The 113,002-nt window shown below is 71.8% G+C and carries 99 protein-coding genes, 3 tRNA genes, 4 pseudogenes and 1 riboswitch (1 of these 107 cut by a window edge); of the genes and pseudogenes, 48 read left to right on the top strand and 58 right to left on the bottom strand.

Features of this window, described 5'->3' with window-relative positions:
* Positions 1-1,223 carry the 3' portion of an NADP-dependent isocitrate dehydrogenase gene (locus tag ACFPZJ_RS35110; protein WP_381030340.1) on the top strand. The gene continues 997 nt to the left of window position 1, outside the view, so only the last 1,223 of its 2,220 coding nucleotides appear in the window; the start codon falls outside the window, past its left edge; the stop codon is at positions 1,221-1,223.
* Between the two features lie 123 nt (positions 1,224-1,346).
* Positions 1,347-2,144 (top strand): N-formylglutamate amidohydrolase, encoded by a 798-nt coding sequence (locus tag ACFPZJ_RS35105; protein ID WP_381030337.1) that lies wholly within the window; start codon positions 1,347-1,349, stop codon positions 2,142-2,144.
* Between the two features lie 6 nt (positions 2,145-2,150).
* Here the strand turns inward: ACFPZJ_RS35105 and ACFPZJ_RS35100 are convergent, their stop codons facing one another.
* The 3 genes from ACFPZJ_RS35100 to ACFPZJ_RS35090 are packed head-to-tail and all read right to left on the bottom strand — an operon-like array spanning position 2,151 to position 4,782.
* Positions 2,151-2,717 carry a hypothetical protein gene (locus ACFPZJ_RS35100; RefSeq protein ID WP_381030335.1) on the bottom strand — a complete coding sequence of 189 codons (567 nt, stop codon included), beginning with the start codon at positions 2,715-2,717 and terminating at the stop codon, positions 2,151-2,153.
* The gene (locus ACFPZJ_RS35095) at positions 2,714-3,289 is read right to left on the bottom strand and encodes an RNA polymerase sigma factor (protein WP_381030332.1); all 576 of its coding nucleotides are present in this window, start codon (positions 3,287-3,289) and stop codon (positions 2,714-2,716) included. The genes ACFPZJ_RS35100 and ACFPZJ_RS35095 overlap by 4 nt, the downstream gene beginning before the upstream one ends.
* A 59-nt stretch (positions 3,290-3,348) precedes the next feature.
* The gene (locus tag ACFPZJ_RS35090) at positions 3,349-4,782 is read right to left on the bottom strand and encodes a S8/S53 family peptidase (protein ID WP_381030329.1); all 1,434 of its coding nucleotides are present in this window, start codon (positions 4,780-4,782) and stop codon (positions 3,349-3,351) included.
* Positions 4,783-4,953: 171 nt separating this feature from the next.
* On the opposite strand from ACFPZJ_RS35090, the gene ACFPZJ_RS35085 reads away from it, so the two are divergent.
* Positions 4,954-7,521 carry a CHAT domain-containing protein gene (locus tag ACFPZJ_RS35085; protein WP_381030642.1) on the top strand — a complete coding sequence of 856 codons (2,568 nt, stop codon included), beginning with the start codon at positions 4,954-4,956 and terminating at the stop codon, positions 7,519-7,521.
* Between the two features lie 35 nt (positions 7,522-7,556).
* Here ACFPZJ_RS35085 and ACFPZJ_RS35080 read toward each other — a convergent pair whose 3' ends face one another.
* Positions 7,557-9,374: a LuxR family transcriptional regulator AbsR2 gene (locus ACFPZJ_RS35080; RefSeq protein WP_381030327.1), complete on the bottom strand. Its 1,818-nt coding sequence runs from the start codon at positions 9,372-9,374 to the stop codon at positions 7,557-7,559.
* 96 nt (positions 9,375-9,470) lie between these two features.
* Here ACFPZJ_RS35080 and absR1 point away from each other — a divergent pair, with 96 nt between their 5' ends.
* The 3 genes from absR1 (at position 9,471) to ACFPZJ_RS35065 (ending at position 12,626) form a co-directional block, all read left to right on the top strand.
* Positions 9,471-10,556, top strand: a complete 1,086-nt coding sequence (gene absR1 / locus ACFPZJ_RS35075; protein WP_381030324.1) for a beta-glucuronidase AbsR1 — start codon at positions 9,471-9,473, stop codon at positions 10,554-10,556.
* 304 nt (positions 10,557-10,860) lie between these two features.
* On the top strand, positions 10,861-11,232 hold the full coding sequence (locus ACFPZJ_RS35070) for a hypothetical protein (RefSeq protein ID WP_381030322.1): 372 nt from the start codon (positions 10,861-10,863) through the stop codon (positions 11,230-11,232).
* Positions 11,233-11,585: 353 nt separating this feature from the next.
* Positions 11,586-12,626, top strand: a complete 1,041-nt coding sequence (locus ACFPZJ_RS35065) for a glycoside hydrolase family 5 protein (protein WP_381030320.1) — start codon at positions 11,586-11,588, stop codon at positions 12,624-12,626.
* Between the two features lie 81 nt (positions 12,627-12,707).
* Here the strand turns inward: ACFPZJ_RS35065 and ACFPZJ_RS35060 are convergent.
* From ACFPZJ_RS35060 to ACFPZJ_RS35045, 4 genes are all read right to left on the bottom strand, one after another.
* A tRNA-Pro gene (locus ACFPZJ_RS35060) sits at positions 12,708-12,781 on the bottom strand.
* A gap of 190 nt (positions 12,782-12,971) precedes the next feature.
* Positions 12,972-14,048 (bottom strand): maleylacetate reductase, encoded by a 1,077-nt coding sequence (locus tag ACFPZJ_RS35055; protein ID WP_381030318.1) that lies wholly within the window; start codon positions 14,046-14,048, stop codon positions 12,972-12,974.
* Positions 14,045-14,935 carry an intradiol ring-cleavage dioxygenase gene (locus ACFPZJ_RS35050; protein WP_381030316.1) on the bottom strand — a complete coding sequence of 297 codons (891 nt, stop codon included), beginning with the start codon at positions 14,933-14,935 and terminating at the stop codon, positions 14,045-14,047. The genes ACFPZJ_RS35055 and ACFPZJ_RS35050 overlap by 4 nt, the downstream gene beginning before the upstream one ends.
* A gap of 384 nt (positions 14,936-15,319) precedes the next feature.
* Positions 15,320-16,318: a LacI family DNA-binding transcriptional regulator gene (locus ACFPZJ_RS35045; RefSeq protein ID WP_381030313.1), complete on the bottom strand. Its 999-nt coding sequence runs from the start codon at positions 16,316-16,318 to the stop codon at positions 15,320-15,322.
* Between the two features lie 109 nt (positions 16,319-16,427).
* Between ACFPZJ_RS35045 and ACFPZJ_RS35040 the strand changes: the two genes are divergently transcribed.
* Entirely contained in the window at positions 16,428-17,591 is a 1,164-nt protein-coding gene (locus tag ACFPZJ_RS35040; protein ID WP_381030311.1) for a Gfo/Idh/MocA family protein, read from the top strand.
* A gap of 4 nt (positions 17,592-17,595) precedes the next feature.
* Here ACFPZJ_RS35040 and ACFPZJ_RS35035 read toward each other — a convergent pair whose 3' ends face one another.
* Together ACFPZJ_RS35035 and ACFPZJ_RS35030 are read right to left on the bottom strand one after the other, a co-directional pair.
* Positions 17,596-18,213, bottom strand: a complete 618-nt coding sequence (locus ACFPZJ_RS35035) for a TMEM175 family protein (RefSeq protein WP_381030309.1) — start codon at positions 18,211-18,213, stop codon at positions 17,596-17,598.
* Between the two features lie 100 nt (positions 18,214-18,313).
* Positions 18,314-19,348: a LacI family DNA-binding transcriptional regulator gene (locus ACFPZJ_RS35030; RefSeq protein ID WP_381030307.1), complete on the bottom strand. Its 1,035-nt coding sequence runs from the start codon at positions 19,346-19,348 to the stop codon at positions 18,314-18,316.
* 110 nt (positions 19,349-19,458) lie between these two features.
* Between ACFPZJ_RS35030 and ACFPZJ_RS35025 the strand changes: the two genes are divergently transcribed.
* The 4 genes from ACFPZJ_RS35025 to ACFPZJ_RS35010 are packed head-to-tail and all read left to right on the top strand — an operon-like array spanning position 19,459 to position 23,489.
* Complete coding sequence (locus tag ACFPZJ_RS35025) at positions 19,459-20,628, top strand: phytanoyl-CoA dioxygenase family protein (RefSeq protein WP_381030305.1); 1,170 nt, start codon at positions 19,459-19,461, stop codon at positions 20,626-20,628.
* Between the two features lie 11 nt (positions 20,629-20,639).
* Positions 20,640-21,416 (top strand): SDR family oxidoreductase, encoded by a 777-nt coding sequence (locus tag ACFPZJ_RS35020; protein ID WP_381030302.1) that lies wholly within the window; start codon positions 20,640-20,642, stop codon positions 21,414-21,416.
* Positions 21,417-21,465: 49 nt separating this feature from the next.
* Positions 21,466-22,470, top strand: a complete 1,005-nt coding sequence (locus ACFPZJ_RS35015; protein WP_381030299.1) for a Gfo/Idh/MocA family protein — start codon at positions 21,466-21,468, stop codon at positions 22,468-22,470.
* The gene (locus ACFPZJ_RS35010) at positions 22,467-23,489 is read left to right on the top strand and encodes a Gfo/Idh/MocA family protein (protein WP_381030297.1); all 1,023 of its coding nucleotides are present in this window, start codon (positions 22,467-22,469) and stop codon (positions 23,487-23,489) included. Before ACFPZJ_RS35015 ends, ACFPZJ_RS35010 begins: the two co-directional genes overlap by 4 nt.
* Positions 23,490-23,503: 14 nt before the next feature.
* Here ACFPZJ_RS35010 and ACFPZJ_RS35005 read toward each other — a convergent pair whose 3' ends face one another.
* From ACFPZJ_RS35005 to ACFPZJ_RS34980, 6 genes are all read right to left on the bottom strand, one after another.
* Positions 23,504-23,914 carry a VOC family protein gene (locus ACFPZJ_RS35005; protein ID WP_381030295.1) on the bottom strand — a complete coding sequence of 137 codons (411 nt, stop codon included), beginning with the start codon at positions 23,912-23,914 and terminating at the stop codon, positions 23,504-23,506.
* Between the two features lie 88 nt (positions 23,915-24,002).
* A complete protein-coding gene (locus ACFPZJ_RS35000; RefSeq protein WP_381030293.1) occupies positions 24,003-25,031 on the bottom strand; it encodes a Gfo/Idh/MocA family protein in 1,029 nt (342 codons plus the stop codon).
* An 18-nt stretch (positions 25,032-25,049) separates the two neighbouring features.
* Positions 25,050-25,952, bottom strand: a complete 903-nt coding sequence (locus ACFPZJ_RS34995) for a sugar phosphate isomerase/epimerase family protein (RefSeq protein ID WP_381030291.1) — start codon at positions 25,950-25,952, stop codon at positions 25,050-25,052.
* 1 nt (position 25,953) lies between these two features.
* On the bottom strand, positions 25,954-26,865 hold the full coding sequence (locus ACFPZJ_RS34990; RefSeq protein ID WP_381030289.1) for an ATP-binding cassette domain-containing protein: 912 nt from the start codon (positions 26,863-26,865) through the stop codon (positions 25,954-25,956).
* A gap of 5 nt (positions 26,866-26,870) precedes the next feature.
* Entirely contained in the window at positions 26,871-27,947 is a 1,077-nt protein-coding gene (locus ACFPZJ_RS34985) for an ABC transporter permease (protein ID WP_381030286.1), read from the bottom strand.
* Positions 27,947-28,966: a sugar ABC transporter substrate-binding protein gene (locus ACFPZJ_RS34980; protein ID WP_381030283.1), complete on the bottom strand. Its 1,020-nt coding sequence runs from the start codon at positions 28,964-28,966 to the stop codon at positions 27,947-27,949. Before ACFPZJ_RS34980 ends, ACFPZJ_RS34985 begins: the two co-directional genes overlap by 1 nt.
* Before the next feature lie 315 nt (positions 28,967-29,281).
* Between ACFPZJ_RS34980 and iolC the strand changes: the two genes are divergently transcribed.
* From iolC to ACFPZJ_RS34940, 8 genes are all read left to right on the top strand, one after another.
* A complete protein-coding gene (gene iolC / locus ACFPZJ_RS34975; protein ID WP_381030280.1) occupies positions 29,282-30,259 on the top strand; it encodes a 5-dehydro-2-deoxygluconokinase in 978 nt (325 codons plus the stop codon).
* A 54-nt stretch (positions 30,260-30,313) separates the two neighbouring features.
* Positions 30,314-31,192: a Cgl0159 family (beta/alpha)8-fold protein gene (locus ACFPZJ_RS34970; RefSeq protein WP_381030277.1), complete on the top strand. Its 879-nt coding sequence runs from the start codon at positions 30,314-30,316 to the stop codon at positions 31,190-31,192.
* Between the two features lie 14 nt (positions 31,193-31,206).
* Complete coding sequence (iolB, locus tag ACFPZJ_RS34965) at positions 31,207-32,100, top strand: 5-deoxy-glucuronate isomerase (RefSeq protein ID WP_381030274.1); 894 nt, start codon at positions 31,207-31,209, stop codon at positions 32,098-32,100.
* Positions 32,097-33,974, top strand: a complete 1,878-nt coding sequence (gene iolD / locus ACFPZJ_RS34960; protein ID WP_381030271.1) for a 3D-(3,5/4)-trihydroxycyclohexane-1,2-dione acylhydrolase (decyclizing) — start codon at positions 32,097-32,099, stop codon at positions 33,972-33,974. Before iolB ends, iolD begins: the two co-directional genes overlap by 4 nt.
* Before the next feature lie 52 nt (positions 33,975-34,026).
* On the top strand, positions 34,027-35,520 hold the full coding sequence (locus ACFPZJ_RS34955) for a CoA-acylating methylmalonate-semialdehyde dehydrogenase (protein ID WP_381030268.1): 1,494 nt from the start codon (positions 34,027-34,029) through the stop codon (positions 35,518-35,520).
* Between the two features lie 47 nt (positions 35,521-35,567).
* Complete coding sequence (locus ACFPZJ_RS34950) at positions 35,568-36,353, top strand: GntR family transcriptional regulator (RefSeq protein ID WP_381030265.1); 786 nt, start codon at positions 35,568-35,570, stop codon at positions 36,351-36,353.
* Between the two features lie 119 nt (positions 36,354-36,472).
* Entirely contained in the window at positions 36,473-37,561 is a 1,089-nt protein-coding gene (gene galE, locus ACFPZJ_RS34945) for a UDP-glucose 4-epimerase GalE (protein WP_381030263.1), read from the top strand.
* Between the two features lie 209 nt (positions 37,562-37,770).
* Positions 37,771-40,896, top strand: coding sequence for an EAL domain-containing protein (locus ACFPZJ_RS34940; RefSeq protein ID WP_381030260.1), 3,126 nt, complete (start codon positions 37,771-37,773; stop codon positions 40,894-40,896).
* A 113-nt stretch (positions 40,897-41,009) separates the two neighbouring features.
* On the opposite strand, the gene ACFPZJ_RS34935 is transcribed toward ACFPZJ_RS34940, so the two are convergent.
* The 4 genes from ACFPZJ_RS34935 to ACFPZJ_RS34920 all read right to left on the bottom strand — a co-directional run bounded on the left by ACFPZJ_RS34935 (position 41,010) and on the right by ACFPZJ_RS34920 (position 50,662).
* Positions 41,010-41,825: a leucyl/phenylalanyl-tRNA--protein transferase gene (locus ACFPZJ_RS34935; protein ID WP_381030258.1), complete on the bottom strand. Its 816-nt coding sequence runs from the start codon at positions 41,823-41,825 to the stop codon at positions 41,010-41,012.
* Positions 41,822-45,100, bottom strand: coding sequence for an amino acid adenylation domain-containing protein (locus ACFPZJ_RS34930; protein ID WP_381030256.1), 3,279 nt, complete (start codon positions 45,098-45,100; stop codon positions 41,822-41,824). Before ACFPZJ_RS34930 ends, ACFPZJ_RS34935 begins: the two co-directional genes overlap by 4 nt.
* A gap of 72 nt (positions 45,101-45,172) precedes the next feature.
* Positions 45,173-48,286: a putative bifunctional diguanylate cyclase/phosphodiesterase gene (locus ACFPZJ_RS34925; RefSeq protein ID WP_381030253.1), complete on the bottom strand. Its 3,114-nt coding sequence runs from the start codon at positions 48,284-48,286 to the stop codon at positions 45,173-45,175.
* A 504-nt stretch (positions 48,287-48,790) separates the two neighbouring features.
* A complete protein-coding gene (locus ACFPZJ_RS34920) occupies positions 48,791-50,662 on the bottom strand; it encodes a glycoside hydrolase family 15 protein (protein ID WP_381030251.1) in 1,872 nt (623 codons plus the stop codon).
* A gap of 336 nt (positions 50,663-50,998) precedes the next feature.
* Here ACFPZJ_RS34920 and ACFPZJ_RS34915 point away from each other — a divergent pair, with 336 nt between their 5' ends.
* Positions 50,999-51,721, top strand: coding sequence for a TetR/AcrR family transcriptional regulator (locus ACFPZJ_RS34915; RefSeq protein ID WP_381030249.1), 723 nt, complete (start codon positions 50,999-51,001; stop codon positions 51,719-51,721).
* Between the two features lie 87 nt (positions 51,722-51,808).
* Here the strand turns inward: ACFPZJ_RS34915 and ACFPZJ_RS34910 are convergent, their stop codons facing one another.
* Together ACFPZJ_RS34910 and ACFPZJ_RS34905 are read right to left on the bottom strand one after the other, a co-directional pair.
* The gene (locus ACFPZJ_RS34910) at positions 51,809-52,792 is read right to left on the bottom strand and encodes an aldo/keto reductase (protein WP_381030247.1); all 984 of its coding nucleotides are present in this window, start codon (positions 52,790-52,792) and stop codon (positions 51,809-51,811) included.
* Positions 52,793-53,113: 321 nt separating this feature from the next.
* Positions 53,114-53,187 (bottom strand) — tRNA-Pro (locus tag ACFPZJ_RS34905).
* 107 nt (positions 53,188-53,294) lie between these two features.
* Here ACFPZJ_RS34905 and ACFPZJ_RS34900 point away from each other — a divergent pair.
* On the top strand, positions 53,295-53,828 hold the full coding sequence (locus tag ACFPZJ_RS34900; protein WP_381030244.1) for a DUF309 domain-containing protein: 534 nt from the start codon (positions 53,295-53,297) through the stop codon (positions 53,826-53,828).
* 112 nt (positions 53,829-53,940) lie between these two features.
* Positions 53,941-54,714 carry a precorrin-6A synthase (deacetylating) gene (gene cobF / locus ACFPZJ_RS34895; protein WP_381030242.1) on the top strand — a complete coding sequence of 258 codons (774 nt, stop codon included), beginning with the start codon at positions 53,941-53,943 and terminating at the stop codon, positions 54,712-54,714.
* A 64-nt stretch (positions 54,715-54,778) separates the two neighbouring features.
* Here the strand turns inward: cobF and ACFPZJ_RS34890 are convergent, their stop codons facing one another.
* Positions 54,779-55,549, bottom strand: a complete 771-nt coding sequence (locus ACFPZJ_RS34890; protein WP_381030239.1) for a cobalt-precorrin-6A reductase — start codon at positions 55,547-55,549, stop codon at positions 54,779-54,781.
* 204 nt (positions 55,550-55,753) lie between these two features.
* Here ACFPZJ_RS34890 and ACFPZJ_RS34885 point away from each other — a divergent pair, with 204 nt between their 5' ends.
* A complete protein-coding gene (locus tag ACFPZJ_RS34885) occupies positions 55,754-56,563 on the top strand; it encodes an HAD-IIA family hydrolase (protein WP_381030236.1) in 810 nt (269 codons plus the stop codon).
* A gap of 12 nt (positions 56,564-56,575) precedes the next feature.
* On the opposite strand, the gene ACFPZJ_RS34880 is transcribed toward ACFPZJ_RS34885, so the two are convergent.
* Together ACFPZJ_RS34880 and ACFPZJ_RS34875 are read right to left on the bottom strand one after the other, a co-directional pair.
* Complete coding sequence (locus tag ACFPZJ_RS34880) at positions 56,576-57,349, bottom strand: sulfite exporter TauE/SafE family protein (RefSeq protein WP_381030233.1); 774 nt, start codon at positions 57,347-57,349, stop codon at positions 56,576-56,578.
* Between the two features lie 183 nt (positions 57,350-57,532).
* Positions 57,533-58,720 (bottom strand): thiolase family protein, encoded by a 1,188-nt coding sequence (locus ACFPZJ_RS34875; RefSeq protein ID WP_381030230.1) that lies wholly within the window; start codon positions 58,718-58,720, stop codon positions 57,533-57,535.
* A 215-nt stretch (positions 58,721-58,935) separates the two neighbouring features.
* On the opposite strand from ACFPZJ_RS34875, the gene ACFPZJ_RS34870 reads away from it, so the two are divergent.
* The 9 genes from ACFPZJ_RS34870 (at position 58,936) to ACFPZJ_RS34830 (ending at position 65,523) form a co-directional block, all read left to right on the top strand.
* A complete protein-coding gene (locus ACFPZJ_RS34870) occupies positions 58,936-59,757 on the top strand; it encodes an alpha/beta hydrolase (RefSeq protein ID WP_381030227.1) in 822 nt (273 codons plus the stop codon).
* A 56-nt stretch (positions 59,758-59,813) separates the two neighbouring features.
* The gene (locus ACFPZJ_RS34865; RefSeq protein WP_381030224.1) at positions 59,814-60,086 is read left to right on the top strand and encodes a WhiB family transcriptional regulator; all 273 of its coding nucleotides are present in this window, start codon (positions 59,814-59,816) and stop codon (positions 60,084-60,086) included.
* Complete coding sequence (locus tag ACFPZJ_RS34860) at positions 60,083-60,568, top strand: Dps family protein (RefSeq protein WP_381030222.1); 486 nt, start codon at positions 60,083-60,085, stop codon at positions 60,566-60,568. Before ACFPZJ_RS34865 ends, ACFPZJ_RS34860 begins: the two co-directional genes overlap by 4 nt.
* 298 nt (positions 60,569-60,866) lie before the next feature.
* Positions 60,867-61,211 (top strand): DUF3140 domain-containing protein, encoded by a 345-nt coding sequence (locus ACFPZJ_RS34855; RefSeq protein ID WP_381030219.1) that lies wholly within the window; start codon positions 60,867-60,869, stop codon positions 61,209-61,211.
* 3 nt (positions 61,212-61,214) lie between these two features.
* Positions 61,215-61,862: an HhH-GDP family DNA glycosylase gene (locus ACFPZJ_RS34850; RefSeq protein WP_381030216.1), complete on the top strand. Its 648-nt coding sequence runs from the start codon at positions 61,215-61,217 to the stop codon at positions 61,860-61,862.
* A gap of 57 nt (positions 61,863-61,919) precedes the next feature.
* A complete protein-coding gene (locus tag ACFPZJ_RS34845) occupies positions 61,920-62,726 on the top strand; it encodes an SAM-dependent methyltransferase (protein ID WP_381030214.1) in 807 nt (268 codons plus the stop codon).
* A gap of 170 nt (positions 62,727-62,896) precedes the next feature.
* A complete protein-coding gene (locus ACFPZJ_RS34840) occupies positions 62,897-63,709 on the top strand; it encodes an SAM-dependent methyltransferase (RefSeq protein ID WP_381030211.1) in 813 nt (270 codons plus the stop codon).
* 223 nt (positions 63,710-63,932) lie between these two features.
* On the top strand, positions 63,933-64,469 hold the full coding sequence (locus ACFPZJ_RS34835) for an NUDIX hydrolase family protein (protein WP_381030208.1): 537 nt from the start codon (positions 63,933-63,935) through the stop codon (positions 64,467-64,469).
* Between the two features lie 7 nt (positions 64,470-64,476).
* Complete coding sequence (locus tag ACFPZJ_RS34830) at positions 64,477-65,523, top strand: NAD(P)/FAD-dependent oxidoreductase (protein WP_381030206.1); 1,047 nt, start codon at positions 64,477-64,479, stop codon at positions 65,521-65,523.
* Between the two features lie 168 nt (positions 65,524-65,691).
* Here the strand turns inward: ACFPZJ_RS34830 and katG are convergent, their stop codons facing one another.
* The 4 genes from katG to ACFPZJ_RS34810 form a co-directional block, all read right to left on the bottom strand.
* Positions 65,692-67,914, bottom strand: coding sequence for a catalase/peroxidase HPI (katG, locus tag ACFPZJ_RS34825; RefSeq protein ID WP_381030204.1), 2,223 nt, complete (start codon positions 67,912-67,914; stop codon positions 65,692-65,694).
* Between the two features lie 33 nt (positions 67,915-67,947).
* On the bottom strand, positions 67,948-68,385 hold the full coding sequence (locus tag ACFPZJ_RS34820) for a Fur family transcriptional regulator (protein ID WP_381030202.1): 438 nt from the start codon (positions 68,383-68,385) through the stop codon (positions 67,948-67,950).
* A gap of 282 nt (positions 68,386-68,667) precedes the next feature.
* A complete protein-coding gene (locus ACFPZJ_RS34815) occupies positions 68,668-68,856 on the bottom strand; it encodes a hypothetical protein (RefSeq protein WP_381030665.1) in 189 nt (62 codons plus the stop codon).
* A gap of 22 nt (positions 68,857-68,878) precedes the next feature.
* Entirely contained in the window at positions 68,879-69,868 is a 990-nt protein-coding gene (locus ACFPZJ_RS34810; RefSeq protein ID WP_381030199.1) for a pirin family protein, read from the bottom strand.
* Positions 69,869-69,955: 87 nt separating this feature from the next.
* Between ACFPZJ_RS34810 and ACFPZJ_RS34805 the strand changes: the two are divergent.
* Positions 69,956-70,423 (top strand): annotated as a pseudogene (locus ACFPZJ_RS34805) (carboxymuconolactone decarboxylase family protein).
* A 266-nt stretch (positions 70,424-70,689) separates the two neighbouring features.
* Here the strand turns inward: ACFPZJ_RS34805 and ACFPZJ_RS34800 are convergent.
* The gene (locus ACFPZJ_RS34800; RefSeq protein ID WP_381030196.1) at positions 70,690-71,160 is read right to left on the bottom strand and encodes a MarR family winged helix-turn-helix transcriptional regulator; all 471 of its coding nucleotides are present in this window, start codon (positions 71,158-71,160) and stop codon (positions 70,690-70,692) included.
* A gap of 485 nt (positions 71,161-71,645) precedes the next feature.
* On the opposite strand from ACFPZJ_RS34800, the gene ACFPZJ_RS34795 reads away from it, so the two are divergent.
* The 7 genes from ACFPZJ_RS34795 (at position 71,646) to ACFPZJ_RS34765 (ending at position 76,009) form a co-directional block, all read left to right on the top strand.
* Positions 71,646-71,804, top strand: coding sequence for a hypothetical protein (locus tag ACFPZJ_RS34795; RefSeq protein WP_381030639.1), 159 nt, complete (start codon positions 71,646-71,648; stop codon positions 71,802-71,804).
* Positions 71,801-72,013: an NAD(P)-binding domain-containing protein gene (locus ACFPZJ_RS34790; RefSeq protein WP_381030193.1), complete on the top strand. Its 213-nt coding sequence runs from the start codon at positions 71,801-71,803 to the stop codon at positions 72,011-72,013. The genes ACFPZJ_RS34795 and ACFPZJ_RS34790 overlap by 4 nt, the downstream gene beginning before the upstream one ends.
* The gene (locus ACFPZJ_RS34785) at positions 72,013-72,234 is read left to right on the top strand and encodes a hypothetical protein (protein WP_381030192.1); all 222 of its coding nucleotides are present in this window, start codon (positions 72,013-72,015) and stop codon (positions 72,232-72,234) included. Before ACFPZJ_RS34790 ends, ACFPZJ_RS34785 begins: the two co-directional genes overlap by 1 nt.
* A gap of 142 nt (positions 72,235-72,376) precedes the next feature.
* A complete protein-coding gene (locus tag ACFPZJ_RS34780; protein ID WP_381030189.1) occupies positions 72,377-72,754 on the top strand; it encodes a DoxX family protein in 378 nt (125 codons plus the stop codon).
* A gap of 28 nt (positions 72,755-72,782) precedes the next feature.
* On the top strand, positions 72,783-73,754 hold the full coding sequence (locus tag ACFPZJ_RS34775; RefSeq protein ID WP_381030187.1) for a pirin family protein: 972 nt from the start codon (positions 72,783-72,785) through the stop codon (positions 73,752-73,754).
* A 47-nt stretch (positions 73,755-73,801) separates the two neighbouring features.
* Positions 73,802-74,380, top strand: coding sequence for an NADPH-dependent FMN reductase (locus tag ACFPZJ_RS34770; RefSeq protein WP_381030184.1), 579 nt, complete (start codon positions 73,802-73,804; stop codon positions 74,378-74,380).
* A gap of 306 nt (positions 74,381-74,686) precedes the next feature.
* On the top strand, positions 74,687-76,009 hold the full coding sequence (locus tag ACFPZJ_RS34765; RefSeq protein ID WP_381030181.1) for a cytochrome P450: 1,323 nt from the start codon (positions 74,687-74,689) through the stop codon (positions 76,007-76,009).
* Between the two features lie 3 nt (positions 76,010-76,012).
* Here ACFPZJ_RS34765 and ACFPZJ_RS34760 read toward each other — a convergent pair whose 3' ends face one another.
* Positions 76,013-76,192 carry a hypothetical protein gene (locus tag ACFPZJ_RS34760; protein WP_381030178.1) on the bottom strand — a complete coding sequence of 60 codons (180 nt, stop codon included), beginning with the start codon at positions 76,190-76,192 and terminating at the stop codon, positions 76,013-76,015.
* Positions 76,193-76,572: 380 nt separating this feature from the next.
* Here ACFPZJ_RS34760 and ACFPZJ_RS34755 point away from each other — a divergent pair, with 380 nt between their 5' ends.
* A complete protein-coding gene (locus ACFPZJ_RS34755) occupies positions 76,573-77,865 on the top strand; it encodes a glycoside hydrolase family 43 protein (protein WP_381030176.1) in 1,293 nt (430 codons plus the stop codon).
* A gap of 56 nt (positions 77,866-77,921) precedes the next feature.
* Here the strand turns inward: ACFPZJ_RS34755 and ACFPZJ_RS34750 are convergent, their stop codons facing one another.
* The 5 genes from ACFPZJ_RS34750 to ACFPZJ_RS34730 form a co-directional block, all read right to left on the bottom strand.
* Positions 77,922-79,991 carry an RICIN domain-containing protein gene (locus ACFPZJ_RS34750; RefSeq protein WP_417801340.1) on the bottom strand — a complete coding sequence of 690 codons (2,070 nt, stop codon included), beginning with the start codon at positions 79,989-79,991 and terminating at the stop codon, positions 77,922-77,924.
* A gap of 147 nt (positions 79,992-80,138) precedes the next feature.
* The gene (locus ACFPZJ_RS34745) at positions 80,139-81,071 is read right to left on the bottom strand and encodes a carbohydrate ABC transporter permease (protein ID WP_381030174.1); all 933 of its coding nucleotides are present in this window, start codon (positions 81,069-81,071) and stop codon (positions 80,139-80,141) included.
* Entirely contained in the window at positions 81,068-81,970 is a 903-nt protein-coding gene (locus ACFPZJ_RS34740; RefSeq protein WP_381030171.1) for a carbohydrate ABC transporter permease, read from the bottom strand. Before ACFPZJ_RS34740 ends, ACFPZJ_RS34745 begins: the two co-directional genes overlap by 4 nt.
* Positions 81,971-81,972: 2 nt before the next feature.
* The gene (locus tag ACFPZJ_RS34735) at positions 81,973-83,361 is read right to left on the bottom strand and encodes an ABC transporter substrate-binding protein (protein ID WP_381030169.1); all 1,389 of its coding nucleotides are present in this window, start codon (positions 83,359-83,361) and stop codon (positions 81,973-81,975) included.
* A 279-nt stretch (positions 83,362-83,640) separates the two neighbouring features.
* Complete coding sequence (locus tag ACFPZJ_RS34730) at positions 83,641-84,714, bottom strand: LacI family DNA-binding transcriptional regulator (protein WP_381030166.1); 1,074 nt, start codon at positions 84,712-84,714, stop codon at positions 83,641-83,643.
* Between the two features lie 335 nt (positions 84,715-85,049).
* Here ACFPZJ_RS34730 and ACFPZJ_RS34725 point away from each other — a divergent pair.
* Both ACFPZJ_RS34725 and ACFPZJ_RS34720 read left to right on the top strand, forming a co-directional pair.
* A pseudogene (locus ACFPZJ_RS34725) lies at positions 85,050-85,200 on the top strand (MarR family winged helix-turn-helix transcriptional regulator); the annotation flags it as partial.
* 356 nt (positions 85,201-85,556) lie between these two features.
* Positions 85,557-86,600 carry a LacI family DNA-binding transcriptional regulator gene (locus tag ACFPZJ_RS34720; RefSeq protein ID WP_381030163.1) on the top strand — a complete coding sequence of 348 codons (1,044 nt, stop codon included), beginning with the start codon at positions 85,557-85,559 and terminating at the stop codon, positions 86,598-86,600.
* 491 nt (positions 86,601-87,091) lie between these two features.
* Here ACFPZJ_RS34720 and ACFPZJ_RS34715 read toward each other — a convergent pair.
* Positions 87,092-87,165: transfer RNA gene (locus ACFPZJ_RS34715), tRNA-Pro, on the bottom strand.
* Between the two features lie 159 nt (positions 87,166-87,324).
* On the opposite strand from ACFPZJ_RS34715, the gene ACFPZJ_RS34710 reads away from it, so the two are divergent.
* Positions 87,325-88,038, top strand: coding sequence for a transketolase (locus ACFPZJ_RS34710; RefSeq protein ID WP_381030160.1), 714 nt, complete (start codon positions 87,325-87,327; stop codon positions 88,036-88,038).
* A gap of 37 nt (positions 88,039-88,075) precedes the next feature.
* Entirely contained in the window at positions 88,076-89,065 is a 990-nt protein-coding gene (locus tag ACFPZJ_RS34705) for a transketolase family protein (protein WP_381030157.1), read from the top strand.
* A gap of 93 nt (positions 89,066-89,158) precedes the next feature.
* On the opposite strand, the gene ACFPZJ_RS34700 is transcribed toward ACFPZJ_RS34705, so the two are convergent.
* From ACFPZJ_RS34700 to ACFPZJ_RS34645, 12 genes are all read right to left on the bottom strand, one after another.
* Positions 89,159-89,518 carry an MmcQ/YjbR family DNA-binding protein gene (locus ACFPZJ_RS34700; RefSeq protein WP_381030155.1) on the bottom strand — a complete coding sequence of 120 codons (360 nt, stop codon included), beginning with the start codon at positions 89,516-89,518 and terminating at the stop codon, positions 89,159-89,161.
* Between the two features lie 30 nt (positions 89,519-89,548).
* Positions 89,549-90,145, bottom strand: a complete 597-nt coding sequence (locus ACFPZJ_RS34695) for a GNAT family N-acetyltransferase (RefSeq protein ID WP_381030152.1) — start codon at positions 90,143-90,145, stop codon at positions 89,549-89,551.
* Positions 90,142-90,720, bottom strand: coding sequence for a helix-turn-helix domain-containing protein (locus ACFPZJ_RS34690; RefSeq protein WP_381030149.1), 579 nt, complete (start codon positions 90,718-90,720; stop codon positions 90,142-90,144). Before ACFPZJ_RS34690 ends, ACFPZJ_RS34695 begins: the two co-directional genes overlap by 4 nt.
* A 309-nt stretch (positions 90,721-91,029) precedes the next feature.
* Positions 91,030-91,947 (bottom strand): LysR family transcriptional regulator, encoded by a 918-nt coding sequence (locus ACFPZJ_RS34685; protein ID WP_381030147.1) that lies wholly within the window; start codon positions 91,945-91,947, stop codon positions 91,030-91,032.
* Positions 91,948-91,978: 31 nt separating this feature from the next.
* Entirely contained in the window at positions 91,979-93,172 is a 1,194-nt protein-coding gene (locus tag ACFPZJ_RS34680) for a glycine C-acetyltransferase (protein WP_381030144.1), read from the bottom strand.
* A 37-nt stretch (positions 93,173-93,209) separates the two neighbouring features.
* Positions 93,210-94,238 carry an L-threonine 3-dehydrogenase gene (tdh, locus tag ACFPZJ_RS34675; RefSeq protein WP_381030142.1) on the bottom strand — a complete coding sequence of 343 codons (1,029 nt, stop codon included), beginning with the start codon at positions 94,236-94,238 and terminating at the stop codon, positions 93,210-93,212.
* Positions 94,239-94,396: 158 nt separating this feature from the next.
* A complete protein-coding gene (locus ACFPZJ_RS34670; protein WP_381030140.1) occupies positions 94,397-94,975 on the bottom strand; it encodes a GAF domain-containing protein in 579 nt (192 codons plus the stop codon).
* Positions 94,976-95,048: 73 nt separating this feature from the next.
* Entirely contained in the window at positions 95,049-95,666 is a 618-nt protein-coding gene (locus tag ACFPZJ_RS34665; protein ID WP_381030138.1) for a GTP-binding protein, read from the bottom strand.
* Complete coding sequence (locus ACFPZJ_RS34660) at positions 95,644-96,015, bottom strand: DUF742 domain-containing protein (RefSeq protein WP_381030136.1); 372 nt, start codon at positions 96,013-96,015, stop codon at positions 95,644-95,646. The genes ACFPZJ_RS34665 and ACFPZJ_RS34660 overlap by 23 nt, the downstream gene beginning before the upstream one ends.
* Before the next feature lie 2 nt (positions 96,016-96,017).
* Positions 96,018-96,452 (bottom strand): roadblock/LC7 domain-containing protein, encoded by a 435-nt coding sequence (locus ACFPZJ_RS34655; RefSeq protein ID WP_381030133.1) that lies wholly within the window; start codon positions 96,450-96,452, stop codon positions 96,018-96,020.
* Positions 96,453-96,514: 62 nt separating this feature from the next.
* Entirely contained in the window at positions 96,515-98,641 is a 2,127-nt protein-coding gene (locus tag ACFPZJ_RS34650) for a sensor histidine kinase (RefSeq protein WP_381030130.1), read from the bottom strand.
* 736 nt (positions 98,642-99,377) lie between these two features.
* Positions 99,378-100,562: an MBL fold metallo-hydrolase gene (locus ACFPZJ_RS34645; RefSeq protein ID WP_381030128.1), complete on the bottom strand. Its 1,185-nt coding sequence runs from the start codon at positions 100,560-100,562 to the stop codon at positions 99,378-99,380.
* 376 nt (positions 100,563-100,938) lie between these two features.
* On the opposite strand from ACFPZJ_RS34645, the gene ACFPZJ_RS34640 reads away from it, so the two are divergent.
* Both ACFPZJ_RS34640 and ACFPZJ_RS34635 read left to right on the top strand, forming a co-directional pair.
* Positions 100,939-101,217, top strand: coding sequence for a Rossmann-fold NAD(P)-binding domain-containing protein (locus ACFPZJ_RS34640; RefSeq protein ID WP_381030125.1), 279 nt, complete (start codon positions 100,939-100,941; stop codon positions 101,215-101,217).
* Between the two features lie 132 nt (positions 101,218-101,349).
* Positions 101,350-101,964 carry a TetR/AcrR family transcriptional regulator gene (locus ACFPZJ_RS34635; protein WP_381030122.1) on the top strand — a complete coding sequence of 205 codons (615 nt, stop codon included), beginning with the start codon at positions 101,350-101,352 and terminating at the stop codon, positions 101,962-101,964.
* Between the two features lie 419 nt (positions 101,965-102,383).
* Here ACFPZJ_RS34635 and ACFPZJ_RS34630 read toward each other — a convergent pair whose 3' ends face one another.
* The 4 genes and pseudogenes from ACFPZJ_RS34630 to ACFPZJ_RS34615 all read right to left on the bottom strand — a co-directional run bounded on the left by ACFPZJ_RS34630 (position 102,384) and on the right by ACFPZJ_RS34615 (position 107,459).
* Positions 102,384-103,169 (bottom strand): SGNH/GDSL hydrolase family protein, encoded by a 786-nt coding sequence (locus ACFPZJ_RS34630; RefSeq protein ID WP_381030636.1) that lies wholly within the window; start codon positions 103,167-103,169, stop codon positions 102,384-102,386.
* Between the two features lie 145 nt (positions 103,170-103,314).
* Positions 103,315-103,810, bottom strand: a pseudogene (locus ACFPZJ_RS34625) (DUF6250 domain-containing protein); the annotation flags it as partial.
* A gap of 149 nt (positions 103,811-103,959) precedes the next feature.
* Positions 103,960-104,889, bottom strand: a complete 930-nt coding sequence (locus ACFPZJ_RS34620; protein ID WP_381030120.1) for a M23 family metallopeptidase — start codon at positions 104,887-104,889, stop codon at positions 103,960-103,962.
* Between the two features lie 4 nt (positions 104,890-104,893).
* Positions 104,894-105,055, bottom strand: a riboswitch (cyclic di-AMP (ydaO/yuaA leader).
* Positions 105,056-105,380: 325 nt separating this feature from the next.
* Positions 105,381-107,459 carry an alpha-galactosidase gene (locus ACFPZJ_RS34615; protein ID WP_381030117.1) on the bottom strand — a complete coding sequence of 693 codons (2,079 nt, stop codon included), beginning with the start codon at positions 107,457-107,459 and terminating at the stop codon, positions 105,381-105,383.
* A 170-nt stretch (positions 107,460-107,629) separates the two neighbouring features.
* Here ACFPZJ_RS34615 and ACFPZJ_RS34610 point away from each other — a divergent pair, with 170 nt between their 5' ends.
* Positions 107,630-108,427 (top strand): tyrosine-protein phosphatase, encoded by a 798-nt coding sequence (locus tag ACFPZJ_RS34610; protein WP_381030115.1) that lies wholly within the window; start codon positions 107,630-107,632, stop codon positions 108,425-108,427.
* A gap of 12 nt (positions 108,428-108,439) precedes the next feature.
* Here ACFPZJ_RS34610 and ACFPZJ_RS34605 read toward each other — a convergent pair whose 3' ends face one another.
* The 5 genes and pseudogenes from ACFPZJ_RS34605 to ACFPZJ_RS34585 form a co-directional block, all read right to left on the bottom strand.
* On the bottom strand, positions 108,440-108,559 hold the full coding sequence (locus ACFPZJ_RS34605; RefSeq protein ID WP_365668955.1) for a DUF6126 family protein: 120 nt from the start codon (positions 108,557-108,559) through the stop codon (positions 108,440-108,442).
* Positions 108,556-109,194 carry a helix-turn-helix domain-containing protein gene (locus tag ACFPZJ_RS34600; RefSeq protein ID WP_381030112.1) on the bottom strand — a complete coding sequence of 213 codons (639 nt, stop codon included), beginning with the start codon at positions 109,192-109,194 and terminating at the stop codon, positions 108,556-108,558. Before ACFPZJ_RS34600 ends, ACFPZJ_RS34605 begins: the two co-directional genes overlap by 4 nt.
* Positions 109,195-109,256: 62 nt before the next feature.
* Complete coding sequence (locus ACFPZJ_RS34595; protein ID WP_381030110.1) at positions 109,257-110,663, bottom strand: aspartate aminotransferase family protein; 1,407 nt, start codon at positions 110,661-110,663, stop codon at positions 109,257-109,259.
* A complete protein-coding gene (gene dxs, locus ACFPZJ_RS34590) occupies positions 110,660-112,555 on the bottom strand; it encodes a 1-deoxy-D-xylulose-5-phosphate synthase (RefSeq protein WP_381030107.1) in 1,896 nt (631 codons plus the stop codon). The genes ACFPZJ_RS34595 and dxs overlap by 4 nt, the downstream gene beginning before the upstream one ends.
* Positions 112,556-112,586: 31 nt before the next feature.
* Positions 112,587-113,002, bottom strand: a pseudogene (locus ACFPZJ_RS34585) (flavodoxin-dependent (E)-4-hydroxy-3-methylbut-2-enyl-diphosphate synthase); the annotation flags it as partial.

Genomic DNA, 113,002 nt, shown 5'->3' with positions numbered 1-113,002 from the left:
ACAAGGGCATCACCAACCTGCACGTGCCGTCGGACGTCATCGTCGACGCCTCCATGCCGGCCATGATCCGCACCTCCGGCCACATGTGGGGCCCGGACGGCCAGGAGCACGACACCATCGCGGTCATCCCGGACTCCTCCTACGCGGGCGTCTACCAGGCCGTGATCGACGACTGCCGCGCCAACGGCGCCTACGACCCGGCCACCATGGGCTCCGTGCCGAACGTCGGTCTCATGGCGCAGAAGGCCGAGGAGTACGGCAGCCACGACAAGACCTTCGAGATCCCCACCCCGGGCACCGTCCGCCTGGTCGGCGCCGACGGCACCGTCCTGATCGAGCAGCCCGTCTCGGCCGGCGACATCTTCCGCGCCTGCCAGACCAAGGACGCCCCGATCAAGGACTGGGTGAAGCTGGCCGTCACCCGGGCCCGCGCCACCGGCGACCCGGCGGTGTTCTGGCTGGACGAGAACCGCGCCCACGACGCCAACCTGATCGCCAAGGTCAAGCAGTACCTGCCGGAGCACGACACCGAAAGTCTGGACATCCGCATCCTGGCCCCCGTCGAGGCAGCCAAGCTGTCGGTGGAGCGCATCCGCCGCGGCGAGAACACCATCTCCGTCACCGGCAACGTGCTGCGTGACTACCTGACCGACCTGTTCCCGATCCTGGAGCTGGGCACCAGCGCCAAGATGCTGTCGGTGGTCCCGCTGATGGCGGGCGGCGGCCTGTTCGAGACGGGCGCCGGCGGCAGCGCGCCGAAGCACGTCCAGCAGCTGGTCAAGGAGAACTACCTGCGCTGGGACTCCCTGGGTGAGTTCTTCGCCCTGGTGCCGTCCTTCGAGCAGTACGCGAAGGTCACGGGCAACGCCCGCGCCCAGGTGCTGGCCGACACGCTCGACCGGGCCACGGCTACCTTCCTCAACGAGGACAAGTCCCCGACCCGTCGCGTCGGCGGCATCGACAACCGCGGCAGCCACTTCTACCTGTCCCTGTACTGGGCGCAGGAGCTGGCCCGGCAGACCGACGACGCAGACCTGGCCAAGGCCTTCCAGCCGCTCGCCGAGACGCTCGCCGCCAACGAGCAGAAGATCGTCGAGGAGCTGATCGCCGTCCAGGGCAAGCCGGCCGACATCGGCGGCTACTACCAGCCTGACCCGGCCAAGGCCGCCGCGGTCATGCGCCCGTCCACCACGTGGAACGAGGCGCTGGCGTCCCTGAGCTGACCCTCGGGAGCCTTGCCCCCTCCGCCCCGGCCGGCGCGCGCCCGGCCGGGGCGGAGCCGCGTACGGCCCCGGGCCCCGCCTTGATCACGCACCGTGCCACCGACCACGCCCGGGAGCCGCCCCATGACCGCTGCCGCAGCCTCCTTCGCCCTCCTGCCCGGAGCCGGGAACTCGCCGGTGATCCTCCATGTGCCGCACTCGGCGCGGGAGATACCGCCCCCTGTGCGTGCGGGCATCGTGCTGGGCGACGAGGAACTGGAGCGGGAGCTGGACCACATCACCGACGCGCACACCGCCCGGATCGCCGAGGCGGCGGCCCGAGCCGCCGGTGTCACGCCCTGGCGGTTCGTCAACCGGCTGTCGCGGCTGGTCGTGGACCCGGAGCGGTTTCCGGACGAGCGGGAGGAGATGCTGGCCGTCGGGATGGGCGCGGTGTACACGCGCACCACGCACCGGGAGCCGCTGCGGCCGGAGGACGCCGACCCCGGGCCGTTGATCGAGCGGTACTTCCGGCCGTACGCGCGGGCGATGACGCAGGCCGTGGCGGACCGGCTGGCGGCCACGGGGCGGGCCGTCGTCATCGACGTGCACTCCTACCCCAGCGCCCGGCTGCCCTACGAGCTGCACGGCCAGGGGCCGCGGCCGCCGGTCTGTCTGGGCACCGACTCCTTCCACACCCCGCCCGAGCTGCTCGCCGCGGCCCAAAACGCCTTCGCCGAGTGCGGGGAGACGGGGCTGGACAGTCCGTTCAGCGGGGCGTACGTGCCGCTGGAGTTCTACGGGAGGGAGCCGCGGGTCGGCGCGCTGATGGTGGAGATCCGACGGGACACGTACATGACCGAGCCGGGCGGGCCCGCCGGGCCGGGCCTCACCCGGGTGGCGTCGGCGCTGGCGTCCCTCGTCGACGCCGTCTCCGGCTGATCCCGGTCAGGCCCGCAGCCACTCCGTCACGACGACCTCGCCGCCGGTCCGCAGACGCAGGGCGAACGGTCCGGGAGGCGGTGCCTCGCCGGTGAAACGGCCCAGGTCGTCGGTGGCGAGCTCGGCGCCCGCGTGCGGGCCCGCGAGCACCTCGATGCGGGCCGGGCGCGGCGGCAGCAGCTGCCCCATCAGGCCCTGTGAGGTCACCTCGACGTCGACCGTCGTCTCCCCCGCGCGGAAGGTCAGCATGCGCGGCGGCTCCGTCGCCCCGCGGACGGGGATCGCGTCGACCAGCGAGTCGAAGGTCAGCTCGGCCACCCGCGCGTCGAGGTCGTGCAGCGCGTACGCCTCGACGGCGATCTGCTCCAGCTGAGCGGGCGGCGGGTCCAGCACGGCGGCGGCCTGCCGCAGCTCCTCCTCCAGCCGGTCGGCGCCGAACTCGCCAGCGTCGTACGGCGCTTCGTCGAAGATGTCCTCGTCGTGGGCGTCCTCGTCGAAGACGTTGTCACGGAAGGCGTCGCCGCCGAAGTCGTCCCTGCCGTTGGTGCCGTTCACGCCGTTCGTGCCGTTCATATCGCCCCCCGTGCCTCGAGCCGGGCCCGCAGCCGGCGCAGACAGCGCTGGCGCAGTGGCCCGATGCTGCCCACCGCGATCCCGACCGCGGCGGACACCTCCTGGTAGCTGGGCGGCGGTGACGCCATCAGGACACGCAGCAACTGCCTGCACCTGTCGCCCAGTTCCTCGAACTCCTGCCACAGCCGCCGGACGCGTTCGCTCTGGGCGGCGGCCTCCTCCGAGTCGAGCAGCGACTGCTCCGGCGTACGGTCCTCGCTGACCCGGTCCAGCAGCTGCGGATCGTCCGTGAGCGTCAGCCGTCTCAGGCTCTTGAGCACCTTCAGGCACTCGTTGCGGGCGGTGCTCGCCAACCACGACGCCGTCTTGTCCGGCTCGCGGATCCGCCCGAGGTGCTGGGCGAAACGGAACCACACGGTCTGGTACACCTCGTGCGCGTCCGCCTCCGAGAGCCGGTGGGATCGCACGACCGACCACACCAGCGGGCTAAGCCCTTCCACCAGCGCTTTCCAGGCCGCCGCGTCTCCGTCGGCGGCGGACTGGACGAGCGCGCCGACCTCAGTACGGTCCACGTCCCCACCCCTCGTGTACGGCACGTCATCGTACGCCGTGGAGGGGACGGCCCCGGCCCTCACGCCTGTGCCGAGGGGAGCGCGATGGGCACCGGGCGCCAGGTGGGTGGACGCAGCGCCGGTACGTGCGCCCCGCGCACCTCCGCGAACTCCGCGCTCCCCGCGAGCAGTTGCTCGCTCGCCGCGCGGGGGTCGGTCTCCTTGTGAGCGGTCATGTGGGCGGCGACCATGGCGGCGACCACCGGGGTGGCGAAGGAGGTGCCGCTCCACTGCGCGTACCCCTCGAACATCACCTGGTCGGGCTTGGCGGCGGCGCCCGAGTCGCTCAGCACGCCGGTGTGCCGGGGGTGCCGGCAGGTGCAGGCGTAGCTGAAGTCGAACCGGCAGTCGTCGTAGGTGGAGTGCTGGTACACGTACGGGACGGGCGTGTCGAAACCGGTGAGAGCGCTGGTGAGGCGCTCGCCGGGGGCGTAGACCTTGACCCACGGGCCGTGGTTGCTGAAGCAGGCGCCGAACGCGCCGTCGCTGCGCAGCGCGCCCACCGAGAGCACGCTGTTCCGGTAGGCGGGCAGGTCGGCGTAGGCGGCGGGCCAGAACGGAGTGGCGCTGCCGTTGTTGCCGGCCGCGGCGACCAGCAGGGTGCGCTGCTCGCGCAGTTCCTCCATGAAGGCGTCCATGCCGAGCAGTCCGTCGGTGCGGCCGTTGCTGGTGCCGGCGGAGAGGCTGATGAGGTCGGGCCAGCCGTGCCGGTCGACGGCCTCGAAGAGTCTCGCGCCGAACTCGGACTCCAGGATGGCGCCCACGTCGTCGAGGGTGCCCAGTACGGTGACGTTCGTGTTGGGGGCGACGGAGGTGACGAGCCCGGCGATGAAGGTGCCGTGACCGACGTACTGCTTGAGCATGCCGTTCTCGTCGGTCTCCTCGACCGCGAAGTCACCGTCGACGTGGTCCAGTTGGGAGCAGGAGTGGCAGTCGTGCAGGAGGCCGGTGTCGATGACCAGGACACCGACCGCGGTCTCGGGGTCGTGGACGGCTCCGTCCGGTGACGGGTTGGTGCCCTCGGCGCGCGGGGCGGGCACGGGTTCGTCGCCGGGGCAGGCGTTGACCGGGGCGATGTGCACGACGTGGTTGCGGCTGACCAGGCGGCGGCCCGCCCGGTCCTCCCGCTCCCGCACGGCCCGCAGCGCGTGCGCCACCGTCCGGTCGCCCCGCGGACCGCCCTCGCCCGGCTCGCCGACGCGGATGCGGGTGATGCCCGTGCGGTTGCTCTCGGGACTCGCCCGGCGCACCCGGTCCTGGTCCAGGTCGGGGGCCGCCGTGAAGTAGGCCCGTACGGTGTCCTCCACCATCCGGGCGTCCTCGCCGTCGCGGACCAGGACGACGCCCTTCTCGTAGAGGAACTCGGCGGAGTCGTCGGGACCCATGGCCAGGGCGACGTCCGGCATCGAGCGCTGGATGTGGTCGAACTGCTCCCGGAATCGCTGAGGTGCCATGGCGTGTCCTCCCGTTGAGACGACGGTCGTCGAGCGGAGCCGCGGGGCGGTCCCTTATCAGAGCCGCGGGGCTGTCGTTTGATACAGCGCGACACCTGTGGGGCCGGTTCCGTGGCGACTACCATCCGACGGGTGACAGCGGGAAGCGACACGGTTCTCGAACTGCTGCCGATGGTGTTCGCCACGCCGGGCGAGGCCCTGGCGAGGGCGGAGCAGGTGCTCGCCGCCGATCCCGCACCGCTGCACGCCTGTGTCGCGCACCAGGTGATCGGCATCTGGCAGCGGGACTTCGGCGACCTGCGGCTCGCCCTGACGCATCTGCGGCGGGCCCGGGACCTCGCGGCGCGCGCGGAGTCGGCCGACCGGGAGGCGGACGTCCTGGCCACGCTCGGCGTGGCGCTGGTGCACGCGGGCCGCACCCGGCAGGGACTGGCCGCCTTCGAGCGGGGGGTGGCGCGCGGCACCGGGCACACCCGGGCGCGGGTGCTGTACCGGCGGGCGTACGTGTGGTGGGTGCTCGGGCACCACCGTGAGGCGCTGGAGGACGTGCGCCGGGCGATACCCGTGCTGCGGCAGGCGGACGACGTGATCTGGACGGCGCGGGCGCTGACCCTGCGCGCCACCGTGCACCTGGCACAGGGCGCGGTGGACCGGGCGGAGGCCGACTTCACCGCGGCCGAGGCCCTGTGGGGCACCACCGGCCAGGAGCACGACAAGGCCGACGCGGTGGAGAGCCGGGGGCTGGCGGCCTTCCGGTCCGGTGACGTGCCGGCGGCGCTGCGGCTGCTCGACGAGGCCGAGCGGCGCTACGCCCGGCTCGGCACGCCGACGTTCATGCTCAGCATCCGGCGCTGCGAGGTGCTGATGGCCGCCGGGCTGGCGCCCGAGGCGCTGGCCGAGGCCGACGCGGCGATCCTGGAGCTGGACGGGATCGGCGGGCAGTCCACGCGCAAGGCGGAACTGTTGCTGGCCGCCGCCCGGGCCGCCCGGCTGGCGGGCGACCCGCACACCGCGATCGCCCGCGCGGCGCTCGCCGTACGGCTGTTCGCGGGGCAGCGGCGGACCTGGTGGGAGACCCATGCCCGGCTGGTGCTGATCGAGGCGCGGCACGCGGCCGGGCGCGGCTCGGGGCGGCTGGTGGCGGACGCCGCCGCGGTGGCGCAGAAGCTGGCCTCCTTCGGCGCTCCCGCCGCGCCGGAGGCGTCGCTGCTGGCAGGCCGGATCGCGCTGGGCCTGGGCTGGACGGCGGACGCCGAACGGCATCTGGCCGTCGCCGCCCGCAGCAGGCGCGGCGGGCCGCCGCTGGCGCGGATGACGGGGTGGGCCGCGCAGGCGCTGCGGGCGCGGGCCGCCGGTTCCGCGCGGGGCGTGCTGGAGGCGTGCCGTCGTGGGCTGGACGTGCTCGACGACCACCGGATGACGCTCGGCGCGTCCGAGCTCAGGGCCCGCGCCACGGAGCAGGGCGCCGAACTGGCCGCGCTGGCGCAGCGGGCGAGCCTGGTCTCCGGCGGGCCGCGGCGGCTGCTGGTGTGGAGCGAGCGCTGGCGGGCCACCGTGCTGTCCGCGCCTCCGACCCGGCCGCCCGCCGACCCGGCGCTGCTGAGCGGCATGACGGCCTATCGGGAGATCGCAGCCCGTGCGGAGGAGGCCCGTATGGAGGGCCGTCCGGTGCCCGCCCTGGAGCGCGAACAGCGGCGCCTGGAGCGGGAGATCCGCTCGCGCACGCTGCACATGCGTGGGGAGGCGCCCGGTGGCGGGGACCGGTTCGACGTCGGCAGACTGCTTCAGCGGCTGGGCGACGACGTACGGCTGGTGGAGCTCGCGGTGCTCGACGGGCGGGTGCAGGTGCTGCTGTGCGGGCAGGGGCGGGTACGGCGGTTCGAGGCGGGGCTGCTCGCCGAGGCGGAGACGGAGGCGGAGCACGTGCAGGCCGGGTTGCGGCGGCTGGCCCATCCCGGGGCGGAGGCCCGGCTTCCGGTGGTGGAGGCGGCCGGTCGCCGTCTGGAGGAGCTGCTGCTCGGCCCGGCGGCGGCGCACTTGGGCGGCGGCCCGGTGGTGGTCGTCCCGCCCGGGCGGCTGCACCGGGTGCCGTGGGCACTGCTGCCGTCGCTGCGGGAACGGGTGCTCAGCGTGTCGCCGTCGGCGAGCAGTTGGCTGCGCGCCCGGGAGACAGCGCCGCCGCCGGACGGCCGTCAGGTGCTGGTGCGCGGGCCGGGCCTGGCCACCGGTGGCGCGGAGGTGCCCGAGCTGGCCGACCGGTACGGCTGCACGACCGTCCTGGAGCACGACGAGGCGCGGGTGCCGCGGGTCTTGGAGGAACTGGACGGGGCCGCGCTGGCGCACATCGCCGCGCACGGCACGTTCCGGGCGGACAGCCCGCTGTTCTCGTCGCTGCGGATGGCCGACGGCCCGATCGTCGTGCACGACTTCGAGCGTCTGGACCGCAGCCCGTACCGGATCATCCTGTCCTGCTGCGACACCGCCCGCTTCGCGTCGGTCGGCGCCGACGAACTGCTCGGTCTGGTCACGGCGTTGCTGCCGCTCGGCACGGCGGGGGTGGTGGCGTGCAGCGCGCCCGTCAACGACGAGGCGGTGGTGCCGCTGATGCTGGCGCTGCACAAGGGGCTCGGTGCGGGCCTGTCCCTGGCCGAGGCGCTGCGCGACGCCCGGACCGCCCTGCCGGGTGACGCGCTGCACCAGGCCACGGGGTGGGCGTTCTCGGCGTTCGGGGCGGCCTGACCCGTCCCCTGTGCGGGTCGGGCCGCCCCGAAGTCTCAGGCCGGCTGGGCGTCCGGCAGTTCGGTCAGCCACGGCAGGGCGCCGCGGTCGCTCGCGCCGAGCCGGGCGTAGGCGCTGTACAGGTGGTTGCCGACGGTGCGCACGGACAGCGTGAGCCGGTCGGCGATCTGCCGGTTGCTCAGGCCCGCCGCCGCGAGGGTGACGATCTGCCGCTGGCGGGCGGTGAGTTCGCCGAAAACCAGACCGGACAGCGCCGGGGTGCGGGCGCCCTGGCAGCGCCGGGCCAGGGCGACGGCCCGGGTGCGTGAGGTGCGCGCGGCGTGCGGGTCGCGGTGCGCGCGGGCGGCCTGGGCGTGGGCCTCGGCGGCGAACAGCAGGAACCCGCGCCGCTCCAGCGCCTCGGCCGCCCGGACCAGGCCGGGAGCGTCGGCGCGGACGAGCGCGTCGGCGTGCGCGGCGAACACCCCGGAGAGCCTGTCGATGACCTTCTCGGGGGCGCCGATGCGGACGGCGTCGTAGGGGTCGCCGGTCATGGCCTCCAGGGCGCCGTCGACGTCACCGCGGGCGGCGGCCGACCAGAATCCGGCCGCCGGGGTGTCGCCGTGCGCCGTCGGGTCGCCCGACTGGGCCGCCGCGAGGGCGAGTTCGGCCCGGCAGGAGGGGTCCGCGGCGGACTCCCGCAGTCCCTCCCGCGCCCAGGCGGCGGCCTCCCGCAGCTCGCCGCGCAGCCGCGCGTAGCGGGCGCGCAGGGCGGCGTACCCGGGTGGCACCGGCGCGCCCCGCGCCACCAGCCACTCCCCCACCGGTGTCGGCATCGCCCGTACGTCGGCCTCGTCGAGCCGTCGTGTCAGCGCGGCCGACTCGGCGTCGAGGGCGGGGCCGTACTCGTGCGGGGCGCGGGCCAGTCGCCGGGCCCGCAGCCGGCCGGCCGCGGCCCGCAGGACGGGCCCGTGCAGGGGGTGGGCGAGGCGGACGGTGGTGCGGGTGGCCCCGGGGCGTGCGGAGCCGGGCTCTTCGGGCAGGTCGTCGACATGGACCAGGCCGTCTGCCTCCAGCCGTTCGAGGGCCGGGAGGTTCAGGTCCTCCGGGTCCAGCGGCAGGGGTTCGGCGAAGGCGAGGCGGTCGAGCGTCTCACGCTCGTCGCGGCAGGGGCGGTCCAGGACGGCTGCGCCCCGTTCGCGGACGGTCTCGGTCAGCGGCACGGGCCCGCGCCACGCCCACGCGCCGCTGTCCGCGAGCCGGGTGAGCAGGCCGCGCTCGCGCACCGCTGCCTCCAGGTCGCGCAGCAGCCTCAGATCCCCCCGGGCCAGGCGGTGCAGCCGGTTGACGGTGAGCGGTTCCAGACCGGGGAGCAGCCGCGCGACGTCCTCCCGGGGCAGCGGCTCCAGCGCCAGGCGCGGCAGCAGCTCCCCGGTCCACAGCCGGGAGATCGCGTCGGGCGCCGGGGCGCCGTCCGTGGCCACGACCAGCAGACGGGTGCGGCCGTGCACGGCGAGTTGGTGGACGAGGGCGGCGGAGGCGTCGTCGAGCAGGTGCGCGTCGTCGACCAGCAGCAGCCGTACGCCGGACAGCAGGTGGACCGCGCGGTGCAGGGTGACCGTCTCGGGCAGGAGGTGGGCGAACGCGGCGAAGGGCGTGTGCCGGGCCTGCGGGGTCCCGGCCGCCCGGGCATGGTCGGAGCCGCGGACGGCCTCGGTGACCAGACGGGTCTTGCCGCAGCCGGCCGGGCCGGTGACCACGGTGCCGGGGCGTGCGGCGGCCAGGGATCGGCGGACCCGTTCCCGTTCGTCCTCGCGCCCCGTGAACGGCCAGGGCGGCCGCGGCGGCGTCGCGTCCCGTTCGTCAGTCCTCACGACAACAGGAGTCGGGATACTCACTCCTGATACAGGGGGACTTGAGTAGACCCCGACTCAGGCGCCCGTGTGCGTCCGGAGGGCACCCTGGGACCCATGACCGCACGGTACTGCTCCCTCGCGCGGCAGCCGGCGCCCGTCTTCGCGCCGGGGCTGGCCGCCGAGCGGCTCGGTGCGCTCATGGGCGGGCGGCGGATGTGGGTCAACGGCACGGTTCTGCACTACTGCTTCTTCGACGGCGACACCGACGCGTCCGTCATCCCCGTGCCGGGGACGGCCCAGGTGCGCCGGGTGTCGTGGGTCGGCGCCGAGGAGCAGCGGGACGTGGTGCGCTCTTGCTTCGCGGAGTGGCAGCACCTCGGGATCGGAGTGAGGTTCGCCGAGGTCGACGACCGCTCGGAGGCGGAACTGCGCATCGGGTTCCAGCTGGGCGACGGCTCCTGGTCGGCCGTCGGGCGGGACGCGCTGCGGGCCGGCCAGCACGACCGCACCATGAACTTCGGCTGGGACCTGACCGCGCCCGGGGAGCGCGGGACGGTCCTGCACCAGATCGGGCACGCGCTCGGCATGCTGCACGAGCACCAGAGCCCGTTCGCCGGCCTGCACTGGGACGACGAGGCCGTGTACGCCGAGCTGGCGGGCCCGCCCAACTTCTGGGACCGCGACACGACGTACGGCAACATCCTGCGCAAGCTGGACCCGCGTGAGGCCAACGGGTCGCTGTGGGACCCGCTGTCGATCATGGAGTTCCCCTTCGCGTCGGGGCTGGTCCTGGAGCCTGAGCAGTTCCGGGCGGGTGTCCATCCGCCGGGCACGCTCTCGGCCCTGGACAAGGAGTTCGCGCTGCGCTGGTACCCGTCGACCGGCGCGCCGGGGCCGTCGGCGCTGGTGCCGTTCCGCTCGGTGCCGCTGCGGCTCGGCCCGGGCGAGCAGGCGGACTTCGTCGTGGAGCCGTCGCAGACCCGCCCCTACACGGTGGGCACCTTCGGCGACGGCGACGCCGTCGTCGTGGTCTTCCAGGAGCGTGACGGCGAGCCCCGCTACCTCGCCGGGCAGGACGACGGGGGAACCCCGCACAACACCACGATCAGGGCCCGACTCGTCAAGGGCCGCCGGTATGTCGTCCGGGTGCGCCTGTACTCCTCCTGGGGTCCAGGCGAGACGGCGGTCATGTGCTGGTGACAGCACGGACCCGCGCCACGGACGCACGAGCCACAGTCCGGCACCGGGGGAGGGTCGGGGACGTCGCCTTGGGGGAGGCGACGTCCCCGGCCACGCCGTCCGGGCGCGGCCGGGCCGCGTGGCCGGTGGCGTCGCCCGGGCTCGGGGCATGAGTTCCTCCCTGAGCGCGGGGCTCGGGTCGGGCACTCACGTCCTCATGGGGACACTTCGCGGATCGGTCCTCGCCGTACGACTGACACAGGATGAGCGGTCCGGTCGTAGCGTCAGCGTGCACCCGTCGTCCTCGTTCTGAAGGAGACAGCACGTGATCAGTGGATACGTCATCGGGGAGAGTCTGCGGACGGGCGCGGTGTTCGCGCCGGGCGGGCTGCGGCTGCGCCGGGTGACCCGGCTCGACCTCTCGGGGAGTGCGACCGCTGGGCAGCCGACGGCGTGGACGTTCGTGGAGTGGGAGACCGACAGCGACGACGTCACGGGCCTCGCGGCGGCCCTTGCCGACGCGCTGGAGCCGGGAAACGGCTGGTACGCCGACTTCACCGCCGGGGAGGACCATGTGGTGGTCTTCGCGGGCAAGGTGTTCCGCTACCGGCGCGGCGACGCGGCGGGCCGCGCGGACGCGATCGCGTACGGGCGCTCGGTGGGCACCCCGGAGCACCAACTCGACTGGCAGGAGTGACCGACTCGACTGGCACGAGTGGCGGACGCCCGGGCGTGGGGCAGTGCCGTGGCCCCCGCCACTCCTGCGCACGTCCCTCACGGAGGTTCCACGATCTCCTCACTGAGCGATTGTGTGCAGATGTGTTGACCTCTGTTTGGGCCGTCTTCTAGCCTCAGGTCGCACTGAGCCGCCAGTCCCTCCGCGCCTTCCCCCGTGAAGTCGCCGGATCGACCCGCAGACTCACCGCCCGGAGCTGCGCGGATGCGGCGCGCTGCTCCGGGCGGTGCCCCACCGTGCCGCCGTCGGCCGGGAGCCGCGCCCCGGGGCGCTCACACCGCCGCGTGCGCACGCACCGATCAGAAAGGGACATCGTGTCACCGAAGAAGCATCGCGGGACAGCACACCTGGGCGTGTTGCTGGCCTGTGCCACGGCATTCGGCGGAGCGCTCACCGCGCCCGCCTCCGCCGCCCCGGCCGCCGACCCGGCCGTGTCCCCCGTCAGCGACTTCCGCGGGGTCAACTGGGCCGACCCGCGCGACAACTTCGCCGACGACGCCGTGGTGCCCTCGGGCCTGTCCACGTCCGACAGCTACGCCACCACCTACGCCAAGTCGAAGGCGATCATCGCCGGGTTCGCCGGGCTGGGCGCCAACACCGTCCGGCTGCCGGTCAACCCCACCTCCGTGAACGGCCCCTTCTGGAAGTCGTACAAGGGGGCGATCGACGCCGCCACCGACCAGGGGTTCAAGGTCATCCTGGGCTACTGGGAGGCCGACAACGCCAAGGACGGCAGGATCGACGACCGGGCGGCCTGGGACCAGATGTGGGCGCGGATCACCTCCGCCTACGCCCGCGACTCCCACGTGTACTTCGAGCCGATGAACGAGCCGTTCGGCTACAGCTCCCAGGAGTGGCGCGACATCGCCGCGAAGTGGGTGACCACCCACGGCAACGTGCCCCGCGACCGGATCCTCATCGGAGGGATCAAGTACAGCGAGGACGTCAAGCCCGTGTGCGCCGACAGCAGGCTCGACGGCACCCGGCTGGCCCTGCACAACTACGGCTTCTGGCACACCGACTGGACCAGCGCCGACCAGTGGAAGCAGGACTTCAGGCAGCGCATCGGCAACTGCGCCTCGCGCACGGTCCTCGACGAGTTCGGCGCCACCATGACCTCCGGGCTGGACTACAACGGCCCGATCAACGGCTCCAACGAGATCGCCTACATCCAGGCCGCCACGGACATCATCCGCGAACTGGGCCTGGGCTCCGTCTACTGGCCGGGCCTGCGCAACGGGGACACCTACTCCCTGACCACGCTGCAGGGCACGGGCACCGACCTCAGCCTGAAGGTGAACAACCGGAGCGGACTGGACCGTCTGCACTGGGCGTGGCGCCAGGACGGCGGCTGACACCCCAAATTCCCGCGCCGAAACGGGTGGGAGGTCGTCTCCGGGTGAGCGAAGACGACCTCCCATCTGTGACTCCACGAGTCGGGACGACAGGATTTGAACCTGCGACCCCTTGACCCCCAGTCAAGTGCGCTACCAAGCTGCGCCACGTCCCGGTGCGCCGCACACGGTCGCCCCGTGTGAACGCGCAGGTCAACCCTACCTCATGGCCGCGGCGCCGACGTGCGGGGCCATCGCCGCCCGAAGCTCCTCGCGACTCGGCGGGAGGGGAGGACGACGAGGGAGGGCGGACACCGCTGTGTTCCTCTCGCACCGGAGTGACCGGCCGTCCCGAGCCACCGGGCGTCACCAGCGGCCCGGCTCCGCACCCTCGTACGCCGCCCGCAGCAGGGCGAGGACGCCGTCGACCGTGACCTTGCGCGGGTTGCCGTAGGCGTTGCCCGCCGTCTGCGCGGCCACGGTCGCCAGATCGGCTTCCTTCAAGCCGATCTCCCCGAGCGTGCGCGGTGCGCCGAGGTGCCCGGCCAGGGTTCGCAGGGCCCGTGGGGGGTCGTCCGTGCCGAGCGCACGGCCCAGGCGGGCCATCGCCTCCGGCGCGGCCGGCGCGTTGTACGCGAGCGCGTACGGCAGGACGACGGTGTGGGTCTCGGCGTGCGGCAGACCGAAGGTGCCGCCGAGCACATGGCACAGCTTGTGGTGCAGCCCCATGCTGGTGACACCCAGGCAGGACCCGCACAGCCAGGCCGCGTACAGGGCGCCGCTGCGCGCCGGCAGCGCTTCCGGATCGGCGGCCACCCCGGGCAGCGCCTCGGCCATCGCCCGTACGCCCTCCTCGGCCATCAGCTGGACCAGGGGTGAGGTGTCGGGGGCGTACAGCGCCTCGACGGCGTGGGCGATCGCGTTGATGCCGCTGGTGACGGAGAGCGGTACGGGCAGGGTGAGGGTGAGGTCGGGGTCGTAGACGACGCAGCGGGGCAGGACCGACCGGTCGCGGCCGGTTCGTTTGACGCCGTGCTCGGTCAGGCCCCAGACGGGCGTCATCTCCGAGCCGGAGTAGGTGGAGGGCACGGCGATCAGCGGCAGACCGGTGCGCAGCGCGATCGCCTTGCCCAGGCCGATGGACGAGCCACCGCCCACCGCGACGCATCCGTCGGCGTTGGCGGCCCGAGCCACCTCGACCGCGTGGTGGGCGGCAGGGACGGGCACGTGCCGCCGGGCCCCGTCGTGCAGGCCGGCGCAGGCCGGGCCGAGCGCGTCGGCGACGGCCCGCGCGGTGCCGGTGCCGCTGCTGCCGCACACCACCAGCAGCCGCCGCAGACCGAGCCGTTCGGCCTCGCCGGGCGTCGCCGAGACGGCGGCGCCGGGCCGGAAGACGACGCGGGTGGGCAGCGCCTCGTGGGAGAAGTCGAGAACGTCCGTCATGAGGGCTCCAGGACGAGGTCGAAGCGGGCGTGGCGGAACGGGTTCCGGACGCCGAACTCCCGGGCCAGTTCCGGGTCGTCGACCGGCGTGAAGTCCTGCACCAGGCTCTGCCGCACGGCGAACACGGCGTCGGAGTCCAGGTGTTCGCCGCCCGCCACGAAGACGTGCGTGGTGACCGGGGTGTGTCCCTCGGCCGAGACGATGAAGTGGATGTGGGCCGGACGGTAGGGGTGCCGGCCGGTGGCCCGCAGCAGCGCGCCGACCGGGCCGTCGGTGGGGATCGGGTACGGGCTCGGCAGGCAGGTACGGAACCGGAAACGGCCTTCGGCGTCCGCAGTGAACAGGCCGCGGCCGTTGCCCGGTGGCTGCACGTCGGGCTGCTGGACGTCGTAGAAGCCCTGTGCGTTCGCCTGCCACACGTCGAGGCGCGCGCCCGGCAGCGGCGTCCCGTCGCGCGACAGCACCCGCCCGCTGACCACGCAGGGTTCCCCGTCGCCCAGCAGGTCGATGGTGGCGCCCGGTTCCCGTACCGGTGAGTCGGTCATGTGGAACGGGCCGAGGACCGTCGGCTCGGTGGCGCCGGGGGTGTGGTCACCGTTGATCGTCTCGACGAGCATCGACAGGCCGAGCACGTCCGACAGGAGGATGAACTCCTGCCGGGTGTCCGTGCACGCCTGCCCGGTCGCCGTCAGGAAGCCGATCGCCCGCTCCCACTCCTCGCGCGTCAGCCGGGTTTCGCGCGCGAAGGCGTGCAGATGACGGACGAGAGCGGTGAGCAGCTCGCGCAGCCGGGGATCGGCGGTGCCGCGCAGACTGCGAACCACCTCCTCGGTGACCGTGCCGTCGGGCGCGGTGGCGTGCGTGGCATGCGTGGCGTCGGTGCTCATGGCCGCTCCTTGCCCGATGCGCGGGTCACCTATGTCCAGCGTGCCTCGGGGACCCGCGGTGCGGGAGGGCCGGGCGGACCGTTGGGGGCCCGGGACGTGCCGGGAAGGGTCAGCGCGCCCCGGGCTCAGGGCGACGGAGCCCGGGACGTACCGCAAGCCCAGGGGTGCGGACCCGGGCTCAGGGCGGCGGTTGCCCCGGGCGTGCCGTAACCGAGGGGGGCGGGCCCGGGTGCCCCAGGGCCCGGGTGCCGTGGGCGTGCCGCACACCGAGGGGCGGGCCCGGCTCAGGGCGGTGGCTGCCCCGGACATACCGCAAACCGAGGGGCCCGGCTCAGGGCGGTGGGTGCCGCCAGGTGTACCGCAAACCCAGGGGCGGGCCCGTGCTCAGGGCGGGGGCGCCGTAGTCCCCCGGATCTCCAGTGTCGGCGCCGCCAGGTGCGCCCGCCCCGCTCCCCCGGGCCGCTGGAAACGGTCGAGGAGGCAGCGGGCGGCCCGGCGGCCGACCTCGTGGCTCGCGTTGTCGACGGTGGTGAGCCACACGTGGCGCAGCCGGGAGATGCTCGTGTTGTCGTACCCGACCACGGACACGTCCCGCGGGACCCGCAGGCCCAGTTCCTCCGCCGCCGACAGGGCGCCGACGGAGGCGATGTCGTTGACGGCGAAGACGGCGGTGGGGCGGTCGGGGCGGCTGAGCAGCCGGACGGTGGCGCGGTAGCCGCCCTCCTCGGTCATGTCGCTCGGTTCGACGCGCGCCTGCGCCGCCGGTCCGTGCGCGCGCATGGCCGTCTCGAAGCTGCGGCGACGCAGGTCACCGACGGCGCCGTAGCCCGCGATGTGCGCGATGCGGCGGTGGCCGAGGGCCACGAGGTGCTCGGTGACCAGCCGGGCGCCCTGCTCGTCGTCGCCCGCGACCAGGTCCACGCCCGGCGGCACCTGTTCGCGGGCACCCGCCAGCACGACCGGTATCCGCTCGGCGACGGCGCCGAGAGCGGCCGGGTCGGGCAGCGTGCCGACCACGACCAGACCGTCGACCCCCAGGTCGAGGAACGGGTCGGCCGGATCCTGGCCGGTGCGGCGGTTCAGGCGCGCGTCGGCGAGCAGCATGCGCAGGCCCGCCGCGTGGAGCAGGGAGTTGAGGCCGTCGAGCAGGTCGACGAACCAGGGGTTGCGCAGGTCGTTGAGGAGGACGCCGACCGTGCGGCTGCGCTGTTCGCTGAGGCTGCGCGCGGCGGCATTGGGCCGGTAGCCGAGCTCGCGGACGGCCCGCAGCACGGCCTCCCGTTTCTCGGGGCGCACCTGGTCGGAGCCGCGCAGCACCAGGGAGACCAGGGACTTGGAGACGCCGGCTCGTTCGGCCACGTCGCGGATCGTCGGCGGTCTCATGGATGGACCGTTCCACGCGGCCGTACCACTTGTCAAAGGCTTGACAGCAGGGCAGTGGCCGCCCACTGTGGGCCGGACAGGTTCTGGAACGGTCCAAAGAGGGGCTCTCATGGTGGACACGCTCGGCGTCGCCGTCGTCGGATTCGGCTGGATGGGGCGGGTGCACACCCAGGCGTACGCGCGCGTGGCGCATCACTATCCGCTGCTGCCGCTCCGTCCCGAGCTGGTCGCGGTCGCCGAGGAGGTGCCGGGCCGGGCGGAGGAGGCCGCCGCGCAGTTCGGGTTCGCCGCGACGACCCGCGACTGGCGCGAGGTGGCCGCCGACCCGCGGGTGAAGGCGGTCAGCATCACCGCCCCGAACTTCCTGCACCGTGAGATCGGTGTCGCCATGGCCGAGGCCGGCAAGCACATCTGGATCGAGAAGCCGGTGGGGCTGACGGTCCAGGACGCCCGAGCCGTGGCCGACGCGGTCACCAAGGCCGGTGTGCAGGGCGCGGTCGGCTTCAACTACCGCAACGCGCCCGCCGTCGAGGCCGCCCGTGAGCTGATCGCGTCCGGGGAGATCGGCACCGTCACGCACGCCCGGGTCCGTCTCCTCAGCGACTACGCGGCCCATCCCGAGGGCGCCCTGACCTGGCGGTACGAGCGGGAGCGCGGCGGCAGCGGGGTGCTCGGCGACCTGGCCTCGCACGGTGCGGACCTGGCCCGGTTCCTGCTCGGCGACATCGCGTCCCTGACCGCCGACACGGCGATCTTCCTGCCCGAGCGGGCCCGTCCGACCGGCGCCACGGCCGGCCACTCCCGCGCCTCGGGCGGCGAGCTCGGTCCGGTCGAGAACGAGGACTACGTCAGCTGCCTGCTGCGGTTCGCCTCCGGCGCGCGCGGCGTCCTGGAGGCCTGCCGGGTCTCGGTGGGCGAGCAGAACAACTACGGCTTCGAGGTGCACGGCACCAAGGGCGCCGTCTTCTGGGACTTCCGCCGCATGAACGAACTGGCGGTCAGTCGCGGGACGACGTACCAGGACCAGCCCGTGAGCACGGTGTACGTCGGCCCGGGCCACGGCGAGTTCGCCGCGTTCCAGCCGGGCGCGGCGAACGCCATGGGCTACGACGACCTGAAGGTCATCGAGGCGTACCGGTTCCTGCGCTCGATCGCCGAGGGCACCCCGTACGGGGCCACGCTCGCGGACGCCGTGCACAGCGCGGCCGTCCTGGACGCCATGTCCCGCTCGGCGCGCAGCGGTGCCTGGGTCACCGTGGACGCGCGGTCCTGAGTGCTCAGCGGTCGGCTGCGGCGCCGGCCCGTCGGCCCAGCGCGTACTTGGCGGGGAACAGGACGAACCACCCCCACATGGCCGCGGGCCCGATGAGCAGCGCCAGCGGGACGCTGACGACGAACACCGCCACCGTCGCGGCGAGGTCGAGGCCGTACAGCAGGAAGCCCTCCTTGGGCGCGGTGTCGCCGCGCAGCCAGGGGCGGGTGGCCAGGACGCTGACCAGGGCGAGGTGGCTGGCGCCCAGTGCGGCGACGGCCGCCGCGTAGATGGCGACCGAGGCGGGTTCGCCGCCGTAGTCGGAGACGAGCCGGGTGGGGAAGGGCAGCAGCGCCGCGATGCCCAGGCCGAGCACGGTCAGCGAGATCACCTGTCCGTCGACCTGCCGGACGTCGCGGAAGATCCGGCGGTGGCCGCGCCAGAAAGTGGCCAGCACCACCACGCTGAGGGCGTAGGCCCCGAGGTCCGGGAGCAGCTCCCGCAGCGCCCGGTGGTACTCCGTGGTGTCCAGGCCGCGCGGCACGGACAGGTCCAGGACGAGCAGGGTGATGGCGATGGCGAACACGCCGTCGGAGAGCGCCAGCATTCGGTCGGGCGGGCCGTCCGGGGTCGATTTCCACATGCGCACGACGGTAGGGAGACGGGGCCCGCCGAGCGGGAAACACGCCAGGGCCGCCCCCCGACGTCACCGTACGGCCGTCGGCGCGCTGTGTGGGCGGCGGTCAGCCAACCGTCGCCTGCGGCGGCATGTTGTACGGCGTCACGACCTGGATCGCCGACGGCAGCGTGGGCCCCGCGGGCGGCAGGGCGCCGTGCGCGCGCATCACCAGATGGCAGGCCTCCCGCATGTCCTGGCGCAGGTCGTGGTGGAGCACGGCGGACAGGCGGTGCTCGCGCAGCAGCCGGGTGTTGTCGTGGTCCAGGTCGTGCGCGATGAACACGGCGCACTCGCGGCCCAGGTCCTCAAAGGCCTGCAGCGTGGCGATGTTGCCGCCGCCGATCGAGTAGACGGCACGGATGTCCGGGTCGCGTTGCAGAGCGGCCCGGACGAGGTCGTACTGGGTGGCGTCCAGGCCCTGGCCCTCGGCGATCTCGACGAGCGTACGGTCCGGGTGGTGGGTGCGCATGGCGCTGCGGAAGCCCATCTCGCGCTCCTCCTCGTTGCGGAAGAAGCCGCTGCTGAGGCTGGTGAGGACGTTACCGGGGCGGTCGCCGAGCCACTGGCCCATCAGGTACGCGGCGGTCGCGCCCGCCGCCCGGTTGTCGATGCCGACGTAGCCGAGGCGGGGGCTGGCGGGCAGGTCGGTCACCAGGGCGACGACGGGGATGCCCGTGGCCCGGAGCCGGCCGACGGCGGCGGTGACCTCGGGGACGTCCGGGGCCTTGAGGATCACGCCCTGCGAGCCGCGCCGGGCGATCCGGTCCAGCGTGCCGACGAGCTCCCCCACCGGCCCCGTCTCCCGGAAGTGGAAGCGGGAGCGCAGCACGGCCGGGTGCAGGGACGGCAGCTCGGTCTCCAGGGCCGCGCGCACGGCCGTGGAGAAGCGCTCCGGCGCCTGCATGACGATGTCGACCATGAAGGTACGGCCCACGAGCCGGACCTGGGTGCGCTGCCGGTCCAGGTCGGCGATCGCCCGGTGCACCTCGCGCGCGGTGCTCTCGCGCACACCGCCCCTGCCGTTGAGGACGCGGTCCACGGTGGCCTCGCTCAGACCCGCCTGACGTGCGATCTCCCGGATCGGGAAGGGGTGGCCCATGCATCGGCTCCTTGAGGGGTTTTTGATGGCTTCCTGCTGGTTGTTCGAGGGGTTTGTGCTGACAAGAATGACAGGGCTGCGTCGCTCCGTGACCCCCGAAGGGGACGACGATGTCCTTCACTTCCGCACACGTCTCCGTACACCGCCGCGCCTGGCTGTCCGAGCAGGACTGCGACCTGGACGCCTTCCGGGCGCTGGTCGAGCAGGCGACCGACCCCACCGCCCACCCGCACGCCTCCGCCGTGGAGCAGGGCGTGCCGATCTACGACGCCGACCTGATCGAGGCCGACCGCGAGTTCCAGGACGAGCTGGTGCACGCGCTCGCCGACGGCCCCGGCATCGTGGTCTTCCGGGGCGCGTTCCCCGACCCGTCGGTCGTGGACCGGGCCACCGCCGTCTTCGACGCCCTGATCGCCGAGCAGCGCGCCTCGGGTGCGACGGCCGGCGACCACTTTGCCAAGCCCGGCGCCAACGACCGGGTGTGGAACGCGCTGGAGAAGACGGCCCTGTACGACGCGCACGTGTTCGCCGACTACTACGCCAACGAGGTGCTGGCCCTGGTGTCGGGGGCGTGGCTCGGCCCCGGCTACCAGGTCACCTCCCAGATCAACGTGGTGAACCCGGGCGGCGCCGCCCAGACCGTGCACCGCGACTACCACCTCGGCTTCCTGTCCGGCCAGGTCGCCGCCGCCTACCCGGCGCACGTGCACCGCCTGTCCCCCGTGCTGACCCTCCAGGGCGCGGTCGCGCACTGCGACATGCCCGTGGAGTCCGGCCCGACGATGTACCTGCCGCACTCGCAGAAGTACGAGCCCGGCTACCTGGCGTGGCGGCTGCCGGAGTTCCGGGCGTACTTCGAGGCGCACCACGTCCAGCTCCCGCTCGCCAAGGGCGACGTGGTCTTCTTCAACCCGGCCCTGTTCCACGCCGCCGGCGGCAACCGCTCCACCGGCATCCGCCGCATGGCCAACCTTTTGCAGGTGTCCTCCGCCTTCGGACGGGCCATGGAGACGGTGGACCGGGAGGCGGTCGCGAACGCGGTCTACCCGGTGCTGCTCCAGCGCAAGGCCGAGGGTGTCGGCGAGGCCTGGCTGGAGAACGTGATCGCGGCCAGCGCCGAGGGCTACCCCTTCCCCACGAACCTCGACAGCGACCCGCCGGTCGACGGACTGGCCCCGCCCTCCCAGGCGGACGTCGTACGGCGGGCGTTGCGCGAGGAGTGGTCGCCGGCGGTGCTCCGGGCGGAGCTGCGGGCCGGTGCCGAACGGCGAGAGAGCTGAGGAACCGTCTCATGGGACTTCTCGACGACAAGGTCGTCCTCGTCAACGGCGGCAGCCAGGGCGTGGGCGCCGCCATCGCGCGGGCCGCGGTCCGCGAGGGGGCGGTCGTGGCCGTCACCGGGCGCCGCCCGGAGCCCGGCGAGGCCCTGGTGGCCGAACTGGCCGCCGCGGGCGGCAAGGCGATGTTCGTCCGGGCCGACCTCGCGGACGCCGAGCAGGCCAAGGGCTCCGTCGCCGAGGTGGTGCGGGCGTACGGCCGGGTCGACTGCCTGGTGAACTCGGCGGGGCTCACCTCCCGGGGCACGCTGCTGGACACCACGCCCGAGCTGTTCGACCAGCACATCGCGATCAACCTCAAGGCGCCGTTCTTCGCGATGCAGGCGGCCGTCGCCGACATGGTGGCGCGCAAGGCGCCCGGCACGATCGTCAACATCATCACGTCGTCGGCGCACGGCGGGCAGCCGTTCCTCGCGCCGTACGTCGCCGCGAAGGCCGGGCTCGCCGGACTGACCCGCAACGCCGCGCACGCCCACCGCTGGGACCGGGTCCGCATCAACGGCCTGAACATCGGCTGGACCGCGACCGAGGGCGAGGACGCCACCCAGCGCGCCTTCCACGGAGCCGGGGACGACTGGCGCGATCAGGCAGCGGCCAAGCTGCCGATGGGCAAGCTCGGCCAGCCGGACGAGATCGCCGACTTCGTCGTCCTCCTGTTGTCGGAACGGTCCGGAGTGGTCACCGGGTCCGTGATCGACTGGGACCAGAACGTGCTCGGCGGACTCGACTGACCTCCCCCACTCCGCTCGTAAGAACCGCACCCAAGGAGCAAGCACCCCCATGCGTATCGGAATCCTCGGCCTCGGCCGCATCGGCGCCTTCCACGCCGAGACCCTCTCGGGGCTCGACGCCGTCGAGTCCCTCGTCGTCTCCGACCCGTTCGCGGACGCCGCTAAGGCCGCCGCCGAGCGGTTCGGTGCCGAGGTCGCGGACTCCCCCGAGGCCCTGCTGGCCGCCGGCGTGGACGGCCTCGTCGTCGCCGCGGCCACCGACGCCCACCCCGCCCTGATCCTCGCCGGGGTCGAGGCCGGCGTCCCCGTGTTCTGCGAGAAGCCCGTCGCCAGGACCATGAGCGAGGGAGTCGAGGTGCTCAAGGCCGTGCGGGGCACGGACGTGCCGATCCAGATCGGCTACAACCGGCGCTTCGACGCCGGGTTCGTCGCTGCCCGGGCCGCCGTGCGCGGTGGAGAGCTCGGGCAGCTGCACACCGTGCGGTCGACGACGCTGGACCCGGCGCCGCCGCCCGCCGCGTACATCGCCGCCTCCGGCGGCATCTTCCGCGACTGTTCGGTGCACGACTTCGACATCATCCGCTGGGTGACCGGCCGCGAGGTGAGCGAGGTGTACGCCGTCGGCGGCAACAAGGGCGCCGACTACATCAGGGAGGCGGGCGACGCCGACACCACCGGGGCGATCCTCACGCTCGACGACGGCACCATCGCCGTGGTCTCCAACAGCCGCCACAACGCCCGCGGTTACGACGTCCGCATGGAGCTGCACGGTTTCAAGGACTCCATCGCCGTCGGCCTGGAGGACAAGCTGCCGCTGCGGTCGGTGGAGCCGGGCGTGACCTTCCCGGCGGGCACCCCGCACGACTTCTTCATGGACCGCTTCACCGCGGCCTACCGCGCCGAACTGACCGCGTTCACCGAGGTCGTGGCAGGCACCCGGCCCTCCCCGTGCACCATCGAGGACGCCCTGGAAGCCGGCTGGATCGCCGAGGCGTGCACGCTGTCCCTCGGCGAGCACCGCCCCGTCACCATCGAGGAGGTACGGCAGGCATGAGCGGACCGGGCCGGGAACCCCTGCGCATCGGCGTCCTGGGAGCCGCGCGGATCACCGAGCGCTCCCTGATCGGCCCGGCCCGTGCGACCGGCCACCGCGTCGTCGCGGTGGCCGCCCGTGACCGCGCCCGCGCCGAGGCGTTCGCAGCGGCCCACGGCGTGGAACGGGTGACGGGGTCGTACGCCGAACTGGTGGCCGACCCCGAGGTCGACGTCGTCTACAACCCGCTCGCCAACGGCCTGCACGGGCCGTGGAACCTCGCCGCCCTCGCGGCGGGCAAGCACGTGCTGAGCGAGAAGCCGTCGGCGAGCGACGCGGGGGAAGCGGCCGAGGTCCTGCAGGCCGCTCAGAAGGCCGGCACCGTCTTCATGGAGGCCTTCCACTACCTCTTCCACCCGGTCACCCGGCGTCTGCACGAGTTGCTGGAGTCGGGGGAGCTGGGCGACCTGCGGCACGTCGAGGCGCTCGTCGCGATCCCCGCGCCGGAGGACTCCGATCCGCGCTGGTCGCTGCCGCTGGCCGGCGGCGCCCTGATGGACCTCGGCTGCTACAGCCTGCACGCGCTGCGCATGCTCGCGCCCTGGGCCGGCGGCGCACCCCGGCTCGCGCGGGCCCGGGGCGGGGAGCGGGCGGGCGCGCCCGGGGTCGACGAGTGGCTGGACGCCGATCTGGAGTTCCCCGGCGGCGCCACCGGCTCCGCGCGTTGTCACATGGCCTACGGCGGCCTGGAGATGAGCATCCGGCTGGTGGGCTCCCGGGGCGAGGCGACCGCGCCGAACTTCGTGCTGCCGCACAGGGACGACCGGGTCGTGGTGCGCACCCCGGAGGGCGAGCGCACCGAACGGCTCGGCACACGCTCGTCGTACACGTACCAGCTGGAGGCGTTCGCCACCGGGGTGCGCGACGGGGCCGCTCTGCCGCTGGACGCGCAGGACGCGGTGACGACGATGGAGCTGATCGACGCGTGCTACCGCGCGGCCGGGTTCGAGCCGCGGCCGCGTACGAGGCTGCCCGGCTGACGCCGGCCGGCGGGTCAGCCGGCCTCCTCGCTGATGTTGACCATCCAGGGGACGCCGAACCGGTCCGTGCACATGCCGAACACATCGCCCCACATCTGCTTCTCCAGGGGCACGGACACCGAGCCGCCGGCGGACAGCTTCTCCCAGTAGCCGCGCAGCTCGGCGTCGTCGTCGCCGCTGAGGCTCACCGAGAAGTTGTTGCCCGGCCGGTGGTCGTCCGTCGGGGTGTCGGCGCCCATCAGGGTGAAGCCGCTGGGCGTTTCCAGCATGCCGTGCATGATTTTGTCGGCCATGGGGCTGTCCGGCTGGCCGAACTCACCGTAGGTGTTGAACCGCAGGGTGCCGCCGAAGACGTCCTTGTAGAACTCCATCGCCTGCCGGGCGTCACCGGCGAAGCTGAGGTACGGGTTGAGACGCGCGCTCATGGGAGCCTCCCGGAAAGGGCGGAACGGTCAGTGCTTCGCACGCTAGCCTGCGGCACTGACAACGGCCCGCCGAGCGCGTCGGGTGGGTTCACCCGTACAGCGCGGGCCGCTCGACCAGTGCGACCTCCGCCCGGCCGCCCTCTTCCAGAGCCCGCACCCCTGCCTCGCACACGGCCGCCGCGGCGTAGCCGTCCCAGGTGCTCGGGCCGGTCACCTCGCCGCGGCGGGTGGCGTCGACCCAGGCCTGGATCTCACGGTCGTAGGCGTCGGCGAAGCGCTCGGTGAAGTCCTGGGCGATGGTGCCGCCCCACCGGCCGGCCATGTGGGTGACCAGGCCGTGGCCGTCGCCGACGCGGGCGGTGCCGCGTTCGCAGACCACCTCGGCCTGCACCTGGTAGCCGAAGCCGCAGTTGACGAAGATCTCCACGTCGGACAGTGCTCCGCCGTCGGTCTCCAGGACGACGAACTGCGGGTCCAGCAGGGCGTCGGGCGCGTTGACGGAGGGGGTGGGGCGCAGCACGGTGACGGCCGTGATCTCGTGGCCGAGGAGCCAGCGGGTGGCGTCCACCTCGTGCGCGACGGAGTCGCTGATGAGCATGGAGCTGGTGAAGAAGGGCGGGCTGGCCACGTTGCGGTGCCGGTTGTGCAGCATCAGCGGGCGGCCGAGCTGTCCGGTCTCCAGCAGCGCCTTCAGTTTGACGTACTCGGCGTCGTAGCGGCGCATGAAGCCGACCTGGACCCGGCGGTGGCCGAGTGCCTGTTCGGCTTCGAGGACGCGCAGCGCCGAGGCCGCGTCGGGGGTGAGCGGCTTCTCGCACAGCACGGGCAGGTCGTGCGCGAAGGCGGCGAGCAGCGCGGCCTCGTGGGCCGGGCCCGGCGACGCGACGAGCACGGCGTCGACGTCGGCCGCCGCCAGGGCGACGACCGGGTCGGTGTAGGCCGTACAGCCGTCGACGCGGGCCGCGACGGCTTTGGCCCGCTCCGCGTCGACGTCCACGACGGCACTCACCCGTGCGCCGCTGATGACCGATTGGATGCGGCGCACATGGTCGGCGCCCATACGTCCCGTGCCGATGACTGCGACTCGCAGGGTCGCGGGTATGGCGCGCTCGGCCATGGTCGTCCTTCCGGGTCGTCAGGCGCCGCAGGAACGAAGGAACTTGCGGGTGCGCACCGCGATGGGCAGCGGCTTGTCCGGCTCGCAGGGGTACATGTCCTGCTCGACGATGGCGAAGAGCTCCACGCCGAGGTTCTGCGCAGCCTCCAGCACCGGGCCCAACTCGGGGACTCCGGCCGGGGGTTCGCACATCACGCCGCGCTGCACGGCGGGCCCGAACGGCACCCCGTTGGCCTGGACGTCGGCGAGGATCTCCGGGTCGACCTGCTTGAGGTGCAGGTAGCCGATGCGCTCGCCGTACGTCTCGATCAGCTTGACGCTGTCGCCGCCGCAGTAGGCGTAGTGGCCGGTGTCCAGGCAGAGGTTGACCAGGTCGGAGTCGGTGGAGTCGAGGAACCGCTCGACGTGCTCCTCGGTGTCGATGTGGGTGTCGGCGTGCGGGTGGACGACGATGTCGAGCCCGTACTTCTCCTTCACCTCGTGACCGAGGCGCTCCATGCCCTTGCTCAGGTGCCCCCACTGCTCGGTGGTGAGCTCCGGCGGCTCCAGGATCTCGGCGGTCTTGTCGTCGCGCCAGAAGGAGGGGATGACGACCAGGTGCTTGGCGTCCATGGCCTGGGTGAGGGCGGCGACCCTGCTGACCTGTTCCCAGGTGGACTCCCACTCGGAAGGACCGCGGTGCAGGCCGCAGAAGATCGTGCCCGCGGAGACCTTGAGGTTCCGCTTGGTCACCTCGTCGGTGAGCCGGGCCGGGTCGGTCGGCAGGTAGCCGTACGGGCCGAGTTCGATCCAGGAGTAGCCGGCCTCGGCGACCTCGTCGAGGAAGCGTTCCCAGGGCACCTGCAACGGGTCGTCGGCGAACCAGACGCCCCAGGAGTCGGGGGCGGAGCCGACCCGGATGCGGTCGAGCGCGGGGGCCATGTCAGGACTTTCCTTCCGGAGTTGCCACTACGGGGGCGGTGAGGTCTTCCTCTTCGGGGAGCTCCTCGACGTCGACGCCGCGGACCTGCGCCAACTCGTGCTTGAGGGCGGCCAGTTCGGCGCCGCCGGCCATGTGGTTGGTGAGCTCTTCGAGGCTGACCTGGTCGCGGGAGGCGGACAGCTCCATGGTGCCCAGGCGCAGGACGCTGAAGTGGTCGCCGACCATGTAGGCGTGGTGGGGGTTGTGGGTGATGAAGATGACGCCGAGGCCGCGGTCGCGGGCGGCGGCGATGTACTTCAGCACCACACCGGACTGCTTGACGCCGAGGGCGGCGGTCGGCTCGTCCAGGATGAGGACGCGGGCGCCGAAGTAGACGGCGCGGGCGATCGCGACGCACTGGCGCTGGCCGCCGGAGAGCGTGCCGATGGGCTGCTCCAGGTCGTCCAGGACGATGCCCATCTCCCGCAGTTCGTGATCGGCTGTCTCCTTCATCTGCTCGATGTCGAGACGGCGGATCGGCCAGGGGCCCTTGGTCATCTCGGAGCCGAGGAAGAAGTTGCGCCACACCGGCATCAGCGGGACGACCGCGAGGTCCTGGTAGACGGTGGCGATGCCCTTGTCGAGGGCCTCGCGCGGGGTGGAGAAGCGCACGGGTTCGCCGTCGACGAGGAACTCGCCCTCGGTGTGCTGGTGCAGACCCGAGATGATCTTGATGAGGGTCGACTTGCCGGCGCCGTTGTCGCCGAGGACGCAGGTCACCTTGCCGGGGTGGACGGCCAGGTCGACACCGTGCAGCGCCCGGATGTTGCCGTAGGACTTGCCCGCGTTGCGCAGTTCGACCAGGGGACGGTCCCCCGCGGAGGGCTTGTCCGCCAGGACGGCCCCGTGGGTGCCGGTTTCCTTGCTTGTCATTGCGGTCACCTCCGGGTCGCCGTGCGCTGGACCCACAGATTGATGAGGACGGCGCCGAGGAGCATCACGCCGAGGAAGGCCTTGAACCAGTCGGGGTTCCAGCCGGCGTAGACGATGCCCTGCTGGACCATGCCGAACATGAAGGCGCCGAAGACCGGGCCGATCGCCGAGCCGTAGCCGCCGGTCAGCAGACAGCCGCCGATGACCGCCGCGGCGATGTAGATCAGCTCCTGGCCCACGCCCTCGCCGGACTGCACCGTGTTGAAGGAGAACAGGTTGTGCATGCCGACGAACCAGGCGCCGAACCCGACCAGCATGAACAGCGATATCTTGGTGAAGGTCACCGGGACACCGACCGCGCGGGCGCTGCCCTTGTTGCCGCCGACGGCGAAGATCCAGTTGCCGTACTTGGTGCGCAGCAGCACCCAGGTGGCGATGGCCGCGAAGACCAGCCACCACACCACGGTGATCTTCACCTGGACGCCGCCGACGTCGAAGGTCGAGGCGAAGAGCGCCTTGGCCTGGCTGAAGCCGTCCATGTCGCTGATGTCGTCGGTGGCGACGTTGCCGGTGACCAGCTTGGTCACCGCGAGGTTGACGCCCTGCAGGATCAGGAAGGTGCCGAGTGTGACCAGGAAGCTCGGCAGGCCGGTCTTGACCAGCATCCAGCCGTTGAACGCGCCGATCGCCAGCGACACGACCAGGGCGACGATCACGCCCGCCCAGACGTTCAGGGTCAGCTGGTAGCTGAGCATCGACGCGGTCAGCGCCGAGGTGATCACGGCGACACCGGCCGACAGGTCGAACTCGCCGCCGATCATCAGCAGGGCCACGGGCAGGGCCATGATCCCGATCGTCGACGACTGGTACAGGATGTTCGCCATCGAGCTGCCGTCACGTACCGGCGGCGCGGCGAACAGGAAGAACACCAGGACCGCGACGGCGCCGAGGAAGACGCCGACCTCGGGCCGGGCAAGCAGGCGCAGCGCGAGGGGGCGCTGCTGGGTCCGGCCGTCTGTCTGCTTCGGGCCGGAGGCCGGCGGTGTGCTCACCGCCGGCGCAGCCTGTTGGGTCATGCTCATCACCGAGTTCCGTTCGCGGCGAACTTGGCGATCTGCTCGACGTTGGACTTGTCGACGAAGGCCGGGCCGGTGAGCACGGGCTGCTCACCGCCGCCGCTGTAGTTGCCGTTGTTCTTGTAGAGCCACAGTCCGTCGACGGCCAGGTAGCCCTGGAGGTAGGGCTGCTGGTCGACGGCGAACTGGATCGAGTCGTTCTGGATGGCCTTGATGAGGTCCTTGTTGAGGTCGAAGGTGGCGACCTTCGCCTTGCTGCCGGCGTCGCCGACCGACTGCACCGCGGTCAGCGCGAAGGGGGCGCCGAGCGTGACGACGTAGTCGATGGACGGGTCCTGCTTCAGCTTGGCGGTGATGGTGGACTTCACGGACGGCATGTCGGTGCCGTTGACGTTCTGCACGTCGAGCTTGCCGTCGAAGGTCTTCTCCACGCCGTCGCACCGCTGGGTCAGGCCGACGTTGCCCTGCTCCTGGACGACGCAGAGGGCGTGCTTGGCGCCGACCTCGTTCAGCTTCTTGCCGAACGCCTCTCCCGCCACGGTCTCGTCCTGCCCGAAGAACTCCAGCAGGTTGAGGCTCTTCCAGTCGCTCAGGCCGGAGTTGAGGCCGACGACGGGTATCCCGGCCTGCTCGGCCTTGCCGATGACGCTCTTGAGGGCGTCCGGCTTGGCGAGGGTGACCGCGATGCCGTCGACCTTCTGGTCGATCGCGTTCTGGACCAGGTTGGCCTGGTTGCCCGCGTTCGGGTCGGCCGAGTAGATCAGCTTGATGTTGTCCTTGGCGGCCGCGGCCTCGGCACCCTTGCGGACGGTGTCCCAGAAGGTGTCGCCCGGTGCCTGGTGGGTGACGAGAGCGACCGTCATCCGGGGGGTGTTGGCCTTGCCCGCGGAGGCGTTCGCCCCGCCTTCCTCCGACTTCTTGCCCCCGGAGCCGCTGGAGCAGCCGGCGAGGGTCAGGGCGGCTGCCGCCGCGACGGCGACGACGGGCACGATTCTGTGGGAACGACGGGAAGTAGAGCGGTCCATCTTTACCTGGCACCTCACTGTGCGACGGGAGGAAAGGGGGATCGGGAGGATCCGGGGGGCCGGAGCCTCGGGAGTCCAGGTCATGCGCCGAAAACGGCTGTCGTGTTGGGACGGGATCCAAGCCCTTGACGCGTCCGCTGTCAATACTTTGTTAAGACATCATTTCACAAGCAGGTCCGAATGTAAGTACAAACTATTGACAGCGCCGCCCTCCGAGACCTACACCTGGGAGGCGGCAGGTCCCTGGCTTCCACGTCCCCACGGTTGCAGGGCACCCAGGGACCCGCATCCCCAGCAGCTCGAGGAGCGTCGCGCATGGCCGACTCAGCACAGTACTTCGACCTGATCACGATGGGCCGCATCGGGGTCGATCTTTACCCCCTGCAGACGGGCGTGCCCCTGACGCGGGTGGAGACCTTCGGGAAGTTCCTCGGCGGTTCGGCCGCCAACGTGGCGGTCGCGGCCGCCCGTCTCGGCCGTTCCACCGCGGTGATCACCCGCACCGGCAACGACCCCTTCGGTGCCTATCTGCACGAGGCGCTGAAGGACTTCGGGGTCGACGACCGCTGGGTCACCCCGGTCGACGCCCACCCCACCCCCATCACGTTCTGCGAGATCTTCCCGCCGGACGACTTCCCGCTCTACTTCTACCGCCGGCCCAAGGCCCCGGACCTGGAGATCCGCACCGACGAGCTGGACTACTTCGCCATCCGCGGGGCCCGTATCTTCTGGATCACCGGCACCGGTCTGAGCGAGGAGCCGAGCCGCTCCGCCACGCTCGCTGCCCTCAAGGCGCGCGACAAGGCGGGCACCACGGTCTTCGACCTCGACTGGCGCCCGATGTTCTGGCGGGACCCGCAGGAGGCCCGCCCCTACTACCGCGAGGCGCTGCGCCACGCCACCGTCGCGGTCGGCAACCTCGACGAGTGCGAGGTCGCCACCGGCGTCCGCGAACCCGAGGCGTGCGCCGAGGCGCTGCTGGCGGCGGGCGTGGAGCTCGCCGTGGTCAAGCAGGGCCCGAAGGGCGTGCTGGCCGTGCACCGCGACGGCACCCGGGCAGAGGTGCCGCCCGTGCCGGTCGAGGTGGTCAACGGCCTCGGCGCGGGCGACGCCTTCGGTGGCTCGCTCTGCCACGGTCTGCTCTCCGGCTGGGATCTCGACACGACCATGCGGTACGCCAACGCCGCCGGCGCGCTCGTCGCCTCCCGCCTCGCCTGTTCCTCCGCGATGCCGACCGAGTCCGAGGTCGAAGACCTCCTCGCACGGGCCTCGTCGCCGAGTGTCGCGGGCTGACGTGAGCCGTCCCCGCCCCCGGGCCGACGAAGCCAACCCCGAACGGAGCCTGACTTGAACCTGAGCATCCCCGACCTCACCGCGGTCCGGGCCCGCAATCCGGAGGCCGTCGCCGAGGCGGCCGCCCGCCGGACGCGCCGCCCGCTGATCGGCGACAGCGGCCGTCTGATGATCGTGGCCGCCGACCACCCGGCCCGCGGCGCCCTGGGCGTCGGCGAACGTCGCCTGGCCATGGCCCACCGCGCCGATCTGCTGGAGCGCCTGTGCGTCGCGCTGTCCCGGCCCGGCGTGGACGGGGTGCTCGCCACCGCCGACATCCTGGAGGACCTGCTGCTCCTCGGGGTGCTGGACGACAAGGTCGTCATGGGCTCCATGAACCGCGGGGGCCTGGCCGGCGCCGCCTTCGAGATGGACGACCGGTTCACCGGCCACCGCGCCGAGGACATAGAGCGCCTCGGCTTCGACGCGGGCAAGCTGCTCGTCCGTATCGACTACGACGACCCGGGCTCCCTGACCACCCTGGAGTCCACGGCCCGCGCCATCGACGCCATGGCCGCGCGCCGACTGCCCGTCTTCGTCGAGCCGTTCATCTCCCGCCGCGTCGAAGGCCGGGTCCGCAACGACCTGTCCGCGGAGGCCGTCACCCGCTCCATCGCCATCGCCTCCGGCCTCGGCGGCACCTCCGCCTACACCTGGCTGAAGCTGCCCGTCACCGACGACCCCGACGACATGGCCGAGGTCCTGGAGACCTCCACCCTGCCCGCCGTGCTGCTCGGCGGCGAGGTCGGCGACGACCAGGAGGGCGCGTACGAACGCTGGCGCAAGGCGCTGCGGCTGCCCACCGTGCAGGGCATGGTGGTCGGCCGGTCGCTGCTCTACCCGGCCGAGGGCAGCGTGGAGCAGGCAGTGGACACGGCCGTCGGCCTGTTGTGAGCGAAAGGCAGACCATGACGTATCACCTCCCCGCGGGCAAGGCCCTCGGCGGCCCCTACATCGTCGACGTCACCCCGGAGAAGGCCAACTGGGGCTACTCCAGCCTGCGCGTGCTGGAACTGCCGCCGGGCGGCACGCACTCCTTCGACACCGGTGACAGCGAGTGGATCGTGCTGTCGCTCGGCGGAGCCTGCGCGGTCGCCGTCGGCGACGACTTCGGCCAGGACACCTTCGAGCTGCACGGCCGCCGCGACGTCTTCAGCGGCGTCAGCGACTTCGCCTACCTGCCGCGCGACGCCCGCGCGACCGTGACGTCCGCCGAGGGCGGCCGGTTCGCGCTGACCGGAGCGCGCTGCACGCGCCGCCTGCCCGCCCGCTACGGCCCGGCCTCCTCGGTGCCCGTGGAACTGCGCGGCACCGGGAACTGCTCCCGCCAGGTGAACAACTTCGGCGCGGCCGGGGTGTTCGACTGCGACAAGCTCATCGCCGTCGAGGTGATCACCCCGGGCGGCAACTGGTCGTCGTTCCCGCCGCACAAGCACGACGAGCACCGGCCGGGCGAGGAGTCCGTGCTGGAGGAGATCTACTACTTCGAGTTCGCCGCGCACGACGGCACCCCCGGCCTCGGCTACCAGCGGGTCTCCCCGTCCGGCCCGGGCCGCGACACGGACGTGCTGGCCGAGGTCCGCGACGGCGACGTCGTCCTCATCCCGGACGGCTGGCACGGACCGTCCATGGCGACGCCCGGCCACCACATGTACTACCTCAACGTCATGGCGGGCCCGGAGGCCGAGCGCGCCTGGCTGATCTGCGACCACCCCGACCACGCCTGGATCCGCGACACCTGGCCGGACCAGCCCGTCGACCCCCGACTCCCCCTCTACACCGCACCGGAGACCTCCGCATGAGCGCCCCCACCCGCCGACTGACGACCGCCCAGGCGCTGGTGCGGTTCCTGTCCGCCCAGTACACCGAGCGGGACGGCGTACGACGCCGCCTGATCGCCGGCACCTGGGGCATCTTCGGCCACGGCAACGTGGCGGGTGTCGGCCAGGCCCTGCTGGAGGCGGGCGAGGACGTCATGCCCTTCCACCAGGGCCGCAACGAGCAGTCGATGGTGCACGCGGCGGTCGGCTACGCCCGCCAGCTCAACCGCCTCTCCGCGCAGGCCGTGACGACCTCCATCGGCCCCGGCGCCACCAACCTGGTCACCGGCGCCGCCCTGGCGACGATCAACCGTCTGCCGGTGCTCCTGCTCCCCGGCGACTACTTCGCCACGCACGCCGCCGACCCGCTGCTGCAGCAGCTGGAGCACCCGGTCGAGGCCGACGTGTCCGTCAACGACACCCTGCGCCCGGTGTCCCGCTACTTCGACCGGATCACCCGCCCCGAGGCCCTGATCCCGTCCGCGCTCAACGCCATGCGGGTGCTCGCCGACCCGGCCGAGACCGGCGCGGTCACGCTGGCCCTCCCCCAGGACGTGCAGGCCGAGGCGTACGACTGGCCGGAGGAGTTCTTCGCCGAGCGCGTCTGGTACGTACGGCGTCCCGCACCGGACCCGGTCGAGCTGGCGGCGGCCGTGGAGGCCGTCCGGTCGGCCCGGCGCCCGCTGATCGTCGCGGGCGGCGGTGTCCACCACAGCGAGGCCGAGGACGCCCTGAAGGCGTTCGTCGAGGCCACCGGCATCCCCGTCTCCTCTACGCAGGCGGGCAAGGGCTCGCTGCGGTACGACCACCCCGCCGACCTCGGCGGCATCGGCCACACCGGTACGTCGGTCAGCGACGACATCGCCCGCACCGCCGACCTGGTCATCGGCGTCGGCACCCGCTACACCGACTTCACCACGGCCTCCGGCACGCTGTTCCAGAACCCGGACGTGCGGTTCCTGAACCTCAACATCACCGGCTTCGACGCGCACAAGCTGGCCGCGCGGACGCTGGTCTGCGACGCGAGGACCGGACTGGAGAAGCTCACCGAGGCCCTGGCCGGGCACCGTGTGCAGTCGTCGTACGAGGCCGAGTACCGCGCCGGCAAGGAGCGCTGGGACCAGGTCGTCGACGCCGCCTACCGCGCCGACGACGAGAACGCGATCCCGACCCAGACCCAGGTGCTCGGCGCGCTGGACGCGGTCGTCGGCGACGACGACGTGGTGATCAACGCGGCCGGTTCGCTCCCCGGCGACCTGCACAAGCTGTGGCGCTCCCGCAGCCCGCGCCAGTACCACCTGGAGTACGGCTACTCCTGCATGGGCTACGAGATCCCCGCCGGGATCGGCATCCAGCAGGCCGCCCCGGACACGGCCGTGTGGTCGCTGGTCGGGGACGGCACCTACCTGATGATGCCGACGGAGATCGTCACGGCCGTCCAGGAGGGCCTGCCGGTCAACATCGTCCTGATCCAGAACCACGGCTACGCCTCCATCGGCGGGCTGTCGGCCGAGACCGGCGGCGAGCGCTTCGGCACCGACTACCGCTACCGCTCCGCCGACGGCACCTTCAGCGGGGCGCCGCTGCCCGTCGACCTCGCCGCCAACGCGGCCAGCCTCGGCATGGACGTCCTGCGCGCCAAGACGGTGCGCGAGCTGCGCGAGGCGCTGGCCACGGCCCGCGCCTCCGACCGGCCGACGTGCGTGTACGTCGAGACGGACATCATGAACCCCACCTCCCCCGGTGCCGAGGCCTGGTGGGACGTGCCCGTGGCCGAGGTCGCCTCCCGCGAGGCGGCCGTCGAGGCCCGCGAGCGGTACGACCACCACCTCGCCGGACGCCGCCGCCACCTGTAGAACCCCCCGCTCACCCAGCTCCCCGCAAGCTCACGAAAGGCCCTCCCCCCCCATGAAGACCATCACCCACTGGATCGGCGGCAAGCCCGTCGAGGGCACCTCCGGCCGCTTCGGCCCGGTCTACAACCCAGCCACCGGCGCCCAGGAGAAGCAGGTCGCGTTCGCCACCGTCGACGAGGTCGACGCCGCGGTCGCCGCCGCCAAGGACGCCTTCGAGAGCTGGGGCAGCTCCTCGCTCGCCAAGCGCACGGCGATCCTGTTCAAGTACCGCGAACTGCTGGACGCCCACCGCGACGAGATCGCCGAGCTGATCACCGCCGAGCACGGCAAGGTGCACTCCGACGCGCTCGGCGAGGTCGCGCGCGGCATGGAGATCGTCGAGCTCGCGTGCGGCATCTCCGTCCAGCTCAAGGGCGAGCTGTCCACCCAGGTCTCCACCCGGGTCGACGTCGCCTCGATCCGCCAGCCGCTCGGCGTGGTCGCCGGCATCACGCCGTTCAACTTCCCGGCGATGGTGCCGATGTGGATGTTCCCGCTGGCCGTCGCGTGCGGCAACACCTTCGTCCTCAAGCCCAGCGAGAAGGACCCCTCGGCCTCCTTCCGCCTGGCCGAACTGGCCGCCGAGGCGGGCCTGCCGGACGGTGTCCTGAACGTCGTGCAGGGCGACAAGGTGGCCGTCGACCGCATCCTGGAGCACCCGGACATCGAGGCGGTCTCCTTCGTCGGCTCGACCCCGATCGCCAAGTACATCCAGCTCAAGGCCGTCGAGCACGGCAAGCGGGTGCAGGCCCTGGGCGGCGCCAAGAACCACATGCTGGTACTGCCCGACGCCGACCTGGACTTCGCCGCCGACCAGGCGATCAACGCGGCCTACGGCTCGGCGGGCGAGCGCTGCATGGCCGTGTCGGTCGTGGTCGCGGTCGGCGACACCGGTGACGAGCTGGTCGCCAAGATCGCCGAGCGGGCGAAGAACCTGCGGATCGGCCCCGGCGACGACCCGGCGTCCGAGATGGGCCCGCTGATCACCCGCGAGCACCGCGACAAGGTGGCCTCGTACGTGGCGAGCGCCGCGCAGCAGGGCGCGGAGGTCGTCGTCGACGGCACCGGCTACACGGTGGACGGCCATGAGAACGGCTTCTACCTCGGTGTCTCGCTCCTCGACAAGGTGCCGGTGACGGCGGACGCGTACCGGGACGAGATCTTCGGCCCGGTGCTGTGCGTGGTCCGCGCCGACACCTACGACGACGCCATCGAGCTGATCAACTCCTCGCGCTGGGGCAACGGCACCGCGATCTTCACCCGGGACGGCGGCGCCGCCCGCCGCTTCCAGCTGGAGGTCAAGGCCGGCATGGTCGGCGTCAACGTGCCGATCCCGGTCCCGGTCGGCTACCACTCCTTCGGCGGCTGGAAGGACTCCCTCTTCGGCGACCTGCACATCTACGGCAACGACGGCATCGCCTTCTACACCCAGGGCAAGGTCATCACCACGCGCTGGCCGGACCCGGCCGACGCCGGTATCAACCTCGGTTTCCCGAGCAACTCCTGACCGACCGTTCCAGCACCTGACCGACCGTTCCAGTGGGAGGTACGTCCATGGCGAAGACCGGCGACCGGGCCCGTGGCGGGACGGCACCCGCCCTCGGTGCGCTGGACTTCGCCCTGGACCGGGGCAGTCCGGTGCCGCTGTACTACCAGCTGGCCCAGCAGCTGGAGGCGGCGATCGAGCACGGTGTCCTCGCCCCGGGCAATCTGCTGGGCAACGAGGTCGACCTGTCGGTGCGCCTCGGTCTGTCCCGCCCCACCGTCCGCCAGGCCATCCAGTCCCTCGTCGACAAGGGGCTGCTGGTCCGGCGGCGCGGGGTGGGCACGCAGGTGGTGCACAGCCAGGTCAAGCGCCCGCTGGAACTGAGCAGCCTCTACGACGACCTGGAGGCGGCCGGGCAGGGCCCGACCACTCAGGTGGTGCGCAACGAGGTCGTCCCGGCGCCCGCCGATGTCGCGGCGGCGCTGGGCGTGGCGGAGGGCGGCGAGGTCATCCTGCTGGAGCGGCTGCGCTGCACCCACGGCCAGCCGGTCGCCCTGCTGTGCAACTACCTGCCGGCGGGCCTGCTCGACCTGGACAGCGCCCGGCTGGAGTCGACCGGCCTGTACCGGATGATGCGTGCGGCCGGCATCACCCTGCACAGCGCCCGCCAGACCGTCGGCGCCCGTTCGGCCACCGCCGAGGAGGCCACCCGCCTCGACGAGAAGGAGGGCGCGGCGCTGCTGACCATGCAGCGCACGGCATACGACGACACCGGTCGGCCGGTGGAGTACGGGACGCACATCTACCGGGGGTCCCGGTACGCGTTCGACTTCCAGTTGCTGGTCAGGCCGTGACGCCCGGCGCGGTGCCGTGAGGTGGCGCGGTGCGGCCGAGCGGCATTGACTCTGGGGCGCGATGGGGGCAAAGTCGTATGTATACGTCGTAAGCATACGACGGTCGAGGAGTCGGGTCCATGAGCCAACCGACCACAGTCCTGATCACCGGCGGGGCCGGCTTCATCGGCAGCCACGCGTGCGTGGAACTGCTCGACCACGGCTACGAAGTGATCGTCGTCGACGACTACTCCAACAGCACGCCCCAGGTCTTCGCCCGGGTGGAACGGATCGCCGGCCGCTTCGTGGGCGCCGTCTACGAGCTGGACATCCTGGACCGGCAGGCCCTCTCCGCCGTCTTCGACCGGCACACGGTCGACGCGGTCATCCACTTCGCCGCCCGGAAGTCCGTGAGCGAGTCGACGTTCCGGCCCATCGAGTACTACGACACGAACGTGGGCGGCATGACGGCGCTGCTGCGGACCATGCACGAGCACGGTGTGCACCAACTCGTCCACTCCTCGTCCTGCTCCGTGTACGGCGAGGCCGGCAGGGGGCCGCTCGACGAGGCCGTCCCCGCCCGGCCCACCAATCCCTACGCCGCCTCCAAGTGGACCTGCGAGCAGATCCTCGCCGACGTGTGCCGCCGCCGGCCCGAGTACACCGTGCTGTGCCTGCGGTACTTCAACCCGGTCGGCGCCCACCCCAGCGGACTGCTCGGTGAGGACCCGCACGGCACGCCCGACAACCTGATGCCGTACCTGGCGCAGGTGGCCATCGGCAGGCGGGAGCGGCTGCGCGTGTACGGCGACGACTACCCCACGCCCGACGGGACCGCGATCCGCGACTACCTCCACGTCATGGACACCGTCGAGGCGCACCGGCTCGCCCTCGACCACTTCGGCGACGCGCCGGGCATGCACGTGTACAACCTCGGACGGGGCCGGGGCAGTTCGGTCCTCGACGTCATCGGCGTGTTCTCACGGACGTGCGGCAGATCCATTCCGTACGAGATCGCGCCACGCCGCCCCGGCGACGTCGCCGAACTCGTCGCCGACTCCTCCGCCGTGCGGCGCGCCTGGGGCTGGCGTCCCGTCCGGGACCTGGTGGACATGTGCCGGGACGCCTGGCGCTTCCAGCGGCTCAACCCGCAGGGCTACGCGGACTCGGCCCGTCGGCCCGACGGCCGGGGGAACAGGAACGGCACCGTGACCCGCGACCGCGGCTGAAAGGCCCGTACGACGGCCCCTCACCGGGGTCGGGCACGGCCGGCGACGCGGTCCGCGCGCGGCGCTGCCGCCCTGCCCGACGGGCGGCACGACATGCGGCGCGGCGCCATCCTGCCTAGCATCGGCACAGTAAGCCCGTGTTGGCGCGTACCGCAGACTTCGGTCCATACCGTTCGGGGTGCTTGCCCTTGTTGCCGGCCCACCGCCTCATGACCGCCCAGGTCGTGCTGGCCGGGGCCCTGACCGGCATGTACATGACCTTCCCGGCGGCCCGTGAGCCGCTGTGGGTCCTCATCGCTCTGGCGGGTGTCGCCGGCATCCTCACCGGTGTGCGTCTGCACCGGCCCGCGCACCGCTGGCCGTGGTGGATGTTCGCCGCCGGGCTGCTGGCCTCCGCTGCCGGTGACACCTACGCCAAGGTGCGGGAGACGTACTTCCACGCGCCCACCACGTTCCCGTCCCCGGCCGACGCCTCCTCCCTCGTCGTGTACGCCCTCCTGATCGCGGGACTGTTCGGCCTGGTGCGCCACCGCTGGGTGGGCCGCGATCCCCCCGGCCTGCTCGACGCGCTGATCATCACGGCCGGGATCGTCCTTCCGGTATGGGTCTATCTGGTGCAACCGCTGACCCGGCTGGAGGAGCTCACCTGGCAGCAGCGCGCCATCAGCATCGCCTACCCGCTCGGGGGCGTCCTGGTGCTGGCCCTGCTGGTCCGGCTGCTCGCCCCCAGCCGCGAGGAGGCACGCCCCAACCGCGCCGTGCAATTGATCGTGGTGGGCACGGGCACGATGCTCTGCTGCGACATCGCCTACGCCACCCTTCGGCTGGACGAGGTCGCGCAGGCGGGCACACTGCTGGACTTCGGCTGGATCATCTTCTACACGGCCTGGGGGCTGGCCGCGCTGCACCCCTCCATGACGGAGCTGACCGCGTCGGAATCCCCGTCCCAGTCCCTGCTTCCGCCCTGGCGCCGGCTTCTGCTGCTCACGGTGGCCACCCTGATCCCGCCCGCGGTGCTCGTCCACGAGGAGAGCGTGGGTCACGTGCACGACGCCACGGTGCTGGCCGTGCTCTCCGCCGTGCTGTTCGTGCTGGTGATCCTGCGGCTCGCGATGATGGTCGTCGCGCACCGCATGGCCGTGGCGCGTGAACAGGCACTGCGCACGGCGGCCGCCTCCTTGGTGGGGGCGTTCTGGCCGGAGGAGATCGCACGGGCCTGCGACACGGCGGTCGCCGCGCTGTTCAAACCCAACGTCCAGCACACCACCAGGGTGCTCTCGGCCCAGCAGGCCGAAGACCTCTACGCGCGTCTGAGCGGTAATGAGCCGGCAGGGCGCGGCCGGGCGGGTTGCCTCGCCCGGCACCGCACCGTCATGGTGCCCGTCGCGGCGCTCGGGCCCGACCTCGCCGCACAGTTCGCGGACGTTCCGACCGTTCTGGTCTGCCCGATGGTCAGGCCCGGCCGTCCGGCCGGCACGGAGACCGCGGGCGTGCTGCTGGCCGGTGGGCCCGAGCGGCAACTCGCCGAGATGCGCGGCTCACTGGAGATCCTGGCCTCGCACGCGGGCCTGGTGACGGAACGCATCGCGCTGCGGCGGGAGATCACCCGCAAGGAGAGCGAGGCGTACTTCCGCACCCTGGTGCACAACGCCTCCGACGTCATCCTCATCGTCGACGACGACACGACGGTCCGTTACGCCAGTCCGTCCGCGCGCGCCGTGTTCGGCGGTGCCTACCTGGTCGGGACCGAACTGCAGGCGCTGGTGGCTCCTCAGGAGCGCCACCGGGTGAAACGGACCCTGACCGCCCTGCTGCACGACGGGCGGCAGGAGGTGCACGACCACTGGTGGGTGGTGCGGGGCCCGGACCGCCTGGAAGTGGATGTGCACTGCCGTGACCTGCGGCAGGACCGGACCGTGGGGGGTCTGGTCGTCACCCTGCGGGACGTCACCGAGCAGCGCAGGCTGGAGCACGAGCTCACCCAGCGCGCCTTCCACGACTCCCTGACCGGTCTGCCCAACCGGACGCTGCTGCTGGAGCGGACCGAGCGCGCGCTGCTGCGCGGCCGGCGGGAGTCGGCGGTCACGTGCCTGCTCTTCATCGACCTGGACGACTTCAAGATCGTCAACGACACGCTCGGGCACACGGTCGGCGACGGGCTGCTGTGCGCCGTGGCGGAGCGTCTGTCGGCAACCCTGCGCCGTACCGACACGGCGGCACGGCTCGGCGGCGACGAGTTCGCCGTGCTGATGGAGGACGCCAAGCAGCCCCTGGACTCCGAGTTGCTGGCCGCGCAGGTGATCCAGACGCTGAACCGGCCGTTCCAGCTGTCGGAGGCCACGGTGAGCGTCTCCGCCAGCGTGGGCGTGGCCACCGCCCAGGACACCACGGACGCCAACGAACTCCTGGCGCTGGCCGATCTGGCCCTGTACGCCGCCAAGGCCGCGGGAAAGCGGCAGTGGCGGCGCTTCGAACCCCAGCAGCGTGTCCGGATGGTCGAGCGCCACGACCTCAAGGCGCAGATGGACGGAGCGATCGCGCGAGGTGAGTTCGCCCTCTGCTACCAGCCGGTCGTGGACATCGCCGCCGGTGACGTCGTGGGCTTCGAGGCGCTGGCCCGCTGGCCCCATCTGCCCACCGGACCAGTCCCGCCGGGGCAGTTCATCCCGCTGGCCGAGGAGTCCGGGCACATCTCGATGCTGGGCGCGTGGGTGCTGCACCGGGCCACGGCCGACATCGCCCGGTTGCAGCGCCGGATCCCGCTGCCCGCGCCGCCGTACCTCAGCGTCAACGTGTCCGCCCGGCAGTGGGGGGACATGAGCTTCCTGGACGAGGTGTGCACGGCCCTGGACGCCGCCGGCCTGGTCCCGGGCACGCTGCAGCTGGAGCTCACCGAGTCGGTGCTCATGCAGCGGACCGATCAGATCGACGAGGTCATCCGCGAGCTGAAGGAGGTCGGCGTGCGCATCGCGATCGACGACTTCGGCACCGGTTACGCGTCGCTGCGCTATCTGCGGGACTTCCCCATCGACGTACTCAAGATCGACAAGACGTTCATCGACGGCATCCCGCAGGACTCCCAGCAGGTGGCCCTGGTCGAGGCCATCCTCCGCCTCGCCGACACGCTCGGGCTCCAGGTGATCGCCGAGGGCATCGAGGAGCAGGAGCAGCGGGAGCTGCTGGCCGACATCGGCTGCCGCTTCGGACAGGGATATCTGTTCGCCCGGCCGATGACGGTCGAGGAGGGAGAGCTCGTGCTGCGGCAGCGGGCCCGTGGCAGCGGCGGGGCCCCTTTCCCGGACACCGCCGCCGGCGAGCAGAGCCGGCCACCGTGAGACGGCGTGACCGGCGACGGTGACCACGCCCCACCGTCCGTGCGTCCGTCCGCGAGGGCCCATGCGGCGGGCCGGTGACGACGAGTGTGGCTGTCCCGTGCGCACGGTGACGATCAGCGTGGCTTCCCCGTGCGCACGTGGTCGGCGGCGGGCGCCGGCTGGGCGAGCCGACGGGCGGGCCAGGTGTCGGCGGGCATCGGAAGGCTGTCGGGCCCGGTGCCGCGCAGCTGCCGCACGTACTGCTCCCGCGGCACGAGGACGCAGCCCAGGGCGCGGACGTGCGGGCTGTCCCGCTGGGCGTCGAGCAGTACGCCGCCGGCCTGCGCGAAGCGCACCGCGAGGTCGTACACGGCGACCTTCGAGGCACCGGGACGGCGGAAGAACATCGAGTCCATGCTGAAGACCGGTCCGACGCGGAGGCCGAAGACGCCGCCGACGAGTTCGCCGTCCTCCCACACCTCGACACTGTGCGCGTGGCCCAGTTCGTGCAGGCGGACCAAACTGTCGATCAGCTCTTCGGTGAGCCACTGCGGGACACGGCCGGCGCGGCACTCGCGGACGACCCGCTCGAACCGGCGGTCCAGGCTGGTCGACCACGGCAGCCGGTTGCGCAGCCGCCGGGCGAGGCTGCGGCTGAGGTGCGCGGCCGAGACGGGCAGGACCGGCCTGGGGTCGGGCGACCACCAGGAAACGGCGTAGGGATCGGCCGACTCGTCCCCCACCAGCTGGATGCGGCCCTCCTGGACCTGGTCGGCGTAGAGCACCTCGTTGAGGGCGCGGGTGTACTCGTCGGGGGCCGGGAACGGATAGAGGCCGGCCCGATAGGCCGCTAGCAGGCTGGCGGGACCGAGGTCGGCGCAGAAGGCCACCGGACCGTCGGGGGCCGCTGCCCGCACGTCCAGCGCCTCCCAGCCGGGGCATCGGCTCACCACTGTGCCGCTCCCTGCCCGTGGTCGCGCACCGGCCGTGCGTGGTCGGCCTCTTCGAGGAAGTCGATGTGGCGGTCCAGCATCCGCGCGTCCACCGGCGGGATGTCGATCCCGGCGTCCCGCAGCGCCCACTCGGCGTTGCCGCGGGTGAACTGGGGGAAGACGCCCTCGAAGTACATTTCGCTCACCGTGATGTCGGCGCCGTGGCACCGGTCGACGAAGAGCGGGACGAACGGGGTGATCGGGTCGGTGGGATGCCCGGCCGCGTACGTCACCAGAGCGGCGATCCACTCGTCGTACGGCAGCTCCTGGACCGGGTAGCCCCGACGGCGCAGGCGCTCCGCGAGCGCGTGCAGCAGCGTGGGACGGGGGTTGGTGAGGTGGTAGACCTCGCCGTGAGCGCGATGGCGGGTGGAGATGTGTCCCATGGCGCGGACGAGGTGATCGGCCGGCAGGAAGTCCAGCGGCAGCCTGACATCGGGGCACAGCCCGGTCCGTGCGATGAAGTCGATCAGGGCGGCCATCTCGCTGCCGGTGTTCATCACGCCGGTACCGCTGCTGCCCGTGATGTCCATCAGCCGGTACAGGGCGACCGGCAGGCCCGCGTCGGAGGCCCTCTTCAGCAGCGCCTCGGCGACCCACTTGGTCTCCACGTATCCCACCGACAGGTACTCGGGGTAGCTCAGCGGCATGTCCTCCGTCACCTCGCGCACCCCGGCCGGCCCGAATCCGGCGAGCACCGCCATGCTGGAGGTGAAGTGGACGGGCACGGCCCTGCCGGCGGCGAGGCGGATGACCTCGTACGTCCCCTCGACGTTGGCGGCGCGCAACTCGTGGTACGGGTAGATGAAGTTGACCTGGCCGCCGAAGTGGTACACGGCGTCGATGGTCGCTCCCAGCTCCTCGAACCGGCTCGGGGACAGGCCCAGTTGGGGCTTGGCCAGGTCGCCGACGACGGGCTGCACGCGCGCGCTGGACAGTTCGCTGAGGACGTACCGCCGGTGGCTCGCGCGGATCCGCTCCATCCCGTGCTGGTCGTCGGAGGCCCTGACCAGACAGAGGATCCGTCCCGTCGTCCTGCGCAGCAACTCGTCGATCATGTACGCGCCGCAGAAGCCCGTCGCCCCGGTGAGGAGGACGTCGCCGGGGTGCGTGGGGTCCGGAGCCGGCGCGTCACGGCCCACGACCGGCACGGGCCGATCGGTCTCGGCGGCGAAGTCGACGGCTCCGCCTCCCGGGTGGGCCAGGGTGCCGGCCCGGGCCTGGCGCACCGACTCGGCGAACGCGGCGAGCGTCGGATACCGCAGCAGTGAACGAGTCAGGTCGCGGATCTGTTCGACGCCGATGCCGAACATCACGCGGGTCCGGGCGAGCATCTCCATGGCCAGCAGCGAGTTGCCGCCCAGCTCGAAGAAGTCGTCCTGCGGACGGACGTAGTCGACGTCCAGGATCTGGCCCCACAACTGGGCCATGCCCTGCGGCACCGGGCGCTCGTCGCCGCCTGACCTCGTCGCCGGGGCCGCGGGTTCGGGCGCGGCTCTGCGGTCGAGCTTTCCGCTCGGCGTGACGGGCAGCCGCTCCACCGCGTGGAAGGCCACCGGGATCATGTAGTGCGGCAGTACCTCGGCGAGCGCCGACCGCAGCCGTGCGCGCAGCGCCGCCTCGCCGCCGACTCGCGGCGTGGTCGGCGTGTAGTACGCGACGAGGTCCCGGGTGTCGTCGTCGCGCGGCCGGGCCACCACCATCGCCTGGCCGATCTCCGGGCGGGAGACGAGCGCGGCCTCGATCTCGGCCGGGTCGACCCGGAACCCGCGGATCTTCATCTGGTCGTCGACCCGCCCCAGGACTTCGAGGTTGCCGTCGGCGCGGCAGCGGCCCAGATCCCCGGTGCGGTACATCCGCTCCCCCGGCGCGGAGCCGTGCGGGTCGGGAAGGAACTGCTGGGCTGTCAGGGCGGGTTCCCCGCGGACGCCGCGCGCCAGTCCCGGGCCGCCGATGTAGATCTCGCCGCGCTCGCCCGGCGGCACCGGGCGCAGGTCGGCGTCGAGGACGTGGACGCGCGTTCCCTCCAGCGCCTTGCCGACGGGGGCGACGGCGGTGTCCGGTGCGGAGAGCACTTCCTCGGTGAGGTCGCACAGCGTGGAGGTGATGGTGGTCTCGGTGAGCCCGTAGGCGTTGACGAGCCGCGCGCCGGGGATCCTGCGCAGAAGGGCACGGCAGTCCTTGGCGGTGACGATCTCGCCGCCGACGATGACGAGCCGCAGCGACGCCAGGCTCGCGAAGCGGTCCGGGACGGAGAGGACCCGGTGCCAGTAGGCGGGGGTCAGGTCGGCGACAGTGATCCCGTGCTCGGGCAGGCGGCGCAGCAGGTCGGTGGGTGCCCATGTCCGCGTTCCCGCGAGGACGAGCGTCGCGCCGCTGATCAGCGTGGCGAAGATCTGCTCCAGTGAGGTGTCGGAGCCGAGCGCCGCGGCGTGCAGCACCCGGTCGCCCGGCGTGAGCCCGTACGCCCGGGCCACCGTGGTGAGCGAGTGGGTCAGCGACCGGTGAGTGATCATCACGCCCTTGGGAGGTCCGGTGGACCCGGAGGTGTAGATCACGTAGGCGAGGTCGTCCGGCCGGGGGCGATGTGCCGGGGGTGGTCCCTCCGGCGGTGCGTGCGGGGCCGGCTCCCCGGCGTCGATGACCCGCGCCTCACACTCGGCGAACATCGGGGCGTGTTCCCGGCTCGAGACGACGAGGCGGGAATCCGTCTCCGCGACCAGTCCGGCCATCCGCTGCCGCGGTGTCGCCGGGTCGAGGGGCAGGAACGCGCCGCCGGAGGCCAGCACCGCCAGCAGTGCGACGACCAACTCGGGTACGCGGTCGAGGCACACGGTGACGACGGACTCCGCATCGACGCCCGACGCCCGCAGTTCACGGGCGAGCCGGTCGGCGCGGCCGGCCAGTTCGGCGTAGCTGAGCCGGCCCTCGTCCGAGAGCACCGCGAGAGCGGACGGTTCATGCCGCGCCCGCTTGCGGACCAGATCGGGAACGGTGTCCGGCCCGGGTGCCGATGCCGGGGGCCGCTCGGCGCGGGCGCTCGCGGGACGCATGTCGGTCCACAGCCGGTCGACCAGGCCTGCGCACTTGGCAGGGGTCGCCGGTTCGCCGACCCGGTGCCACCCGGCCGGAACCGGGCGGTCGGCGGACCAGACGGCGTACTGCTCCTCGTCGTTGCGCAGCACGACGCACCGCGCTGCCGACCCGGCCGACCGGTGCTCACGTTCCGTCACCTTGGGTCTCCTGCCTCGCGGGGCGTCCTGCGGAGCAGGACCCGCGGCCCTCGCGGGAGAGGGCCGCCGCCATCACCGCTTCCCTTTCGCGGGCGTCCCGAGGAATCCGGGGAGACGGCCGAGCGGCGCCGAGAGGACGAGGTGCTCCGCCTCCTCGGCGCTGACCGGCTCGGCGAAGAGGTAGCCCTGGCCGAACCGGCAGCCCATGGAGATCAGCAACTCCTGCTGCCTGACGTTCTCCACTCCTTCGGCGATCACCGTGAGTCCGAGTGTGTCCGCGAGGTGGGTGATGCCCTCGACAAGGGCGTACTGCTCGGGCGAGCGCCCGAGTTTGTCCACGAACGACTTGTCGATCTTGAGTATCGAGATCGGGAACTCACGCAGATAGCTCAGCGACGAGTAGCCCGTTCCGAAATCGTCGATCGCGATCCGGATACCGAGGTCGGTGAGCGACCCCATCTCGGCCAGAATACGTTCGTCGTTGAACATCAGCACACTCTCGGTCAGTTCCAGGACGAGAGAGGACGGTTCGATGCCGGAGAGATCCAGGGCGCGCTGGATCACGTTGTAGAACTCCTCGTCCCGGAACTGACGGGGCGACACGTTCACGCTGACGTAGGGCACGGAGCGGTCCGGCGTCCCCTCACGCCGCACGGAGTTCTCCCACCGGACCGCCTCGGCCGCGGCCTGGTCGAGCACCCAGGCGCCGAGCGGGACGATCTGCCCGCTTTCCTCGGCCAGCGTGATGAACTGCTCCGGCAGCACCATGCCGCGCGTGGAGTGGGGCCAGCGGACGAGTGCCTCGAAGCCGGCGATCCGCCCGCTGGTCAGCTCGACGATCGGTTGGTAGAGCACCATGAAGGACGTCTCGATCGACGAACTGTCCAGGCCCTCCTGGAGTTTGGCCCGCTCGGCCATGCCCCTTTGCAGTTCCGGGTGGTAGCGGCGCCACTGGCGCTTGCCCGCCGTCTTCGCCGCGTACAGCGCGAGGTCGGCGTGGCTGAGCAGTTCCACCGAGTCGATGCTGTCGTCCGTCGTCGCCACGCCGACGCTGGCGTACGTGCCCAGCGGTCCCACACTGAGCCGGAACGGCTCGGCGAACACGCTCATCACGTGTTCGGTGAACCGCTCCACGCCCTCGGGTGTCATGGAGCCCTCCACCAGGAGGGCGAACTCGTCGCCGCCGATGCGCGCGACGGTGTCGGAGGCGCGGACCGCGGTCTGTAGCCGGAGCGACAGCGCGACCAGGAGTTCGTCGCCCACGCTGTGGCCGTGTATGTCGTTGACGACCTTGAAGTTGTCCACGTCGAGGAAGAGGACGCCGACCACCGTGCCGTCGCGCTGGGCCTGCACCAGGGCGTGGCTGACCCGCTCCTGGAAGAGCACGCGGTTGGCCAGGCCGGTGAGCGAGTCGTGGAACGCCTGGTGGGTGAGTTCGCGTTCCAGTTTGCGTTGTTCGGTCACGTCCCGCAGGGTGAGCACCACCCCTCCGACGGTCGCCTCCCCCCGCAGGTCGCTCCACCTCACCTCCACCTCGATGGACGCCCGGTCGGCGCGGATCATGCTCCAGTGCTCGCGGCTGCTCTGGTACTCGCCGCTCCGTATCCGGCCGAGCGTCTCGACCACCGCGCGGCTGTCCTGCGGGGGCACCAGATCGATGAGGTGGGTGCCCTCCAGATCGGTGAAGCCCAGCATCTCGGCGGCGGAGGGACTGGCGTAGCGGACCCGGTCGTCGTCGTCGAGGATCAGGATGACGTCGGAGGCGTTCTGCACCAGTGTGCGGAAGTAGGCCTCGCTCCTGCGCCGGTTGACCTCCTCGGCGAGGGCCAGCCGCGTCACGGCCAGCGCCGTCTGCGCGGCGAGGGTCGCCAGCGTGTCGCGGAGCACCAGCAGGTCGGGCTCCTCGCCCGCCACGATCAGCGCCCCGATCACCGCGTCGCCCGAGGGATGGTCCTGCGCGGTGAGCGGGCAGACCAGCGCGTGGCCGGCGCGCGCTCGTTCCTCGCCCCGGCCCGTGAGGTGGGTGACGAGATCGGGCCCCACACCGTCGAGGGCCACCAGACGGCTCTCGCCGGACGCGGCCAGTTCCCGCACGGCCGCGGTCCCCCGCGCGGACACGGGCCCGTCCACGCGGCCGTGCGCCCCGTTCACCCACAGGGTGTTCTCCGGCAGGATGAGCAGCGCGGAGTGCGAGGGGACGTGCGCCGGCATCAGCTCCGTCACCGCGGTGTGGACGGCGGCGGCCACGTCCCGCAGGTCGCCCGCTCCGCCCAGCGACGACACCGCGATACGCAGCACCTTCTCCCGGCCGACCGCCCGCCGGTGGGTCACCACCACGCCCGCCAGGCGGTAGAGCACGAGGACGAAGAGCACCGCGGAGAACGCCCCGATCACGCCGACGTTGGTGCGCACGCCGCGTACCGCGTCGATCAGGAGGATGGCCGGCGCGATCAGCGACGCCACGGCGAGCAGGCTCAGCCAGCCCAGGCCGGCCTCGGCGCGCACCGCCGCCGGCCGGGTCAGCGACCGCATGGACGGATCGAGTGCGGCGGCCGCCCACGCGCCGTACAGGACGGCCCAGCCGAGATCGACCAGGGTCCCGGTACGCCAGGTCCCGTTCAGCTGGATCAGGCCGTAGGCCACGTCGGCGGTGAGCAGGCCGACCGTGCCCGCGGTGAGGAGCATGAGCGAGCGGCTCTTGCCGCCACGGCCGGCGAGCAGGCGGAGCAGCATCGCCAGAACGAGGATGTCGCCGAGTGGATAGGCGATGGAGAACGCCTTCTGGACCCAGGTGAGGTCGGTGACGCGGGCATAGGGCTCGATGAGGAAGAGCCACGACAACAGCGCCAGGCCCACGGTCAGGGTCAGCGCGTCGATGAGGCTCGCGTGGTCGCGCCAACTCGTGCGCCAGCGCACGAAGCCCAGTAGCCCGGCCGCGTAGAGCGGATAGGCCGCGAGGTAGAAGCCGTCGGCGATCGATGGGAACACGTTTTGACCGTGGAACTGAATGAGGATGATCTGAGCGGCCTGACCGGCGGCGAAGGCGAAGTTTCCCGCGGCGAGCAGCAGCCAAGGAACCCGATGTGCCGGGCGGTTGAGGAAAACGCCCAGGAGGATACCGATGACGCCGGTCGCTCCGATGGCGACGAAGATCAACCGCTGTGCCGGAAAGATGTAATAGACCACGGTCAGTACGACGATGCATATGCTGACGCCGGCCGTCGCGGCAGGGCTTCGCACGCGGGCGTTCACCCAAACTCACCTCCTGGAATGGCCACTCCCGGACGGGCCGAGCTGGGCGAACGGCACCACGGAGACGGCGCGGAAGCCCGTGGGGCCGGGTGACAGATCGGCCCGGCAGAGGCAATGTCCCCGGGGCCGGAACTCGTCCCTGGGTCACCTATCAACACGATCACCTGTATACGCGGTCGCCGGTATGTCACGGTCGCCGGTACGCGGGCTCCTTCTCGCCGGGACATCGACGTGTCTGGCATCCAGCTTACTCGGCTCGCCACTTCCCGCACGCGCACGGAATGCGCGTCCCGTCGTGCGAGGTACCGCGCCGTCCGGGAAAATGGAGAGGTCGCCGTACCGGAAAAGCAACCGCGCCGTCCGGGAAAAGAGGTAGCCGTACGGAAAAAGCAGAAGGAGGCGCAGCCGTCCGCGGAGCGCCCTGCTGCCCGGCGGTGTTCACGCCCCTGACGGAGCGGCGGGAGCGGCTGGAGAGGACGGGGATCGATGCCGGTCCCACGCCTCCCGCTGACGGGTGCTCCGGTACGGCCCCGAGGACAGGGCGAATGCCGTCTCGACGAGCGTCAGATGGCTGAAGGCCTGGGGCGCGTTGCCGAGTTGGCGTCCGGCGTCGGGATCCCACTGTTCCGACAGCAGTCCGACGTCGTTGCGGGCGGCCAGGACCCGCTCGAAGGTCCGGCGGGCCTCGGCGGCCTGCCCGGTGGCGGCGAGGGCGTCCGCGTACCACAGGGAGCAGGCGAGGAAGGCGCCCTCACGGCCGTGCAGGCCGTCCACGTGGTGGACACCCGCGCCGCCCGGCGCGTACCGCCGCAGGAACCCTCCGTGCACCAGCCCCCGCATGGCCCGTACGGTGCCGCGGACCCGTTCGTCCCAGGGCGGCAGGAAGCCGAGCCGGGGCATCAGCAGCGCCGAGGCGTCCAGGGCCGTCGAGCCGTAGGACTGGACGAAGGACCGCTGCCGTCCGTCCCAGCCCCGGCTCAGGACCTGCCGGTGCGCCTGGTCCCGCAGGGCCCGCCACTGGGCCGAGGACCCGTTGCGGCCCAGCGCCCGCGCCATGCGCAGGGCGCGGTCCGCGGCCACCCACACCATGACCTTGGAGTGGACGAACTGCCGCCGTGGCCCGCGCACCTGCCACAGTCCGTGATCGGGTTCCTGCCAGTGCCGTTGCAGGAATCCCATCAGCGCCTCGACCAGGTCCCACACATGGGCGGGCATGGGCACGCCCGCCCGCAACGACAGCAGCAGCGCGTCCAGGACCTCGCCGTAGGCGTCGAGCTGGAAGTGACCGACCGCGGAGTTGCCGAACCGGACCGGCCGCGACCCCTCGTAGCCGGGCAGCCAGGGCGCCTCCGTCTCCGGCAGCAGCCGCTGTCCGCGCAGTCCGTACACGGTCTGCAGATCGGCCGGGTCACCCGCGACCGCCCGTACGAGCCAGTCCAGCCAGGCCCAGGCCTCCTCCCGGTAGCCGCTGCGCAGCAGACAGGACAGGGTGAGGGTGGAGTCGCGCAGCCAGCAGTACCGGTAGTCCCAGTTGCGTTCGCCGCCGATGCACCCTGGCAGCGAGGTGACCGGGGCGGCGACGATGCCGCCCGTGGGTGCGTAGGTGAGCGCCTTCAGCGTGATCAGGGACCGGACGACGGCGTCCCGCCACGGCCCCCCGTAGAGGCAGCGACCGGTCCAGCGGAGCCAGAAGTCGCAGGTCTCCTTCAGCATCGTCTCCGCGGGGACGGCCAGCGGCGCGGGACGATCGCCCCAGTGCGAGGGCGCCCATACGAGTGTCAGGGCCAGCCGTCGGCTGGCCGGGACGGTGAACTCCAGGACCGTGGTGTCCGCGTCGTCCCGCACGCGCACGGGGCCGTCGGTCCCCAGCCATACGGCGTCGGGCCCGGCGACCGCGACGGTGCACTGGCCGGTGCCCCGCACCCAGGGCACCACGCGGCCCTGGTGGAAGCGCAGGCGGAGAGCGCTGCGCATCCGCACCGATCCCGACAGGCCTTCGACGACGCGGACCAGGCAGGGGAGTTGGGCCCGGGGCGGCATGAAGTCGGTGACCCGGACCGTGCCCGTGCCGGTCTCCCACAGGGTGTCCAGAACCAGCGTGTCGGGCCGGTAAGCGCGGTGCGTGCACCGGTTCCGGCTCAGGGGAGCGACCCTCCAGAACCCGTTCTGCTCGGTGCCGAGCAGCGCCGCCAGGCAGGCGGGAGAGTCGAAGCGTGGCAGGCACAGCCAGTCGACGGAGCCGTCCCGGCCGACCATGGCGGCGGTCTCCATGTCGCCGAGAAGGGCGTAGTCCTCGATGGGCGGGGTCATGAGGGCCGCCCCGCAGCCCGGGGGCGGGACGGGACCGGCGGCAGCGGCAGCTCTGCCACCGGCCCCGTCCGTGGCGGCGGCACCGGCGGGCCGACGGTCGCGCCGTCCAGCCGTCCCGGGCCGGGGACGAGTGTCCCGTACCGCATCTCCATCATCCCCAGAGGAGGCAGAAATCGTATATTTACGGCGTATACGTACATCCTTGCGCACAAGGGTGTCCTCGTCAATGAGAGTGCGACCCGCCAGGACCACTCACTCCCCTTCGCTGCGTTGACGACGTATACAGAGGCAGTCGCCCCAGAGGTGCGTAAGGTCGAGCGGCGAGAGGACGGACGTATGGCGAACGAGTCAGGTGCAGGGAAGGCGCGCCGCGCCAGTGACCGCGGACCCTACGGCCGTCTGAGCCGGGAGCGGGTGCTGGCGAGCGCGCTGGCGCTGGTGGACCGGGAGGGGCTGTCGGCGCTGAGCATGCGCCGCCTGGGCACCGAGCTCGGCGTCGAGGCGATGGCGCTCTACCGGTACGCGGCGAGCAAGGACGCCCTGCTGGACGGACTGGTCGAGGCGCTCTTCCTCGAACTGGAGGAACGGCTGGCCGCCGAGCCCGAGCCCGCCGGCACCGCGCAGTCGCCCGCGTGGCGCAGCGGGCTGCACCGCGTCGCACGAACGATGTACGACGTCTGCCTCGCCCACCCCCGGGCCGTGCCCCTGCTCGCCACGCGCATGCTGGCGGTGCCGCTGGCGCGGCGGCCGGCGGCCGTCCTCCGCAATCACGAGCGCGTGCTCGTCCTGCTGAGGGGGGCCGGGTTCGACGCGGCCACCGCCTCCGCCGTCTTCCGGGCCTTCACCGCCTGGCTGCTGGGTTACGTGGCCGTGGAACTGCAGCCGATGGTGGACAACCCCGAGGAACCCGACCCCGCCTTCCGCCTCGGTCTGCACCGTCTGCCGGCGCAGGAACTGCCGACCCTGCGGGAGACCGCCGCTTCCCTAGCCGAGGGGGGTGGGCCCGAGGGCCTGGCGGCGGGATTGGACGCCCTGCTCGACAGGTTCGCTCCGCGCTAGGGCCGCGGGCTCCGGGGCCGGTCGCGGCGCCTCGGCGGGGTTCGGGCTCCCTGGCCGGTCGCGGCGCCTCGGCGGCGGTGCGGCGGGTCAGTGCGCCGTGTCCAACCGGGTCCGCTGCTCCGGTGTCAGCTCCAGGTCCACAGCGGCCAGGCTCTCCTCCAGCTGGGCCACCGAGGATGCTCCCACCAGGGGGACGACCGGCAGCTCGGAGCCGATCTGCCACGCCAGGACCACCTGGTTGACGGTGAACCCGGTCTCGCGGGACACCTCGCGCAGCGCCTCCAGCCGGGCGGGGGTGCCCGGGTGGTCGAAGTCCGGGGGAAGCCGGTCCGGGCGGGTGTAGGCGCCCTTCAGCAGGGGCGAGTAGGCGACCAGGGTCAGGCCGGGTTCGGCGCGCAGGTAGCTGAGCAGTTCCGGGCCCGCGTGGCCGAGGCTGCCGTCGGGGAACAGGGCGTCGGGCACGTCGGTGCGGGGGCGCAGGTGGCTGTGGGCGTACTGGAGCACCTCGTAGCCGGGCAGTCCGGCCGCGGCGGCGAGGGCGCGGGCCCGCTCCACACGCCAGACGGCGTGGTTGCTGACGCCGAGCAGGCCGACCGTGTCCTCGGCGACCAGGGCGGCGAAGCCCTCGACGGTCTCCGGGAGCGGGACGACGGGGTCCTCGATGTGCGCGTACAGCAGGTCCAGACGGTCCACGCCGAGCCGTTCCCGGCTGCGCTCGGCCGACTCGCGGATCACCTTCGCCGACAGGCCCTCCCGGTTGTCGACGTAGCCGGTGCCGGGGGCCAGGGGGCGGGCGCCGAGCTTCGTGGCGATGACGATCTCGTCGCCGATGCCGCGGCTGCGGCGCCAGCGTCCGAGGAGTTCCTCGCTGTGGCCGCCCTGGCCACCGTCGGTCCAGAAGGCGTAGTTGTCTGAGGTGTCGACGAAGGTGCCGCCGGCCTCCACGTAGCGGTCGAGCAGGGCGAACGAGGTCTTCTCGTCCGTCAGCGACCCGAACAGCATCGCGCCGAGCGCGAGGACGCTGACCTCGCGGCGGGTGCGCGGATCGGTGCCGATGGTGCGGTACTTCATGGGTGTCCCTCCCGTTTCGCGGCCCGGGCTCGGGGCTCGCGAACGGGAGTCTTCAGCCTGGAGCGCGCTTGAAGTCAAGGGCGCGCGGTCGCCCTCCCCGTCCAGGCAGCCGCCTCCGTGGCTGCGGGTGGCGGGGTCGTGGCCGGCGGCGTAGCAGCTGACGCGTTCGGTGACGGCCGGGCCCGCAGGGCGAGCACGTCCGGCGCTGGCGGCCTCGGACGTCGTCGGGGTGCCGATGACGGCGTGATCGACCTGAAGCCGGAAACGGCCCAAACGAAAAGGGCCTTCACAGGCTTGTGCCTGCGAAGGCCCTTCACACCGTCGGGACGACAGGATTTGAACCTGCGACCCCTTGACCCCCAGTCAAGTGCGCTACCAAGCTGCGCCACGTCCCGGTGCGCGGACTCGCTGACTCGCGGTGAGCCGCGTGATCGCGCGAACAGCACTCTACCGCACACCCCCACCCACGCCGAATGCGGACCCCGCGCGGGACAATCGGCGTATGGGCAGCACGGACAGCACGGACAGGAGCACCTCGGGTCGGCCGGTCGGCGCACGGGACCGCGACAGCGACGGGCGGGCGCGCAACGCCCGGCCGCGCGACGGGCTCGGGCGGCCCCTGCCGTACGGCGCGGACGGCGTGCCCCGGCAGCCCGAGGGTGTTGTTCGCACCCCGCAGGAGACCGTCGCCGAGGCGCAGCGGCTGCTGGACGAGGGGAGGCCGTTCCACGCGCACGAGGTGTTCGAGGACGCGTGGAAGTCCGGGCCCGAGGAGGAGCGGGAGCTGTGGCGGGGGCTCGCCCAGCTCGCCGTGGGGCTCACCCACGCGGCCCGCGGGAACGCCACGGGCGGCGCACGGCTGCTGCGGCGCGGGGCGGGCGCGGTCGATGAGTGGGCGTCGGAGACCCGGCGGTCGCGTCCGTACGGGATAGGACTCGCGGAGGTCGCCGCCTGGGCGAGGCAGCTGGCGGAGGACATGGAGCGGGGTGACGGGCCCGTGGACGCGGGGGTGCGGGCGCCGCGACTGCGGGTGTAGCGGTCCCGGGCGGGTCGATCCGCGCGGGCCCGGCTCCTCAGGGGCGTACGGCTGGTGCGCCCAGGTGGGACGCGGTGCACGGGGGGTCGGTGGCGTGCGGCAGACTCGGGGCGTGCGAAAGATTCATGTCATCGGTATCGGCGCGGGCGACCCCGACCAGCTCACCCTCCAGGCGGTCAAGGCGCTGCGGAGCACGGACGTGTTCTTCCTCCTCGACAAGGGCGAGGTGAAGGCGGACCTCACGCAGCTGCGCCGGGACATGCTGGCCGCGCACGTACCCGAGGGGTCGTACCGGGTGGTGGAGGCGCGCGACCCCGAGCGGGACCGCACTGCCGGCGGTGCGGCCTACTCCCACGCCGTCGGGGACTGGCGCAGCGCCCGCGCGGACATCTACGAGCGGCTGATCGCCGAGGAACTGGGCGAGGACGAGTGCGGCGCGTTCCTCGTGTGGGGCGACCCTTCGCTGTACGACAGCACGCTCGGGATCCTCGAGGAGGTGCTGGAGCGCGGCGCGGTGGCCTTCGCGTACGAGGTCGTACCGGGCATCAGCAGTGTCTCGGCGCTGGTCGCCCGGCACCGGACCGGGCTGAACCGGGTCGCCCGGCCCGTGCAGATCACCACCGGGCGGCGGCTCGCCGAGGGCTTCCCCGGCGGTGTCGACGACGTCGTGGTGATGCTCGACGCGCACCAGACGTTCCGGAAGTACGCCGACCAGGACATCGACATCTACTGGGGCGCCTACCTGGGCACCCCGGACGAGATCCTGGTCTCGGGACCGATCGCCGAGGCCGCGCCCCGCATCGAGCAGCTGCGGGCCGAGGCCCGGGAGCGCAAGGGCTGGATCATGGACACGTACCTGCTCCGCCGGAATCCCGAGGACGCGTAGCCGGGCGGGCCGGCAGAGACCCCCGAGCCGGATCGGGCGTACGGCCTCACGCGGCCGCGCGGGATCACCGTGGTGTGAGCCCCAGCCGCTCCAGCGCCCCCGCCACGTCGGGCACCGCCGTCACGCCCTCCGGCAGCGGTGGCCGCTCCACCACCACGACCGGCAGCCCGAGGTCCCGGGCCGCCGTGAGTTTGGCTGCCGTGGCCTCTGCCCCGCTGTCCTTGGTCACGAGGACGTCGACGCGGTGTTCCCGCAGCAGTGCCGTCTCGTCGGTGACGGTGAACGGACCGCGCGCCAGCAGTACGTGCGTGTCCGGGGGCATGGGGGGTCCGGGGGGTTCCACGGACCGTACGACGAAGTGCAGGTCGGCGAGGTGAGCGAAGGCCGCCAGGCCCAGGCGGCCCGTGGTGAGGAAGACGCGGCGGCCGAGGCGCGGCAGCAGGTCGGCCGCGGCGTTCAGGGACGGGACCGGGTGCCAGCGGTCGCCGGTGCCGGGCCGCCAGCCCGGGCGCCGCAGGACGACGGCGGGTACGCCGGTCACGGCGGCGGCCCTCAGCGCGTGGGCGGTGATCGTTCCGGCGAAGGGGTGAGTGGCGTCGACGAGGGCGTCCACGCACTGCTCGCGCAGCCAGGCCGCCAGCCCCTCGGCCCCGCCGAAGCCGCCGACGCGGACGTCCCCGTCGACAGCTCCCGGGCGCGCCACGCGTCCCGCCAGGGACGTGGTGACGCGGAGATCGGGGCGGGCCGCGAGCTCGGCGGCGAGTTCGCGGGCCTCGGTGGTGCCGCCGAGGACGAGGATGTGCGTCGTCGGGGTCAGAGGTGGCGTCGGGGACATGGCGATGAGCGTACGGGGGCCTGGTCGGGGCGGGGGCGTCGTGGGCCGCGGGTGGGCCGCGCCCCGTCCGGGCCGACCGCTTCGGGGGGAGCCCCGGACGTCGCCCGCTTCGGGGCAGCGCCGGACGTCGCCCGTCTCGGGGCAGCGCCGGGCGTCGCCCACTTCGGGGGCGCGTTTCGCGGGGCGCATGGTTATCGTCCAGGCATGGAGTCCGTGCGTGCCGTGCTGATCGACATCGACGGGGTGCTCACCGTCTCGTGGCAGCCGTTGCCCGGTGCGGTCGAGGCGTTGCGGGAGGTGCGGGAGGCCGGGACGGACGTCGCCCTGGTGACCAACACGACGTCACGGACCCGGGCGTCGATCGCCGGGGCTCTGGCGGACGCGGGGTTCGCGGTGTCGGCGGAGGAGATCCTGACCGCACCCGCCGCGACCGCCGCTTATCTCGCCGAGCACTGTCCGGGTGCGACGTGCGCCCTGCTGAACAGCGGGGACATCGTGGAGGACCTCGACGGCGTCACCGTCATGAGCGTGGCGGACGGCGGGAGCGGCCCCGGCACCACTGCGGACGTCGTCCTCGTCGGCGGAGCCGGACCCGAGTTCGACTACGCGGCGCTCGACCGGGCCTTCGGACACCTGCAGCGCGGGGCCCGGCTGGTGGCCATGCACCGCAACCTCTACTGGCGTACGGACGAGGGGCTGCGGCTGGACTCCGGGGCGTTCCTGGTCGGCCTGGAGCAGGCCGCCCGTACCGAGGCCGAGGTCACCGGCAAGCCGTCGCCCGCCTTCTTCCGGGCCGCGCTGGCCCGGCTGGGCGTGGACGCGGAGCAGGCGGTGATGATCGGGGACGACATCGAGTCCGACGTGCTCGCGGCGCAGCGGGCCGGGATCACCGGGGTGCTCGTCAGGACCGGCAAGTACCTGCCGGAGACCCACCGCGCGGCGAGCGGAACACCCGACCATGTGATCGACTCCTTCGCGGACTTCCCGGTGCTGCTGAGGGAGTTGTCCGTCTGAGCGCCCGGGCGGTCAGCGCAGCAGCAGTTGCAGACCGCCCACGACCGTCGCCGCGATGACGAGTTGCTCGAAGAGCCGCTGGTTGATCCGGTGCACGGCCCACTTGCCGAACAGCGCGCCGGGCACCACGAAGACCGCGAGTGCCGCGTCCAGCAGCAGCGAGCGGCCGTCGATCAGGCCGAGGCCCGCGCTGAAGGGCAGCTTGGACACGTTGACGATCAGGAAGAAAAAGGCCGATGTGCCCAGGAAGCCGAGCTTGCGGAAACCCGCGGACAGCAGGTACATGGACATCACCGGGCCGCCCGCGTTGGCGACCATCGTGGTGAAACCGCCCAAAACCCCGTACGAGCGGGCCTTGATCCGGCCCGCCCGGGTGACGACCGCGTCCGGCTCCTCCTCCGCCTCGGCCGTGCGCCGCCGCCACACCGTCACTCCGGCCATCAGCAGCAGGATCGCGCCGATCGAGGTCCGTACGATCCCGTCGTCCGCCCACATCAGGAACACGGTGCCGACGACGACGCCCGCCGCGACCGCCGGGAACAGCCGCCACAGCGTGGGCCAGTGGGCGTGCCGCCGGTAGGTGAGGACGGCGAGGACGTCCCCGGCGATCAGCACCGGCAGCAGGACACCGGTGGAGGCCCGGGCCGGCAGCACTGCGGCGAAGATCGCGAGACTGACCGTGTTGGCGCCGCTCACCGCGGTCTTGGAGAAGCCGACCAGCAGGGCCGCGAAGGCGAGGGCGGCGAACTCCCAGCCGGTGAGGTGCCAGAGCGTCATCGTGTTCATGCGGACACCGATGCTATGTGCGGGCGACCGGTGCCGTAAGGACCGTCTCGCCTGATGGCCCTTCGGTACGTCCGCTGATCAGGCCCGTCGTCGGGATCACGCCGCAGACGCGGGGCCCGGGACGCGCAGCAGCGGCGCTGACGAGTTCCCGCCGTTCCCCGCGACCTGATCCGAACACAGGTCCTAGTGCCGCTCCACCAGGACCGCGCTCCCCTGCCCGACCCCGACGCACATCGTCGCGAGCCCCCGGGCCGCGCCCGTGCGCCGCATCCGGTGGAGCAGGGTGGTCAGGATGCGGGCGCCCGAGCAGCCCAGCGGATGGCCCAGCGCGATGGCGCCGCCGCTCGGGTTGACCAGGCCCGGGTCGATGCCGAGCTGGTCCACGCAGGCCAGGGCCTGGGCCGCGAACGCCTCGTTGAACTCGGCCTCCTGAATGTCGGCGACCGTCCACTCGGCGCGGGCCAGGGCCTTGCGGGTGGCCGGGACCGGGCCGATGCCCATCACGTCCGGGTGGACACCGGCCGAGGCGCCGGCGACGTAGCGGCCCAGGGACTCCAGGCCGAGGTCGTTCAGGGCCTCCTCGCTGACCAGGAGCAGGCCCGCCGCGCCGTCGTTCATGGGTGAGGCGTTGCCCGCGGTGACCGTGCCGCCCTGGCGGAAGACCGGCTTCAGCTTCGCCAGCTTCTCGTACGAGGTGTCCTCGCGGACGCACTCGTCGCTGTCGACGACCACCCCGTCCGGGCGTGCCACGGGCAGGAGTTCGTCGTCGAAGTGGCCGTTCTTGCGTGCCAGCGCGGCCAGTCGGTGGCTGCGCAGGGCGAACTCGTCCTGCCGCTCGCGGGGGATGCCGTACCGTTCGGCGACCTCCTCCGCCGTCTCGCCCATGGACAGCAGGCCGTGGAGATCCTTCATCGCCGGGTTGACCAGGCGCCAGCCGAGCCGGGTGTCGACGGTTTCGACGCGGTGCGGCAGGGCCTCGTCGGGGCGGGCGAGGACGAAGGGGGCGCGGCTCATCGACTCGGAGCCGCCGGCGACCACGATGTCGGCCTCTCCCGCGGCGATGGTGCGGGCGGCGGTGGTGACCGCCTCCAGGCCGGAGGCGCACAGCCGGTTGACCGTCGCGCCGGGCACGGACTCGGGCAGGCCCGCGAGCAGCGCGGCCATACGGGCGACGTTGCGGTTGTCCTCGCCGGCCTGGTTGGCGGCGCCCCAGTAGACGTCGTCGACACGGGCCGGGTCGAGGGCGGGCACGTCGGCGACGAGTCCGCGGATCACGGTCGCGGCGAGGTCGTCGGGCCGGACCGTGGACAGGGCTCCGCGCAGTTTGCCGATGGGGGTGCGGCGGGCGGCCGCGAAGTGGACGGGACGCACGGGGGAACTCCTGACCGTTCTCGATGACACCGCTTTGATCAACCGCTTTTAATTAGCACCGCTAGTTTCGAACTATAGACCCGGGACCGGCCCGCTGGGAAGATCCGCGGGGCGGCCGGAGCCCTCCGGTGCCCCCGGCGCATCTCCGGAGACCTTCGGGGGCCTCGCCCCGGCACTACCCCTGCCCCGCATGGCCCAGGCATCTGGAGGAGAACATGGCCGACGCCCGCGAGCACGTCCTGAGCGGCACCCGTGGCACGCTCACCGTCCGGGAGTGGCCGTGCGAGCGACCGCGGTACGTCGTCCTCGTCGTGCACGGCTACGGGGAGCACGCCGGCCGGTACGAGGAGCTCGCCGGCGTACTCACCGGGCACGGCGCCGCCGTCTACGGCCCCGACCACATGGGCCACGGCCGGTCGGCGGGCGAGCGGGTGCTGATCCACGACTTCGAGGACGTGGTCATGGACGTGCGTGCCGTGGCAGAGCTGGCCACGGCCGCACATCCGGGACTGCCGGTCGTGATGGTCGGGCACTCCATGGGCGGCCTGATCGCCGCCCGCTACGCCCAGCGGTACGGCGCCGAGCTGGCCGCGCTGGTGCTGTCCGGGCCGGTGATCGGGCAGTGGGAGACTCCGCGGCGGCTGCTCGCCCACGCCGAGGTCCACGGTGAGATCCCCGACGTGCCGATCAGCCCGGCCGCGCTGTCCCGCGATCCGGCCGTGGGCGCCGCGTACGCGGCGGATCCCCTGGTCTGGCACGGGCCGATGAAGCGGCCGACGGTGCAGGCGTTCGCGCGGACGCTGGAGACGGTGGCCAAGGACGGTGCGGTGCGCGGGCTGCCGCTGCTGTGGCTGCACGGGGAGGACGACCGGCTGGTGCCGCTGCCCGGGAGCCGGGTGGGCGTCGAGGAGCTGAGCGGCGGCGCGGCGACCGTGCGGATCTTTCCCGGTGCCCGTCACGAGGTGTTCAACGAGACCGACAGGGAACTCGTCTTCGCGGACCTGAAAGACTTCCTGGACACCGTTGTCGGAGGCTGAGGCAGGCCCCAGGGTGGTCGCGTTTGCACCGGTTCGCCCGGGGCACCCGCGCCCGCATGGAGTGGTTGCGGAGAGCGGCGTGCGTGGGTGAGGACCCCGAGTTGTTCTTCCCCGTGGGCACCAGCGGCCCGGCGTTGCGGGACGTTGACGCGGCCAAGCGCGTGTGCGCCCGTTGCGAGGTCGCCACCGACTGCCTGACGTTCGCGCTGAGCAGCGGCCAGGCCGCGGGCGTGTGGGGCGGGACCTGCGAGGAGGAGCGTCTGGAACTGCTCCGCACCTCCAGAGCCGGCACATCCAGGGACGACGCGAGAAGGAGAACCGCTCTATGACATCGGCCGTGAAGAGCACCCTGCCCGAGGAGGCCCGCCGGGTGACCTGCGAGGCGCTCCAGGACACCCTGGTCGACCTGGTCGGACTCTCACTCATCGGGAAGCAGGCGCACTGGAACATCGTCGGACCGAGGTTCCGTTCGATCCACCTCCAGCTCGACGAGGTGGTGTCCACGGCCCGTACGTACGCCGACACGGTCGCGGAGCGCTCGGCGGCGCTCGGCGTGCCGCCGGACGGCCGCCCCGAGACCGTCGCCCACGGCTTCACCCTGCCCGCCCCGAAGGACGGCTGGGTGCGCGACTCGGACGCCGTGCAGGTGATGGTGGAGTCGCTGGAAGCGGCGATCGGACGGCTGCGTGAGCGGATCGACGCGACGGAGAAGTCCGACCTGGTCACCCAGGACTTGCTGATCGCCATCACCGCCGAGTTGGAGAAGCAGCGGTGGATGTTCGACGCGGAGAACTTCCCGCGCGAGGGCTGAGGCACGGGCAGCGGCATCTCCCACGAGGCGTGGTGGACGGACGACGCCGCCCCGCCCGCCGGGCCCGGCGGGCGTGGCGGCCGTACGCCTGCCGCACTGCGGCCACGCCCCGCGGGCAGACCGGCCGCCGCTCTTCCCGCCACACCCAGCGAGCGGGTGAGCCACGACTTTCCCCGCCCCCTTGCGGGGTCGGGAGGCCCACCGTGGCTCCCGCCCGCGTCTGAAAGGACCGGCCGCGGCTTCGTCGCCCTGCGGCGCAGAGGCCGCGGCGAGCACGTATGCACGAAAGGGGCACCCGATGACCGACGCCCTCGAACTGGACGCGCTGTGGGAGGACTTCCACCGCGTCGTGAACATGACCTCGGCGGAGCTGGCGGCCTGGCTGCGGGTCCGGGACGCCGACGAGCAGGCCGAGCCGCTGCCGGAGCAGGCGGGCACGCCCACCGGGCAGCACGTCCTGGCGATCCTGCAGAAGCGGCGCACCGACCTCACCGACGACGACATCCGCGTGATGCGCAAGGTCGTGGACACGGTCACCGATCAGGCCGACCTGGAGAACGAGCCGGAGACCGAGAGGACCGCGGAGGACACCCGCCGCCGGCACCGGCTGATGACGCTCGGCCACGATCCGCTGAAGGCGTAGGCCGTGAACCGCGACGAGCGCGTCGTACGGGAGCTCGTCGGCGCGCACGGGCAGACGTACGCGGAGGAGGCGGGCATCCGGCTGAAGGACGCACCGCAGCCGCTGTACCGGCTGCTGGTGCTGGCCCATCTGCTCAGTGCCCGCATCCGCGGTTCGATCGCCGTGACCACCGCCCGTGCCCTGTACGAGGCGGGGCTGCGCGATCCGCGCCGGATGGCCGGCGCCGACTGGCAGGACCGGGTGGACGCGCTGGGCCGGGGCGGCTACCGGCGTTACGACGAACGGACGGCCACCCAGCTCGGCGACGCCGCCCAACTGCTGCTGGAGCGGTGGGGCGGTGACCTGCGGCGGCTGCGCGAGGAAGCCGACGGCGAGATCTCCGAACTGCGCCGGCTGCTGCAGGAGTTCCCCGGCGTGGGCCCGGCCGGCGCCGACATCTTCCTGCGCGAGGCGCAGTGCGTCTGGCCGGAGGCGGCACCGTACCTGGACCGCAAGGCACTGCAGGGCGCGGAGCGGCTGCGGTTGCCGAAGAACCCGGACCGGCTCGTGAAGCTGGCGAAGGACACCGAACCGGCCGTGCTGGCCGCCGCGTTGGTACGGGCCGCGGTGGACAAGGAGGTGGCCGAAGACTGTCTCCGCCGCGCGGCATGATCGTGTCAGACTGCTCGCACAGCAGGTGACCTCGACAGGCGAGCCAAGGAGTACCGCGTGACCGCGACCGAGCCGGCGGCCCACCGGATCGACACGACCCGGCCGCATCCGGCCCGCGTGTACGACTGGTTCCTCGGCGGCAAGGACAACTACCCGGTCGACGAACGGCTCGGGCAGCAGATCATGTCCATCGACACGGGGGCGCCGCGAGCCGCGCGCAGCAACCGCCGGTTCATGCAGCGCGCCACGGGCCATCTGGCCCGGGAGGCGGGAATCCGCCAGTTCCTCGACATCGGCACCGGCATCCCCACCGAGCCCAACCTGCACCAGATCGCCCAGTCCGTCGTCCCGGACGCGCGGGTCGTCTACGTCGACAACGACCCGATCGTCCTCGCCCACGCCGAAGCCCTGCTGCGCGGCACACCGCAGGGCGTGACGCAGTACGTCCAGGCCGACGCGCGGGAACCGCACACGATTCTCGAACGGGCCGCCGCCGTCCTGGACTTCGGCCGCCCCGTCGCCGTGTCCCTCATCGCGCTGCTGCATTTCATCGCCGACGAGGACGGCGCCCATGACCTGGTGGACACCCTCGTCGACGCGCTGGCCCCGGGCAGCTGCCTGGTGCTGTCCGCGATGACCGCCGACTTCGAGCCGGAGAACGTACGGCGGGGCATCGCGGCGTACGCGGCGGGCGGAGTGACGCTGGTGGCGCGCTCGCACGCCGAGATGGGCCGTTTCTTCCAGGGACTCGAACTCGTCGAGCCGGGCATCGTGTCGGTGAAGGACTGGCGTCCCTCGACGGACGGGGAGACGGAGGGCGAGGGCCCGGTCTCGCTGTACGGCGGGGTCGGCGTCAAGCCCTGACTCCCCCACGACCGAGCCGTGACCCTGCGTCAGGGCAGGAAGAGAGGCAGGGAGGTGCGTGCCTCCGCCGCGGGACCCGGCCGACGTTCCTCCTCCGATTCGCGGGACAGTGCGATCACCGGACGGCACAATGGGCGGCGACGGCCGCACGGGTGAGAAGGAGCAGAGACGTGAGCGAGAGCCACACCCCGACGAGCGGGGCCGCGAGGCTGAACACCGGTGTGGCGCACAACGCGCGCGTGTGGAACTACTGGATCGGCGGCAAGGACAACTACGAGGTCGACCAGAAGGTCGGCGAGCACGTCGCCGGCATGTTCCCGATCATCCGGGACATCGCTCGCGCGGACCGCGATTTCCTGGGCCGGGCGGTGACGTTCCTGGCCGGTGAGCGCGGGGTGCGCCAGTTCCTCGACATCGGCACGGGTCTGCCGACGGCGGAGAACACGCACGAGATCGCCCAGCGCGTCGCACACGACGCGCGGATCGTCTACGTCGACAACGACCCGATCGTGCTGGTGCACGCCCGCACGCTGCTCACCGGCACGTCCGAGGGCCGCACCGACTACATCGACGCCGACGTGCACCACCCCGACGCCATCGTCGAGCGCGCCGGGCAGACGCTCGACCTCACGCAGCCGGTCGCGGTGATGATGCTGGGCATCCTCAACTTCGTGCTCGACACGGACGAGGCCCGCGACATCGTGCGCCGTGTGATGACCGCCGTCCCCTCCGGCAGCTTCCTGGTGCTGACGCACCCCACCTTCGACGCCGAGCTGGGCGGCGAGGGCCAGATCCCGGCCATGAAGTTCTGGAACGAGAACGCCACTCCGCCGATCACCGCCCGCAGCGGTGCGGACATCGCCGCGTTCTTCGAGGGCCTGGAGTTGCTGGAGCCGGGCCTGGTGTCGTGCTCGCAGTGGCGTGCGGAGCCGGGGTCGCACGTTCCCGTGCCGCAGTACGGCGCGGTGGCCGTCAAGCCCTGACGTCTCCCCCCCCTGGGCGTGGCCCCGCCCGGCGTACGGCGCCGAGCCCGTCGAGGGGCGACGCATCACCATGCCGGCCGGCCCGGTGCCCGGGGCCGGCCCCGTGACGTGGAACGGGCCACCGCGCTCCGCGCACGGGTGGGGCACGGGAGGGTGGAGCCGGTCACAGTTGTCCCGGAGCGGCTACCCAGACAGCCCGACCCGTTGAAAGTATGATCAAGCGATGTCTGACATGACCGAAACCACGCCCGGTTGGCTGAGTCCCGACGAACTGGAACTGGCGCGCGCCCGCATGCCGATCCTGTACGTCGAGGCCGTCCCCGTACGCGTCGACGACAGCGGCGAAGTCACCAGCGTCGGACTGTTGCTGCGCATCGGGCCCGACGGAACGGTCAGTCGGACACTGGTCTCCGGCCGGGTGCTGCACCACGAACGCGTCCGCGACGCCCTGCTGCGCCATCTGGAGAAGGACCTCGGCCCCGTGGCACTGCCCCGCGTGCCGGCCTCCCTCCAGCCGTTCACGGTCGCGGAGTACTTCCCCACGCAGGGCATCACGCCGTACCACGACCCCCGTCAGCACGCGGTGTCCCTCGCCTACATCGTGCCGGTGACCGGTGACTGCCGTCCCCGGCAGGACGCTCTCGACCTGGTGTGGTTCAGCCCGCAGGAGGCGATCTCGCCGGCGGTGCAGAGCGAGATGCCCGGCGGGCACGGGGTGCTGCTGAAGCAGGCCCTGGCGCACGCGGGCTGCGCGGTCTGACTCGGCCGTGACGGCCGGTGCGGGCATGCCGGTCGTGGTGGTCGGCGCGGGCGTCGTGGGCGCCTCGGTGGCATACCACCTGGCACGGCGTGGGGTCGAGGTGACCCTGCTGGACCGGGAGCCCTCTCCGGCCGCGGGCGTCACCGGCGGCTCCTTCGCGTGGATCGGGGGCCTGGGCGGGGACTGGCCCGGCGGTGCCCGGGACCTGCGCGAGTTGGTCCTGGCGGACCACCGCCGCCTGGAGTCCGAGCTGCCGGATGTCGTCGTACGCCGGAGCGGTTCGCTGACCTGGGGCGGCGATACGGAAGGGCCCCTGGGTGAGGGCCGGTTCGAGGTCGGGCCCGAGGCGATACGGGCGCTCGAACCCCGGCTGCGGACGCCGCCGGAGCGGGCCGTGCACACCCCCTCCGACCGCGGTGTCGATCCGGTGCCGTTCACCACGGCACTGGTGCGGGCCGCTTGTGCGCGCGGAGCGCGGGCGGTGTTCGGCGCGACCGTGACGGCCCTGCGGACCGTCGGCGGAAGGGTCGAGGGCGTGCTGTCGTCCGCCGGTTACCACCCCGCCTCCACCGTGGTGCTGGCCGCCGGTACCGAAGTCGCCCGGCTGGCCGAACCGTTGGGGGTCGACCTGCCGGTCGCCACCTCCCCGGCCTGCCTGGTCCGGCTGACGGCGCCACCCGGACTCGTCCGGACCGTCGTCGCCTGCCCCGGCTTCGAGGTGCGGGAGGTCCGGGACGGGCACGTGCTGATGACCGTGCCCGTGGACGGCACGGCTCCGGAGCGGCGTGCACTCGGGCACCTGCGCTCGGCGTTCACGGGGGCCGACGACTGCCGTGTGCTGGAGTGCCGCGTCAGCGCCCGGCCGATGCCGGCCGGCGGACCGCTGCTGGGGCACGTCGCGCCGGGCGTGTACGTGACCGTGACGCACTCGGCCGTCACGCTGGCGCCCACCGTCGGACGGCTGGTCGCCGCCGAGATCGCCACCGGGGAGCCCGCCCAGGAGCTGCGTCGGTGCAGGCCGCGAGGCCTGCCCCCCGACTCGTGGACGACGTGATGCGAAGACGGCGCGAGTGATGTGAAGGGCCCCGAGGGTCTCGCCCTCGGGGCCCTTCGTGCAGTCCGGACCGGCCGCTAGGGACCGGCCCGGACGCCGTGCTCGGACTGGTCCGCCCCGAGCGGACCGGTCCGCCGGGACGGGACCGATCCGCCGCGGTCGGAACGGTCAGACGAGGTCGAACCGGTCGAGGTTCATGACCTTGTCCCACGCCGCGACGAAGTCGCGCACGAACTTCTCCTTGGCGTCGTCGCTCGCGTAGACCTCCGCCAGCGCGCGCAGCTCCGAGTTCGAGCCGAAGACGAGGTCGGCGCGGGTGCCGGCCCACTTGAGCTCGCCCGTGGCGGCGTCGCGGCCCTCGAAGGTGGTCTGGTCCTCGGACGTCGCCTTCCACGTCGTGCCCAGGTCGAGCAGGTTGACGAAGAAGTCGTTGGTCAGCGCGCCGGGCGTGTTGGTGAAGACGCCGAGCTGGGACTGCTGGTGGGTGGCGCCCAGGACGCGCAGGCCACCGACCAGGACCGTCATCTCGGGGGCGCTCAGGGTGAGCAGGTTGGCACGGTCGAGCAGCAGGTACTCGGCCGGCAGCCGGTTGGCCTTGCCGTGGTAGTTGCGGAACCCGTCGGCCTTCGGCTCCAGCGCGGCGAACGACTCGACGTCGGTGTGCTCCTCCGTCGCGTCGACACGGCCCGGGGTGAAGGACACCTGGACGTCGAAGCCGCCGTCCTTGGCGGCCTTCTCCACGGCCGCGCAGCCGCCGAGCACGATCAGGTCGGCCAGCGACACCTTCTTGCTGCCGGAACCCGCGTTGAACTCCTGCTGGATGCCCTCCAGGGTGCGCAGCACCAGCGCCAGCTGGTCGGGGTCGTTGACCTCCCAGCCGCGCTGCGGCTCCAGGCGGATGCGGGCGCCGTTGGCGCCGCCGCGCTTGTCGCTGCCGCGGAACGTCGAGGCCGACGCCCACGCCGTGCTGACCAGCTGAGAGACGCTCAGACCCGCGTCGAGGAGCTTGGCCTTGAGGACCGCGATGTCCTCGGCGTCGATGAGCTCACCCTCGCGCTCCGGCAGCGGGTCCTGCCACAGCAGGGTCTCCTGCGGGACCTCCGGGCCGAGGTACAGCGACTTCGGGCCCATGTCGCGGTGGGTCAGCTTGAACCAGGCACGGGCGAAGGCGTCCGCGAACGCGTCGGGGTTCTCGTAGAAGCGGCGGGAGATCTGCTCGTAGACCGGGTCGAAGCGCAGCGCCAGGTCGGTGGTGAGCATCGTCGGCTTGTGCTTCTTCGACGGGTCGTGCGCGTCGGGGATGATCTCCGGGGCGTCCTTCGCCACCCACTGGTGGGCGCCGGCCGGGCTCTTGGTGAGCTCGTACTCGAACTCGAAGAGGTTCTTGAAGAACCCGTTGCTCCACTGGGTCGGGGTGGCGGTCCAGGTGACCTCCAGGCCCGAGGTGATGGTGTCGCCGCCCTTGCCGGTGCCGTACGTGTTCTTCCAGCCGAGGCCCTGCTCCTCCATCGTGGCGGCCTCGGGGTCGGCACCGACGTGGTCGGCGGGGCCGGCGCCGTGCGTCTTGCCGAAGGTGTGGCCGCCGGCGATCAGGGCGACGGTCTCCTCGTCGTTCATCGCCATCCGGCGGAACGTCTCACGGATGTCGCGGGCCGCGGCGAGCGGGTCCGGGTTGCCGTTCGGGCCCTCCGGGTTGACGTAGATCAGGCCCATCTGGACCGCGCCCAGCGGGTCCTCCAGCTCGCGGTCGCCGGTGTAGCGCTGGTCGTCGAGCCAGGTGGTCTCGGGGCCCCAGTACACGTCCTCCTCGGGCTCCCACACGTCCTCGCGACCGCCGGCGAAACCGAACGTCTCGAAGCCCATGGTCTCCAGGGCGACGTTGCCGGCGAGGATCATGAGGTCGGCCCACGACAGGCTCTGGCCGTACTTCTTCTTCACCGGCCACAGCAGGCGGCGGGCCTTGTCGAGGTTGGCGTTGTCCGGCCAGCTGTTGAGGGGGGCGAAGCGCTGCTGCCCGGCTCCGGCGCCGCCGCGGCCGTCGCTGATCCGGTAGGTGCCCGCGCTGTGCCAGGCCATCCGGACGATGAGCGGGCCGTAGTGGCCGAAGTCGGCGGGCCACCAGTCCTGCGAGGTGGTCAGCACCTCCGCGATGTCCCGTTTCACCGCCGCGAGGTCCAGGTTCTGGAAGGCCTCGGCGTAGTCGAACTCCTCACCGAGGGGGTTGGCCACGGGAGGGTTCTTGGCGAGGATCTTCAGGTTGAGCCGCTCCGGCCACCACTGGCGGTTTCCGCCGCCCTGGGTCGGGTGCAGGGCACGCCCGTGCGCGACCGGGCAGCCACCGGTGCCCTCCGCCTTCGGGTCGGTGACGATCGCATCGGGGTTCTCAGACATCAGTGTCCTTCCGAACTAAGTGGTTCACGGTGCTCAGGCAGTGCTGGCGGTGGAACAGTCGGGGCACAGGCCCCAGTAGATGACCTCGGCCTCGTCGATCGAGAAGCCTCGGGCGTCGGACGCGGTCAGGCAAGGGGCCTCGCCGACCGCGCAGTCGACATCGGCGACGACACCGCACGACCGGCAGACGAGGTGGTGGTGGTTGTCCCCGACGCGTCCTTCGAACCGGGCCGGGCTGCCGGGCGGCTCGATGCGGCGTATGAGCCCGGCCGCGGCGAGCGCGTGGAGGGCCTCGTACACGGCTTGCAGCGAGATGTGGCCCACACGGTCGCGCACCCCGGAGGCGATCGCCTCGACGCCGAGGTGGTCGCCGGCCCGGACGGTCTCGAGCAGCGCGACGCGCGCGGCCGTCACCCGTAGGCCGACACCGCGCAGCTCCTCGGCGGGCGTCGGAGGCTGGGATGCGGTCATGGCACCGAACCTACCGCCATAAACACGAACGGTTCAAGAAAACGAACGTTTAAATTTCGTGCCGCGTGAAACGGGCCGGAAGCCGCGGTCGGCCTCGGGCCTCGCCGCGGCGGGGAACACGGCTGGGGCAGGTCCGGGCGGACCGGTCATAACAGGCCGGAGTGGCCCGGTCAGGTCGTACCGTGATCTGCCAGGCAGGCTGGTGCATTCCGTGCCATAACTTGCAGGCAATGTCCGATTGGGTGATCAGGGCAGATAAGGAGGAGGCCGGGACGGATCGGGTCACCTCGTGAGCAGGCCGCGGCCGACCCAGTCCGAGGAGTCGCGGACGCCGGGCAGGGCGAAGAAGTAGCCGCCGCCGGTCGGGGAGATGCAGTCGACGAGGGGGTTCGTCGATGATGGAGCTCCGCACGTTCGCCTGTGCGGCGGAGCGCACCGCTCGACCATCGGAGCGGCAGATGGCTGGCTCATTGAGGTGCCTTTCGATGGGGGTTCAGCGACGCGGAGGGTTCTTGCGCGGAGTGATGACGGCGTTCGGCAGGGCGGGCGCGGGAAGACGGCCCCCCGGATACCCCTCGACGCCCCCGAAGCGATCGGAAGCGGCTTCCCACTCCTGCCGGGCCCGGACGATGTCGTCATGACTGCGGCCGACGAAGTTCCACCACATGACGATCTCCTCTTCGAACGGGGTGCCGCCGAGCAGGATCGCCCGCGCCGGACCGTCCGACTCGTTGACCAGCGTCAGAGAGTCGGTGCCGGGGCGGACATAGCCCAGCTCCGCCGGGCGCAGCACGGCGTCGGCCACGCGGACGTCCCCGCTGTCCACGAGAACGCCGTGCTCGAAGGCGGTGTCCACGGGGAGGCTGACCCTGGCACGTGGAGCGAGGACGACCTCGGCACCGAGCAGGGGCGTGAAGGTCCGCACCGGGGAGGTGTCTCCGGCGAGCGAGCCCAGGAAGACCCGGATCTCGGCCCCGTCGATCTGCCCAGGTTCGGGGACGTGGTGCTGGAAGGCGCGCTCGGCGTTGCGGTGCTCTTCGGGCAGCGTCACCCAGAGCTGGACGCCGTGGAGGATGTCGGTGCGCGGGGTGGACACCTCCGCGTGAGCGATGCCATACCCGCCCGTCATGAGGTTCATCTCGCCGGCCCGGATGAGAGCGCGGGTCCCGAGGCTGTCGCTGTGCTCGATCTCCCCGCTGAACAGCCAGCTCACCGTCTGCAGGCCGGTGTGCGGATGCGGTGGGACGTCCATGCCGCTCGTCGCGGCGACGTCGTTCGGACCGTAGTGATCGGCGAAGCACCAGGCTCCGATCAGAGTGCGCGTACGGTGCGGCAGTGTGCGTCGTACGGTCATCGCGCGCGGGCCACCCAGAGGCACCTCTCGTGCGGAGATCACGTCGACACGGGGCACCTCGGCCGACTGCCTCCCGTCGACCAGCGCTCCAGCTCCCACCGCCGCAGGTTCCGTCTCCACATCGCTCACCGCTAGCACCTCCCACATCTGGTTGTCACGTCAACTATCGTGCCGCGAGGCCACGCCGAAAGCCACCCGAGGAGGACGAGTTGAACGATCAGACTACGAGCCCAGCGCCCCGGCGGATCTTTCATCGACAAGCAGAGCCCGAAAGCCTTCCACGCGCTGCCGCAGACGTCGGAGGCGGTACCTACGGTCGCCGCCGAGGCGGGGGCTCGACCGCACCGTCGCGGCACTGATCAACCTGCGGGTGTCACAGCTGAACGGCTGCGCCTACTGTGTCGACCTGCACACCAAGGCGGCGCTGCGGGCGGCCAGTCGGCACAGCGACTGGGGGTACTGGCCGCATGGCGGGACACGGAAGTGTTCACCCAGGAGCAGCGCGCGGCTCTCGCGCCGGCCGAGGCGACGACGGACCCGAGGGACGGCGCCTCACAGGCGTCCGCCTATGAGGCGGCGCGGACGGTTCTGACCGCCGACCAGATCTCCGCGGCGATCTGGTTGGCGGTGACCATCAATGCGTTCAACCGGGTCTCGATCATGAGCAGGCATCCGGTGCGATGACCTCCTGCCATTTCGTTGACTCATCAACCGAACACCTCTAAGGTGCCTGTTGACGCAACAACCACTGGTCCTTCAACTGTCCCGGCAGGCGTGGCCGCATGGGAAGGAACCACGCCATGTACATCACCGCCGCCATACTCGGCGTGCCGCTCGCCCTGGTGACGTTGGCCTGGTCTCCGTGGCGACCGCCGTGACCCCCGGCCTGGCGATGTGAGCCCGGTCCCGGGTCATCTCCGCCCACCCCCGCGGCGGCCGGAGACGCCGACTCAGGACTGGTCCTCGTCCAGCTTGGCGACCACACGCTCGGAGATCTCCCCCAGCGTCCGCAGCTCGGCGGGAGTGACATGGTCGAGGAACAGCGAACGCACCGCCTCCACATGGAGCGGAGCAGCCGCCTCGATCGCCGCTCGTCCCGCCTCCGTGATCACCACGAAGGCGCCGCGGGCGTCCTCGAGACACTCCTCGCGCACCACCAGCCCACGTCCGGCCATCCGCGCGATGTGATGGGACATCCGGCTCTTCTCCCACTCCAGCTCCCGGGCCAGATCCTGGTAGCGCTGCCGCCCCTCCGGGACATCCGTCAGATGGACCAGCACCGCGAAGTCGGCAGCCGACAGTTTCGACTGCGTCTGCAGCAACCGGGCCAACCGGCCGCCGAGCTTCTCATGCAACCGGATAAAGCTCCGCCACGCGTGCTGCTCCTGGGGCGTCAACCACCGGACCGTCTCTTCTCCCATGGAGGAATTGTAATAGTCGTTGACGGATCACCTACTGACCGGAGCAACGAAGACCCCGGAGGCGCGGCCCGACCTGTCCTGCCCTGACTGTCCCGGGCCGCGCCTTCGGACCCGCGCTCAAGGCACCAGCGCCTGCACCGCCCAAGAGGCTGAAGCCTCGGTTCCAAGTGAGGGGTTGCTCGGCCCAGATGGTCTTGCCCATCTGAGCCCGTAGCGGCAGCCCCAGCGGGCGGTGAGCTGCGCCACCAGGAACGGCCTCGGCCACCGTCGTCGGTGGAACGGGCCCTGCGCAGGCGGGGCTGGGTCCCCCCGATGGTCCGCGAGATGCTCGCAGGCTGACGCCGTGAAGGGAGAAGACGACATGGACACCACGGACGTACGCACGGTCGGCATCCCGGGCGCGGGCAAGGTGGGCACCGTCCTCGCCCGCCTGCCCTGACGGCCGGCGACCGCGTTGATCGCCGAATCAGGGCGATCCCGACAAGATCGCTCTCACCATCGAAGTCCTCGTCCCCGGTGCGGTTCCGGTCACCGCAGAGGAGGCCGCGGCGAAGGCGGATGTCGCCATCCTGGCCCTCCCCCTCGGCAAGTACCGCAGTATTCCCCCGCGGCACTTGAGGGCAGTCTCGTCATCGACGCGATGAACTACTCGTGGGAGGTCGACGGCATCCGCGAGGACCTCAGCGACCCGCGCACCTCGGCGAGCGAGATCGTGCAGGAGTTCCTGTCCGGAGCGCGTGTGGTCAAGGCCTTCAACCACATGGGCTATCAGATCTGGAGGACGGGGCCCGGCCCGTCGGGACACGCGAACGCAAGGCGATCGCGGTCGCCGGTGACGATCCGGACGACCTGATGGCCGTCGCCCGCCTCGTCGACGACCTCGGCTTCGACCCCGTCATCGCGGGCTCCCTCGCCGCCGGAGTACGGCTCGAACCGGGCACCGAGCCTTTCGGCGCCAACGTCGACGCCGAGGGGCTGCGCGCGATGCTCGACCGCTTCCCGGATTCCGAGCGTGGACGGGTCGTCTCCGCCGCGCGGGCTGGTGCTGCGGCATCGGGCACGGACACGGCCTGACCCCTCGTAACGAGAGCATCCGGCCCTCGCCAGCCCAACAGTTGACGCGTCATCCTTTTTTTGTCTACGTTAGATGACACATCAATCACCACTTTGCGGAGCCCTTCAGAGGGACCGCACAAGCCGATCACAAGAGGTACCTGTGAACGTCGCCCTGTGGGCTGTCGCGGCCCTGCTCGCCCTCGTCTTCCTCGCCGCCGGCAGCAGCAAGCTCGCCCAGCCGAAGGAGAAGCTCCTCGCCTCCCCGTCCATGGGCTGGGCCGAGGACTTCTCCCCCGGGCTGATCAAGACGATCGGTCTGCTGGAGGTTCTCGCCGCGATCGGCCTGATCCTGCCCGCGGCGGTGGACATCGCCGCGGACCTGGTTCCGCTGGCCGCCTCCGGACTGGCACTGACCATGTTCGGCGCCGCGATCACGCACAGCCGCCGCGGCGAGGCCCAGTCGGTCGTCGTGAACGTGGTCCTTCTCGCGCTGTCCGTCTTCGTGGCCTGGGGCCGCTTCGGACCGCACTCCTTCTGACAGCAACCGAAAAGGACGGGAGAATCCCATGCCTGCGATCACCGTGGACGACGTATTGGTCCTGCCGCGCCTGCCGGAGCTCGATCCGGCGGGCACGGTCCACCGACCCGTCCGTCGCCTGGCGACGGCACAGCACGGCTTCGAGGGTGAGGGCTTCCCCGTACGGCGCGCCTTCGCCGGGGTGCCGATGCCGGAGCTGGATCCCTTCGTGCACATGGACCATGTGGGCAAGGTCGAGCAGGCGCCGGGAGAACCCATGGGCACTCCCTGGCATCCGCACCGCGGTTTCGAGACCGTCACCTACCTCATCGACGGCGCCATCGAGCACCAGGACTCCAACGGCGGCGGCGGACAGCTCTCCGACGGCGACACCCAGTGGATGACCGCGGGCGCCGGGATCCTGCACATCGAGCAGCCTCCGGAGCGTCTCGTCATGAGCGGCGGGACCTTCCACGGCGTGCAGCTGTGGGTCAACCTGCCGCGGGCGAAGAAGATGAGCCCACCCCGCTACCAGGACATCCGCGGCAAGCACACCGGACTGCTCACCACGCCCGACGGCGGCGCCCTGATCCGGGTGATCGCCGGGGACATCGCCGGCCACTCCGGCCCGGGCGTGACCCACACCCCGATCACCGTCGCCCACCTCACCGTCGAACCCGGCGCCCAGGTCGACCTGCCGTGGAACCCGGCCTACAACGCGCTGGTCTACGTTCTGGCGGGCCACGGAACGCTCGGCAGCGACGCCCACTCGATCCAGGAAGGCCGACTCGCCGTCTTCGGAGCGGGTGACGCCCTGCGCCTGACCGCCGACCGCGTCCAGGAGTCCCGCTCCCCCAAGCTGGAGCTCTTCGTCCTGGGCGGCCTGCCCATCCGCGAACCCGTCGTCCAGTACGGCCCGTTCGTGATGAACACCCCTGAAGAGGTCCAGCAGGCCTTCGAGGACTACCAGGCGGGCCGCCTCGGCGTGATCCCCGCCCGGCACCTCCCTCACACTTCCTGAACATCCATTTCAGAGCCCACAACCAGGAACACGGTTTAAGGACACTCATGACCAGGATCGGCATCATCCTCGGCAGCACCCGCCCGAACCGCAACGGCGAGCAGGTCGCCAAGTGGGTCTACGACATCGCCTCTCAGCGCAGCGACGCCGAGTTCGAGCTCGTCGACCTGCGCGACTACCCGCTGCCGCACCTGGACGAGCCGCTGCCCCCGTCGATGGGCCAGTACCAGGGCGAGCACACGAAGAAGTGGGCGGAGAAGATCGCCTCCTTCGACGGGTTCGTCTTCGTCACCCCGGAGTACAACCACAGCACCTCCGGTGTGCTCAAGAACGCCATCGACTACCTGTACACGGAGTGGAACAACAAGGCGGTCGGCTTCGTGTCCTACGGCGGTGTCGGCGGCGCCCGCGCCGTGGAGCACCTGCGGCTGGTCGTCGGTGAGCTGCAGATGGCCGACGTGCGCCAGCAGGTGGCGTTGTCGCTGATGACCGAGTTCGAGAACTTCAGCGTCCTCAAGCCCGGCGAGTACAACGTGCAGGCCCTCGACACCCTGCTCGACCAGGTCGTCGCCTGGAGCGGGGCCCTCGCGCCGCTCCGCGCCGCGACGGCGAACGCGACCGCCTGAGTCCTCCGGGGCACAGCCCCTCCCGATGCCGGGCCCGGTGTCACCGGGCCCGGCATCGGAATGTGGCTTGCGCCGAGCAGGACGCTGCGGCGCCGTATGCCTAAGGGCTCCGTCGGGTTGGTGTCGGTCATTGCGGGTTCCCTTGGCCGGTGGGATGTCCGTACCTCTGGGCGACAGGAGCATGAGCACCTGTAGGTCGCCGTCCGCATCGACGAGGTTGCCGCCGCACCGGAATCCCGTAGGTGACCGAGTGATGCCGCGCACACAGGCCCGGAGCCGCGACGTGGCGCGTGTTAGCGTCCGGCCGTGATCTTCCCGGCTCTGGACACACCCGCACCCGGCGGCGCAGCAACAAGGGGCGGTCCGGCGGTGGGCCCCGGATCCGCCGGCACCCGTGACCCGCTCGGCCTGCTCGACCTGTTCGGTGACTCCTTCGTCCGCGATCCCTACCCCTGGCTGGACCTCCTGAGGTCCGAGTCTCCGGTGCACCACGACCCCGTCACGGGGCTCTGGCTGGTCAGCCGCCACCAAGACGTGCGCCAGGTACTGCTGGACCCGGACGCCTTCCTCCCGGACAACGCCCAGGACGCCGTCACCCCGCTGCCCGTCCCCGTGCTGCGGGTCCTCGTCCGGGCCGGCTTCACCCTTCCTCCAGCGCTCGCCAACAACGGCGGCCCGAGCCATCCCGGGCTGCGCCGAGTGGTCACCCGGTTCTTCAACGCACGGCGTGTCGCAGCTGCCGAACCGGTGATCGAGCGCATCGCGGGTGAGCTGCTGGAAGCGGTGCGGTCGCAGCTCGACTCGACCGGCGCTTGCGATCTGTTCACCTCGTTCGCCCAGGTCCTGCCGTGCAGGGTGCTGATGGAGCTCCTCGGCATCCGGGGCGTCGACCCGGCCACGCTCATCCGCTGGAGCGACGCCTCGCTGGAGCTGTTCTGGGGCAGGCCCACGCTCGAACGGCAACTGGAGCTGGCCGAGCTCGTCGCGGCCTTCCACCAGTGGCTCACCGAGACCGTGCGCAGCGGCACAGCCCCGGCCGACTCCTTCATCGGGGCACTGGCCCGCCACCGCCTGCCCGACGGCAGGCCGCTGGACGTCGGGACCGCGGTCGGCGCGTGCTTCTTCGTCTTCATCGCCGGACAGTCCACCACCGGACAGCTCATCGCCACGGTGCTGCGCCGGGCGCTGACCGAGCCCGGCATGTGGTCGCGCGTCGCCGGGGAAGCGGGCCTGGCCGAGGCCTGGGTGGAAGAGACCCTGCGGCGCGAGCCGCCGGTGACCACCTGGCGCAGGGTCACCGCGCGGGACACGGAACTCGGCGGGGTGCGACTGCCGGCGGGCGCACAGCTGCTGCTGATGCTTCTGGGCAGCGGATCCGACCCGGAGGTCTTCCCGCACCCGGAACGGATGTGCCCGCACCGCGAGAACATCCGCCACCACCTGGCCTTCGGCGTCGGCCGCCACCGCTGCCCCGGCGCGTCCCTGGCACGCACAGAAGCAGCGGTGGCATTGCGCGCGGCAGCCCGCGCCCATCCGGACGTCCGGACTGTAGCCGAGGCGGCGAAACCGCCGATGCTCGGGCTGTTGTCCTTCAGGGCACCCCTGAAGGTGGCAGTGGAACGGGCGTGAACGTCAGACGAACACGCGCACGTCCCATGCGCCCAGCTGCAACTCGGTGCCCGCAGGGACCCCGTCGTCGCTGAGGACGTCGGGCAGCTCCACCGGTGCGCCGACGCGGACCGGCTCCCAGCTGCAGTTGTGGACCACATGGACGCGGCGGCCGTCGGCACGCGTACCCGTGGTCACGGTCACGGATGCCCGGGATATCGCCCCAGCCGTGGCGGGCGGTGGGTGCCAGCCAGGCGGCCAGCGCGCGGGCGAGGGTGCGGCCGGGCACGGTGCCGACGTCGAAGCGCATCGACACAAACCCCCTGCTCCAGACCCTGTGTGAGCGGTCGCGGCGAACCTTGCCTGCGGAATCGTCTGTGTGACACAGTTCTTGTTTCGCTGAGCTCGTGTCATTACCTTCGCCCCAGCAATTGAAGCGCTTCGACACCAGGGCGGGACAAGGGTCGAGCCATGACGAGAGAGTTGAGCCGCTGTCCGCCTGCGGGTGCCCTCAAGGGCTGACCTTGACGCTGCCCACCGGCCTGCCGCGCCCGCATCACCGATCAACCGACGAAAGGACAGGGGTGTCCCATCAGCACCGGACGGACGGAACGTTCGCCAACCCCGTGATCCCCGGCTTCCACCCCGACCCCAGCATCTGCCGCGCCGGGGACGACTACTACCTCGCGTGCTCCAGCTTCGAGTACTTCCCCGGCGTCCCGATCTTCCACAGCCGGGACCTGGTGCACTGGACGCAGATCGGCAACGTCCTGGACAGGCTGAGCCAGCTGCGCCTGCCGCTCGACACGCCCTCCTCCGCCGGGATCTACGCGCCCACCCTGCGCCACCACGACGGCCGGTTCTGGCTGATCACCACGAACGTGAACGACGGCGGCAACCTGCTGTTCACCGCCACCGACCCGGCCGGGCCCTGGTCCGACCCGATCCGGCTGCCCGACGTCCACGGCATCGATCCGGATCTCGCCTGGGACGACGAGAGCAACTGCTGGTGCACCACCGCGGGTGTCGGGCAGATCCGCATCGATCCGCGCACCGGGCAGTCGTTCGGGCCGCAACGACGGCTGTGGTCCGGCACGCCCGGTGCCAAGGCCCCGGAGGCACCGCATCTGTACCGGATCGGCGAGTACTGGTACCTGCTCATCGCCGAGGGCGGCACCGAGCGCGGCCACGGCGTCTCCGTCGCCCGCGGCCGTACACCGAACGGTCCCTTCGAGCCGTGCCCGGCCAACCCGATCCTGACGCACCGCGGCACCGATCACCCGGTCCAGAACACCGGCCACGCCGACCTGGTGCAGGCCCCCGACGGTACGTGGTGGATGGTGCTGCTCGGGGTACGCCCGCGCGGCGGCACCCCGGGCTGGCACGTCCTCGGCCGTGAGACGTTCCTGGCACCGGTGAGCTGGGCGGACGGCTGGCCGGTCGTCGGCGAGCCGGCACCCGTCATGGCTGCCCCCGCCTGGCCGCTGGCACCCGGGCCCGCCGAGGCGTCCCGGGACGACTTCGACCTCAGCGAGCTGCGGCCGTCCTGGGTCTCGCCGCGCAGCCGTCCCACCGAGCACTGCACCACCGAGGAGCGGGCCGGATGGCTGACGCTCCGGGCCCGCGGCGGCTCCTTGGACGATCCCGACGTGATGTTCGTCGGCCGGCGCCAACGGCACCTGTCGTGCCGGGCGAGCACACTGATCGACCCGGGGCAGGGACGCGGCGGTCTCGCCGTACACCTCGACGAGCGGCGCCGAGTTCGCCGTTCACTACGAGGACGGGCGGAATGCCGTGGTGGGCGGCGGACTGCGGGTCGGCACAGGCGTCAGTGTCGTCCAGCAAACCATCACCGGTCGGTCCTGCCCGGCCGGTGATGGTCCGCAGGGGCGAGGCGCGAAGAGTCAGCGCCCCACCCCTGCCCCAGGTCTGGTCAACGTGCGGTGGCGGTGGCCCGGATCCTGGCCGTGTCCCACATCAGCGGCGTGTCGTCGAACACCACGGCGACCCTGACCTGCGTCCCGGCCGCCAGGCTCGCCGGAAGCGTCACACTGCCCCTCTGGTCCTCGTCGAAGGAGACCTGGCCGAGATCCGTGACCTTGCCGTCGGCCGCGACCACGTAGACCTGGCCGGTCTTGTTCGCGTGCAGGGCCGTGCCCGCGGGGTCCGAGGCGGCGGCGTTCAGCGACACGGTGGCCTTCTTCCCGACGCTGCTCGGGATCAGGCGCTTCGACCGCCGGTCCTTCGTCAGCTCCGCGGAGGTCGGCGCCTGCTGGACGAGCTCCCACTCCTGCGAGCCGTCCCCGACCGCGTTCTGGAGGGTGAGCGGCGCTCCGGCGGACGCACCGGTCAGGTACACGTTGGTGTTCTTGGCCGCCTGGAACTTGTAGTAGCCGTCGTCGGTCTTGATGAGGTTCCACAGGCCGGCAGGCGTGTCGTCGACCCACTGAGCGATCCGCTGGCCGACTGTCGGATGCGCCGTCCAGATGCCGGCGGCACGGCCACCCGACTTGTTCAGCAGCGTCTTGGCGCCATCGGCCTTGGTGACCAGGTGCCAGTACTGCGTGTCCTTGTTCGGCGCAGAGCCGGCGTCCTCCAGGCGGACGTCGGGAACGTCCCGGTTGCCGATGTTGGCGTCGTTGGTCTTGTTCCCGGTGCCGATCACCTGGCCGGTCTTGCGGTTCACGAGCTGGTAGTAGGCGCCCTCCGAGTGGCCTTGGTCGACCTCGGCGTAGCGAAGCGTCGAGGTGTCCTGGTGGTTGAGGATCGAGATGCGGCCGGTGCCCTCGACGTACTGCAGGTTGCGGGTGTAGCCGGCCCGCGAGGTCGTCTGGTATTCCTTCCACACGCCGTCGCTGCGTCCGCTCTCGTTGACCCACACGTTGCCGCTGCCGTGGGCGTTGTAGACCAGGCGTCCGTCGGGGAGCCGGATGATGACCGGGCTGCCGTTCACCGCGAGGGGGCGGGAACCGGCGTCGACAGGCAGTGAGGTGACGGCGTGGCCCGCGGAGCCCTCGTAGAACTTCAGCGGGTCGTCGGCGATGGCGTACCTGACGTTGACTCCGCCGCCCCACCACTCGTATGTGAGGAGCCACTTGCCGTCCGTCGTCGGGACGACGTTCGTCATGCCCGGACGGCCGCCTCCGATCTCCGTCTTGCCGCCTCCCATGTCCCGGGGCAGTCCCGCGACGTCGAGGACGGGCTCGCTCCATTCCGCGCTGCGGCCGTCCCAGGTCTTGTGGACGAGGATCTGGCCGTGCGAATCCGTTGCCGTGTCGTTGTCCGGGTCGATCTTCGCCACGCCGGTGACCGGGTCGAAGCCGATGTAGTCGTTCTCGTCGGAGTAATAGCAGACGAGCTGGCCCTTGTGGACCATCAGGTACGGCTCCCAGAGGGGGTCGACCTGCTTGTACGTGTTCGCCTTGGCGACGTTCTGGCCGGTCGCGCCCGCGCTGCCGCCCTGCCAGCCGCCCGTCGCGATGACGTTTTCGATGTCCCACGTCTCGCCGTCGTCGGTGCTGGAGTACAGGGCCATCGCCATGTCACTGCGGTCGCCGTCATTGGACGGCGTCCAGTTCGGGTCGGCCGCCTTGTTCTCGAGGTAGTAGTGGTCGTCGCCCGTCACGACGCTCGCGAGGAGCAGCGTGCCCTTCTTCAGTTTGCCGACGTCCTGCGGAAGCGTGTAGAGGTACGGGGCTCCCCAGTTGCTCTTGTACTTCGCGTACTTGGGATCGCTGGAGATGTACGCCGGAGCCTTGACCTCCGACAGCGGCTGCCACGACGTTCCGTAGTCGTCGCTCTTGTAGATCGGCAGCGTCTCCCCGTCGGCGCTTCCCGTCTCAGGTACGACCGTGGCCTTCTCGAACGACGCGACGAGACGTCCGCTCTCCAGCTGCGCCGACTTCACATAGATCGCGCAGTTGCCCCGGCCCTTCAGGCACGGCTCGTTCCCGAGCTGGTACATGATCCCGCCGGTCGGGTTGTACGCCTGCGCACTCCCCATGGGTATCGCCAGCATGGCAGCCGCTGCGGCGAAAGTTCCCAGCACCTTCACCGACCTTGATCTGTACATACACACTCCGTATCCGCCCGACTTCTCAGTTATGACCGTGAAATCAGGCCTTCTTTTGATGTTGCGGTTACGTCTGCGCTACTGCTTGACGCCGCCGGTGGCGAGCCCGCTCTGCCAGTAGCGCTGGAGCAGGAGGAAGGCGATGACGAGCGGGACGATGGAGATCAGGGATCCCGTCACGACCAGCGGGAGCATGTCGCTGCTGGCGCCCGCGCCGCCGTTCTGGGCCTGGGCGGCCCAGGAGGAGAGCCCGACCGTGATGGGGTACAGGTTCGGGTCGTTGAGCATGATCAGCGGCAGGAAGTAGTTGTTCCAGGTCGCCACGAGGGTGAAGAGGATGACGGTCACCAGGCCCGGTGCCAGCAGCCTGAGGGCGATCCGGAAGAAGATCCGCGCCTCACCGGCCCCGTCGATGCGGGCGGCCTCCAGGAGGCTGTCCGGCACGGCGTCGGCCGCGTAGACGCGCATCAGGTAGAGGCCGAAGGGGTTGACGAGGGAGGGCAGGATGATCGCCCACGGGGTGTTGACCAGGCCCACCTTCGCGAAGAGGAGGTAGGTCGGGATCGCCAGGGCGGTGGCGGGGACCATGATGGCGCCGAGGACGAGGTTGAAGGCGGCGCGGTCGCCGCGGAAGCGGAACTTGGCGAAGCCGTATCCGGCGGCGGCTGCGAGCAGGGCGGCGCCGAGTGCGCTGACGACGGCGTAGACGGCCGTGTTGAGCAGCCAGTGGACGAAGACGCCGTCGTCCTGGGTGAAGGTCGCCTTGATGTTGGTCAGCAGCTGCGGGGCGCGGGAGAACCACAGGCCGAAGCTGTTGAAGAGGTCCTGGGTGTTCTTGGTGGCGGCGACCAGCAGCCAGAACAGCGGCAGCAGGAAGTAGGCCAGGGCGGCCAGCATGGCGATGGTCAGGGGGGTGCTGAGGCGGGCCTGACGCCGCCGCCTCTGCTGAGGGGCAGGACGTGTGGGTCCCGTCGTCGGCTCCATCCGGACCGTGGGAGTCGTGGTCGTCACGGGGTCCTCCTGCGGTTCGCGGTGAGCAGGACGGCGTAGGAGGCGATGACGATGACCAGGCCCAGGAGGAAGGAGACGGTGGCCGCGTAGTTGAGCTGGTTGCCGGTGAAGGCGAGGGTGTAGGCGTAGAGGTTGGCGGTGTAGGAGCTGCTGATGACGTCCGGGGCGATCTTCATCAGCAGGTTGGGTTCGTTGAAGAGCTGGAAGCTGCCGATCACGGAGAACAGCAGGGTCAGCAGGAGGGCGGGCCTGAGCGCGGGCAGTTTGATCGACCAGGCGATCCGCCAGGCGCCCGCCCCGTCCATCGCGGCCGCCTCGTACAGGTCGTGCGGGATGGTCCGCAGCGCCGCGTACAAAATGATCATGTTGTAGCCGACGAACTCCCAGGTCACGATGTTCGCCAGGCTGCCGAGCATCCAGCCCTCGGTGAGGAAGTGCGGGGCCGGCAGGTCCAGTTCGCGGCTGAGCTGGGCGAAGGGCCCGAAGTCCGGGCCGTACAGGTATCCCCACATGAGCGCGGCGACGACGCTCGGGACGGCGTACGGCACGAAGATGCCCAGCCGGATCACGCGGGCCAGCCGCAGCAGGCCGCTGTCGAGCGCGAGGGCGAAGAGCAGGGCCAGCAGCAGCATCAGCGGGACCTGGATGACGAAGAACAGCGCGACACGGCCGATCCCGTGGAGGAGGAGCGGGTCCTTCAGGGCGGTGACGTAGTTGTCGAGGCCGACGAAGACGTTGCCGCCGATGAGGCGTTGCTGGAAGAGGCTGAGATAGGCGGCGTAGCCGAGCGGGGCGAGGAAGAGGAGCAGGAACAGCACGAGGAACGGTGCGACGAACAGGGGGCCCGCCGCACCGCGGTGCACGCGTTTGTGGGCCTTGTGAGAGGCCACGGTGGTCATGATCAGGCTCCCTTGACGGTGAAGCCCTGGTTCTTGGCGTACGTCGTGATGCGCGACTGCCACTTGCCGAGCGCGGCGACGGTGTCGGACTTGTCGGCGAGGGACTTGCCGACGGTCTCGGTCCAGTCCGTGGCGACCTGGTCGAGGAACGGGGGCCACTGGAAGGAGGTGGAGACCGTGTCGCTGATGTCGGCGAAGAGCTGGTTGACCTTCTGGCCGCCGTAGAAGGCGGGCGCGTTGCCGGTGACATCCGGGTCCGCTAGCAAAGCCTTGGTGGCCGGGAAGAAGAACTGCTTGGTGGCGAACATCTTCGCGCTCTCGGGGTCGCCGTTGAGGAACTGCGCGAACATCGCCGCCGCGATCGGGTTCTTGGTCGATCTGATCACCGCGGTGGTGGAGCCACCCCAGTTACCCGAGGCGGGCTTGGCAGCGTCCCACTGCGGCAGCGGCGCCGCCCGCCACTTGCCCGCGGTGGCCTTGGACGATCCGGACAGGAAGGACGGGCCCCAGGCGGCGGTGAGCCAGGTGGCGTACTTGCCCTTGTTGAACCCGGCATACCAGCCGTCAGTGAAGTCCGGGTCGGTGCTGATGACGCCTTCCTTCGCGAGCCCGCCCCAGTAGTCGGCGAGCTTCTTGGAGACCGCGTCGTCGACGCTGACGGAGAGGTCGCTCTTGCCGGAGGTGGCGTACGGCTTCGCGCCCGCCTGCCACAGCAGGCCGTGCCAGGCGGCGGGCTCGTTCGCCGCGAGGTTGGTGAGGTAGACGCCGGGGTCCGCCTCGTGGAGCTTGCGCGCTGCCTCCGCGAACTCGTCCCAGGTCTGCGGCACTTGGATGCCGTGCTGGTCGAAGATGTCCTTGCGGTACAGCATGCCCATCGGGCCGGTGTCCTGCGGTATCGCCCAGACCTGGCCGTCGGGTCCGCTGACCTGCGCCCACGTCCAGTCGACGAACTGGTCCTGCAGCTCGGACGCGCCGTACGGGCGCAGGTCCAGCAGGCTGTCCGTGATGGTGAAGGTCGGCACCGCCTGGTACTCGATCTGCGCCAGGTCCGGGGCGCCGCGGCCGGCCTTGAGCGCGGTGCGCAACTTGGTGTAGTGGGCCACGCCCTGACCGGCGTTGACGACCTTGACCTTGATGGCCGGGTACTTCTTCTCGAACAGCGCGATCTCGTCCGCGATGTTCGGGACCCAGGTCCAGAACGTCAGCTCGGTCGGGGTCTGCATCGCCTTGTCGATGTCGGCCTGACTGACCGGCTGGGCGGAGGCGGACGAGCCGCCGGAGCCGCTGTCGTCGCTGCACGCGGCCAGCGCGGCGCCGAGCGACACGGCTCCGGTCGCGAACAGGAACCGCCGACGGCTCATGGAGGACGCGGAAAGGGAGGAACTGGGCATGGTGAACTCCCGCCGTTGGGCGTAGGGAACGGCACGCCTGGCGAGGGCGCGTCGCGCGGGTGGAAAGGAGCGGATGGAAGGAAGGAGGGGCGAGGTGCTGACATCGCTGCCGGGTATCGGATTCGCCCTGTTCGGCTGTGCGTCGCCTGGGCTGTGACCGGACGCGCCGTGCGCTCCGTACAGCTGACGTCCACGCTCGTGGAGAGGGCTGAAGAACGTGGGCGCGGGTGGGCTCGCCGCCCGGCCGTGAACGGATGGCGTTCGGCCGGGCGAGCGGCTTCAACTGGTGGTGGGTGGGCTGTCCGCCGCCGGAGGCGCGTGCGCCTCATCGAGGGACCGGGGGGCGGGGCCGCGACCCGCGCCCCGGGGTCTTGCGCATCGGCGGGGGTGCGGTCGAGGCACGCAGGACGAGTCCGACCGGCGGATCGTTCGACGGCGGCAGTTGCACGTCCGGTTTCTCGATGGCCTGTACCAGGAGCCGCAGTCCCTCGCACGCCACAGCGTCGTACGGCTGGCGCACCGTGGCAGCGGCGGGTTCACGAGGGCGGCGACGGGAATGTCGTCGAAGCCGACCACGCGCACGGCGTCGGGCACGCGCCGGCCGACATCCGTCAGCGCGCGGATCCGACCGAGGGCCAGGTCGTCGTCAGCGGCGAACACCGCGGTCACGTCACTGTCGCAGGCGAGTTCCCGGCCTGCCGCGTACCCCGGCGCTGCCGGCCAGTCGCCGACGAGCACGGGCGGCTGCTCCCGGCCGTGCGCGGTGAGGGCACCGCGCCGGCCCGCGAGGCGGTCCCGGGCGGCGAACCACCGCTGTTTCTCTGCTGGCTGACGGCCCGTCATATACCCGAGGTCCGACAGGTGCTCGGTCGCCACCCGTGCCAGCAGTGGGGCATCGACGCCGGTGGCCACCGCCCGAGTGCCGCCGAACGCCGCCGGTGGGCCCGGCACCGGGACCGACACGCCGACGCCGAGCGAGACCACTCCCTCGTCGATCGGTACGGAGACGACGATGCCGCCCACGCCCTGTTCCAGCAGCGACTCGACGGCGCCGGCAACGCCTCCTTGGTCGCCTTTGAACGTGCTGACCATCCGGAGCGCGTATCCCGCGTCACCTACGGCCCGGTCGATGCCGATCAGAAGCGACGCGGGCCCGTACAGGGCGGTGCCGAGCGCGACCACGCCGATGGTGCGGGTCCGCCCGGAGGCCAGTGCCCGGGCCGCGTTGTTCGACCGGTAGCCGAACCCCTCCGCCGCTTCGAGCACACGGCGGCGCACCTCGTCGGTGACGTAACGCTCCCCGTTGAGGACACTCCCCATCGTCTGCTGCGAGACGCCGGCCAACCGGGCCACGTCAACGCTGCGCGGCGCGGGGCGGCCACCCCGTCCTCCCCCTCGCGTCATTGGTGTCTCCCGGTGTCCGGCAGTCCGCATCCTGGCCACTCCAAGCCACTCAGCCATGGTCGGCGAGCCACACCCGGACGGGTATGATCGCGCGGTCATATCAACGCATCAGAACAGATCCCGTCAAGACTTCACACAACATCTCTGTGCACAGATCTCTCGGCCACCAGCGGCTCCGGGGCGGCCGCGGACCACGCACTCGTGTGCGCGACGAGCGACCGGGCGACCGGGCGCGGCAGGTTCCGGCATGACGAACAGACGGAGGCGCCGCGGGCGAGCAGGAGATCTCGACCGCCAATGAGACGGCCGACCACGAGCTGCCCCTGGCATTGGCGGTTGCAGGGTGGGGCGAACCGGTTGGAATACATCCTGGGCCGGAAGATCGAGGAGACCTGCGGGATCAGTCACCTCGTGCACGAGGTTCTGCTGATTCTTGCCATACCTGCTGCGGCTGGTCACACGGTTCCTCCGGGACGCTGGCCCGAGATCGCCCGGCGCGGCCTGCGAGCGGTAGGGCATCCCGGTGCTCGCGGACTGTGCCTACCTGGGCGCCGCTCCTTGGTTGCCGACACGGTCAGGTGATCTCCGGGCGGCAACGTGTGGCTGACCCAGCGCACAGTCCTGGCGCATCTTCCGCAGAACCCTCCGGAGCTCCAATGGAATGTCGTCAATCGGCGCCCGCAGGAATTACCCGGAGGTCTCTTGACGTAAGTCCTGCGGATGCGTAGACATGACCGCGCGGTCACAAGTCGATCTCGAACGACGCAGAAACTCGGCCATCAGGAGACGTCATGACACCAGGGGCGGGGCGGAACGCGGACTCGCCCGCGCCGCGCAGTGCGGACGTGGCCCGACTGGCCGGGGTTTCACGCAAGACGGTCTCACGGGTCCTCAACAACGAGCCCTACGTCTCCGACGAAGCCCGCCGACGTGTCCTGGCAGCCGCCGACGAACTGGGTTACCGGCTCAACCACGCCGCCCGCGCACTGGCCTCCGGACGCACCCACTCCATCGGAGTCGTCGCTCTGGGCACAGCCGGATACGGCACCGCCTCCCTCCTCGTCCACATCGAGCACGCCGTACGCGACGCCGGATACGCACTGCGCATGATCAACACCCCCGACGGCGACCCCAAACGCATCGCCGGCGCAGTGGAGACACTTCTCGAACAGGGCGTCGACGCAGTCGTCGTCTCCGAACCCGTCGTGGAAGGAGAAGTCTCCCTGCGCGTCGACGTGCCAGTCCTCTTCCTGGGAGCACCGCCCGCCTTCACCGCCGCCCGCACACTGAGCGTGGGCGTGGCCGCCCACCAGCTGGCACGGACCGCCACCGAACACCTCCTGGACCTGGGACACCCGACCGTCCACCACGTCGCCGGACCACAAGGGTGGTACGCCGCCAAGGACCGCCTAGAAGGATGGCGGGCCGCGCTGGCGGCACGCGGCGCGCACGAACCTCCCGTCATCGAGGGCGACTGGTCACCCGAATCCGGGTACGCCGCGGGACGCGAGCTTGCCTCGGACCCTGACCTGACCGCAGTGTTCGCGGCGGGCGACGAGATGGCCATCGGCCTCATCCACGCCCTGCGAGACGCCGGACGCCGCGTGCCCGAGGACGTCAGCGTCGTCGGATTCGACGGCAACCCGGTCTTCGCCTACGTCACCCCTCCACTGACCACCGTCCGCCAGCCCTTCCAGGCCGCAGCACGGGAAGGCATCCGCCAGCTCGTGCACGCCATCGAGAAACCGGACACCGACCTGCCACCGGCGAGCGACCCACCCGTCGAACTCGTCGTCCGCGGCTCAACCGCACCCCCACCGCCCCATCAGGGCTAACCAGCAGCACCCACCCCTCAACACCACCAACACCACCAACACCACTGTCCAGCAGTGGCGCCTCCCCCTGCACTCTCCGGCTACTTCAGGATCTTCGACATCGCCGGCGGCAAGGTCCTCGGCGGCGAGACCAGTCCAGGGCCGATGGGGCGAGAATCCAGATGGTCGCTGCTTTCCGCCTGCCTCTTGGCTCGTCCCAGGGCTCGGCCGGGCGTGCGGTGGAAGTGCGGGGGCTGTTCCGTTCCCGCACCTCCACCGCTGGGGCTGCTCAGCCCGACCGCGTGGTGGCCGCTGGCATCAGGACACCTGGACGACCTAGCGGCGCCGTTGGCAGTCGACGCTCCGGCGACCTGGAGGCACTGCCGCTGTCGACGTTGGTGAAGGTGCCGTAGCCGCCGATCAATGCTGTCCTCGTCCCCTTCGAAGGCGGGAACGACCCGCACAGAAGAAGGGGCCCTCACAGGCTGCTGCCTGCGAAGACCCCTCGCACGTCGGGACGACAGGATTTGAACCTGCGACCCCTTGACCCCCAGTCAAGTGCGCTACCAAGCTGCGCCACGTCCCGTTGCCCGTCTGACCTGGGGTTTCCCTCGATCGAACGTGCAGGGAAACCATACCGCACTCGGGCGGGTGATCGCGCGCCCCTTTCTTCCGGCGCGGACGGCGAGGTTCTCGACCCGGCCGTCCTTGACCTCAAGTTTGCTTGAGGTTACACGATCGCCGCATGACGACCATCGACGGACGCGAGCGCGCACGCACGTACGACTACACGGACCTGCCGGGCCTCATGAGCCTGATGACCGGTGACGAGAAGCACGGCCCGGCCGCGACCTCCACGCTGGACGTGCTGTGGGTGCTGTACGACCGGGTGCTACGGGTGGGGCCGGAGGGGAAGGACGACCCGGGGCGGGACCGGTTCCTGCTGTCGAAGGGGCACGGGCCGATGGCGTACTACGCCGTGCTGGCCGCCAAGGGGTTCGTGCCGGTGGAGTGGCTGCCGGGCTTCGGCTCGTACGACTCCCCGCTCGGCCACCACCCCGACCGCGTACTCGTGCCGGGCGCCGAGATCGGCAGCGGATCGCTCGGTCACGGTCTGCCGATCGCCGTCGGCACCGCGCTGGGGTTGCGCGCCCAGGGGCTCGGTGAGCCGCGGGTGTGGGTGCTGATCGGGGACGCGGAGCTGGACGAGGGCAGCAACCACGAGGCGATCGCCTTCGCCGGACCGGCCGGGCTCGAGAACCTGCACACCGTCGTCGTCGACAACTCCTCCGCCAGCCATGCGCGGCCCGGTGGCATCACCGCCCGTTTCGAGGCGGCGGGCTGGTCGGCGGTGGCCGTCGACGGCCGTGACCACGAGGCGCTGTACGCCGCCTTCACCGCACCGCACCCGGGCCGCCCGCACGTGGTCGTGGCCCGGGTGGAAGCCAAGCACGCCTGAGCCCGCGCACCCCGACTCCGGAGAGGACCGAATGTCCATGGACACCATGCGGGACCGTTTCGCCCCTGTCGTCTCCCGCCTGCTCGACGAGGACCCGCGCGTCGCGGTGGTCCTCGCCGAGATCGGCAGGGACGGTTTCGCCGAGGCACAGCGGCGGCACCCCGACCGGGTGATCAACGTCGGCATCCGCGAGCAGCTGCTGGTGGGGGCGGCCGCGGGGCTGGCACTGACCGGGCTGCGGCCTGTCGTGCACACCTTCGCCAGCTTTCTCGTCGAGCGGCCCTTCGAGCAGGTCAAGCTGGACCTGGGGCACCAGGGCGTGGGCGCGGTGCTGGTGAGCGCCGCCGCCTCCTTCGACTGGCCGGCCGGCGGATACACGCACATGGCGCCCGGTGATGTGGCGCTGCTGGACACCCTGGACGGCTGGACGGTCCATGTGCCGGGGCATCCGGACGAGGCCGAGGCGCTGCTGCGGCACGCGGTCGCCGCCGGTGACGACAAGGTCTACGTGCGGCTGTCCGTGCAGCAGAACGCGGTGGCGCGTCCGGTCGACGGGCAGCGGTTCCGGACGGTGCGCGAGGGGCGTTCCGGCGTGGTGGTCGCCGTCGGGCCGATGCTCGACGCCGTGCTCGACGCGACGGAGGGCCTGGACGTCACCGTCCTGTACGCGACCACCGTCCGCCCCTTCGACGCGACCGCCCTGCGCCGGGCCACGGAGCGGGCCGGGACCGACGTGGTGCTCGTCGAGCCGTACCTGGCGGGCACGTCGACGGCGGCCGCGAACGAGGCGCTGACCGACGTCCCGCATCGGCTGCTGGCGCTGGGTGTGGGCCGGCGTGAACTGCGGCGTTACGGGCGTATCGACGAGCACGTCGCCGCGCACGGTCTCGACGCGCGGTCCCTGCGGGAGCGGATCGGCGGGTTCCTGGGTGCCGGGAAAGCGGTGCTTGGGCAGGCGGGCCCCGGGAGGGCGCGCCCCGTGGAGCCGGGCCGGCGGGAAGCGGCGGGCGGTCGCGGGCAGGTATGAGGCAGTGGGCGGCAGCCGGAGCCCCCCTCCGGTCCCGGCTGCCACTCAGTGCCCCGGATCATGCCACGGGGCACTGACAACGCCCCCGGCTCGTCAGTCCGCGGCCGGCAGTCCCAGCCCGGGGTGCGTCTCCAGCAGACGGGGCGGGGCCGCCTGTCTCCAGGAGTCGGCGAGGATGTCGCGCAGCTCCTCCTCGTCCTCCAGTGCGGCGAGGCGGACTCTCACCCAGGCGAACTGCGCCTCGTGGCCGGCGATCCAGAACTTCTCGGGTTCGGCGAGCACCAGTTCGTCGCGCTCCTCCTTGGGGCAGCGCACGGCCAGGGAGGTCTCGTCCTCGGGCAGCGTGGCGAACATCTTTCCCGCGACCCGGAACGTGGGCATGCTCCAGGCGACCTTCTCCGTCGTGTCCGGCAGGGACAGGGCGATCCGTCGTACGTCTTCGGCATCCGGCATGGCACGCACCGTAGCCCCTGCCACTGACAATCAGCTGGTGGGAGCGGCTTCTGCCAAGTGCTTGTAGTAGATCGTCGTGGGTCTGAGGACACCGGCGGGGTCGGCCGCGTAGTCGGGGATCGCGCCGGCCGGGGTCCAGCCCGCGGAACGGTACAGGCGCTCGGCGGGGCTGCCCGTCTCGGTGTCCAGGTGCAGCAGGGTGATGCCGGCCGCGGCGGCCGCCTCCTCCGCGGTGGCCAGGAGCCCGCGGCCGAGGCCCTGCCCCCGGGCGTCGCGGTGGACCATGAGCTTCACGAGCTCGGCACGGTGTCGGCTGTTGGGCTTGTCCGCAAGCGCGAGGCTCACGGTGCCCAGCACCCGGCTCCCTGCTCCCGGCACCTGGTCCTCTCCTCTCGGCGCCCGCTCCTCACCTCCCGGCACCCGGTTCTCCCCTCGTGCCACCCACACGGCGAGCTGCCCGGCTGCCACGGCGGCGGCCCGCCCCTTCCACCAGGCGACGGCCCCGGCCCGGTCGAGCGGCGCGAGGAAGCCGACCGAGGCACCGCCGTCCACGGTGTCGGTCAGCAGGTCGGCCAACTCCTCGACGGCTGTGAGTAGTTGTGCCTCGTCCAGTCGGCTGACGGTCATGGCCGCACCACCGCCAGCACGTACCGCGCACCCTCGGGCCCCGGGCACCGGAACCGGGTCGGACCCCACACCCGCAGCCTCAGGCAGTCGCCGGACGCGAGGTGGTGCGTGACGTCCTGGGCCGTGAACTCCAGGGCCCCTTCCAGCACCCAGATGTGCTGTTCCAAACCGGGCACGGGCGGGCGGTCGTAGGCGATGTCGGCACCTTCGCCGAGCCGGCCCTCGACGAGTTCGCCGCGCAGTCCCGCATGCGGCGGGGACACGGACCGGCGTACGAAACCGGAGGCCCGGTCCTCCCACACCGGCTGTTCGGAGGCCCTCACGAGCGGCACGGGTTCCGCCTCGATCTCGCTGAGCAGCTGGGACATGGTCCGCCCGTAGACGGCGCACAGCCGGTTCAGCAGCGAGGCGGTGGGACTGATCTCCGCCCGCTCCGCCCGGGACAGCGTGGACCGGCTCACCCCGCTGCGCTCCGCCAACTCCCCCAGCGACCAGCCCTGTTCGGCCCGCAGTTCGGCCAGGCGCGCGCCCAGCCGGGCGTTCACGGGGTCGGACCCCTCCAGCTCTTGTTTCATATTCGGGATCGTATCCCATATTTGAGAAACACGCGGTGGGCGGTGCCGTCAGTCGCGCCCGCCGAACGCCGCCAGGGGCCGGGCCCTCCTCCAGGCCCCGGCGTATCCCAGGTGCCGCAGCCACTCGTGCGGACCCGGCTGGGCCGCCGAGCCCCGCCACAGAGGTTCGACCAGCGGCAGAAGTCGCGCTACGGCCCCCAGTGACCCCCCTGCGAGCTGACGCACCGTCGAACCTCTGGACACGTACACGACAGGGTCCTTGTCGCAGCAGCCGCAGTGGGGCGGGCAACCGCGCGAGCCCCTCGCGTCCTACGTCTCGGCGTCCTGCCGACGAGCGGCCTCGCCAAGCGCGTCCAGCACCGGCCGGATCAACGGGTGCTCCTCCGCGCCCCGCCGTACGGCCGCGAAGACCCTCCGGGTCGGCGCCACACCGTCGACCGGGCGGACCACCACCCCGGTGAGGTCCATGCCGCGCAGCGCCGAGCGCGGGACGAGCGCGACGCCCGCGTCGGCCGAGGCGAGCGCCACCACCGCGCGGAAGTCGTCCGAGGAGTGCTCCAGGCGCGGCTGGAAACCGGCGCTTTCGCAGGCCAGCACCACCACGTCGTGACAGGGGTTGCCGGGGTACGGCCCGATCCACGCGTCCTTGGCCAGCTCGGCGAGCGGCACCTCGGCGGCGTCGGCCAGGCGGTGGGTGACGGGGACGACCGCGTCGAAGGGCTCCGCGTACAGCGGTACGTGGGTCAGTCGCGGATCGTCGGCGGGCGGAGCGCCCCGGTACTCGACGGCGACGGCGACGTCGACCTGCCGGTCCAGCACCATCGGCAGGCTGGCGTCGCCCTCGGCGTCCTGGACGCGGATGCGGATGCCGGGCGAGGTTTCGGCGAGACGCGCCACCGCGGGTGCGACGACGAGCGCGATACCGGTCGCGAAGGAGGCGACCGTGACGGTGCCGGCCGCGCCCGAGCTGTACGCGGCGAGCTCGGCCTCGGCCCGCTCCAGCTGGGCGAGGACGGCGTTGGTGTGGTTGAGCAGGATCTCCCCGGCGGCGGTGAGCCGTACGCCCTTGGCGCCGCGCTCGACCAGGCGGTGGCCGGTCTCCTGCTCCAGGGCGGCGAGCTGCTGGGAGACCGCCGACGGCGTGAGGTACAGCGCGGCGGCAGCCGCCGTCACCGTGCGATGGTCGGCCACCGCACGGAGGATGTGGAGCCGCCGCGCCTCGATCATAGGGGCGATTCTCTCAGGTCACCGCCGTGTTTCAGCCATCGAGCTCCGCCCGTGCCGCCATGAACGCGTCGACCGCGCGGTGCACGTCTTCGGTGGTGTGCGCGGCGGACAGCTGGACGCGGATCCGGGCCTGTCCCTGCGGCACGACGGGGTACGAGAAGCCGATCACGTACACGTCGCGCTCCAGCAGCAGCTCCGCCATCCGGCCCGCCCGCGCCGCGTCGCCGATCATCACCGGCGCGATGGGGTGGTCGCCGGGCAGGATGTCGAAGCCCTCCTCGGTCATCCGGCGGCGGAACAGGGCGGTGTTCTCGGCCAGCCGGACCCGCAGGTCGTCCGCCGACTCCAGCAGGTCGAGCACCTTCAGCGAGGCCGCCGCGATCACCGGGGCGAGCGTGTTGGAGAAGAGGTACGGCCGGGAGCGCTGGCGCAGCAGGGCGACGATCTCCGCGCGGGCCGCGACATAGCCGCCGGAGGCGCCGCCGAGGGCCTTGCCGAGGGTGCCGGTGATGATGTCGACGCGGTCCATGACGCCGTGCAGTTCGGGCGTGCCGCGGCCGCCGGGGCCGACGAAGCCGACCGCGTGCGAGTCGTCGACCATGACCATCGCGTCGTAGCGGTCCGCGAGGTCGCAGATCTCGCGCAGCGGCGCCACGTAGCCGTCCATGGAGAAGACGCCGTCGGTGACGATCAGCCTGCGGCGTGCGTCGGACGCCTCCTTCAGCCGGGCTTCCAGGTCGGCCAGGTCGCGGTTGGCGTACCGGAACCGGCGGGCCTTGGACAGCCGGATGCCGTCGATGATCGACGCGTGGTTCAGCGCGTCGGAGATCACCGCGTCCTCCGGGCCGAGCAGCGTCTCGAACACGCCGCCGTTGGCGTCGAAGCAGGAGGAGTACAGGATCGTGTCCTCCTGGCCGAGGAACGCCGACAGCCGCGCCTCCAGTTCCTTGTGCACCTCCTGGGTGCCGCAGATGAAGCGTACGGACGCCATGCCGTAGCCCCAGCGGTCCAGGGCCGCGTGTGCGGCGGCGACGACCTCGGGGTGGTCGGCGAGGCCGAGGTAGTTGTTGGCGCAGAAGTTGAGGACCTCGCCGGGGCGGCCGCCGGCGGTGACGTTGACGGTCGCCGACTGCGGGCTGCCGATCACGCGCTCCGGCTTGTGCAGACCGGCCGCGCGGATCTCGTCGAGGGTGGCGCGCAGGTCGTCGCGCACGGAGTCGAACATGGGAAAGCTCCTGAAGGTGCTGACGGGGTGGGGGAAGTCACGCGGTCCAGTCGAGGATGACCTTGCCGCCGCGGCCGCCGGCCGCGTCCTCGAACGCCGCCTCGAAGTCGCGGTAGCCGTACCGGCCGGTGATCACGGGGGCCAGATCCAGGCCGCCCTCCAACAGCACGGACATCGCGTACCAGGTCTCGAACATCTCACGGCCGTAGATGCCCTTGATCGTGATCATCGAGGTGACGATCCGGGCCCAGTCGACCGGGAACTCCTGCGCCGGCAGGCCGAGCATCGCGATCCGGCCGCCGTGCGTCATGTTGGCGATCATGTCGCGCAGTGCCTCGGGGCGGCCGGACATCTCCAGGCCGATGTCGAAGCCCTCGCGCAGGCCGAGTTCGCGCTGCCCGTCGGCGATGGCCGCCCGCGAGACGTTCAGCGCCAGGCTCACGCCGATCTTGCTGGCCAGCTCCAGCCGCTCCTCGCTGACGTCGGTGATGACGACGTTGCGCGCCCCCGCGTGCCGTGCCACCGCGGCCGCCATCAGGCCGATCGGCCCGGCACCGGTGATCAGGACGTCCTCGCCCACGAGCGGGAAGGACAGGGCGGTGTGCACGGCGTTGCCGAACGGGTCGAAGATCGCGGCGACGTCGAGGTCGACGGGCACGCGATGCACCCACACGTTGGCGGCGGGCAGGGCGACGTACTCGGCGAACGCCCCGTCCCGGCCGACGCCGAGCCCGACCGTGGCCCGGCACAGGTGCCGTCGTCCGGCCAGGCAGTTGCGGCACTTGCCGCACACCAGGTGGCCCTCGCCGCTCACGCGGTCGCCGGCCTTGATGTCGGTGACGTCCCGGCCGGTCTCGACGACCTCGCCGACGAACTCGTGCCCGAGCACCAGCGGCGTGCGGATGGTCTGCTGGGCCCAGCCGTCCCAGGACCGGATGTGCAGGTCGGTGCCGCAGATGCCGGTGCGCAGCACCTTGATCAGGACGTCGCCGGAGCCGACAGCGGGCTCCGGGACGTCCGCGAGCCACAGCCCGGGCTCCGCCTTCTCCTTGACCAGCGCCTTCAACGCTACGGCTCCTGTGGGTGAGTCCCGGCTCCGGGCATGCCGAAGGAGCCCGCTGCCGGGGAAAGGAGTGGAATCGCAGAGCAATCTGCCGTACGGCGCCCGCACCGGTCCATCGAGGTTTTCTTAAGCGCGGCCACAGCTTTCCTTCACGCCTGGCGTCAGATCGGCGGCAGCCCGTCGTCCTCCCGCCGCTCCAGCCGTGCGACGAGACCCGCCGCCTGCTCCTTGATGGTGGCCAGGCCGGTCTTCCCCCAGGGCCGGGGCTGGATGTCGGCGACGCACACGGTGCCCAGCACCATGCCGGTGCTGTCGATGAGGGGCGCGCCCAGGTAGGAGCGGATGCCGAACTCGTCGACGACCGGATTGCCCGCGAACCGCGGGTAGTCGCAGACGTCCTCCAGCACCAGGGCCTTGCGCCGGACCACCACATGGGGGCAGAAGCCGTGGTCGCGGGGCAGCGAGCGGCCCAGCCGGGCACTGGTGCCGTCACTGCGCACGACCGGGGCGATGAGCGGGGTGTGCAGGCCCGCGAAGAACTGCCCGTCCGCGACGAGGAAGTTGACCATGGCGTACGGCGTCCCGGCGTGTCCGGCGAGGCGGCTCGCGAAGGCGTCGAGGGCCGGCTCCGGGCGCTCCCCGAGGCCGAGGCCGCGCAGTCGGCGAGTGCGGGCGGGGGCCTCCTTGTCCTCGGGGGTGAGCAGCAGACGACCGGCCGGACGCGGCGGGTCGTAACTCATGGGCGCTCTCCCGTGCTGTGGGCGTACGTCATGTGCGGCTCCCGATGCGGCTCTCGTGGCAGGTGTGCGGCGGTCACCTGTGGGCGCCGTACCCCGTGGCGGGGGCCGGTGCGTGGGCGATGAGGTGGCGTACGAGGGTCAGCAGGGTCTGGACGCCGGAGCTGGAGATCCGGGCGTCGCAGCACACGACCGGGATCTCCTCGTGGAGGTCGAGGGCGGCGCGCACCTCCTGGGGGTCGTAGCGGTAGCCGCCGTCGAACTCGTTGATCGCGACGATGAAGGCGAGGCCGCGCTGCTCGAAGAAGTCGACGGCCGCGAAACAGTCCGCCAGCCTGCGGGTGTCGGCGAGGATGACCGCGCCGAGCGCGCCCTCGCACAACTCGTCCCACATGAACCAGAACCGCTCCTGGCCGGGTGTGCCGAACAGGTACAGCACGTGTTCCGGGCTGAGAGTGATGCGGCCGAAGTCCATGGCCACGGTCGTCTCGAGCTTGTTCTCGACGCCGTCGAGGTTGTCGGTCCCCTCGCTGACCGTGGTGAGCAACTCCTCCGTGCTGAGCGGGGCGATCTCGCTGACCGCGCCGACGAAGGTCGTCTTGCCCACGCCGAACCCGCCCGCCACGAGGATCTTCAGCGCGGTGGGGAAGGGGTCGGTGCGGTCGTCGTAGTCAGAGCTGTCGTCGTAGTCCATCGAGCACTGCCTCCAGAAGAGCCCGGTCCGTCGGGTTGTGGTGGAACGCGGGGGGCTTGGTGGTCAGCGCCCCGCAGTCGACGAGGTCCGCCAGCAGCACCTTGGTGACGGCCACCGGCAGCTTGAGATGAGCGGCCACCTCGGCCACCGGGACGGGCGCGCGGCACAGGTCGAGCACCTGCGCGTGCTCGGGACCCAGGTAGCCGAGGGGGGTTGCCCCGGTGGCCATCAGTTGCGACATCAGGTCGAGCGCGACGGTGGGACGGGTGCGGCCGTTGCTGACGGTGAAGGGGCGCACCAGCCGACCGGCCGCCTCGTCGAGCCAGGGCCCGTCACCGGCTGCCGCCACGTTCAAGGCCTCATCGCCTGGGAATCGGCGGTCTGCTGACGGGGAGCGGTCACCAGGTACGGCCGGACGCTCTTGACCAGCATCGCCATCTCGTAGCCGAGCACCGCGGCGTCGGCCTCGCGGCCGGCGAGCACGGCGAGGCAGGTGCCGGAGCCGGCGGTGGTCACGAACAGCAGGGTCGAGTCGAGTTCGACGACGACCTGCCGGACATCGCCGCCGTCGCCGAAGCGGATGCCGGCGCTGCGGCCGAGGGAGTAGAGGCCGGAGGCCAGGGCGGCCATGTGGTCGGCGCTGTCCGGGTCGAGGCCGTGCACGGACTTCACGAGCCCGTCGCAGGACAGCAGCACGGCGGCGGTGGTGTGCGGTACGCGCTGGACGAGTCCGCTCATCAGCCAGTCGAGATCGGATACCTGGGCGGTCGGCGCTTCGCTCGCCATGGTGGATCGACTCCTTGGGGTACGTAGGTCTGCGGGAGCGCTGGTGCTGGGAAGGGGGGTGGTCATCCGGCGGGTGCGCTCCCGTCGTGCCGGGTGGTGTGGTGGTCGGTACGGGGCACGGGCGCGTGGCCGTGCGCGGGGCGTGCCTCCATGTGGCCGGACTCCGTGTGACCGGACTCCATGTGGCCCGCCCCCATGTGGCCGGACTCCATCCGCTGTTGGGCCTCGGCGAGGCCGATGCCGCGCTGGAAGGCCGCCATCAGGCCCGGGTCGTGGCCGGCGAGCTGCTCGGTGTCCTGGCGCGGGGTGGGGCCACCGCGCAGTTGGGGGACGATGTGCTCCTGGGCGCGGCGGCGGGGCAGTTGGGGTTTGCCCATGGTGCCGCGCACGGCTCCGTTGCGGGGGGTCGGTACGGCGGACACGTTCTCGGCGAGGATCCGCCGGTCGCCGGAGCTGATGCCGGGCGGGGCCTCGGCCGGGTTGGGCCGGTCCGGACGCGCGCCACGCACCGGCAACGGCGGCGCTGCGCCAGCGGTCCGTTGCGCGGCCGGTGCGGTGCGGCGCGGCAGCCGCGGCGGTTCTCCGGAGGCGGCCGGGGAACCGGCGGCGGGGGCTCCGGATGAACCACCGAGCGCTGTTCCGGCTACGGACGCGGACGAGGGCTCCGGGAACATCGAGGACCCCGGCAACGTCGAGGACCCCGGGAGCGATGAGCGTTCCGCGAGCGACGACGAAGCCCCTGAGAGGGACGGAGACACGGGCTCTGCGGCACCGGCCCCGGCACTGTGAGCCGACGTGGTGCCAGCCCCAGTCCCGGACCCCCCAGACCCGGCACCGGTCCCGGTCCCCGGTAAGGGCGCCCCCTCTCGCCCGGACGAACCACCCGACCCCGCCGCCCCCGCGGCACCCACAGGTGCCGATGAAACGCCCTGCGCGTCCGCCCTTGCGCCAGCACCAGCACCGTCGCCACCGCCACCGCCCGGCCCCGCACCGAGCAGCGCCTGCGGCACGACGAGCACGGCCTGCACCCCGCCGTAGATGTTGGTCTGCAGCCGGACGGTGATGCCGTGCCGGCGGGCGAGCTGGGAGACCACGAACAGCCCGATGCGGCCGTCCGCGAGGAGCCGGGCGACGTTGACCTGGTCGGGGTCGGCGAGGAGCGCGTTCATCCGCTCCTGCTCCTCGACCGGCATGCCGAGTCCCCGGTCCTCGACCTCGACGGCGAGCCCCGAGGTGACGTGGTTGGCGCGCAGGAGCACCTGGGTGTGCGGGGCGGAGAACACCGTGGCGTTCTCGACGAGTTCGGCCAGCAGGTGGATGACGTCGGCGACGGCGTGGCCGCGCAGGGTGCCGTCGATCGGTGGCACGAGCTTCACGCGCGAGTACTGCTCGACCTCCGCGATGGCCGAGCGCAGCACCTCGGTCATGGAGACCGGATTGCTCCACTGGCGCCGCGACACGGCCCCGCCGAGCACCGCGAGGTTCTCGGCGTGGCGGCGGATCCGGGTGGCGAGGTGGTCGACGTGGAAGAGGCCCTTGAGGAGGTCGGGATCCTCCATCTCGTTCTCGAGTTCGTCGAGGATCGAGATTTCGCGGTGCACGAGCGACTGCAGGCGGCGGGCGAGGTTGACGAACACCTCGAGCTTCTGCTCGCTGCCCGTCTGGCTGGAGAGCTGCGAGGCCTGGACGACGGCGGTGACGGCGCCGTCGTGCGCGCGGGCCAGGTCGGCGGCGAGCAGTTCGAAGTCGTCGGCGTCCTCGGGAGGATCGCTGTGGGGGCGGCGCTCGGGCGGGCCGTCGCCGCGGCGCAGCGTCTCGACGAGGGCACGCAGGTCGGCCTCGCGACGCGCGGTGCTGCGGCGCAGGGTGCCGATGCGGTCGTGCACGGACCGGGCGGCGCGGTCGGCGGCCACGGCGGCGATGACGACGGCGGCGAGGGTCACCGAGACCGCGCCGCCGAGTACCGCCCACAGGGTGACGCCGGGCCGTGTCCCCGCGGAGCGGACGGTGAACAGCACGGCCGCGCAGCCGCTGAGGGCGACCGCGACCGGTGGCAGCACGGCGAGCCGCAGCAGGTGGGGCCGTATGTGCGTCTCGTGCAGCGCGGGAGCGGTGCGGGCGACCGGCCGCCCGTGCCGCCCGCCCTCACGGCGGTCTGCGCGGGCGGCCGGGGCGCGGAGGTGAGACATCGGTGTCCTCGTACGGGTCCGTCGGGCCTGTGTGCCAGGAGGGCTCGTCGGGGTGCGGCTGGGCTCGCGGGGCAGGCTGTGCGCCGTCCGGCGTGCGGAGTCGCGCGCGTGGCTGCCGACGTGCGCGGGCTGCCCGGATTGCGTGGGCTGTGCGCCGGTGGAGCCGTCGGTCTGCGGCCCGCCCGAGTGGTCCGGATCCGGCCGCTGCGGGGTCCGGGCCGGGCTCGGGCAGCGGGGCTCTCCCTCGCGCCCTCTGCCTCGTCCGCCTTGCGCCTGCACGTACAGACCCCGCTCCCTGACCTGCCTGGTTCCGTCGACACTCCGGCGTGGCCCACCCGGAACTCGGCCATGTGCCGCCCGACGAACACTCACCGTAGTCGCCACCGCATCATGTGCGGTGGGCAGTTGACAAACTCATACGGAGAGCATCCCGCTCTGGTATGAGGCCTCGTACGACAGACCGACAAGCCGTTTGAGGGCGCGTCAGCGAACGAAAGGCAATCGATCCGACCTGGTCAGAAGCGGTCACATGCAGACACGGCGGGCTGGGGGGAATCCGAGGTCCGCTCATCGGCCCGCCTGCCCGGCGCCCGCCCGCGGACTCCCGGCGGGGCGCTACCGAGTCCCCGGCACCCGACACGCACCCGCCTCGACCGTCACTGAACGTAGCAGCCCGGGCCATAGCTGCGCCGGATGGTCCGCGCCAGGCTGCGCCGGGCGATCTCGACTGCTTCCGCTACGGTTCGCCCACGAGATCCGCGGGCTTGGTGCTCGCCCCGGCCACGGCCGGCCAGACCGCCCAGCCTTCGGACGGCTCCGTGGTCACCTCGCGCCACCAGGGACGTGCGGGCGACAGCCGCGCCGGTTCGAAGGGTTCCCCGGGCACCGGTGTGGCCACGGCCTGCCCCGCCTCGTGAGCGGCGAGCAGGGTCCGTTCGGCGGGTTCGTGCCAGGGGTGCATGGCCAGGTTGAACGTGCCCCAGTGGATCGGGAGCAGGACGCCGTGCGGCCGGCCCTGCTGGAGATCGAGCTGCGCCCGCACCCCTTCGTCGGGCGTCATGTGGATGTCGGGCCAGAAGTCGGAGTACGCACCGATCTGGATCATCGTGGCGTCGAACGGGCCGTGTTCCGCGCCGATGTCCCGGAAGCCCTCGAAGTACCCGGTGTCGCCGCTGTGGTAGACCCGGTGCTCTTCTCCGGCGACGACCCAGGAGGCCCACAGGGTGTGCTGGGTGTTGCGCAGGCCTCGGCCGCAGAAGTGGCGGGCCGGCGTGGCGGTCAGCGTCAGGCCGCCGACCTTCGTCGCCTCGTGCCAGTCCAGTTCGCGCAGCCGGTCGGCGGACACACCCCAGTGTTCGAGGTGGGCGCCGACGCCGAGCGGCACGGCGAACACCGTGTCCGTGCCGGCCAGCGCCTTGATGGTCGGCAGGTCCAGGTGGTCGTAGTGGTCGTGCGAGATGACCACGACGTCCACGGGGCCGAGCGCGGCCAGCGGCAGGGGCACCGGATGCAGCCGCCGGGGTCCGGCGAAGGGGAACGGGGAGCAGCGCTCGCCCCACACCGGGTCGAACAGGACGCGCTGGCCGTCGATCTCCGCGAGGACGCTGGAGTGCCCCGTCCAGGTCAGTCGCAGGCCGGTGGCGGGCGGCTTGGCGAGGTCGGCGAGAGTGGTGGCGTGCACCGGCATCGTGCCCCGCGGGGCGCGGCGGATCCGGGCTTCCTTGTCGAAGTACAGCTTGGCGAAGTCCCGCGTCGAGCCCGAGGGCCGGGTCCGGGTCGAGCCCCCGGGGTTCTGGAACACCCCGTCCTTGAAGTGGGGTGATCTGCGGATCCGCGCCATGCGCTCACCGCTCGGATCCACGCCGAAGGCCGCGGGCCGCAGCGCGCGGAGCCCGGAACTCAGGGAACGGAAACCGGCCACGCTACCTCCAGGTGGAATCGGTCAGGCATCCCATTATGGTCGCCGCCTCCGACAGCACCGGCGGCCCGGATCACGCCGGAGGCCCCGGGCGGCGGGGCGGGGTCCCACTGACGACACCTCGTCGCGTCGACCGGCCACCACACCGTGCAGGCGTGCGGGCTGGTGCGCCGCCTGCGGGCAGTGGGCACCGTGCAGGCGTACGGGCTGCTGGTGCGCCACCTGCGGGCCGTGCGGCCGTACGCAGAAGGCTGCTGGGCCACCGGCGACGACCTGGGCCCCACCCGGAACCTGGTCCGGCGGCGTTGTCGTACGCGAGCGACATCATCGACCATGACCGGATCACCGTCCGCTGGGTCCTGGGTCGGCCGACCTGCCCGTGCCGCCCGCAGCGGAGGAACGGCTGGCCGAGCGCGGCATGACCGTGCTGCCGGACGTGGTGGTCAACGTCGGGACGTACGCTTCGCGGTGGACTCTGTTCGGCGACGTCGCGCCGGCGCCGGGAGGTGTTGGCGTACAGCGCCGCTCGATGCGCGAGCCGGTCGAGCTGATGCTGGACCGCGCGGCGGCCGACGGCACGACCCCCCGTCCCGCCGCCCACTCCCCCGTCGACGACCGCCTGCCGCTGATCGCGGAGCACTACGGCTGCCACTGGTGAGGCGGCCTGACCACGACCGAGGACCGCCGCCCCCGCTGCCTGCTCAGACCCCGTTGGCCACCTGCGGGCGAAGGCCGAAATGAGGCCGAATCCACAGGTCAGCGAGCCCTGCACGCTGTGTAGGGTGACGGCGTGGCGAGAGTCCGGTTGAGCGTGGCGGAGCGGCGCGGAGAACTGCTGCGGGCCGCCATCGAGCAGATCGAGGCGCGGGGTGTGGCGGCGGTCAGGATCGCCGACGTGGCCTCGGCGCTCGGCGTGAGCAACGCGCTGGTGCTCTATCACTTCTCGACGAAGGAGCAGCTGGTCGCCGCCGCGTTCCGGCACGCGGCGGAGGACGACCTCGCGCGTCTGCGCAAGCTGCTCGGCCGCCGCACGTCGGCTCTGCGGCGCCTGCGGTCGGCCGTACGGTGGTACGCCCCGACCGGCCAGGCCAAGGGCTGGCGGCTGTGGATCGAGGGCTGGGCGGCGGCGCTGCGCGACCCGGCACTGCGGGAGGTCACCCGGGACCTCGACAAGCAGTGGAAGGCAGCGATCACCGAGGTCATCGCGGAGGGCGTGGCCGCCGGCGAGTTCCGCTGCCCTGACCCGACCGGCACAGCTCTGCGCCTGACCGCCCTGCTCGACGGGCTCGCCGTCCAGTTGACCTCGTACGCCGGTGCCGTGCCACGGACGCGGGCCCAGCAGTGGGTGGACGAGGCAGTGGCCCGCGAGCTGGGCCTGGACGCTCGGGCGCCGACGCCGCCTTGAGGGTGACCCACCGGCCGACACGAACGGCACCGGCCCCAGAGGCCGCGCACGGCACCGCCCCTCGACACCGCGCCCGGCACCAGCCCCCGGCACCGTGCAGGACCCGGCCCCTATGCCGAGCGCAGCCGCGCCCACCGACGCCGCGCACGGCATCCGCCCCCAACACCGCACACGGCCGCCCTCGACCCCGAGCACAGCCGTGGGCCCTGACGCCGCACACGGCACCCGCCCTCGACCCCGAGCAAAGCCCCGGCCCCCGACGCCGCACACGACACCCGCCGTCGCTCGACGCGGGCCACATCCCACCGCGCCCCGTGGCCTTGCAGCCGGCGGCGGACAGCCCGGAGCGTGAGGGGGGAGACCGCCGATGGGCAGGCAACCCACGGCGATACGCCACGCCCCCGCCGCCCAAGCCCCTCTCAGGCCACCGACGCGATCCGGGACTTGATGTCGTCCGGCGACAAGGCGCCCTTGGCGATGACATGGTCGCCCGACGACTCCCCGCGCAGTCGGCGCCCGATCCACGGCACGAGGTACTCGCGCGCCCAGTGGACGTCGTCCCGCCGGATCTCCAGGGTCCCGCGCGGCGGCAGCGGCGGCCACGGCTGTTCCGGGTCGGCCGGGACCTGCAGGCCGAGGACCTGGCCCGCGCGCAGCGCCACGCGCGTGTGCCCTTCGGGCGACAGGTGCAGCCGGTCGGCGTCCCAGGCGCGTCGGTCCTGGACGCTCCTGAGGGACCACAGATCGAGGACGGGGCAGCCGTACCGGTCGGCGATGGCCCGCACATGCCCGTTGTACGTGGCGATCTTGCCGCGCAGGTGCTTGAGCACGGGCACCCAGCGGGTGTCGAACCCGGTCGTCACCATCACGGTGCCGGCCACGGCGGCCAGCGCGGCCACCGCCCGCTCGAACCGCTCGGCCACGTCGTCCGGGTCGGTGCCGGGCCGCAGGATGTCGTTGCCCCCGGCGCAGAACGAAACCAGATCCGGGGCGAGTTCGACGGCCCTCGGGAGCTGCTCCTCAACGATCTGGTCGAGGAGCCTGCCGCGCACGGCGAGGTTGGTGTACTGGAAGTCGCCTTCGGGCCGGCGGTCCGCGAGCAGCACCGCGAACCGGTCGGCCCAGCCGACGAACGCCCCGTCGGGGCCGGGGTCGCCGACGCCCTCGGTGAAGCTGTCCCCCACCGCAACGTACGACCCGATCACTGCTTTGCTGTCACTCTTCGAATCGTCTGCCACAGCAGGACATGATTCACCTTCGAATGTGACCTACGCGACCGTAGGCAAGGGTTGACGCGCGGTGACATAAGCCACTCCCCAAGTCTTCGCCAACTCCGGAATGCTCCCGTGTTCAGGGACGTTGGGGGGCGAGCCGCCACACACGAAGACCGGCGATCCGGAAGTGGCTCCACACCGTCCGGAAGGGGAAGTGCCCGCCGGTGTACGGCTGCAGGTCCGTGCAGTCGAAGACGAGCCGCCCGTTGTTCCACCACTGGACCCGAGCCGTCGGAGACGATCCGGGGTTCGTTCAGGACCAGGAGCGGCTCGGTGTAGTCGTACACGAGGGGCCGGACTCCGGGCTCGCCGACGTAACGGCGCAGCCGGGTCGTGGTGTTGTGGTTGGCGCCGTAGCCGGAGTAGTACGTCGTCAGGTGGTCGTACTCGGCGAGCGCGCCGCCGCGCGGTGTGGCGAAGAGGTCGTCAGGGGTGCGGACGTCGGTCGCGTTCCAGAAGTTGTTGAGGTCCGAGACGCGGTCGTTGGGCCCGCCCTCGGCGACCGGTGTGGCGGTGTACTTGAGGACGTACGGCCCTTCGAGCCGTTGCCTGAACCAGACCGTCGCTCCGCTCAACAGCAAGCGCTCGCAGCGCTGTTGGCTTCACTGTGTCCCAACGACCGCGTGTGTCGATGCCTTGCCCGGCCGCGCACACACCGAAGGCCGGACCCGGGGATCGGGGTCCGGCCTTCGGTTGCGTGTCAGGCAGGTGGCTGCGTGGGTCAGCCGACGGAGACGCCGTGCGAGCGCAGGTAGGCGACCGGGTCCACGTCGGAGCCGTAGTCCGGCGTGGTGCGGATCTCGAAGTGCAGGTGCGGGCCGGTCGAGTTGCCGGTCGAACCGGACAGGCCGACCTGCTGGCCGGCGGTGACGCTCTGGCCGGCCGAGACGGACAGCGAGGACAGGTGGGCGTACTGGGCGTAGTAGCCGTCGCTGAGCTTGATGACGACCTGGTTGCCGTACGCGCCGGCCCAGCCCGCGGAGACGACCGTGCCCGCGCCCACGGCCTTGAGGGAGGTGCCGGTCGGGACGGAGAAGTCGACGCCGGTGTGGTAGCCGCTGGACCACATGCTGCCGGCCACCTTGTAGGCGGTGCCGATGCCGGCGGAGACGGGCGCGGTGTAGCCCCCGGCCGTGCCGGCGGCCTCGGTGGCCCGGCTCACGGTCGCGGTCTGCGCGGTGGAGGACTTGGCGGGCGACGACTTCGGGGCGGACGAGGACTTGGCCTTGGGCTTCGACGGCGCGGACGGCTCGGCGGACGACTTCTCCGCGCTCGCCGTCGCCTTCTTGCCGATCGACAGCTTCAGGCCGGGGTGGATGAGCGAGGGGTCGTCGCCGACGGCCTCACGGTTGTCCGCGTACAGCTTCTTCCAGCCTCCGCTGACGTTCTGGTCGTCGGCGATCTTCGCGAGGTAGTCCCCGGCCCGCACGGTGTACGTCCGCACATCCGTGGTCTTCTTCTCGGCGGCGCTCTTCCCGGCCACCGGCAGGGACTGGACGGCCTTTTCGGAAACGGACTGCGGGGTGGCGGCGTGCGCGCCGGTGGCGCCCAGCAGCGGGAGAGCGAGTGCGGCGCCACCGGTTCCGGCGACGGCGATGGAACGGGTGAAGCGCGGGGTCTTCGGACGGCGGTGCTTACCCTTCGCGGGCATGGCGAATTCCTCTCCGGCGCCTGCGAGGTGAGCTGTCGGGTGCGGACTGGAGATGCCCGGCCGCGCCGAGGCGCGACTTAACCCCAAGCCTGTTCCGGAGACCGGACCAGGCGTCGTACCTGTGGGTCCCCCGCTCCTGCCGTACACGGGTCAGTGTGTGCGGGCTCCGGGCGGCGGCAGGATTAGGCGTCCGTCCGGATCGGTGGCGAACGTAAGCGAATAAGACGTGCGGGGACAAGCGTGCGGTTGCCCGCGCACGGGGTTCAGGAGTTTTTCCGTCGACATTCCCGGTGACACTGCGTCGATTTCGGAACTCCCGATTTCCTCAAACCCCCTAGAAAGAGAGCTTGATTACGTGCACATGGCAACAACACACCGTCACGATTATGACGCTCCTCACGTGCCCCGACCCATCTCCCTTTCTATCGGGGCACGTTATACCGAAGCGCTCTATTCAGACACTTCGGCCACTTACCGCGAACCGCCGCGGGTCACCGGCGCCGCAACCGGACCGCGACGGCGTCGAGATCGCCGCGCAGTCCGGTCCGCAGCCCGTGGTGCAGCAGCACGGCACCCCGGTGGATTACTCCCGTTTCGAGGCATTCGTACGATGCCGCCGGGTCGAGGCCGCGGAGCCGCAGCGCCGGAACGGGCTCTCCGTAGTGCTGCGCCTGGAGCCAGGCCAGGACGACGGTCTCGTCGCCGTGGACGTACTGCACCGCGCCGAGTCCGCCCGTCGGGGGACGCAGCCGGTACAGGTCACCGCGCTGCACCACGGGCCGGATCTCCTTGTAGAGCGCCACCCAGCCCCGCGCCTCGGCCAGCTCCTCCTCCGTCCACTTCGTCAGGTCGCCGCCGACGCCGAGCACCCCGGCCATGGCGCTGACGAACCGGAAGCGCAGCGGGCTGGCCCGGTGGTTGAGCATGGCGTTCGGGCTGTCGGTGACCCAGGCCGCCATGACCCGCGCCGGGTGGATCTGGCTGAAGCCGTGCTGGATGGCGAGCCGGTCGAGCGGGTCGGTGTTGTCCGAGGTCCACACCTGGTCCGTCCGGCTCAGCACGCCGAGGTCGATCCGTCCGCCGCCGCCGGAGCAGGACTCGAAGGCGACGTGCGGGTGCGCCTCCCGCAGCCGGTCCAGCAGGGCGTACAGGGCGTGCACATGGTCGACCCACAGCCGCTGCGGATAGGGGTCGCCGGGCCAGCCGGCGTCGGTGAAGCAGCGGTTGAAGTCCCACTTCACATAGTCGATGGGGGCGCTGGAGAGCAGCCCGTCGAGCTGCTCCCACAGGTAGTCCCGGACGTCCTGGCGGGCGAGGTTGAGCACCAGCTGGTTGCGGAACTCCGTGCGTGTGCGCCCCGGCTGGAACTGCACCCAGTCCGGGTGCGCGCGGTACAGCTCGCTGTCCGGGTTGACCATCTCGGGTTCGACCCAGATGCCGAACTGCATGCCGAGACCGTGCACATGGTCGGCGAGCGGCTTCAGGCCCTGCGGGAAGCGGTCGGGGTTGGGCGTCCAGTCGCCGAGCCCGGCCCGGTCGCTGGTGCGCGACCCGAACCAGCCGTCGTCGACCACGAACAGCTCCACCCCCATCGCGGCGGCCCGCTCGGCGAGCGCCCGCTGCTGCTCCTCGGAGATGTCGAACTCGGTCGCCTCCCAGGAATTGAACAGCACGGGCCGGTCCCGGTCCGCGTCGGGGATGACGTAGGCCCGCTGATAGGCGTGCCAGGCGCGGCTGGCGCCGCCGAAGCCCCCGTCGCTCCACAGCCCCGCGAAGACCGGGGTGGTGTACGACTCCCCCGCGCCCAGCATCAGCAGGCCTGAGTCGTCGTGCCCGGCCCCGCCGGTGATCTGCACGCGCGCGTCCGGGAGCTGGGCGACGGCGATGCGCCAGGAGCCGGACCAGCCCAGGGCGCAGCCGTAGACCTCGCCGCGCTCCTCGGTCGCGTCCGTGTCGAGGGCGACCCACGGCAGGTGCTGGTGCCCGGTGTGGCCGCGGCGGCTGCCGATGACCTTCTCGCCGTAGGTGAGGTCCGAGCGCACCAGCCGCGACTCCGCGCCCCAGCGGCCGTGCAGCTGGGACACCCGCCAGCCCTCACGGTCGGGCAGGGTCCAGGTGGCGGAGTCGGCGCGCAGCACCTCGACGTCCGGGCCCTGGTTCTCCAGGGTCACCCAGCGCTCGACGACGTCGGTGGCGGGGCGCAACCGGTAGTGCAGCGTGACGGCCAGCCGACCGTCCCGGAAGCGGAGGCGCAACTCGCCGTCCCGCGCGCTCTCGCACCCGTCGTACGTCCACTCCGTGCCGCGTCGCTCGTCGGTGCGCACGGACAGGGCGGGGCGCACGAAGCGCGGGCCGCCCTCGACGGGGTACTCCTCGCGTCCGTCGAGCGGTGACTCGAACGGCCAGTACTCCGGCAGCGGCCGCGCGGCGAGGGCCTCGGCGTCGGCGAGCGCGATCCTGGGGCCCCAGTGCAGGTGCACCAGGTCGCCCCGGTCGGTGAGGTGGACGGCGTAACTGCTGGTCGGGCCCGAGAGAAGCCACGTACGACCGTCTTCGGAGATCTCCGGCATCAGACCCTCACAGATTCGAACAGCTGCGATCAAGCAGCAACATCATCAGGGTCGCGGGGCCATCCGGGCAACGCCTGTGGACAACTCATTGCCCCTGGCAGCCATGTCGTATCGTCGAGTGGTGCCCGTCGACGAGCCGCGTCGGCGGGTCCGAATGGGAGGGAGTCCCCGTGACGCAGCAGGTCCCGTCGACCGAGCCCGAGCTGGCCGGAGTGCGCAACTTCCGAGATGTGGGCGGGCTGCCGACCGTGGACGGCAGGCGGGTGCGGCACGGGGTGCTGTTCCGCAGCGGCCATCTCTCGCACGCGACCGAGCAGGACGCGGCCTTCCTGGCCTCCCTGGGCCTGCACACGATCTTCGACTTCCGCAACGCGGCCGACCAGAAGCTCGAGGGGCCGGACGTCGAGCTGCCGGGCGTGCGCAACATCAACCTGCCGCTGAGCGACCCCGCGGACGGCGCCGAGTTCTGGAAGATGGTCCGCGACGGCGACATCGACCAGCTGCGCCAGATCCTCGCGGACGGCAAGGGCGCGCGCCGGATGATCGCCTCGTACCGCACGATCATCAAGGAGCGCACCGCCGAGCACTCCCGGGTGCTGCACGCGCTCGCCGAGGACAGCGTCCCCGCGCTGATGCACTGTGCGGCCGGCAAGGACCGCGCGGGCCTGTCCGTCGCGGTGACGCTGCTCGCCGTGGGCGTCGAGCGCGAGGCGATCGTCGACGACTACCTGAAGTCCAACGCCAAGCACCGCCGCTACAAGGTCCACCGCAGCAGCACCTCCGCCTCGGCCTACTCCCCCGAGGTCATGGAGCTGCTCAGCCCCCTGTTCGACGCACGCGCCGAGTATCTGAGCGCGGCCTTCGAGACGATCGAGGAGACCTGGGGCGGCGTCGACGCCTATCTGGAGTCGGGCCTCGGGGTCACCCCGCAGACCCGGGAGCGGCTGCGCGAGCGGCTGCTGGACTGACGGTCCGGGACCCTACTTGGCTCCCACCTCGAACAGCAGGTAGACGAAGGCCGCGAAGAGGTGTCCCACCGCGATGTAGACGATCAGGCGCACCCACAGGCCGCGCGGGAACTTCTCCTCCATGTCCCTCATGGGGCATCTCCAGGGGTCGGGCCGAGGCACAGCGTGGCCGTGGGGCTCTGCAGCAGGGTGTGGACGAACAGCAGCTCGACCCCGTCGGGGTCCTGAGCGGCGATACGGTGCGGGGTCAGCGAGTCGAAGTGCGCGCTGTCGCCCGGGCCGAGCCGGTGCTCGGTGTCCCCGAGGCGCAGCCGCAGCCGCCCTTTGAGGACGTGGAGCCACTCCTCGCCGGGGTGCACGCGCACCATGTCGCCCTGGGAGCCGTACGGGACGTGGACCCGCAGGGCCTGCATCCCGCGCCCGGGCGCCCCGGCCGGCCAGTACGTCCAGCCGCCCGCCGTGGTCGGTTCCATGTCGGCGGCGCGCACCACGGCGCCCCGGTCGGCGACCGTCTCGCCGAGCAGCTCGGAAACGGTCGTACCGTAGATACGGGCGAGCGCGAGCAGCATCGGCAGTGAGGGCTGGCGCTGCCCCGTCTCCAGCCGGGAGAGGTGGGCGGGTGACAGTCCGGCGGCACGGGCCGCGGCCTCCAGCGTGAGCGAGGCCCGGCGGCGCAGGGCACGCAGCTGCGGCGCGACGGCGGGCAGCGCGCCGGCCGGGGCCGACGGCTCGGACCCGGAGGCGTGCTCGGGCTCGGAGAGGCTCATACCTCCATTCAGCCGGTACTTTGCCCGAACGACAAATCCTTTGCCTCAGAGGCAAAGGACGCTCAGCGGTTGGCCACCGCCTGCTTCACCAGCGTCTTCCCGAAGTCCCACACCAGCCCGCCGTTGTGCGCGTCGTCCATCACGGCCGTGAAGGCGTCGACGAACCGGTCCACCTCCCGCTCGCCGATGATCAGCGGCGGGATCAGCTTGATCACCTCCATGTGGTCGCCGGAGACCTGGGTGAGGATCCGGTGCCGCTGGAGCAGCGGGACGACGACCATCTGTGCGAACAGTCCCTTGCGCGCGGCCTGCAGCATGGTCCAGCGGCTCCGCAGTTTCAGCGACTTGGGCCTGCCGAACTCGATGCCGATCATCAGGCCCCGGCCGCGGACGTCGGCGAGCAGCTCGTAGGTGTCGGTCAGCGCCGCGAGACGGGCCCTCAGCCGTTCGCCGGTGGCGCGGACGTGCGCGACGATCTGCTCGTTCTCCATCACCGACAGCACCGCGAGGCCCGCCGCCATGGCCTGCGCGTTGGAGCCGAAGCTCGCCGAGTGGACCAGCACCCGGTCCATCGACGAGTACACCTTCTTGAAGATCCAGTCCTTGCCGAGCGTGGCGCCCACCGGCACATAGCCTCCGGAGAGCGCCTTGGCCACGCACACCAGGTCGGGCTCGACCCCGTCCTCGTGCTGGTAGGCGTAGAAGTCGCCGGTCCGGCCGAGCCCCGTCTGCACCTCGTCGGCGATGAGCAGCGCCTTGTGGCGGTGCAGCAGCTCCTGGGCCGCGCGCAGACAGCCGGGCGGGGCCTCGTGCACGCCCTTGCCCTGGATCGGCTCGACGATCAGGGCGGCGACGTCGCCCCGCTTCAACTCCCGCTCCAGCGCGTCGAGATCACCGAGGGGCACGGGGGTGTCGGGCAGCAGCGGGGCGAAGCCGTCGCGGAAGCCGGCCTCCCCGTTGACGGACAGGGAGCCGGTGGTCAGGCCGTGGAAGGCGTGCTCGCAGTAGAGGATCCTGGGCTTCTTGGTGGCGTACCGGGCGAACTTCAGGGCGCCCTCGACGGCCTCGGTGCCGCTGTTGCCGAAGAACACCCGGTCCAGGTGCGGGCTGTGCGCCAGCAGCTTCTCGGCCAGCAGCCCGGGCAGCGGCTGGCAGTCGAACCGGCTGAGGTCGGCGAGGGAGGCGTCGAGGACGTCGTGCAGCGCCTTGCGGACGACGGGGTGGTGCCGGCCCAGCCCCATGACGCCGAACCCGGCGAGCATGTCCAGGTAGTCGTTGCCGTCCGCGTCGAAGAAGTAGGCGCCCTCGGCGCGCTCGTAGACCTTGTCGAAGCCGAGGGTGCGCAGCATGCGCGGGAGCTGGTGGTTGAGGTACCGCGTGTGCAGCTCGTAGCGTTCGCCGCCACGCTCGGCCAGCAGCTTGCCGAGGTCGAACTCCCCGGTTGCGGCTGCGGGTTCGGTGGTGGTCATCCCTGGTTCTCCTTGGACTGCTCTTCCTTGACGGCCAGGCTCGCGCTGATCCGTCCGGCGACCTCGACGGGGGTGAGGCCGATGTCGGCGAGCACCTCGGCGCGTTTGGCGTGCGCGAGGAACTGCTCCGGGATGCCGAACCGCCGTACGGGCACGTCGACCTCGGCGTCGCCCAGCGCGAGGGCCACCGCCGAGCCGACCCCGGCGGCACGGCTGTTGTCCTCGACAACGGCGACCAGGCGGTGCTCGGCGGCGAGGCCGGGCAGCACCGGGTCGACGGGCTTGACCCAGCGGGGGTCGACGACGGTGCAGCCGACGCCGCGGGCCTCCAGCAGATCGGCGGCCTGCAGACAGACGGAGGCCATGACCCCGACGGCCACCAGCAGCACCTCGGGCCGGCCCGACCGGTGCAGGACGTCCAGCCCGCCCACCCGGTCCACCGCCGGGATCGAGGGGCCGACGGACTCCTTCGGGAACCGTACGAGGGTCGGCGCGTCGTCGACGGCGACCGCCTCCCGCAGCTGGGCGCGCAGCTGGTCGGCGTCGCGCGGCGCGGCGATCCGCAGCCCGGGCACGACCTGGAGGACGGACAGGTCCCACATGCCGTTGTGGGAGGCTCCGTCGACGCCCGTGACGCCGGCCCGGTCCAGGACGAAGGTCACTCCGCAACGGTGCAGGGCCACGTCCAGCAGGAGCTGGTCGAAGGCGCGGTTGAGGAAGGTGGCGTAGACGGCGACGACCGGGTGCAGGCCGCCCGTCGCCAGGCCCGCCGCGGACACGGCCGCGTGCTGCTCGGCGATGCCGACGTCCCACACCCGGTCCGGGAACCGCTCGGCGAACCTGCCGAGACCCACCGGATGCAGCATGGCGGCGGTTATCGCCACCACGTCCGGGCGCTCCTCACCGATCCGTACGATCTCGTCGCCGAACACCGAGGTCCACGACGGCCCGTTGGAGGGGGCGAGGGGCGCGCAGGTCAGCGGGTCCATCACACCGACGGTGTGGAAGTGGTCCTCCTCGTGGGCGAGGGCGGGTTCGTAGCCGCGGCCCTTCTCGGTGAGGCAGTGGACCAGCACGGGCCCGTGGAAGCGTTTGGCCCGCCGCAGCGCGGACTCGACGGCGCCGATGTCGTGTCCGTCGATCGGGCCGACGTACTTCAGCCCCAGGTCCTCGAACAGGCCCTGGGGGGCGAACGCGTCCTTGAAGCCCTTCTTCGCGCCGTGCAGCGCCTCGTAGACGGGGGTGCCGATGACGGGCGTACGCTGGAGCACGTCCTTGCCCCAGGCCAGCACCCTCTCGTAACCGTCCGTCGTCCGCAGCGTGGCGAGATGGTTCGCGAGACCGCCGATGGTCGGGGCGTAGGAGCGTTCGTTGTCGTTGACGACGATGATCAGCGGCCGGTCCTTGGCGGCCGCGATGTTGTTCAGCGCCTCCCAGGCCATGCCGCCGGTGAGCGCCCCGTCGCCGACCACCGCGACGACATGGCCTCTCTCCCCCTGCACCTGGCGGGCCTTGGCGAGCCCGTCGGCCCAGCCGAGCGCGGTGGAGGCGTGGCTGTTCTCGACGACGTCGTGCTCGGACTCCTCGCGCGAGGGGTAGCCGGACAGCCCGCCCTTGCCGCGCAGCTTGGAGAAGTCCTGGCGGCCTGTCAGCAGCTTGTGGACGTAGCTCTGGTGGCCGGTGTCCCACAGGATGCGGTCGACCGGTGACTCGAAGACCCGGTGCAGGGCGACGGTAAGCTCCACCACCCCGAGGTTGGGCCCGAGGTGACCGCCGGTCCTGGCGACCGCCCGCACCAGGAACTCCCTGATCTCGTGGGACAGCTCGCCGAGTTCCGCCTCGGACAGCGCCTTCAGGTCGCGTGGTCCCCGGATGTTCTCCAGAATCGTCACGTTCGGGCCCCCTCTCGGTCCGTGCTCCGCTTCAACTCACCGTCACTGTGGGTGTCCCCGTGCCGTTCGGGGCGCCGGACGCGGCGCCGTCCCGCTCCATCCGCTCGGCGAGCCTCGTCGCCTCTTCGATCAGCGTCTCGACGATCTTCGACTCGGGTACGGTCTTGATGACCTCCCCCTTGACGAAGATCTGCCCCTTGCCGTTGCCGGAGGCGACGCCGAGGTCCGCTTCCCGAGCCTCGCCGGGACCGTTCACCACACACCCCATGACGGCGACGCGCAGCGGGACGTCCATGCCCTCCAGCCCGGCCGTGACCTCGTCGGCCAGCTTGTAGACGTCGACCTGGGCGCGTCCGCAGGAGGGGCAGGAGACGATCTCCAGGCCGCGCTGGCGGAGGTTGAGCGACTCCAGGATCTGGATGCCGACCTTGACCTCCTCGGCGGGCG

The sequence above is a fragment of the Streptomyces bullii genome, assembly GCF_042657145.1.
Taxonomy (GTDB): Bacteria; Actinomycetota; Actinomycetes; order Streptomycetales; family Streptomycetaceae; genus Streptomyces; species Streptomyces bullii.
The sequence above is the reverse complement of the archived record's forward strand: the minus strand, read 5'-3'. Positions and strand labels throughout refer to the sequence as shown.

Excerpts from the sequence above, each read along its gene's own strand:
- ACFPZJ_RS34690 (WP_381030149.1), bottom strand. The coding sequence starts at position 90,720 with ATGAAACAAGAGCTGGAGGGGTCCGACCCCGTGAACGCCCGGCTGGGC.
- ACFPZJ_RS34870 (WP_381030227.1), top strand. The coding sequence starts at position 58,936 with ATGGCCGACGCCCGCGAGCACGTCCTGAGCGGCACCCGTGGCACGCTC.
- ACFPZJ_RS34880 (WP_381030233.1), bottom strand. The coding sequence starts at position 57,349 with ATGAACACGATGACGCTCTGGCACCTCACCGGCTGGGAGTTCGCCGCC.
- ACFPZJ_RS34820 (WP_381030202.1), bottom strand. The coding sequence starts at position 68,385 with ATGACCGCATCCCAGCCTCCGACGCCCGCCGAGGAGCTGCGCGGTGTC.
- ACFPZJ_RS34595 (WP_381030110.1), bottom strand. The coding sequence starts at position 110,663 with ATGACCACCACCGAACCCGCAGCCGCAACCGGGGAGTTCGACCTCGGC.
- ACFPZJ_RS34800 (WP_381030196.1), bottom strand. The coding sequence starts at position 71,160 with ATGGGAGAAGAGACGGTCCGGTGGTTGACGCCCCAGGAGCAGCACGCG.
- ACFPZJ_RS34775 (WP_381030187.1), top strand. The coding sequence starts at position 72,783 with ATGCCTGCGATCACCGTGGACGACGTATTGGTCCTGCCGCGCCTGCCG.
- ACFPZJ_RS34920 (WP_381030251.1), bottom strand. The coding sequence starts at position 50,662 with ATGACCCCGCCCATCGAGGACTACGCCCTTCTCGGCGACATGGAGACC.
- galE (WP_381030263.1), top strand. The coding sequence starts at position 36,473 with ATGAGCCAACCGACCACAGTCCTGATCACCGGCGGGGCCGGCTTCATC.
- katG (WP_381030204.1), bottom strand. The coding sequence starts at position 67,914 with ATGTCTGAGAACCCCGATGCGATCGTCACCGACCCGAAGGCGGAGGGC.
- ACFPZJ_RS35090 (WP_381030329.1), bottom strand. The coding sequence starts at position 4,782 with ATGGCACCTCAGCGATTCCGGGAGCAGTTCGACCACATCCAGCGCTCG.
- iolB (WP_381030274.1), top strand. The coding sequence starts at position 31,207 with ATGACGTATCACCTCCCCGCGGGCAAGGCCCTCGGCGGCCCCTACATC.
- ACFPZJ_RS34695 (WP_381030152.1), bottom strand. The coding sequence starts at position 90,145 with ATGACCGTCAGCCGACTGGACGAGGCACAACTACTCACAGCCGTCGAG.
- ACFPZJ_RS35055 (WP_381030318.1), bottom strand. The coding sequence starts at position 14,048 with ATGACGGACGTTCTCGACTTCTCCCACGAGGCGCTGCCCACCCGCGTC.
- ACFPZJ_RS35085 (WP_381030642.1), top strand. The coding sequence starts at position 4,954 with ATGGTGTTCGCCACGCCGGGCGAGGCCCTGGCGAGGGCGGAGCAGGTG.
- ACFPZJ_RS34910 (WP_381030247.1), bottom strand. The coding sequence starts at position 52,792 with ATGAAGTACCGCACCATCGGCACCGATCCGCGCACCCGCCGCGAGGTC.
- ACFPZJ_RS34770 (WP_381030184.1), top strand. The coding sequence starts at position 73,802 with ATGACCAGGATCGGCATCATCCTCGGCAGCACCCGCCCGAACCGCAAC.
- ACFPZJ_RS34655 (WP_381030133.1), bottom strand. The coding sequence starts at position 96,452 with ATGGCGAGCGAAGCGCCGACCGCCCAGGTATCCGATCTCGACTGGCTG.
- ACFPZJ_RS34705 (WP_381030157.1), top strand. The coding sequence starts at position 88,076 with ATGGACACCATGCGGGACCGTTTCGCCCCTGTCGTCTCCCGCCTGCTC.
- ACFPZJ_RS34620 (WP_381030120.1), bottom strand. The coding sequence starts at position 104,889 with ATGCCCGCGAAGGGTAAGCACCGCCGTCCGAAGACCCCGCGCTTCACC.
- ACFPZJ_RS35020 (WP_381030302.1), top strand. The coding sequence starts at position 20,640 with ATGGGACTTCTCGACGACAAGGTCGTCCTCGTCAACGGCGGCAGCCAG.
- ACFPZJ_RS34735 (WP_381030169.1), bottom strand. The coding sequence starts at position 83,361 with ATGCCCAGTTCCTCCCTTTCCGCGTCCTCCATGAGCCGTCGGCGGTTC.
- ACFPZJ_RS34940 (WP_381030260.1), top strand. The coding sequence starts at position 37,771 with ATGACCGCCCAGGTCGTGCTGGCCGGGGCCCTGACCGGCATGTACATG.
- ACFPZJ_RS34670 (WP_381030140.1), bottom strand. The coding sequence starts at position 94,975 with ATGAGTTACGACCCGCCGCGTCCGGCCGGTCGTCTGCTGCTCACCCCC.
- ACFPZJ_RS34740 (WP_381030171.1), bottom strand. The coding sequence starts at position 81,970 with ATGACCACCGTGGCCTCTCACAAGGCCCACAAACGCGTGCACCGCGGT.
- ACFPZJ_RS34790 (WP_381030193.1), top strand. The coding sequence starts at position 71,801 with ATGAACTACTCGTGGGAGGTCGACGGCATCCGCGAGGACCTCAGCGAC.
- ACFPZJ_RS35010 (WP_381030297.1), top strand. The coding sequence starts at position 22,467 with ATGAGCGGACCGGGCCGGGAACCCCTGCGCATCGGCGTCCTGGGAGCC.
- ACFPZJ_RS34785 (WP_381030192.1), top strand. The coding sequence starts at position 72,013 with ATGGCCGTCGCCCGCCTCGTCGACGACCTCGGCTTCGACCCCGTCATC.
- ACFPZJ_RS34650 (WP_381030130.1), bottom strand. The coding sequence starts at position 98,641 with ATGTCTCACCTCCGCGCCCCGGCCGCCCGCGCAGACCGCCGTGAGGGC.
- ACFPZJ_RS34990 (WP_381030289.1), bottom strand. The coding sequence starts at position 26,865 with ATGACAAGCAAGGAAACCGGCACCCACGGGGCCGTCCTGGCGGACAAG.
- ACFPZJ_RS34750 (WP_417801340.1), bottom strand. The coding sequence starts at position 79,991 with ATGGGGAGTGCGCAGGCGTACAACCCGACCGGCGGGATCATGTACCAG.
- ACFPZJ_RS35030 (WP_381030307.1), bottom strand. The coding sequence starts at position 19,348 with ATGGGCCACCCCTTCCCGATCCGGGAGATCGCACGTCAGGCGGGTCTG.
- ACFPZJ_RS34815 (WP_381030665.1), bottom strand. The coding sequence starts at position 68,856 with ATGAGCCAGCCATCTGCCGCTCCGATGGTCGAGCGGTGCGCTCCGCCG.
- ACFPZJ_RS34700 (WP_381030155.1), bottom strand. The coding sequence starts at position 89,518 with ATGCCGGATGCCGAAGACGTACGACGGATCGCCCTGTCCCTGCCGGAC.
- ACFPZJ_RS34915 (WP_381030249.1), top strand. The coding sequence starts at position 50,999 with ATGGCGAACGAGTCAGGTGCAGGGAAGGCGCGCCGCGCCAGTGACCGC.
- ACFPZJ_RS34710 (WP_381030160.1), top strand. The coding sequence starts at position 87,325 with ATGACGACCATCGACGGACGCGAGCGCGCACGCACGTACGACTACACG.
- ACFPZJ_RS34985 (WP_381030286.1), bottom strand. The coding sequence starts at position 27,947 with ATGAGCATGACCCAACAGGCTGCGCCGGCGGTGAGCACACCGCCGGCC.
- ACFPZJ_RS34885 (WP_381030236.1), top strand. The coding sequence starts at position 55,754 with ATGGAGTCCGTGCGTGCCGTGCTGATCGACATCGACGGGGTGCTCACC.
- ACFPZJ_RS35025 (WP_381030305.1), top strand. The coding sequence starts at position 19,459 with ATGTCCTTCACTTCCGCACACGTCTCCGTACACCGCCGCGCCTGGCTG.
- ACFPZJ_RS35035 (WP_381030309.1), bottom strand. The coding sequence starts at position 18,213 with ATGTGGAAATCGACCCCGGACGGCCCGCCCGACCGAATGCTGGCGCTC.
- ACFPZJ_RS34955 (WP_381030268.1), top strand. The coding sequence starts at position 34,027 with ATGAAGACCATCACCCACTGGATCGGCGGCAAGCCCGTCGAGGGCACC.
- ACFPZJ_RS34720 (WP_381030163.1), top strand. The coding sequence starts at position 85,557 with ATGACACCAGGGGCGGGGCGGAACGCGGACTCGCCCGCGCCGCGCAGT.
- ACFPZJ_RS34890 (WP_381030239.1), bottom strand. The coding sequence starts at position 55,549 with ATGTCCCCGACGCCACCTCTGACCCCGACGACGCACATCCTCGTCCTC.
- ACFPZJ_RS34685 (WP_381030147.1), bottom strand. The coding sequence starts at position 91,947 with ATGATCGAGGCGCGGCGGCTCCACATCCTCCGTGCGGTGGCCGACCAT.
- ACFPZJ_RS34860 (WP_381030222.1), top strand. The coding sequence starts at position 60,083 with ATGACATCGGCCGTGAAGAGCACCCTGCCCGAGGAGGCCCGCCGGGTG.
- ACFPZJ_RS34680 (WP_381030144.1), bottom strand. The coding sequence starts at position 93,172 with ATGTTCGACTCCGTGCGCGACGACCTGCGCGCCACCCTCGACGAGATC.
- ACFPZJ_RS35105 (WP_381030337.1), top strand. The coding sequence starts at position 1,347 with ATGACCGCTGCCGCAGCCTCCTTCGCCCTCCTGCCCGGAGCCGGGAAC.
- ACFPZJ_RS35000 (WP_381030293.1), bottom strand. The coding sequence starts at position 25,031 with ATGGCCGAGCGCGCCATACCCGCGACCCTGCGAGTCGCAGTCATCGGC.
- ACFPZJ_RS34865 (WP_381030224.1), top strand. The coding sequence starts at position 59,814 with ATGGAGTGGTTGCGGAGAGCGGCGTGCGTGGGTGAGGACCCCGAGTTG.
- iolC (WP_381030280.1), top strand. The coding sequence starts at position 29,282 with ATGGCCGACTCAGCACAGTACTTCGACCTGATCACGATGGGCCGCATC.
- ACFPZJ_RS34605 (WP_365668955.1), bottom strand. The coding sequence starts at position 108,559 with ATGAGGGACATGGAGGAGAAGTTCCCGCGCGGCCTGTGGGTGCGCCTG.
- ACFPZJ_RS35040 (WP_381030311.1), top strand. The coding sequence starts at position 16,428 with ATGGTGGACACGCTCGGCGTCGCCGTCGTCGGATTCGGCTGGATGGGG.
- ACFPZJ_RS34980 (WP_381030283.1), bottom strand. The coding sequence starts at position 28,966 with ATGGACCGCTCTACTTCCCGTCGTTCCCACAGAATCGTGCCCGTCGTC.
- iolD (WP_381030271.1), top strand. The coding sequence starts at position 32,097 with ATGAGCGCCCCCACCCGCCGACTGACGACCGCCCAGGCGCTGGTGCGG.
- ACFPZJ_RS34600 (WP_381030112.1), bottom strand. The coding sequence starts at position 109,194 with ATGAGCCTCTCCGAGCCCGAGCACGCCTCCGGGTCCGAGCCGTCGGCC.
- ACFPZJ_RS34835 (WP_381030208.1), top strand. The coding sequence starts at position 63,933 with ATGTCTGACATGACCGAAACCACGCCCGGTTGGCTGAGTCCCGACGAA.
- ACFPZJ_RS34615 (WP_381030117.1), bottom strand. The coding sequence starts at position 107,459 with ATGCCGGAGATCTCCGAAGACGGTCGTACGTGGCTTCTCTCGGGCCCG.
- ACFPZJ_RS35005 (WP_381030295.1), bottom strand. The coding sequence starts at position 23,914 with ATGAGCGCGCGTCTCAACCCGTACCTCAGCTTCGCCGGTGACGCCCGG.
- ACFPZJ_RS35015 (WP_381030299.1), top strand. The coding sequence starts at position 21,466 with ATGCGTATCGGAATCCTCGGCCTCGGCCGCATCGGCGCCTTCCACGCC.
- ACFPZJ_RS35100 (WP_381030335.1), bottom strand. The coding sequence starts at position 2,717 with ATGAACGGCACGAACGGCGTGAACGGCACCAACGGCAGGGACGACTTC.
- ACFPZJ_RS34855 (WP_381030219.1), top strand. The coding sequence starts at position 60,867 with ATGACCGACGCCCTCGAACTGGACGCGCTGTGGGAGGACTTCCACCGC.
- ACFPZJ_RS34665 (WP_381030138.1), bottom strand. The coding sequence starts at position 95,666 with ATGGACTACGACGACAGCTCTGACTACGACGACCGCACCGACCCCTTC.
- absR1 (WP_381030324.1), top strand. The coding sequence starts at position 9,471 with ATGACCGCACGGTACTGCTCCCTCGCGCGGCAGCCGGCGCCCGTCTTC.
- ACFPZJ_RS35045 (WP_381030313.1), bottom strand. The coding sequence starts at position 16,318 with ATGAGACCGCCGACGATCCGCGACGTGGCCGAACGAGCCGGCGTCTCC.
- ACFPZJ_RS35050 (WP_381030316.1), bottom strand. The coding sequence starts at position 14,935 with ATGAGCACCGACGCCACGCATGCCACGCACGCCACCGCGCCCGACGGC.
- ACFPZJ_RS34995 (WP_381030291.1), bottom strand. The coding sequence starts at position 25,952 with ATGGCCCCCGCGCTCGACCGCATCCGGGTCGGCTCCGCCCCCGACTCC.
- ACFPZJ_RS34950 (WP_381030265.1), top strand. The coding sequence starts at position 35,568 with ATGGCGAAGACCGGCGACCGGGCCCGTGGCGGGACGGCACCCGCCCTC.
- ACFPZJ_RS34900 (WP_381030244.1), top strand. The coding sequence starts at position 53,295 with ATGGGCAGCACGGACAGCACGGACAGGAGCACCTCGGGTCGGCCGGTC.